Below are 115343 nucleotides of genomic sequence, written 5' to 3'. Positions count from 1 at the left end.
AGCAGGATTTAGCTCCTGCCCTTTAGTTTCTATTCAACTATTTGTACTCTTCTGTGAACAAGCAGGCCAATCAGCGTGAGGATCATCAAGGAACCTAAGGCCATCCTGCTTGCAGTATCACCTAAGTCAGCAAACAGCAATGTAATACTTCCATAAATAAACGGGCCAATTATGGAAGATACCTTACCCGAGAAAGCAAACAGACCAAAAAACTGGCCCCTTTTTTCTTCTGGCGTTAATTTCACTATTAATGTCCTCGAGGTGACCCACATGGAACCAAGTGCTACCCCAAATAAACTTCCCGCACCCCAGAACCATTCGGTGCTCGGTCCGAATACCGCTGCAGCAAGAGCTACAAGCAAAAGAACTCCTACATAGGTAACTGATTTTTTAGCACCCTTCACTTTCGTCACATAGCCAAACAGGAAGGAACCAACGATGCTTGATACAGTAGAAACCAAATAGAGCAGGATAAAATCACCTGATGAAAATCCAACAACCGCTGTTGCATATATCGCCATCATGGCGATAGTTGTGGCGAGAGCATCGTTTAGGAAAAAATAAGCGATCATAAACGTAAATACTGATTTATATGAGCGCACTTCCTTAAAAGTAGAATATATTTCCTTGTATCCGGAAATAAAAGATTGCTTTGAATGCTGTGGTTTCGGCCTGTCTTTTACTAAAAAGAATAAAGGCAGTGAAAGCACCAGGAATAGCAGGGCAGTAGGAATGAATGCGGTATGGAAGCCGTTGTCACCGATAAATGGGTATACGGACAGCCCTATAAGCGTACCAATATAGCCAACCGCCACTCCGAAACCGGAGATTAAAGGCAGATTATCTTTTGCGGCAAGATCGCTGATCATTGCATCATAAAAAACGAGACTGGAATGATAAAAAAACTTTGATATCACAAACATCAGGATGACCAAAGCTAGGGAAAGCGGCAATCCAAATATCTCTTGCTCAAGCTCCATCCCGCCAAACATACCCATTAAAAAGGTTCCCGCCACCGCAATCAAAGTAAACGGAATGATATATTTTTTCTTTTGCCCTGTCTTGTCCATCATAACGCCAAACAGAGGTGAAAAAATAACAAGGAAAAAGCTCGCGACTGCATTGGCATATGATATAAATGTACTTGCTATTTGATCAAGAACCTCATTTTCCCCGACAACTTCCTGTAAGTAAAAAGGGAAAAAGATTGTATTGATATTTGAAGAGAAAATAGTGTTGGCAGAATCATAAAGCGCCCATGAAAGTATAGGCAAGGAAAAAAATAACGCTAGATTCCCCTTTGGCTTAACGGTTTGTTTTTTTTGTTGCGCCTGCATATGTGCCCCACCCTTTTTATGTTAGCTTATTCTTAGATAATTCCATAGAGTACTAGAAAACCCTGCATGTTTACCGTTTTTTCACAAAGAAACTATGTGGTGAACCTGATCTTATGGGGCTAAACGGTGTAAATCAGAAAGCTGGGCATTTCATAAAAAGTGCCTTCATGTTGTGAGCTGTGTCGAAGCTTGCCACTACCTTTGAGGCGAAAGATATTTTGATCCAACATTATAGAACGTCGCTGATTGGCTAGCCTTAAAAAGGCGAATATAGAGGCGTAGTTTAGGAAAACAGGATAGGGAAACTTCGTCAACGATACATCGTCCGAAACAAAGTCATAGCTTATTGAAGATGTGGGTCATACAGAAGTTGTCACACGATGTAGCGCACTTAGTCTGTGTTCTGCTTTATGCGGATGGAAATTGGGTTTCATATTTATGCTTTCCTATCCGCCAAAAAGACCATCCATCCGGACGGCCTCTTGCTTTTTCCTATGAAACATTCATGCGGTTTCCCGGTTCTTCTGCCAGCCGGTTCGGGAGGCTTAAAATGCTTTCATTCAATGCATCCAGTTTTGCTTCAATTCTATGAAGCAAATAAAGAGTGACAATAATCGGAAAGCCTACCTCGCTTACGAACGGAAGAAGCTGATCCATTCTTCCACCTCATTCCTTAGAAAATTAGGGAGGCAGACCGCGTAAATTCTTCGCTGCCTGCCTTCCAATGTAAGCCGTGATGTTATTTCACTTCGTAATCAGTCACGTTCCGCTCTATTACCCTTGCCCCTTTTACTGAAGCCAGGCCGCCTGTTTGCGTCGTAAAAGCTTGTGCAGCAACCACTTGCTCCATCGCCATTTTTACGTCAGCGATATTAACTGGCTCCTTTGGATCCTCAATGGAGATGGCAGATGTTTTGCCTTCCTCCGTTACAAAAATCAATTCGAGTGTTTTTGCCATTTTCACTCACCTCCCTTCTCTGTTTCACTGCTAATTAAATTAAGCAGTAATGTTCATTGCATCCTGGCGGATAATTGCGATGACAGGGTGTACTTGCAGGGAAGCAAGAGCCTGTGCTGCCTGAAGCAACTGGTCAGCTGTTACACCAGATTGAATGTTTGAGAAAGCTTTGCGTTTAATAATTGGCTCTCCCTTTTCATTCATCCCGTTTTCAAAATCAATTCTTAAGGTACTTGTCATTAGTGATTGAGTTGCCATGTTTCGTTCACCTCCTTTCACCTGTTATATAAACCAAAGGAAAGGAAAAGGAGCATCCTTGAAAAAATTAATGAAAAAAACATGGTCTTCCTGCTTACGAAATCGGGTTTGACTTGAATACAGATGATTCTTACAATGAAATGGACCTTCCAAAATAGAAGGCCATAGAGAATAAAAATGCATTTTTTATATAAAGAAAAGGAGAAGGAAATGGCTTTCATACTTGTAATTGTTGCAGTAGCAATATTTCTAAGTGTCCTAATACTACTTTTCCGAAACCAAGCTCCTGCCTATGAGGTCCCACTGCGCCGAAAACAAGCTGTGCTAAAAATCGGACACAGAGGTGCATCAGGCTATCGTCCGGAAAACACTCTTTCCTCCTTTAAGAAGGCGATCGAGCTAAAAGTTGATTTTATTGAATTGGATATACAATTATCAAAGGATGGCCAAATTGTCGTTTTCCATGACCCAACCGTTGACAGGACGACAAATGGCAAGGGGGAAATTAGGGATTATACATACGAGGAGCTATTCCTGCTTGATGCGGGGAGCTGGTTCCATCCGAATTTTTCCAATGAATATATCCCTCTGTTGAGTGAAGTTCTTGATATTTCCTTACCTGACACAGGCTTGATCATTGAATTAAAAAACCCGCACCTTTCCCCGGGTATTGAACTAAAGTTAGCGGATGAGCTTTTGAAAAGAAAATGGGACTCAGAGAAATTTGCTGGCATTCTTGTCCAGTCGTTTGACAAAGAAACTATCAAAAGGTTCCATGCCCTTCTACCAGAAATCCCTATTGGAATCATTGTGAGGTACAACCCAAAAGGAATTTCAGACTCGTTCCTTAACGAGGTGTCGTCATATGCCGCTTTTGTAAATCCTAAACGTTCTATGATAACACCAAACTTGATTGAAAGAATTCATTCAAAGGGAATGAAAGTTTTCACCTGGACAGTAAATGATAAAAAACAGGTGGCTAAATTGTTATCCTATGACCTTGATGGCATCACAACTGATTATCCTGACCTTTTTTAGCCTACTAACTGAGAACTTAATTTTGCTTTCAAACACAAAAAAGCAGGATTGCATCGCAACAATCGAGTACAATCCTGCTTTAGCATGTTTTTGAAGGTCTTCCTTAAAAACATTGAAACGAACGGATTTGCCGTGTATCAATTCCAAAATAAACCCAGCGGTTAGCCCGTTGTCTCCAGCGCCATCCGGCGACCGAATTTCGGCCAATGAAGGTCGGAAAAAACCAAAATGAGTTTCCGGTATTGAGCCATACATAGGTGTAACGGTATAAACACCCTCGCATCGAACCTGGATCCACCGCAAACACCTGTGCTCCTTGAGCAGTGCTCATTTGTGGAACAAATTGCGGAGGTGGTCCAGATGGCGGACTTCCTGCACCCTGCTGCTGGGAACCTGGTCCCCCACCTTGGAATGGAGGCTGACCTGGCGGCTGGAAAGGTCCTCCGCCCGGAAATTGCTGCCTATTTGGCTGAGGGAAAAATCCTTCGCCAGGAAATTGCGGCGGCTGGAAATACCCTCCCCCCGGGATTTGTTGCTGATCAAGCTGATTGTCTTCGTCATCAAATGGAAACATATAATATTGCTGCCAGTAATCTTGCATGTTCCTCACCTCACGTCATGAGTTCCCTTTAAAATATGTGGACTCATGCGGAATGGTGCCTGTCAGTATCAAAAAGTTATATAACAAGCTGTTAAAATCTTTATTTAGTTTTGTTGGCTGATTCTGTACTTGTTCAAAAAGTTGCTTTCTTATCTTTTATAGAAAAAACCCGCTGCCATGATTTTTGCTTTGGCAGCGGGTTTTCAGCTAAATAGACTCTTAATGAACCATTTTTACAAGCATATGAGCCAGCATGTGCTGCTGCTCTTCATTTCCTGATTTCCAGAGTTCTTGGAGAAGCTTTTCTTCCCGATTACGAGGTTCTTCATGAGCGGCAAGATAATCTGCTACCTTTTGGGCAGTTTTGGCCAGCTGCTCTTCATTCATGCCCAGACTTTCACCTTTGGACACCTTTTCCCCCAGATAGGATTTAAACGTATCGAAGCTCGATAATATTTCATCTTTCTTCTCTTGACCCATGCCTGATAGCTGCTGCTCGACTTTTTCTTCAGCTTGAGAGTTGCCGGATTGATTAGAATGTTCCATTTTTTCCTTCACTCCTTTTTTAGGGTACGCCTTCTTTTTATCCGTAATTAGGCGCTCTTAAACCTTTTCCAATATAAAAAAAGAGACCTTAGCAAAGGTCTCTTCCTATCCAGTTTGATGATTGTCTGCGGTACTGCCTTCAATTGGCTCGTTTCCCTGTCCAGTTTCCGAAAATAAAAATGACAAAGTGTCTTTATCAGAAAGGGAAGGTAGTGTAAACGCCTGTTTATAAGGTTCTCGACCTTTACCTGTCACCAGTACCCACTCTCCGGGAGAAGCAGTTTTCCAAGCCTTACGGATGGCAAGTGTTCGATCATAGATTATCTCGCTATTTTCGCTATCTATAACTCGGCATAATGCCTCCAATTGTTCTATCATCTCTTCTTGCGGGACACCATTCAGGTCATCGAGCGTAAGTATCCGCCTATCACTGTTCCGGGCAGATGCCTGTACCATATGTTCTCGTTTGGTAGTATCACGGTCCCCCCGAAATCCAAAAATATGGGTCACTTGCTCTGCACCAAGATTCTTCGCCGTTTTCAAACAATATTCAATGGCATCCTCAGTGTGGGCATAATCCACCACAAACGTAGCGCCCGCAGGATGTGGAAACATTTCAAACCGGCCAGGTACACCCGGGAATGATTCAAGTGCCTGAATAATATTTACAGCTGGAATGCCGAGCTGTTTCGCTGTTGCAAAAGCCATGGATGCATTATAGACATTATGCTCACCTGGAAAGGGCAGGCTCATTGAATAGTTCCCCTCATGGTCTAAAAGGCTGCACTCCGTTTTGTTTTTTACGTTGATTTTGTCAATTACTAAATGATCATCCTTTAACCGGCCAACTGTAATCACATTGGCCAATTCTTCCTTTAATCGCCTGGCAAGTTTTTCTCCCCAGACATCAAGCCGATTAATTACCGCTTTTCCATCCTGTTTTAGATACTGAAATAGTTTGGATTTTGAGGCAAAATAGTTTTCCATACTATGGTGATAGTCGAGGTGCTCATGGCTGAGATTCGTAAAAAGCGCCAAATCGACTTCCAGATTCTCCACCCTTGATTGTTCAAGTGCATGAGATGAAATCTCCAAAACAACGAATTCATCATTACTCTCAGCAAGCAATTTCTGCAGCTGGACCGCATCTGGTGTTGTATGGGTTGACTGATGATGTTCTCCATTTATGATATAGGAAACTGTTCCAAGCAGGGAACACGAAAGTCCAGCAGAATTTAGAATATGCCTGAGCATGTAGGAAACTGTTGTTTTCCCATTTGTTCCAGTAATTCCGATAATCTTATGCTTTCTTGATGGATTCCCGTAAAACGTGGAGGCCAATTTAGCGGCGGCCTTTCGGCTGTCATTAACTTTAATATATGGAACAGGGGGATTTAATTTTTTCTCTCCAATTATTAGAGAAGCGCCTTTCTCGATGGCGTCGTTAATGAAGTTATGACCATCTGTACTGTACCCGTTGATTGCTACAAATATATAGCCTTCTCTCACTTTCTGAGAGTTTATCTCTATACCGGAAATCAGCCTATTCGGGATAGACGGGATGGTTTCAGTACAATCATGTAAGCAATATATCAAATTGGATAATTCCATATTGGTAACTCCCTTTCACTATTCCCGTGGACAAAAATTTCCCGGCAAATAGCAGCTCCTCTAATTTGCGATTTTTCTCTTGATGTCAATTATTAAAATAGACTCAATCCTCTCTAATAGCTTTTTCCATTTGTGATATTATAATGCTGAAAAATTGTTGTCTTAAATTGCTTAATTCAACCAGCCGATTACACCTCTAGCTTTTAGTTGGTTTAATATCAAAGGAATACTAAATACTGATCGTGTCAAATTTTGCACTATTATGTAATTACACTTTCCTGGAATCAAATGCAAGCCCTATCGATCTCCAATATCCAATAAGTCCCCCGCTGTTATGCTTACCAACGGGGGACTTATTGTGTAGGAATTATATTTTTCTGCTGCCCAACTTTTTATCCGATGAAAATCGTTCAAAAAATTGGGTCACATAGTTAAAATCGGTATACAAAAATAAGAGAAGGTCTCCTGGCTGAGATTTTTCCCATGCAAATTGAAAGGCTTTCAGCTCATCACGGATGATGATAACACTGTCATTTCTCATATTTCCCGTATCGATGGCTGCCTGGTGCATGATCGAAGGAACTTCATATGGGTCCCTTCCCCTTAGGTCGTCATCCTCTTTAATAATCAGAATATCCGATTGTTGTGCGGCCATCTTTGCCATATTAACTATTTCTTCATCCTTGCGGTCACCTGGACCGGCTACAACCGTGAATAGTCTGTTTTTATTAAAAGATAGTAGTGTATCATAAATCGCTTCCATACCGGATGCGTTATGGGCATAATCCACCACAATCCTCCTGCCATTCATCTCTCTTACATTAAAGCGGCCTTTGGATAAAGTTGTATCCGGTAAAAAGGCCATAGCCTTTTCTTTTAGCCGCTCAAACGGAATACCCAGTGAGTGAGCCGCTGCCAAAGCCTGCAGCAAATTTGATATATTATGCTTGGCAGATCCGTTGATGGTAACCGGAATATCCCGAGCAGGCAAAAATCTCTGCCTAATCCCGCCTGCAGCAAAGACAATCCATCCGTTTTGGTCAGCATACCATGCTGATTTGCCTGACTGCAAAGCTTGGCGAAGATAGATATTATGTTCATTCTGTGAAGTATAAATAACTATTCCCTTTGTATAACCCGCCATTTTGGCCACTTCCGCGTCATCTGCGTTTAAAACACAGTAACCGTTTTCATGGACAACCTCAGGAATCAGCCTTTTCAGCTTTACAAGTTGTTCAAATGTATCGATTCCATCCGTGCCAAGATGGTCCTCTGCTACATTCGTGACAATTCCTATATCACAATAATCAAAAGCCAATCCTTCCCGGAGGATTCCACCTCTTGCTGTTTCCAGAACGGCATAATCCACGGCTGGATTACTAAGGATCTTTCGTGCGGAAATTGGTCCGCTGCAATCACCTTGATCAATTGGAAGGCTGTTAATGTATACTCCGTCTGAGTTGGTCATGCCGACCGTGACATTATCTTCAGATAAAAAAAAGTTCACCAAACGAGTGGTGGTCGTTTTTCCATTTGTTCCGGTTATTGCAACTACCGGGATAGCCGCTTCTTCCCTGCTTTTAAATAAATACTCCACGATCGCTTTCCCGACATCACGCTTTTTTCCTTCACTTGGATAATGATGCATCCTAATTCCAGGTGCTGCATTAACTTCTATGACAGCTACAGAATCCCTGTGATAAGGCTTGGAAATATCCTTACAAATTAGATCTATCCCTGCAATATCGAGTCCGATTGCCTTTGCAGCCGTAATCGCTATATTTTTAATTGTCGGATGTACCTGGTCTGTCACATCTAAAGCCTTTCCTCCGGTGGATAGGTTGGCGTTCCCAACCACCTGGATAACTTGTCCCTTGTCAGGAATCGAGTTTAGCGTTAAGTCCAGCTTTTCTAAATAACAGGTCACAGTGTGGTTTAACGGTATTTTTGACATTGGTTTTTCATGGTCATTGCCTCTAAGGGGATTTTTATTTTCCTCTTCAATAAGGCTTCGAATGGAATCTTCTCCATTTCCAATAACAAATGGAGGGACTCGAAGGCTGGCAGCCACCATTTTTCCATCAACGATCGTTAAACGGTAATCGTTCCCTTCATAATGTCTTTCAATAATAAATGATTCAACATGCTGGTCCAAACAATGAGCAACATTAAAAAGCTCTTCTTTGTTTTTAATATTAGTTATAACGCCCTCTCCCTGTCTTCCATTTGAAGGCTTTAAGACGAGCGGGAAACCCAGTTCTTCAGCAGCTTCAAAAATCTCTTCCAAAGTTGACACTTTTTCTCCAATTGGAACAGGAACGCCGCAGCTTTCTAAAATTGTTTTTGTGGCCTGCTTACAGCATGAATTTTCTACAGCAAGAATAGATGTCTGGCTGCTGATTGTCGCCTGGACAAATTTTTGCCTGGAACCTATCCCCAAACGCACAAGGCTATCTGTGCCTACACGTTCTGCAGGTATCTTTAATCTAAGGGCGGCCTCATAAATAGCCTCCGTGCTTGGCCCAAGTTTATTTTCATAATAAAGCTGGGCTATTTTATCGACAGCAGGCTGAATGGTGGATAACTTCCGGTCAGTCAACAGGGACATTACTATTTCCATGGCAGCTTCAAAAGCATAATATGCAGATTTTGGCTCTTTATAATCGTAAGCAATATAATAAATTCCAGGCTTGCTTCCAGTTATGGTCTTTCCCCGGTTTACTTGTATGCCGGCGAGTACTTGAAGTTCGATGGCCATGTGCTCCAAAATATGCCCCATCCACGTGCCCTCGTACAGGCGCTCAACAAAACCGCCCTCATATCCAGTAGAGCATGTATGCTTTTTTAGCGTAGGCATAATTTTCAATAGCTTTTCCGTGAAACTTGGAATTTTATCGGAGGGCTGATATTCGAGCTCTTCTATGTCCAGTTCAATCCATATAGAAGGCTTATAGCTGAAATAGTTTGGCCCCTTCAAATACCTTACACGGTTAATCTTCATTTCCCGTTCTCCTTTTTGAGTATTATCTTCCGGTTTGAAAGATCAAAGCTATAGCCGTGCGTAAGCGTATGCAAATGGAACCCGGAAATTGTAAGCTCTTCACTGCCATTTTCGGCTTCTTTAATTTCAATAAATTCATTGCTTTTACCATCTATTACAAGAACCTGATGTTCTCCAATCACTTCAAATACTCCGTCCTTAACTAAAATAGCGGTATTTTCATCAATCCCAATCCCTATAATTTCAGGATTTTCGGCAATTGCACTTAATAGCCGATCAAACCTGGCACGCTGGGAAAAATGCTGATCGATAATTAAATTGTCAAGAAAACCAAAACCGGTTCCCATTTCAATATCCAATTTATCATCATCCTGTTTCATGCTTGCCGCAACGATCATCTGCCTTGCCATAATCGATGCACCGGCACTTGTACCCGCAATAACCATACCGGCCTTCCATTTTTCATGTAAAATGCTATAAAGCTTGGTGCCGCCAATAATTTCGGCTAACCGGCTTTGGTCGCCTCCGGTAATAAATACCGCTGATAGGCTGGAAACCGTCTCAACTATATCGGAAGCATCTGCTCGGTCTCTGGAATCAACGTCAAGAACGATAACCCTCTCTGTTCCAAGCTTGTTGAATGTTTTTACATAAACTGAACTAACCTCGTCTGGAATCTTGCTTGCTGTTGGCAAGATGCCAATACCGCCTTGATTTTTTTTGGATAGCTCAAAAAAAACGTTTAGGACATCCCCATCTACACATTTTTCTTCAGCCCCTCCAATAATCAATAACTCACCTGGATTCATGACAATTTGCTCACCTTTACTTGTAGGATGTTTAAAACCAAAACAGTAGTACTTTACCCTGTATTTCCATTCTCTAAAACCCTTTGATGGGCATACAGAGTTTATTTTATTTACTCCGCTTTCTTTATTTCGATAGCCCGTTTTGCTGGTACCAATAATACATACCTTGTAGTATGCTTCAACCTGTTATATACATTCGTTTTCACTCTTACATTAGATAGAAAAAGCCCCGTCCATTTGTTGGACAGAGCTTAAATGTACAAACATATCTGCTGCAGGCTGCTTATTTCTCCATGTGACGAAGCCTTGTATCCAGGAAAAAGTTGCCGAATGGGATAAAGGCGACCGCTACTGAACTTATTACCCAAATGAAAGACCACCGAACTTTAAAAGTGACATAAGCAATTACAAAAAGGTAGGCAATAAAGAAGAAGCCATGCAGCGAGCCAACAAGCCTTACTGCTTCAGGAATATCCCAAAAATACTTCAAAGGCATCGCAAGAAATAACAGTACCAATAGCGAGCCACCCTCCACAAATCCCATAAATCGAAGACGCCCTACTGGAGTTGATAGCATATGTAAAACCTCCTAGTAATTATGAAAAGCATTTTGCTTATTATTATATAATATTCAGCATCAAAAAGGTATAAAACTCCATATTTTCAAAGGAGTGCCTTTTTAAAAAAAATTGTACAAAGTCCAATAATTGGCTCCCTTATTGGACGTTTTTACAGAATGTTAACGGGTATGTATACGATAAACATAATAAAGGAGGAGTTAGCATGGAAAATAGGCAGAACCAGTCAAATAACGATTCATTGGAGCAGAAAAAAAAGGAAGAACATAACCAAGATATCAGCCCGCAAAGGGATCCAGATAAAAATGATCAAGACAAATCAGCTTCAAAATAATTTAGAAAAGCAGCGTCCTTCAAAGGAAAAACGGCTAAGTTCGCCACTTCCTCACAAAGCGGCCGCTCTGTTTCTTGCAATGTATCGCGCCGAAGCAGTCCTTGTCCTGTGGCGACGCCGGAATTCATATCGGGACAAAAACCCTGCCAATGCAGGGTTTTTTGTCTAGCTGAAAATTTCATTTTAAATCAGCGTTTGTGCTCTTTGACTAAAAATTTTTTTGGTTTTTCAAAGGTTTCGGACCAATGAAATGTATTATTATTTCACAAAGCGATTCGGAAATTTCTTTCTTCAGGCACAATCAAGCCGGACGATTCCTTCACCGCCGCTATTTCACCATCTCAGACTGTACATAATGGAATAATAGATCTGCCGTATGCTTTAATGCAGTGATATGGGTCCTTTCGAATGCATGTGAAGCATCAATTCCTGGGCCAATCAAGCCATGGATCACATCATAACCAGCTTTGATGGCTGCAGAAGCATCCGAACCATAGTATGGATAGATGTCAACACGGTAATCCACACCATGCTGTTTCGCAAGATTCACTAAATGCTGGCGGATTTTTAAATTGTATGGACCGCTTGAATCTTTTGCACAAATCGAAACGCTGTATTCATCTGTAGCTTGCCCTTCACCGATTGCTCCCATATCTACAGCCAAATATTCAACTGTCTGGGCCGGGATGTTTGAATTGCCTCCATAGCCGATCTCCTCATTGTTGGAAATAAGAATATGTGTAGTGTACGGCAGGTTAATATTTTCCTTTTTAATGGTTTCAATTAAATGTAGCAGGATACCCACACTGGCTTTGTCATCCAAATGGCGCGATTTAATAAACCCTGTTTCTGAAACCTCAACCCTCGGTTCAAAGGAAACAAAGTCACCCACGGATATGCCCAGCTCTTCTGTTGCTTCCCTGGAATTCACGCGAGCATCAACCCTTACTTCAATAGTGGTTTCATCTCTTTTTGCATCTCCAGCATTTTTATAAACATGGACTGAGGTCTGGTTGATTAAAATAGTGCCTGTAATAATTTCCCCATCGGCACAGTGAATTTTACAGTATTCTCCTTCAACTGAATTCCACCTGAACCCGCCTATCATGGAAAGCTTCAAACGCCCGTTGCTTTTGATTTCCTTTACCATCGCACCCAGCGTATCCACATGGGCGGTAAGGAAACGATGCTTACTGTCATCGTTTCCTTTTAAAGTAGCAAGTAAAGCACCTTTGTTTGTAATCTTGTATGGCACCCCTGTCTTTTTCATGAATTGAGAGGTATAGGTTATAGCCTCTTCTGTATATCCAGAAGGACTGGGGATCGAAACTAGGTCGGTTATATATTTCACGATAGATTGTTCATTTATAGGTGAAGCCATACGTCTTTCCTCCCTGCTTCTAATAATGATTTACATCCATTGTGACTTATGGATGAATATGTATACTGCTTCAGTATACTATTAACTATAGCCCGATAAAAGGTACAGTCCGGCCGAATGAAAAAACCCTTGCCGGACTAGACTATGCAAGGGAATCAAAACTTATTATCTGTTAAATATTCGAAATGACTGGAGCCGCCAGCATAACGATGGAAGGAATAATATAAAGCATGGTGTTCTCAGCATTAATTCGGCCTCTCCAGCTGTTTTTCCAAGCTCTATACTTGGGCTGACGCTTTACATACCAATCTCCAAGCTTCACCAAAACCCACCTCCCGTTTGAATTGTTATTTTTTAGATACCCCTTATTAGAGGCCTGAAAACTAATCCAAATCGGAAAGAAGGTATAATATAATACTTGCAATGACAACAATTAAGATGCTGATTAAAATTTAAATACATTCCCATTAAAACTTGAATATTGACGCAAATGGACTTGGACAAAGCTTGCTTAATCGTTGTAACCGTTTGGATGTTCTTGATGCCAGTTCCAGGCATCCTTAATAATTTGATGAATGGATGTGCGGCTCGGATTCCAGCCAAGCATTTGCTTTGCTTTTTCCGAAGAAGCGATTAACCTGCTAGGATCCCCTTGCCTTCTATGTGCTATTTTTGCCGGAATTGGATGCTTTGTAACAGTTCGGGCAGCCTCAACTATCTCCTTCACTGAAAAGCCCTGGCTGCTGCCGAGATTGAAGATCGAGCTGTCTCCTCCATTCTGTAAATAACGAAGGGCTAAAATATGAGCCTCAATCAGGTCTTCTACATGGACGTAATCCCGGATGCAGGTTCCGTCTTCTGTGTCATAATCATTTCCGAAAATGGAAATATAATCACGCTGACCAAGGGCAACCTGTAAAACAACAGGGATTAAGTGAGTTTCAGGATTATGGTCTTCACCGATTTCACCTGTTTGCTTTGCTCCAGCAACATTAAAGTAACGCAATGAAACATACTTCAAATCATAGGCGCTGGCACACCACTTCATCATTTTTTCCATAGTCAGCTTTGTTTCACCATAGGCATTTGTGGGAGCGGTAGGAACCTCTTCAGTAATGGGCATTGCTTCCGGTTCGCCATAAGTCGCCGCTGTGGAAGAAAATACAATGTTTTTTACCCCGTTTTCTACCATTACATCCAAAAGCACTTGTGTCCCATAAACATTGTTATCAAAATACTCAATCGGCTTTGCCATTGATTCTCCAACCAGGGAGTTTGCTGCAAAATGAATAACTCCCTCGATCTGTTCACTCGCAAAAACCTTCTGCAAAAATGCTTTGTCACGAATATCGCCTTGATAAAAAGCGGCTTTCGGATGTATTGCCTTTTTATGCCCGGTCTGCAAATTGTCAACAACTGCTACTTCGAAATTTTGGTTAATTAATTGATAAACCGCATGGGAGCCAATGTAGCCGGCCCCACCCAGAACTAATATGCTCATCTAACGACCTCCGTCATCTCTTTCATTCCTGCTGTAAACAGTATGTTAAGGATAATGATTTATCCTTCCAGCAGAAAAACAATTTCCATTATTACTACCTGAAAGTTTAACAGATTTTCTCAAAGAAAAAGCAATAGATTTTTTATGAATATCTACTGCTTTCATAATCCATATTTACTTTAGCCCTGAACCAAATATCTTCGCTTCCAGCGCTTTTCCAGTTGGAGTTGCTGCAAGGCCTCCCTGCCCCGTTTCTCGAAGAGCTGAAGGCATACTCTGGCCAATTTTGTACATGGCGCTGATAACTTCATCACATGGAATACGGCTGGTAATGCCCGCAAGTGCCATATCAGCTGCTGTCATGGCATTCGAAGCACCCATTGCATTCCTTTTTACGCACGGAACCTCTACAAGCCCGGCGACGGGGTCACAGACGAGTCCAAGCATATTTTTTAGCGTAATGGCAAATGCTTCAGCACACTGTTTTGGAGTTCCTCCAGCCATTTCCACAATCGAGGCAGCAGCCATACCACTTGCCGAACCAACCTCTGCCTGGCAGCCTCCCGCTGCTCCTGATATGGAGGCATTATTCGCAACCACAAATCCGAAGGCAGCCGCTGTAAACAAAAACTCAATCATTTCCTGTCTGCTGGGCATCAGAACATCCTTAACAGCAAACAAAGTGCCTGGTACAACTCCAGCTGACCCGGCTGTCGGTGTAGCACAGATAGTACCCATTGCAGCATTTACTTCGTTCGTGGCCACGGCTTTGCTTACTGCGTCCAGAAGGATTGCACCTGATAAAGTCTTACCTCTTTTAATATAATTCTGAAGCAGCACGGCATCCCCGCCCGTTAAGCCTGAAAAAGATTTTACACCGCTCAGTCCCCGTTCGATCGCCTGCTCCATAACTGTTAAATTCCGATCCATCTTCTCTATAATCTGTTCCCGGGCTAAACCGGAAAAATCTATCTCCTGCTGAATCATTATTTCAGCAATTTTGACTTTCCTGCTCTCTGCTAGTTTTACAAGTTCTGCTACATTGCGGAAAAGCATATTTACCCTCCCTATTTGAGATTTTGTCTTATAATCATAAAACCTGCTATTCCACCATCCCGATTATTTGCGTTACATGCTCTAAAGCTTTTAATTCTTCAATGACGATATCTTCTACACGCTGGTCTACTTCAATCGCCATAAGAGCCATCTGCCCTTTATCTTTACGGGACACTTCCATATGGCCGATATTTATTTCATGCTGGGCAAGTATGTTCGTTACCGCAGAAATGAGCCCGGCCCTGTCGTTATGGACAACAAGGATTGCCGGGTTTGATCCTGAAAGCCGCAGTTTGAATGAGTTTAGCTCAACAATTTCGATCGTTCCACCGCCGATGGATATCCCTACTACCTCTAAATCTTTTTTATCATCCTCAATCCGTATCTTCACTGTATTCGGATGATCTGTTACAGTATCTTCTATCTGAAAAATAACCTCGATACCCGCCTCTTTGGCAAGCTGCAGTGAATTGGGTATCCGTAAGTCGAAAGTATCAAAATCAAGGATTCCTCCCACAATCGCTACGTCTGTCCCATGCCCTTTAAACGTCTTGGCAAATGAACCATAAAGCGAAATGACCGCTTTCTTTGGCTGCCTTCCGAATAAAGTTCTCGCCATACGGCCAATTCGTGCCGCTCCTGCTGTATGGGAGCTGGACGGGCCTATCATAATAGGGCCAATAATATCAAATGCTGATCTATACTTCATTTTGTTGGGCTCCTTTTTTATAAAAATGCAAAGTCACCAAGTTTGTACTATTACTATATTAAATGATCATGAAAGCGCTTACTCAATTGTCTAATACTTTACTATATAAATTCAATCAAGTTCCCATTTACCGCAGTAAAACGTTAATGTTCGCACCATAAAACCCATTACAGCATTTAAAGCAGATTAATAGTAACATATGCACCTGAAAAAGCAACTGCTATTATATACCGTTAAAAAGGACTGAAGCTTATACAAGCAACAGTCCTCTATCCTGTTATGCATATGTTGAAAATACCGCTTACTTTATATCCAGCAGTTTAACTATTTCCTTATTGCGTGAAATTCGTTCTTCCTCCGTCACGAGATCATACTTTTTCAGCAGATGAAATAATTCATTCAGTGCTTCCTGAGGCTTATCCTCCTGCAGAAATTGATCAAAGTAAGAGTAATAGGCATCGGGAAGGAAGCTTTTTTGCGACTCATATTTTTTCTTTACATCTTCAGTCGTATGGTCAATATTGCAAAGCCCCACTTTAAAGTCCCTCCATTTCTATATGATAAAGAATGGCTCTACCATGGCAGACTCGAGCCAAAAGCTTTAGCCATCATGTCTGTCTCTCTTCGGCGCTTTTTACGGGCTTCTGCTCTCTCTTTTGCAGAATCATACAAACTCTTTTCTACCTCGGTTTGCGGCACGACATTTGGTATAGGTGTAGGTCTCCCTGTTTCATCGATTGCTACAAATGTCAGAAAGGATATCGCGCAAACATGACGATCTCCTGAAAGCAAGTTTTCCGATATAACCTTTACTAAGACTTCCATTGAAGTTCTGCCAGTATATGTAACAAAGGCCTCAAGGCAAACCGCGTCCCCTTCATTGATGGGATGCAGAAAATCAACAGAATCTGTCGAAGCTGTTACAACAAAATTTCTGGCGTGACGCATAGCTGATATGGCCGCAACATCATCGATATAAGCCATTAGCTTGCCGCCAAACATTGTTCCATGATTGTTCGTATCCGGCGGGAGAACAATACTTGTTTTGACAACGAAGGAATCCCGGCAGAATTTTGTTTCTTCCATGATTCATACCCCCCATTAAAGTTAAGCCAATTCCTGGTTCTTCGTCTCTTTACCCCATATTAAAACACATATGGCTCCAATCATAATCGAAACCGTAAAAATCGTAAAAATAGTTGTTATCGATGTTTCGCGTGCTACTAAATAGCCAACGAGGAGCGGGCCGAGTATTCCGCCCACGCGGCCGAAAGAAGCAGCCATACCTGTACCAGTTGCGCGAATTACTGTTGGGTACTGCTCAGGCGAGTACGCGTACAATGCTCCCCAGGCCCCGAGATTAAAGAATGACAAGAAGACTCCTGATAAAATAAGCATGGAAAGCCCCTCAGCAGAACCAAAAAAGTAGGCACTTACTGCCGTGCCAGTTAAATATGTAACAAGGACGAATTTTCTGCCTATTTTTTCAATAAACCATGCGGCCGTAAAATAACCTGGCAGCTGAGCCAGTGTCATAATCAGCACATATTGAAAACTCTTGATCAAACTGAAGCCTTTCATAACCATAACACTCGGAAGCCATAAAAACATGCCATAGTAGGAAAAGACAACACAAAACCATAGCACCCATAGCACCGCAGTCTGGCGCACATATTTTCTTGACCATACACTGGCAATATTGGCCCAAACGGTAGGCTTCTTTTCTTTAGTAACGGAAATGAACTTTGCTGAATCCGGCAAATTCCAGCGTAAATACAGCGCATAAATCGCGGGAATGGCGCTGATTACCATGGCTGTGCGCCAGCCGTAATCCGGTATGATAAAATAAGAAATAAGTGCAGCAATCAGCCAGCCTCCTGCCCAAAAGCTTTCAAGAAGTACAACCACCCTTCCGCGCATATCTGCCGGTACACTTTCAGAAACCAGTGTCGAAGCTACTGGAAGCTCCCCTCCAAGCCCCATTCCAATAATGAATCGCAAAATCAGCAGCACAGCAAGACTGGGTGCGAGTGCGGATAGCCCACTTCCGATGGAAAACAGCAAAAGTGTAATAATAAAAACGGATTTACGACCGACCCTGTCAGCCATGAGCCCAAATATCAAGGCTCCTACAGCCATTCCTATGGAATTTACACTGCCTATCCATCCCATTTGCTGGACCGACAGATCCCAATCCTTTTGGAGCGCTGCAATTATGAATGAAAGCATCCCTACATCCATCGCATCGAATAGCCAACCAAGCCCTGCTATAGCAAGCAGTTTTCGATTAGAAACCTGAATTTCTTTTTTCATAAATAGCCCTCCCGGGCGCAGCCGGCAGCTATTTTAGATCGAACCGGTTGACCGCCCAACAAAATTGTCCATTTTCTATTGTAGTATGTCTCTGTTATTTTCTCCATCTTTTTGAAATTTCTTCATCTTACTTTTTAAATAAAAAAGAAGCCATTTCACAGGCTTCTTTTGCAGCAATTCCATACTTAATTGTACTGGGATACATTATGTTCAAACGGGAGCTCATCCAGTCCATCAAACTTCCCGTAACAGCTACCGCAAAGTTTCAATCCATCTTGTTCCCTGATATATGTTTCTTCTTCTAAAATAAGATCCATACATGCATAACAATTTCGAAACATGATGCCTTCCTCCTTAAGTTGTTTAGAATAGTATTTCCAAAATTAAGGAGGTTAAACAGCGTTTCCCTAACAGCTTGCAAGTACATATAATTGTACAGGCTTATTTTAGCCCTGAAGGCAATTGTCCTTTTTGCAGCTCCCATAACGAATAACCGAAATTGATCTCCAAATGAGCGTAATCCTTAAAGCCGTTCCAATCACCGCCCCATTCAAAGCCGAGTTCCTTTGCAATCGAAACGACCTCCATCCAGTCAGCCTTACCATTTCCATTACCATCCCGGTTCATATCCCAGCTGGCTGTCCCTTCTTTTATTAGAATGGCAAAGTCGATGGCAAGTCCGAAATTATGGAGCGACTCACCTCCGCGCGCATATGTGACAATATTCCCCGGAAGGGACCTTCCCTTCTCGTAAAGCTTATTTTGCTCTTCAATACTCCTAAAATCTGATGTAATCAAAATTGTAATCCCCTGTTCGGCTGCCCTTTTTACGAGGAGATCTTTCTTTTCAGCAACTTCTGGATGAAGCTCTGTTACCTTTGGTAGATTATCAAGGTCAGGGGGCTCAATAAAATTCTTATATACAAAAAATACTCCGTACACGAAAGCCGTTAGCAGGCCTATTGTTAACAAAAATCTAATGATTTTGGTCAAACCCTTTCATGTTCCTATCCAGTGGAACGCTTTTAAATGAATAACAGCTTAATAAAATTTAAATTCCCCTATATAATATTAGACGCGAAAAAGCTGTTAAGAGTTTCAATTTTAATTAACCTGGCAACCTTTTACGAAATTAATTTGATTTTACGAAAATGGTTATAATATCTTCACGGAATGATCCGGATTTCTCACGGTATTAATTTTATCTTCAGGAAATTAATTTTATCATCGCGGAATGATCCGGATTTTCACGGAATAACCTTTCATTCTGCTAAACTCCGAAATCATACCGTTCCATAATGCGTCTGGAAATAATTTTGTATCCTTTTTCGTTTAGGTGCAGAGAGTCACTAAAATATTTACTTTTATATTTATTTTTGAATAAATCATTGGTCGGAACGTATGTGATTCTTTCATTGTTTTTAATAAGTTGCTGTGTTGTATGGTTCCACTTATCGATTTCCTTTTCAATTTCCTTGTCATCAGGATATGGATTATAAAGTCCGAGAACAGCTATTTTCGCCTGGATGTTTTCATTTTGCAATATGGAAAGGATTTTTTTTAAGTTCTCAACATATTGGTCTTTGCCCTCCTTAATCTTCTTTTCATTGAGTGGAGCAAAATCGCCGCCGTTGTTATGGAGTAAATCGTTAGTGCCGATAAATACTATAAAATGTTCGGCCTCACCCAGTTTGGAAACAATCCGTGTATCGTTAAGCTGTTTAAGTACACCTGAGCTCTCCTGGCCAACAATTCCATAATTCCAAATCCTGTATGGCTGGTGGCCTTCCTGGGAATTCAGCTCCTTCTCTAGCCCATCAATATACCCTTCCCCGTGAATATCTCCAAATCCTTCGGTCAAAGAATCTCCAAAGGCTATGACCACAGGATGGTTGTTTGTCCTCTGCATTTCTTGATAAAACCAAACCGTCGCTATTCCTATTAGCAACAGCAGGCTAATCGCCAGTTTATTCATCCTAAATCTCCTCTTATGCTTGTTTAAGACCATTTATTCCCGGATAGAGCTATTTAGTAACATCCATGTTTTACCGGTTGAAACAAGAAAGGGGGCAGGGGAATATCTGAAACGCCTAATACATTTGTTTGAATGATTCAGCCAGCATAGATTATATAACTTGACTTAGGTTTTCATTAAGGAATTGGTCCCTAATTAAATACCCCAGCTTTTCATTAAAGACGTAATCGCATCGTCTAAATCCTCTTCAGGTATTCCGGCAAACCCTAAAATAATTTGCGGCGGCCCTTCGTATTTTTTTTCAAACGTGTACTGCGATAATGGGTAGACCCGGATATTTGCCGTTTCTGCCTTTTTAACTAAAAGTGTTTCATCCAATCCATTTTGTACGACAAGCACGATGTGCAAGCCAGAGTTCTCACCAATGACTTGGATTTTATCAGCATAGTGTTTAAGCATTTCAGTTATTTTTTCTAATTTTCGCCGATAGATTTTCCTCATCCGATTTAAATGCTTTCCAAAATCTCCATGCCTCATAAACTGTGCGAGAATATGCTGATCCATCCTTGAAACGCTGGAATTGTTGAATGATAATTCAGAGCGAAATCGTTCCATCAGTTGATGCGGAAGGACCATATAGCTGATCCGGATGGAAGGCATCAGCGATTTCGAAAAAGAACCCATGTAAATAACTTTTCCTTTTTGGTCCATACTCTGCAAAGAAGGAATTGATTTGCCGCTATAGCGATATTCACTGTCATAATCATCTTCAATAATATAACGGCCATCTGCTTCTGCTGCCCAATTTAACAATTTGTTCCGCCGGTTCACCGAAAGAATTGTACCGTACGGAAAATGCCTAGAAGGCGTTACATAAACAACATCAATTCCTGCGCGTGCTATTTCTGAAACCTTGACTCCAGAATTGTCAACCTGGAGCGGATAAAGATCCCTTCCATATGTTTTCATTATTCTGGGGATTAAATGATACCCCGGATCTTCCACTCCATATTTGGTTTTAGCATCCCATAATAAAACAAGCTGCTGCAGCAGAATTTCAATGCCTGCTCCAAGTACGATTTGTTCAGGGGAACACTTGACCCCTCTGGCATGATATAAATAATCTGCAATTTCCGTGCGCAGCTCAAATTCTCCCTGCGGTTCACCTAACAGCAGCAAATCGCTATTCCGCTCATCCATAACATTTTTTGCGTACTTCCGCCATTGCTGGAAGGGAAAACCTGCTGTATCAATAATGCTTGGATGAAAATGATAGCGAAATGATTCATTTTTAACATTGTCGGTTTTTATTGGAACATCCAGCTTTCCCACATATTCCAGGTCTTCCGATGCCATTACGAAATAGCCCTTCCGCGGTAGTACTTCCAGATATCCTTCTGAAGTTAACTGCTCGTATGCGGCTTCCACAGTGTTCTGGCTTATTTCCAAAAAATCAGCCAATTTTCGTTTTGAGGGCAGTTTCGTTTGATAATGAAGCCTTCCTTCAATAATTTCTCTTTTTATGTATAAATAAAGCTGTTCATAAAGCGGAATTTCATTCGTGCGGTCCAAATCACATGAGAGCATATCCACTATTTCATCGCCTCCTGAAAACTGACACCATCATTTTTATTAAAACTGACACTTTCAATGGAGTCTGTTTGTTTTTATAGTAAAAAACATATACTAAATTTACAAGAAGAAAAGTAAAAGCAATGAAGATTGCCGGCGCTTCGAGATTAACATTTCAGCGCGGCAGAACTGAGCTAGCTTCAGAAATTAGTATGTTAAAAAAATAAGGTCAGGGTGATAAAAATGGAAAGAGCTTTAGGAACAGAGGCTGTAAAAAGAGGTATGGCTGCTATGCAAAAAGGCGGCGTCATTATGGATGTAATAAATGCCGAGCAGGCAAAAATTGCTGAAGAAGCTGGAGCAGTCGCGGTTATGGCACTAGAACGCGTTCCATCTGATATCCGTGCAGCTGGCGGAGTAGCAAGAATGGCTGATCCACGTATTGTAGAAGAAGTGATGAACGCTGTGTCTATTCCGGTAATGGCAAAGGCTCGTATCGGGCACATTGTCGAAGCACGCGTACTGGAAGCAATGGGCGTTGATTATATCGATGAAAGTGAAGTTTTAACTCCAGCAGATGAAGAGTACCACCTATTGAAAAGCGCATTTACCGTTCCATTCGTTTGCGGATGCCGCGATTTAGGGGAAGCTGCACGCCGTCTTGGCGAAGGAGCATCCATGCTTCGCACAAAGGGCGAGCCTGGAACAGGAAACATCGTTGAAGCTGTTCGCCATATGCGCCAGGTGAATGCACAGGTCCGCCGCCTTGTTTCGATGAACGATGATGAAATCATGACCGAAGCAAAGATTCTTGGGGCACCTTATGAAATCCTGCTTCAAATTAAACGCGAAGGACGCCTTCCGGTTGTTAACTTTGCTGCCGGCGGTGTAGCTACACCTGCTGATGCTGCTCTTATGATGGAACTTGGCGCAGATGGAGTTTTCGTTGGCTCCGGTATTTTCAAATCCGATAATCCTGAAAAATTTGCGAAAGCAATTGTACAGGCTACTACATACTATACAGACTACAAATTAATCGGCGACCTTTCCAAGGAACTGGGTACTCCAATGAGAGGACTTGAAATATCCAAGCTTCAGCAATCTGACCGCATGCAGGAGCGCGGGTGGTAATATGCTGACAATAGGTGTTTTGGGCTTGCAGGGTGCTGTTTCCGAGCACATTAAGCAAATCGAAGCGGCCGGGTTTAAAGGTGTCCTTGTAAAAAAAGCTGAACAGCTGGAAGAAATTGATGGTTTAATCATTCCAGGCGGTGAAAGTACAGCCATAAGAAACTTGATGAACTTATATGGTTTTATTGATCCAGTAAAGGATTTTTCAAGCAAAAAGAAGCCGATATTTGGAACATGCGCAGGAATGGTGCTTGTTGCAGATAAGCTGAACGGCTCGGATGATGCTCATCTCAAGCTGATGGATATTAATGTAACCCGCAATGCCTTTGGCCGCCAGGTTGAAAGCTTTGAGACTGACCTTCCTGTAAAAGGACTGGCTGAACCATTCCCTGCTGTTTTCATAAGGGCGCCGTACGCTGAAAGTGCCGGTCCACAAGTTGAAGTTTTAGCTACTTACAGGGATAAAATTGTTGCCGCTAAACAAGACCATATTCTTGTCAGCGCCTTCCATCCGGAATTGACAAACGATACCCGCTTCTTGGAATTATTCCTGGAAATGGTGAAGGAGTCAGCTAAAACTACAGGTGCGGAAGTTTAAATTTTTCACAAAAAACGCATGATTTTATGCGTTTTTTTGTTGTTTCAAGATCTGCTTACTCAGATGCCTTTTTACAAAAAAAAATCCTTTGGAAAGCATCTAGTCAACAGTAGTTTTGATTTTACTGTGCAAAACCGGAAAGTCACTTGCCAAAACTGAAAAAGGAAGTATAACTACCGATAGATCGAGGGGGATTTAATCTTCAAATAGATTTCGGAAGCACCATAAAAAAAACGCCTGGTCTTGACCAAGCGTTGTACTGATATATTATTTAAATTGCCAAATACCATCTAGCTCATATTTTCGCTTAACTTCACCCGCTGTAAACGAAGCGCATTCAGCACAACAGACACAGAACTGAATGCCATCGCCGCTCCTGCGAGCCACGGTTCAAGGAATCCCATTGCTGCTATTGGGATTCCAAGAGAATTGTAGGCCAATGCCCAGAAAAGGTTTTGCTTTATATTGCGAATCGTCTTTTTGCTCATTAGGATTGCGTCTGCAATACTATTTAGATTTCCTCTCATAAGGGTGATATCGGCTGCTTCCATTGCGACATCTGTTCCTGTGCCAATTGCCATTCCAATATCAGCCATAGCAAGGGCTGGTGCGTCATTGATTCCATCACCAACCATAGCCACATGTTTTCCTTGTGCTTGCAGCTTCTTAACTTCATCAGCCTTTCCTTCAGGAAGAACTTCAGCAATGGCGATATCGATTCCCACTTCATTTGCAATTGATTGAGCTGTCCGTTTGTTGTCACCTGTCATCATGATTACTTCAAGTCCTGCATCTTTCAGGCGATTGATTGCTTCTCTTGAACTTTCCTTTACAGTGTCAGCTACTGCTACGATACCGACGAGCTGTCCATCCGCTGCAACAAGCATAGCTGTTTTCCCATTATCCTCAAGATTTTCCATCTTACTGTTAACAGATTCAACTGCAATCTCGTATTTGCTCATCAATCTTCTTGTGCCAATTAACAGCTCGTGACCTTTAACATTTGCCTTGATTCCGTGCCCTGGAATGGCTTCAAATGCCTGAACATCCGGTATCTCAATATTTCTATCTTTAATTCCTTGTACTATCGCCTCGGCCAGCGGATGCTCGGATTGCTTTTCCGCAGCTCCTATAAGGCTAAGAAGTGTTTCATCATCCATATCTCGATCAATAATAACATCAGTCAGCACCGGCTTGCCATTTGTGACTGTACCTGTTTTATCCAAAACAACTGTTGTAATGCGGTGCGTCATTTCAAGATGTTCCCCGCCTTTAAAAAGAACGCCATATTCTGCAGCACGGCCAGACCCAGCCATAATAGATGTTGGTGTTGCCAGTCCGAGCGCACAAGGGCAGGCAATCACTAGAACAGCTATCAGTTTCTCAAGGGCTACGGCAAATTCGCCTGGACTCACCCATAGATACCATATCAAAAACGTAAAAACAGCAATACCCACAACGATTGGTACAAAAATACCAGAAATTTGATCCGCAACCCTCTGGATAGGGGCTTTAGAACCTTGAGCTTCCTCAACCACTTTAATAATTTGCGCCAGTGCTGTATCTTTTCCTACTTTAGTTGCTTTCATTTTCAAGAAACCATTCTTATTTATGGTTGCACCTATAACAGAATCTCCAACTGTTTTGTCAACTGGTACACTTTCCCCTGTTAACATTGACTCATCCATAGCAGAACGGCCTTCGATTATTTCTCCGTCTACCGGAACCTTTTCACCCGGTTTTATATAAACAACGTCGCCGGTAACTACTTCTTCCAGCGGGATGTTAAGTTCCTGTCCGTCGCGGTATACAGTAGCTGTTTTCGCTTGAAGTCCCATTAATTTCTTAATTGCTTCTGAAGAACGCCCCTTGGCACGGGCTTCAAACAATTTCCCGAGGATAATCAAAGTTATCAGTACGGAGCTTGTTTCATAATACAATTCCACTGAATGGGCATTGGTCCCTATTGCCAGGATTGATTGATATAGACTGTAAAAATACGCTGCAGAGGTTCCCAATGCGACTAATACGTCCATATTGGCACTTTTATTCCGAAGTGCTTTGTAAGCCCCCACATAAAACTGTTTGCCAATGATAAATTGAACTGGGGTTGCAAGTGCGAATTGAACCCATGGATTCATAAACATTTCAGGTACATATATAAATGAAGTTAATTCAAAATGTCCCACCATTGCCCATAATAACGGAAGGGAGAGAATCAATGAAAAAAGGAATTTTCCTTTTTGCTTTTCAATTTCCTTTGAGCGTAAATCTTCTGTTTTTCCTTTTTCTTGTTTTAACTTTGCCTGATAGCCAATTTTCTCGACCTTTTGAATCAAATCCTGTACTGAAACTTGAGAAGGAGTATATTCAATTGTTCCTGTTTCCAAGGCTAGATTAACAGTAGCATTTTTGACGCCTTCAAGCTTGTTCAAGCCTTTTTCAATTCGGGCTGCACAAGCCGCACAGGTCATGCCGACTAAGTCAAGTTCAACCTTTTCGATCACAACGCCATAACCTAAATCTGTGATTTTTTTCTCGAAAGCATCAACTGTAGTTTTATCAGGATGATATTTGACAGTTGCCTTTTCCAAGACCAAATTTACATTCGCGGTTTCCACGCCTTCGAGCTTATTTAAGCCCTTTTCAATTCGGGTTGCGCATGCTGCACAAGTCATACCTGAAATAGGGACATGGATTTCTTTTAAATCAGCCTCGCTCATCTTGGTCACTCTCCTATTGGAAAGATTATCTCTATACACATATACTATACCCCTCTACCGTATATGTCAATCAAACTTTTCCCTTTTACAAAATTTTTTGGCTGAATAAATTTGGAAAATAAAAAACAGAACGTGCACATCAAAGCCACGTTCTGTCCAATTAACTCCTTATGCTACGTCATAGCCTTGGTCGTCGATTGTTTCTTTTATTTGATCCAGTGTCACTGCATTGGAATCGAATTCGATATTGACTTTACCATTTTCCAAATCAACAGAAACCTTTTGAACGCCTGTTAATTCTCCAACACTGCCTTCAATAGCTTTGACACAGTGTCCACAAGACATGCCGCTTACATTTAAAGTTACATTTTCCACAATGAATCCCCTCCATTATTTTTTCATTAATTTTTGAACAGTTAAAAGCACCTCATCAAGCACTTCAAGGTCGCCTTCTTGAATTCTTTCCACTACACAGCTTTTCATATGGCCCTCGAGCAAGAGTTTAGCCACACTATTTAGGGCGGACTGTGTAGCCGATATTTGGGTAATAACATCATCGCAGTAGGTGTCCTTTTCAATTAAACCTTTAATACCGCGAATTTGTCCTTCTATGCGATTCAGCCGGGTGACCAGGTTCTTTTTAACTTTATCAGAATGGTGGCTCTTTCTGTCGCTTACTTCACTGGAACAACATTCTTCAGCCAAAGATTCTTCTTTATCAAAGTCCAAAGACATTTTCCCCGCCTCCTTCATGAAAATCGTATCATACCCAGGTAGGGTATGCCAATATTTAATTAATAAAATCCTGATTGTAATTAAATTTTTACATCACTTTTCCTTCTCGCATTTTCTTATTAATTTCAAGTTTTCATCAATGATTCCTAATTCTTGACGGAGATCTTATCAATAACCAATAAGAAACGGATGATGCTATGGACCAGTGCTTGGATTATTTCTAATTGTTGGTTTTTATTCTCACCAGAAAATCATACGTTTACCCTTTAAGGTCCCCTTATAGCCCCAGATCGTTGCAGCATACTCGACATTTAAAAAGCGCGCCAGCTACAGAATGTTTCTACAGATGCTATTGAGATGTTAATAATAAGTTAATATACTTTTTTCCTGGGTAAAGAGTAATGGATACAGAATTTTCTGGAGGTAATAAAATGAATTCACGCTATCAGGATTGTATAAAAGCTTGTTTGGAATGTCTGGAGGCATGCAACAATTGCTTTGATGCATGTTTGAACGAAGAGCATGTGAACATGATGACAGAATGTATTCGTTTAGATAGGGAATGTGCCGATATTTGTGCCTATGCTGTCAAAGCAATGCAGACCAACAGTCCGTTTGCACAGCAGATTTGCCGTCTTTGCGCTGACATTTGTGAGTCATGCGGCAACGAATGCAAACAGCATGATCACAGCCACTGCCAGAATTGCGCGGCAGCGTGCTTCCGATGTGCAGAAAAATGCCGTCAAATAGCTGCTGCATAAACTTAGAATTGTTATACGGCAAGCAACAAATGTTTATTTTAAGATTAGAAAAAGTAAACAAACGATAAGGAAAACCTTAAGCCCCCTCAATAAAGGAAGAATGCATACAATAGCTGCATCCGACCGCAAGCTCGAAATAAAAGGACGGCACCTATTAGAAATTTCTAATATATGCCGTCTATTTTACTTTTTTTGTTTACTTGGGACATTGGTTCGCCATTTAAAATAAACTAACTGTGAACGCACCAAATTCTCTTAAATCACTTCCCAAAAAACCGACCAAAAAAGCCTTTTTTCTTTGGTTCAGGAGGTTCATCCAAATCCATGTCGTCTTCCCAAATGGTTAAACCATTTAAAAATGAATGGAAATTAGGGGCCAGTTCAAAAATTTGTTCACTATCAGTATCAATAAATATTACAGGAGGTTCTTCTTTTGTTTTTCGATAATCAAGAGCAATCCAACTATGTCCATCTCCAGAGATTAGAACCACATTATCAGGTAAATCCCATTCCTCTATTAAATATGAGCTCTCCAATATACCATCTTCTTCGCCTATACCAAGTATATGTTCTACATTTACGTGGTCATCAGCCCAAGAATTTGGTGTATCAGAAGGATGTGCATCAAATTTGATATATCCTCCGTTTTGTTCTTTAAGAATTTTTATGTAGGACTCTGGCAACTTTATTTTCAGTTCTTCTTCTGCTTTTTTTACCATTTCAGCTGTTAATGGTTTTAACTTATATTCGTCAGTATCCTCTCTCCATATAGTATTCTCCATTAAATTCACCCCAATTTTTATCAAATAAATTCGCAGGCTATGTTAACTTTCAGTAATGTGAATTGCAACCACCCCTGGAACCTTCTGATAATTGCAAGATTTCCTCATACCTGGGCTATATCCCCAATCAACAAAATAATTAATTACATATTAAACCATTTATACCATATTTCACACTAATATTTTTGTTATCAATTATGCAAGCAGCCCTCAGGTTACTATCATTAATTATTTTCAACGATCGCTAGTTTATTAAAGCACTTCTGCTAACCATCATTTTTCAATCCATTTCTTACTAAGAAAAAAATGAGAACGATAGATAAAATCGTTAATATTATTTTCCCTTCAAAACCAAAGTCAAGAATTTCTTTTACAGAATAGGCTTCAATTAGCAATGCCGGAATTTTTCCGATTGTGCTGGCTGCCGAAAATGGCAGCAGGTTCACACGGCTTAGTGCTCCGGCCAATGTAACGAATCCCGATGGAATCAAGGGAAATATCCTAAGTGCAATAATTAATAGGAATGCTTCCGATCCTCTGCTTTCTTGTAATCTTCTTAAGATACGGTGCTTCTTTTCAGACATCGGCAAAAATTTCTTTATGCCTTTTCTGTATAAATAAAAACTTATAATGGCACCGAATGCTTCCCCTAATATTGAAATCACAAGGCCATTCGTAAAACCAAAAAAGCTAATATTGGCTGCAGTCAAAAACACACTTGGGATAATTCCAAGCAGGCTGATTAATATATTAACAATCATACTAACCACTGCTGCCGCAAACCATCCGCTATCAGAAAACCACTGAATCAATTGTTCTTCCATATTTTCACCCTGTTATTTATTTAGTAGATACTCTTATAACAATTACGGCTAAACCCTTACCGCCTGAAGAATTAACAAAAAAATATAATAATAAACGTAAATTACCACTATAAGAATAAAGTTACGTTTTTAATTTGTATAATGAATAAAAAGTAGATTTATTGTGATCGTTTCGAAAAATGCAAGCCTGTTAAGAAAAAGACAGGTAAGCCCTTGTTCACTCATAAAACGCAACACCTCAATTCCAGTCAATGTCTGATGCCGTAATCATCCCCCGCATTAAGCTGGAACTCGCTGAAGTCGTTAAAATCTGAAATGAAAATAAGCGTACAGTCTTTTCTTGGCAAAAGGCCATATATTTATCCGCTCGGAAAGTAGTGTAATATAATTGTAATGTCCCTGTGATGACCCGGTTATACAATTTCAATTATGATGGTTTAGAAATAATTAACGGGGGTACAAGAATTTGTTAAAGAAACTTTTTGCATCTGTTACAATTGCTGGATTATTACTATCTGCAACACCTGGAATGGCTGATGCGGCACTTGGAGACCGGACTTTGAAGCAGGGTATGAGACACTCTGATGTTAAGGAATTACAAACCATATTGAAACATAAAGGCTTTTATAAATCAAAAATCGACGGAATTTACGGAAAAGGAACGGCCAGCAGCGTACGTTCTTTTCAAGTGAAATACAGATTAACCGTTGATGGAATTACCGGTAAAAATACGGTTAGAGCTTTAAAGGGGTCTGCCTCCTCGAAAGTAGCTGCTGCAAAATCTACAGTAAAATCAACTGCTGTTGTTTCCAATGCTAAGAAATACATAGGTGTTCCTTATAAATGGGGCGGAACTTCCAGAAAGGGATTTGATTGCAGCGGCTTCTTATATACTGCCTTTAAAGAATCTGGCAGGAGTATCCCACGGACTGTTTCCTCTCTTTATACAAAAGGAAAGAGAGTATCTTCACCAGTGCCTGGCGACGTTGTCTTCTTCTCTACCTATAAAAAAGGAGCTTCACATGCAGGCATCTATGTAGGCAGCGGCAAGTTCATTCATGCCAGCTCCTCACAAGGTATCACAATTTCAGCGTTGAGCAATAGTTATTGGAAACCAAAATATCTAGGCGCTAAACGGATTTAAGAGGGCTTTCTTGAGCTCTCTTTTTATTCTGCTATTTAGATAACAAGCAGTTCTTAGCAGCAACTGCTTGTTCATCTTGCGGCAGCCCAGCTATCTTTTGGAAACGGTGAATACCGCTTGGTTCATTAGTGTTTTTGTTTTTTCGGCAAAAAAAAAAGCGACACCTTATAAAACGGGCATCACTTGTCATGGTGCTTACTGTATTACTCAAATTTCTCTTCATCATTCGTATCAAGGTTAGAGGATATGGTTGGCTTCTCTTTAAGATCCGTTAAGTACGTTCCGAGCTCTTGAGTCAACTGTTCTTCCGACTTTTCCTCGTACTTAATAATAGCACCTCCTTTATTTGAAGTGTAAATTACTAAACAGGATACTAAGCAGGAAGTGAAACTATACCCTTAATAGCTTCTATACCTATAATAATCATTAATAAACATGATTATTCTAATCTTGCAGAGATGCAGAAAAATTTTTCTTAAACACGCACTTTCAATTAATCTTTTATTATTACGTCTATTTTATTCCAAAATTGCTTTTATTCTTTTTAGGTCTTTTTTGTTCGCTTTTTCCATCATCAATGACATGAACGGAGTTAGAATTCTGGAAAAACCAGTTGGATTTCCTTTATTTTGTAAAGTCATTTTCGTCAAAGTGTCATCAATATACTTCCAAGTGTATGTTGTTTCCATTGGAAAAGGGCCGTCAGCTGTTTTCATTACAAGTTTTTCTCCGGGAACATATTCCACTATTTCGTAGACATAAGCTAGATCACGTCCTAAAAATTGTGCTTTGAAAGCTATTTGAGAACCGATTTTTAAAGATTTTTGGGTTAGCCATTCCGCTGATTTTATGTTTAAATACCATTCAGGTGCATTATCAGGATTGGCAGCATATTCCGATACTGTCTTAAGCGGGCAGCTTATGCTTATCTCTGTAAAAACATCTACCATAATTTTTCCCTCACATTTGCTTATTTCATTCCAGAAAAAATCCAAATTAATAGAAATTACACTTATAAAAATGTTGAAAGCGGGAGTTTGTTATTGCTTTTCCTCTAATGATGAGTATTTTATGCCGGTTTATATCTAATAATGCCGTCAAACTTTGTTGATATTTTTGTTGTTTCAATTGCAAAAAAAAGCGGTATAAGGGGATTAAAACATTAAACAAAAATTTCCTTATATAATCTGGTTAGATAAATGACTTTACAAATCTTTTTAAGGAGTGATTAAGATGAAAATAAAGGTTGGAAGCTGGCGGATGCTAAGCAAGCAGGATAAAATGTTTATATTGAAAATAATCAGTGAGCGTTCGAGATTTATTAATCATATATAAGCGGAAATGCCGACATCTGGTTATCAGAAAAGCTATAGCACCCAATTCACGGCTAAAGTCGCCACGTCTAGTACCATCGTCGACGCCAAAAAAGGACGGCTAAAGATCACCACATCCTGTGGAATGGCGGCACTAGCACATCCTCATAATACTGACGCTTCGTTTCCTGCGATGTACGCTGCAGAAGCATTCCTTGTTCTGTAAGTCGGAGCTATATTATCCTGAGAAAAAAGTTGCTGGGAGCTGGAGTTCGCATCAAACAGTTTAGCTTTCGTACTTTCAAAAACCAGCAAAAGTCTCTGCTGATTTTTTGCGTACTTTATAGCCTCTGTCTTTGGCAGTTATTCCTGCCCGGTATCAAGCGGCTTTAATTTCGCTTCAATTGCCTGCCGCTGATTTTCAAAATACGGAGGCAACGCAAGGCTCTCACCGAGATGTTCGAAATCCTCATCATTTGCAAATCCCGGTCCATCGGTCGCCAATTCAAATAATATTCCATTCGGTTCCCGGAAATATAGCGAACGGAAATAATACCGTTCAACGAATCCAGAATTCGGATAACCCTTTTCCGTGATAAGCTGAACCCATTTTTTTAATTCTTCTTCATTATCAACCCGGAATGCGACATGGTGGACACTGCCCCTGCCTGGTCTTTCACGCGGAAGATCGCTCCGTGCTTCCAGATAAATCGCAGCACCGGCCCCGCCCTCACCAGTCTCAAAAACACGAACTGGATCCTTTCTATTTGTTGAAGATGGAAAGCTCTCCTTTTCCTGATACCCTAAAATCTGCGTTAAAACCTTTGCTGTCCGCTCCGGCCGCGAAACCGTTAACGTAACCGGTCCTAGTCCGAGAATACCATGCTCCCGGGGTACAGGACTCTTGTCCCACGGTGTTCCTCCTTTTACCCCTGTATTGTTTTCATCAGACACAAGGACAAGGCGCTGCCCTTCAAAATCACGAAACCTTATTGAGGCTCGCCCATTAATTTCAGTGATTCCATCATGATCAACTTCTAATAGCTGAAACCTTTGCTGCCAATACTGCAGTGATTCATCAGAAGCGACACGAAGCGACACAGAGGTAATGCTGTTAGTCCCAGGATAGGTACGGCCCAAATTCGGTATTTCAAAAAAAGTTATGTCAGTACCCGGATTTCCCCTTTCATCTGCATAAAACAAATGATAAACCGAGGTATCATCCTGATTTACCGTTTTTTTCACTAGCCTAAGCCCAAGCGTTTTCGTATAGAATTGATAATTTTCCCTTGCATTCGCCGTTAAAGACGAAACATGGTGCTGTCCCTTTAGAGGTAAGAGCCCTTGCACGCCATCACATCCTTTTTAAAGTTCTTTAGCTATTTTACTAAATTATACAAAAGAAAAACGAGATAATCATTTACCCAATCCGAATCTAAAAGAAAACAACCCCTCTTAGGTTAACGTAATTCAGGCAATCCCACCTTGTGACTTCAGCACCCAGCAACTTTTTACGTATTATAAATAAAGCAGCTAGACATCTACTTTAACAAAAGAGGAATGCTTTCTATCTAAAATAAAAGAACTGGATAACTCCAGTTCCCCTCAATTGTTATTATTTTTGTCCGTCAGAATTAGATATTTCCTTCAAAAATATGTTTAATTTTTGCCGTGTAATTGTTAACTTCGCGTAATACTGAAATACTGTAATCCAGTAATTCTTTATAAGAGTCCACAGATACTGCGTTATTGTCTTTTTGAAATTCATTCACCTTTAACCCAAGGTTTTGCAAATGCAGCAAAGCTTCTTCAATAGATCCCTTTTCTACAGTGTACATGGAAATCCCCCTTTTCTCTATGTATCATGATTATCGGAGAATCAATAGTAATTTTCAATGCTTTTTTATAAAAATGATTATGACATCTGCTTAAATGTTCCGGCTGAATTAAACCCGGTTATTTATTAATACGCAGAATTCCATATAAAAATTCGTTCAATTAATACGGAAGTTACTTCACAATTGTGGCCATAATCTTCAAATCCCGAGACTAGATTTCTATTCATATTGTAGGCGATCTGTCCCACTTAAATTGGTTCCATCCCAAACAAAAATAAACTCCCGCCTCTTTTATTCAGACGAGAGTAATAAACTCACATTTTAACTTGTACCTTTTATAGCCGCAGAATGAAGTAAACATAACATTTCGGACTATGTAATAACTGTGCTATTATTTGAACTGCCACTTTTGTTTTGAAGCAGCTTATATTCCTCTTCCAGTATCTTTAGGGGCGCATCATATAAATGCCTCTCATCCGCCGTTTTATAGACTCCAGCTGATAATAACCGATCTATAAGCAAATTCTTTCGAAATTCCGTATGTTTAAATTCTGACATAATCCATTTTCCTTTCTGTTTCTCAACAGTACCTTTTTAACATCTTCAAACAACAATATACCTGTTCTCTTCAGTTCTTAAACATTATATAAAAATAATATAATACTCTCATTGGCAGCCTTTGCAAAGCACTATAAAATGATAAGTGTAACTGCTCAAAGAAATAAGCAAAAACATCAGGATAAACTTAAATGTACGTTTCAGGCCGCAAAAAAACCCCTTCTTAATAAGAAGAGGCTGCAGTTTCAATTCACTCTTCTTATCTTTCAAGCCAATGCTTGTTGGATGTAGCACAGTTCCTTTACAGGTCTGCTGCCGAAGCTTCACAGGGCCAAATCCCTCAGCTTCTCTTGATAAGAGTAACGCAATATAATGTTGTAATAGGACTATATAATAAATACCACGAAAAGTCAATTGTAATATTAAAGCGCTTACAATATATACGTGCATATCTTATCTAAAATAGTAATTAGAAGCATCTGGTGAAATTAATATGGCATTTGATACTTATATAAACTCCGATTGTCACCGAAGCCAAGAATGAGGAAACCTGATAATCGAGATCAGATCACAATCCAGTTTTTTTAGCAACCCGTGGGTTTAGACTGTTATAAATCATCCTTAATAGCGCTTCTTCTTCCAAGCCTTTTTATTGCATTTCTAATCATTTGTTTCTCCTGACTTTATGTTTTAAAGTTGTTCACATTCCCTTGAGTCTCCTTCGTATTCAGTTTTTATATCGAATTCTCGATCACTCCATAGTCTTGATTTTCATTCATTAAACCTGTCCAGCACCCCTTATTTTTTTTAAGCCATTCAGTCAGCCTTTCAATATCTTCCGAAAATACACGATCCTCCGTTATGGACGGGACTATTTTTCTGGCTTCTTCATAAAATGACCTTGTTCTCGGGGACAGGTTATCTACTCCCCGATATTGGACTGCCTGCAAAGCACAAATGCATTCGATAGCCAGTACTCTTCGGACATTCTGGATAATGGCATAGGCGTGACGGGCGGCGATCGTTCCCATGCTTACATGATCTTCCTGATTGGCTGAAGACGGGATGGAATCAACGCTTGCAGGGTGAGCAAGCGTCTTGTTTTCCGAAACCAGGGAAGCCGCACAATATTGCATGATCATTGCTCCAGATTGAAGGCCTGGCTGGGAGCTTAAAAATGGCGGCAAATCATTTAATTGCGGATTAACCAGCCTTTCAATCCGCCTCTCGGAAATGCTGGCAAACTCAGCAGCAGCAATTTTCATAAAATCCATCGCAATGGCAATTGGCTGGCCATGGAAATTCCCTCCCGAAATAACCGTTTCTCCTCCATCAAAGATTAACGGATTATCTGTAGCAGCATTTACCTCTATCTCAAGCTTTTCTTTCACATAGTCAAAAGCCTGCCACGAAGCTCCATGGACCTGCGGAATGCAGCGAAGGGAATATGCATCCTGTACCCTCTTCTCTCCCTGTCCGGTAATCAGCTTGCTTCCTGATAAAATTTCACGCATGCGCTTGGCAACCGCTATCTGCTGCGGATAACCGCGCGCTTCGTGTATAGCCGGATGAAAGGCGTCAATGATCCCTTCCAAAGCCTCCATCGTAAGGGCGGCGATCATTTCACTTTGATATCCAAGTTCACTGGCTTCAAGCCAATTAATTACACCCATCGCAGTCATAGCCTGGGTACCATTGATTAACGCAAGCCCCTCTTTTGCCTGCAAGGCGACTGGAACTAATCCTTCTTGATTGTATGCTTCTTGGGCGTAACATATTTTGCCGTTGAAATGCACTTTGCCTTCACCTATCATAACCAGTGCAAGATGGGAAAGCGGCGCCAAATCCCCTGAGGCCCCTAATGATCCCTGCTGGGGAATTACCGGGTGAATCCGGCAATTTAACAAACTAACTAGATGTTCGGCAATAATCGGCCTTATTCCAGAGACTCCTTTTAGCAAAGCATTCAGTCTGAGCAGGACCATTGCCCTTGACACAACTTCAGGAAAAGGGTCTCCTACTCCACAAGCATGTGAGCGAATCAGGTTTAACTGAAGCTGATTGACATCATCTTCTTCGATCACGACATCACTGAACTTTCCGAAACCAGTATTGATACCGTAAATCGTCCGTTTTTCAGCAACTATTTTTTCAACTGCAGACCTGCTCTCTTCCACCTTTCGCATGCTGTTAGGGCTAATTGAAACGGGTTCCTCCCCGTAGCAAACCCTTCTTATTTGATTCAATGTTAATGAATGGCCTGTCAATTCAATCATTTCGGCTCCTCCTAATTGTTTTTGAAAGTGGTTAAACGACCTGACAGGAAGAACGGCAAAAACCGCAACGACCCCACAAAGCTGACGTTTTTTGTCGTGTATGCTGTCCCTGTCAAAGAGTTCATTGTCCGGTGCGTCAGCTTTATTTTTCTAAGAAAAAAATCGCTTTCTGTTTATTATGCAAAAAAAGTTGCTGGCAGCTGGAACTAGCCATCGGTACTTAAAAGCAATCCTTTTGTTAATTCTTTAAAAGAGTTGCTCTGTTAAACTTGCCCTTTATTTTCCTACGGAAAAAAGTTTCTGGGCTCTGCAGCTAGACATCAATAAAGTGCCTAAATTAACAATGAGCTTTCACAAAATAAAAAGGAGGCGATAATGGCATAGCAATACCATCATCGCCTCCTATTGACTATTGGACTCTAGGCAATGTTCTTATATATGATTAATTCCCAAACCAATTGTTTCGTGCTCCAGCCCTTTTACAGGAGCCCCGATTGTTCCATAAAAGGCCACAGATATCCATTCGCCTTCTGCTTCATTAGCATACGGAGCACCACGGACAACTGAAAACCTAAGGCCTACTGTCCGGCTCATCTCGCCAATGGCAGGCTGATCCCGTGTTACACCTTTAATCGCTTCTAAAATGGCATGATATAATGCATGTGTTTCCCGATATAGGCTTTCATGAATGATTCCATTCCGCTTGGCAGCCGTTTCTACAGCCGAAATCACTTTTTGCATATTCATGGAACCTACTTTTCCCTGGCAAAAGCTCAATTCCTTGAGAGTTGGCCGGAAATAATCCAGTTCCTCCTCTGCAAGTGAGGCCAGCAGAAGCGCTATTTTACCAATCGCGATTTTCCGACTCATAAATTCACCATTTCCCGAATATCTCCTATTAACTAATAACCTACCTTTATTGTATTTGTACAGAATTCCAAATGTCAATATTTTTGGAAAATTTTAGCATATTAATATAGTGCCCTGATGCTATAGTAAAGCGCCACTGAAAGACTGCTGTAATCTATGCCGATAACAACAAAAGTGCAATACTTTTGTTATTTACAACACTAAAAAACCAGCACTGGGCTGGTTTTCACTTATACTTTTTAACTTCATATAACTCTTCAGGCACTTCTGAAATAAACAAATTCACTTCTCCCGCGCATAAAACATGAAGTTCGTGCATCGCCCTTGTACAGGCGGTATAAAATAATTTTCGCTCGCTCTCCTTTCCATATCGGTCTTCTGAACCATCAAAAATGACCACGGCATCAAACTCAATTCCCTTCGCTAAATAGGACGGTATCACGATTACGCCTGATTCAAATGATGATCTGCCTCTTCCAATAAGACGCACATCAGCATTTTCTTTGATTGCATCATATGCTTCTTCGCTTTCCTCTTCGTTTTTGCAAATGACCGCAATCGTTTCATATCCTTTTGCGCGAAGATCACTGATCGATTGAGCCGTTGCCGCAGCTAGTCCGTTTCTTGACTTCAATATAGAGACAAGCGGCTTGCTTCCATTTCGGTTAAAAGGTTCAATGTTGTCCCCACCAGGAATGAATGCCCTTGTAAAATCAGAAATCTGCCTGGTTGAACGGTAACTCTGCTTCAGAACTATCGATTCAGTCTTGTCAGGATCATATAAAGAAGCCAATACTTCAAGACCTGTTTTTTCCAAATGGTCATAAATCATTTGGTTAGTATCTCCAAGAACGGTCATTCTGCTGCGGGGAAACAGACGTTTGATAAACGCAAGCTGGAACGGAGAATAATCCTGCGCTTCATCGATAAACACATGGCGGATCATAACATCCGTTCGAAAACCCTCTAATTCTTCCTTTAAGTATAAATACGGGGCAGAATCTTCATATAAAATCTCTTCGTTATCCAGTTTTTTAATTGTAAGCTCGCATATCCCTGTCCACTGCCAGAGCGGTCCCGACGGAAATATATGCCGAGTAATCTTCTCGTCTCCTTCAAAAATTTGACGGTACACTGCTCTAACGTCCAAATAGGATAAAGCTTTTACTCCTTTATAAACCCCTTTAAAGCTTTTTCTTACGACATAAGCAGAAAGAAGCTTTCGTTCCCTCTCAAAATCATCAAAGGTATTGTCTGCAAAACGCTTTTTCTCATTTAATTTGCGATAAAAAGCGGCGTATTCTTCCTTTTCCAGGTACTGAATTTCTTCCTCTACCCACTCTTTCTTTACTTCAGCTTTTTCCAATGCCTTTAATTCTTTCGACATCCACTCGTTTACAATTTTTAAACGGTCTGGAATTTTCAATTTCGCCGGAGTTGAATAAAAAACTTTTTCGATTTCTGAAGAAGAAATTAAAACTTCTCCCCTAAAGGTTACATCTCTAAAAATTAACCCGCCTGCTCCAAGCAACTGTATATAAAGATCAAGTGTGCGAATAAAATTCAGACCGGATTTAACGCGAATACTTTCCAGCCTATCATAATAAAGTTTGTCTGCACTGCTTGACAGCATATACTCCATTTGCTGAAAAAAATCCTCCAGCACCAAATCGTCGGGAAGCTGGCTTTCAAGAAATTGCTGAAAAGTGGCTTGCTGCATATTTTCTTCCCCAAGCTCCGGCAAAACATTTGATACATAACTGTTGAACATCGGATTTGGAGAAAACAGCAAAATATTCTCCGCTTCCAGGCTGTCTCTGTACCGATAAAGCAAATAAGCAATTCTCTGCAGGGCCGCAGATGTTTTCCCGCTCCCCGCCGCCCCCTGAACAACAAGCAATCTGCTTCGGTCATTGCGGATAATCCGGTTCTGTTCCTTCTGTATGGTGGCTACGATACTTTTCATTTGGCTATCCGCTTGTCGGCCAAGCACTTCCTGCAGCAGCTCGTCACCTATCGTTACCCCAGTATCAAACATACTAACGATGGAACTGTTTTTAATTACAAATTGCCTTTTTAACTCAAGTGAACCGTGTATCGTCCCATACGGAGCAGTATAGGACGCACTTCCAAGCGAATAATCATAATAAACACTCGAAATCGGCGCGCGCCAATCATATACTAAAAACGTTTCTGTTTCTTCGTCAAAAAAAGAGCCGATCCCAATATAAATTTTTTCTGGAACAGTTTCATTCTCATCTTTAAAATCAATCCGGCCAAAATAAGGAGAGTTTTTTAACCTTCTTAAAACACTTAACAGCTTCTCGGAATTACCGCGCCGACGCTCTCTTTCAGCCAGCAGCTCTGCCTGCTGTTTAATGCTTGTATATGTTTCTTGAATATCGTCCGGATGATCAAGATTTACCCTGACATCCTCCCAAAAGTTTTGCCTTATGTCATTAATCTCGGTTTCCGTTGTTCCGCTGAGGTTATTCACTAGCCTTACTTCACTCGCAATTTTTGCGGATACACTATTAACTCTTTCCTGTTCTATCTGAAGCTCATTATCCCACGCGTCCATCCAATCTCTCCTTTAGAACAATTTAACAAGAAATGATTTGACAAAGCTATTTTTGTTGTTATATAATATATGATAGAGCTACTATACATTAAAATTTATTTTAACTTGCCTCGTTAATATTACCACAATTTTCTTTTTCATTCAATAAAGCCTCGAACTGCTTTTTTATTTTCTATTTAACTTTTTCTTCCATTCATCTTCGAGAATTATTATTAGTCTCCACACCTAAACCTCACTTGTACACTCGGTTTTGATGATCATTTCTCTGTTTGTAGAATTATGCTGCAATTTTTCGAATGTTAAAATTTGAAAATTCTAAATTAATAGGTTAATATATTAATTGTAAGTTTGAAAACGCTTTCATATCTTCACCGTGAATTACATAATGACTATTAACTTATTTTTAGGAGGGTAATCATGGCAAATATCACATTGGAAGTAAGTGAAAAGCTACAGCAATTCTTACAGGGACCGAAGAAACTTTATATTAACGGCGAGTTCGTTGCCAGCGTCTCAAATAAGACGTTTTCAACTCCGAATCCTGCTACAGGAGAGCTATTGGCCGAAGTATACGAAGCTGACCGTTCAGATATAGACGCAGCTGTAAGGGCAGCCAGAAAAGCCTTTGATGAAGGTCCATGGTCTAAAATGTCCGCCGCCGAGCGCAGCCGCTGCATGTATAAGCTTGCTGACTTAATGGAAGAGCATAAGACAGAGCTTGCACAGCTGGAAACATTGGATAACGGGAAGCCAATTGGCGAAACTTCCAATGCAGATGTACCACTTGCCATTGAGCATATGCGCTATTATGCAGGCTGGGCAACTAAAATTACAGGTCAAACAATTCCGGTAAGCGGAAATTATTTTAACTATACAAGACATGAAGCAGTAGGGGTTGTCGGCCAGATTATCCCTTGGAACTTCCCATTGCTTATGGCCATGTGGAAGCTAGGTGCAGCACTTGCCACAGGCTGTACGGTCATTCTGAAGCCGGCTGAGCAAACACCTCTTTCTGCGCTTTACCTGGCTGAACTTATTGAAGAAGCAGGATTTCCTGCGGGTGTTATCAATATCGTTCCTGGATTTGGTGAAACGGCTGGGCAGGCGCTTGTTGACCATCCATTAGTAGATAAAATTGCCTTTACCGGATCAACGCAAGTTGGTAAGCTGATCATGCGGAATGCAGCTTCAAACTTAAAGCGCGTAACTCTTGAGCTGGGCGGAAAGTCACCGAACATCATCCTGCCTGATGCTGATATGTCAAAGGCTATTCCAGGTGCCTTGAATGGCGTTATGTTTAACCAGGGACAGGTTTGCTGTGCAGGCTCACGCGTTTTCATCCAAAAGAAGTACTATGACAATGTTGTGGCAGATATGGTATCTCACGCGAAGAATATTAAGCAGGGTGCTGGTCTTGATCCTCAAACACAAATCGGGCCTCTTGTTTCCCAAGAACAGCAAAACCGGGTACTTGGCTATATCGAAAAAGGTCTTAACGAAGGAGCAGAAGTACTTGTCGGCGGCAGCAAGCCTCAGGATGAAGGATACTTCGTATCGCCTACCATTTTTGCAGCCGTAAAAGATGAAATGACCATTGCCAGGGAAGAAATTTTCGGACCTGTCATCGCGGCAATGCCTTTTGAAGATTTAGATGATGTAATTAAGCGTGCAAACGAGAGCGAATACGGACTTGCTGCAGGGTTATGGACACGTGATATCTCCAATGCCCACTATGTGGCAAGCAAGCTTCGCGCAGGAACAGTCTGGGTCAATTGCTATAATGCCTTTGACGCTGCCTCACCATTTGGCGGATACAAGCAATCAGGCCTTGGCCGTGAAATGGGCTCCTACGCACTTAACAACTATACTGAAGTAAAGAGCGTTTGGATTAACCTTAACTAATATACCAAAACACCAAAAGGCAGGTTCTCAGGAACTGGCTTTTTGGTGTTTCAATACATATCCCTTTTTTAATGCGACTTGCCGCTGCTTTCCCCAGGTGCCGATTCCATATATAACTGAAGTAAACCGTACCGAACCCTTCTCGCAAAAAAAGATTACTAATCTCTTAGTGGCAGGCCGCTGTATCTCCGCTTCCCGCGAGGCGATGGCAACAATAAGGTTAACCCCGAGCGCGATGGCGGCCGGGCAGGCTGCAGGAACAGCGGCAGCACTTGTTTTACGACGAACAAAAATGTTGCCGACATCGATATTAAGCAACTGCAAAAGGCGCTTATTGAAGCGAATGCAGTACTCTAATATAAAAGTCGAGAACTGGAGCTAGTGACAATTAAAATGGTTACCTATTACCTATTAAAAGGGCAGGCAGTTCAGTTTTGAACTGCCTGCCCTTTTATTTGGTGCTAACCTTATTCATGTCTCCTATTGCCTTTTTACTTAGCTTTGTTTTTTTCATAAGGACCAAACCGCTCGCCATATACATCAAAGAAGCAATATAAAAAATGCTGCCTATAGTTAGAAAATCTGCCAGATAACCTGTCAGGATGATTGCAATCGCTCCGCCAATGCCAGTCCATGAATGGTATTTACCAATTTCTTTGCCCACTTGCTTATTTTCTGCATGCCGGACTAACGACGTCTTCTCAGTGTTTTTCTGAACCGCTCCCAATAACCCCATCAAAATCTGAAGCAGATACACCTGCCATACCTCTGTTACGAGCGGGAAAAGCAATAGAAGCAATGTCATTGCCCATGAGTAAACAATTAAGAGAAGCTGATCACCGATCCGGTCAGAGAATCTGCCTATGACAGGATAGAAAAATGCAGCACTTAAAGCGAACATCCCGTATGCCCATCCAAACTGCGAATAGCTGTCACCAGCATTCCGGAGCAGCAGGATATAAAATGGAAAAACGATGCTGCTAGCCATGATAACAATGCTTTGCGAAACGATAAATCGCTGATATGTCATTTTCCATACTCCTCATAAAAAAGGTTCACAAACCGGTCATTCGGGTCAAACTTTGTCTTCTCAGTAAAAAATTCATCGATCCGAGGGTAAGCTTTCTTAAGCTGCCCTTGCGTTGGATAATGGTAGTACGGCAAATAATAGCTGCCATCATGTTTAAGCGTTACATCTATCATTCTGCGGATAACCCGCTCTGTCTCTTTCCTTTCAGCTGTGGATCGACCCTGATTGATCAGCAGAACCAACGCAAACATATCATCCTTTGCATAAGATAACACTGCTTTTTCATTCTTCTCCACAAATCGGACAGTAATATTGAGTAAATTAAAATCTTTTTCCTGTTTTAGCACCGAGCGCAAATCATCTATATAGCCCGGATATTGATCAACAGGAACAAAATACTCCTGCAATATCTCTGTTCGCGGCCCGCTTTCATACTCCATAAAAGCTGATTCGGATCTCATCACGTTGTTCCGGGTTTCAAAAGATCCATCCAGCCGTTTTGAATAATTTTTTTGCAGTTCCCAAAAAACATTTTTTCCCCAATCGCTGTAGCGAGACATCCCTAAAAAGAATTTCGGCACAGCAACAATACCCTCGTTTTTTAACTTACTATATCGCTTGTACCTGCTTTGATCGTCCGCCAGCAAATAATCTGTAATATACATATCCTTCAAAAAGTTTTTGGGAGCGACTGAGATGCGAGCCAAATGCATTTTCACCTTCGGGTTTTTCTTTATCTCATCCTTGAAATAACCCGGATAGTCCTGATAATCTACCATCTTTGTCCGCATCTGATAGAGTTCATCATCTGTTAGTTTCAAAGTTACATCAAGAATGACACCAAATAACCCGTATCCGCCAATAACCAATGGAAAAAGGGCAGCATTTTCTGTCTTGCTTACATTCAGTATCCTTCCGTCAGGAGCTAATAGACGAAACGACTTGACAGTATCTATTAATGCATCATTTCGAATGTCCCTGCCATGCACATTCACGCTCAATGCCCCTCCGACAGTAAATATATTTTGCGACTGCATCACTTTTACAGCAAGACCGTAAGGGTTAATATGTTTCTGAATATCATCCCAGGTTGCTCCGCTTTGGACCATGATTTCCTTTTGTTTTGGGTCAAAATCAAGAATTTGATCATAATCCCTCATATCGAGCATAATCGCATTCGGATAGTAGGTGTGCCCGCCCTGGCTGTGCTGCATGCCAGCTATGGAAAATTTGTCATTTACTTGGTTTGAGTCTTTGATCAATTTTTGCAATTGCTTGCGGTCTTCTGCCTTAACAACTGATTTCACCTGTACCGGCAGCAACCTGCCCTTATCGCTGACAACAGGGCTGGATATACTGTTTTGGTAGACACTCACTGAACTAAAAAAACACACCATGTAGGCTGCCAAGAATAAGAACAGAATCTTTCTTTTCATAAAAATCGCCCCGGTTTTTGTTAACTTTCTAAAATCTTATCATATACGAGCTCTATTAGAACCATCTTTTGATATAAATTCCTTTAGGTTAACAAAAGTAAATGAAATTTTTTATACCGAGCCAGACACTGTATATAAATATATCAGCCAAATACAATTTTCACTTCTAATACCATATGATAATTTGAATACGCATATGGAGGGAAATATGCAATTAGAGATCAGAAGAACGAAGCTTAGTGAAGCAGATACACTGCTTCAGATACAAAAAGAGGCTTTTCAAAATAGTTTGGTAAAATACAGGGACTATCACTCCAGCCCTGCTACTGAACCATTGGATGTTTTCAAAGAAAGCATAAGATTTTCTTATCACTATACGATCTTTTTTAAAAAAGAAATTATAGGTGGAATTATCATAAAGAGGCTAACGGATTTCCATTTGTTTTTAGATGGACAGTGAATACAAATGTCAATAAAGAATATTTTTAATAGGAACTGGAAGGATTTCATCTAAAGTTTAATCAATCAAATCCGAAACTCTTTCTAGAGTAAACTTGCCAGTCAAAGGAAACAAGAATACCACTTAATACCGGTATCAGTACAGAATCTTTGCCTCTGCTTCTTCTACTAAACATATACTCAGGATGATTAAAGAAAAAAATACTCAAATGCATCAGGTTGTTCAAATAATTTTTTTGAACTTTTAAGAGAAATTGAGATTTTCCTTAATTTCATTTTGTTTCTTTTAAAAGTCTTAAACCACCTGCCCCGTTACGCATGACTGGCATTGAGTTAAAATCTTTGTTAGCATTAAAGTTATGGAGGTGATGACAAGAATTTATTTAGTGAGGAAAATTCGACAATGCCATTAAGTTGCTTTTCCTAATTTCGTGATGTCTTCTTTGCTGAAAAGAAGGGGTACTTCCATTTTGCCGAAGTTTTATTGGAACCTGGGTTTATTATGTTATTGGTTCCGTGCTAAGTTGACTTAAATTACGAAAGTTACGAAAAATAATTTAACGTCGAATAAACATTACATTTTGGATGGTTTTCTTACTCCACATCATCTATATGTTTTAAATTTTAGGCCTATTTTGTATCCCCCCTTCATCCTCACTTCATTTTAATCAAAAAGGCAAAAGTTACAAAAAAGCAAACTACACAAATACTTTCCTTTAGGGGGATTGGATGAAGAAAATATCACCAGTATTTACAATATCCATTTTTATTACAGGAGTTTTCATTTTATGGGGCATTATTCCAAATAGCAATCTTGATAAGGTGACCCAAGCCATACAAGGAATACTTTTGAAGAAATTCGGATGGTTCTATATGTTATCAGCTACCTTATTTCTCGTTTTCGCTATATTTATGATTTTTTCAAAATACGGCAATATACGTTTAGGCAAAGATACCGATAGACCGGCTTACAGCTATTTAACATGGTTTGCCATGCTTTTTAGTGCAGGTATGGGAATTGGACTAGTGTTCTGGGGAGTAGCGGAGCCAATGTTTCATTTTTATACACCACCTTTTATAGAGGGGCAGACAGCCGAAGCTGCAAGAACTGCGATGAGATATTCTTTTTTCCACTGGGGGCTTCACCCTTGGGCCATATACGCAGTTATCGGGCTTGCACTTGCCTACTTTCAATTCCGCAAAGACCATCCAGGTGTAATCAGTTCTCTGTTACGTCCGATTTTAGGCGATAAGGTTAACGGCCCAATAGGAGTCTTGGTTGATTGTGTTGCAGTATTTGCGACAGTATTTGGGGTAGCAACCTCGCTGGGTCTCGGAGCAATTCAGATAAGCGGCGGCATTTCTCATACTTTCACGGGAGTAGAGAATACATTTACTACACAATTAATCATTATCGGAATCGTCACTGTACTATTTATGCTTTCAGCGCAAACGGGTATAAATAAAGGAATTAAGTATTTGAGCAATCTTAATATTTTTCTGGCTATTGCTCTTCTTTTATTCTTGTTATTTATTGGTCCAACCAACTTTATCTTGGATTTGTTTACCACAACCCTCGGCTCTTATTTACAAAACTTGCCTTCCATGAGTTTTCGCCTGAGTCCTTTTTATCAGGATATGACCTGGTTCCAGGATTGGACTATTTTTTATTGGGCCTGGTGGATTGCGTGGGCTCCATTTGTGGGTACCTTTATTGCTCGTATTTCCAAAGGAAGAACAATTAGGGAATTTGTACTAGGGGTCTTGTTGGTTCCAACAATATTTGGTGCTTTGTGGTTCTCTGTATTTGGGGGAACAGGAATTTACCTTGAGTTTTTTCAGCAAAAAAACCTGATAGAGGTAATTAATGCGAAAGGGAGCGAAGTAGCACTCTTTACTATGTTTGAGAATTTCCCTCTTTCTAGTGTACTTTCCATGATAGCTATTTTTTTAATCAGTACCTTCTTTATTACCTCAGCAGACTCAGCCACATTTGTGCTTGGAATGCAAACGACAAACGGAAGTCTAAACCCGTCTAACAAGGTAAAGTTTGTTTGGGGAATTATCCAATCAAGTACTGCAGCAATCCTATTATGGACAGGCGGCCTTGAGGCATTGCAAAGGGCGTCAATCATTGCAGCCTTTCCTTTTGCAATTATAATGATTCTAATTGTAATTTCACTTTTTAGAGCACTTAACAAGGAAAAATTAGCTGAAAGCAAATAGAACCTTCCCTCCTCTAGCGGGGTTATCATCAATCTAAAATAATTTAAGTCTTGCATAATGAAATACATTAGAAATTTTGCAACAAGGGAGCAGAACATTTTAACCGGAACTAATTGCTGACCATATTATCGATACGTTAATATGTTATTAAAAGAGCAAATTCATTAATGTATAGAAGGCATTTTATCTTTCTGATTAACTTGAACATAGCAAAAACATACTAAGATTAGCAGCACAAACCACGATTAAGGATTGTGCTGCTTTTTTACAGCGGCAGTGAAGTTTAGGCCGTGGCGGCTACATAACCTTGCGCTGGTATATAAAAAGCAGGATTACTTCACTGTCCTTATAAGATCAGTTTCAGTGATGTTGGGTCCATGGGAATTAACATAAAGTCTACAATTTTTGCGACTTCTCCATCTTTTAGCTGTTTAGTGTCACTTCAGGTGAGAATTCTTCTAATATCTTCAATGCAGCATTTTGATTTTCTATCTTTGATTCCACAAAACATTTCTGGGACAGCCCTCAAAGAATACTCTGAATCTATTAACAATGTCTTTTACCCGTTTCCCCCTCTTCAACTTTTGAGATAATTCAGGCCAGTGTTAATGACTTTGGTATATTGTCTGTATTTATGTCAGATTTTTTTACAATTTTTTTAATATAAAAGTATGTGACGTCCTTGTCGGCCAGATTGAACTGGCTGTCCTTATATACAAATGAAAACCATGAGCACTAGTCTGTATATACCACTAAATTAGGGAAGCAGTTTTTTGAAAACTCATAAAAAATTTGTTCGGAAGGAGCTAAGGCTCTGCTTTTCGGAGTAATTATTCCAATCGTACGGGTGATTTCCGGCATTTTAACGGGCACTGTTACTGTTGATAGGGGCGTCGTCCCCTCATAAAAGGTACTTTCAGGCAATAGACTCACCCCGATTCCTGCTGATACAAGACCTTTAATTGCGTCCATTTCCTCTCCTTCTGAAGTGATATTAGGAAGAAAACCTGCCTGCTTGCATGCATCTTCCACAATCTTTTGGAGAATGCATCCTCTTGGAAACAGAATAAACTCTTCGTTTTTCAAATCACTCAGGAATACAAACTTGTTTTGTGCAAGAGGATGATTTACATGCAGCAAAGCTACAATTTTTTCCGTATATAAAATATCTGCATGTATGTCTGGATCTTTAACGGGCACTGGTCCCAGAAAAGCTAAATTGATTTCTCGATTAAAAAGGAGTAAGAACCTTGCCGCAACTGGAAAGAAACATTTGGCAGGGCCTTTCTAAAAGCAGAAATTGCCATCGGAACAAAATATCTTGCCAGGCTGGTAGGATAGCCAATTTTAATAGTGCCATTTTCAGGATCCAAGTATTCTTCTATTTTTTCTTTTGCATAATTAAGGGCTGTTAATGCGTCTCTTGTGTGCGCGAGAAAAACTTCACCAATCTGGGTCAGCTTCACGTTTCTGCCCACACGGTCAAATAAGGTAACCCCTAGTTCTTCTTCTAACTTTGCAATCTGAAAACTGATTGAAGATTGAGAGATATGAAGATGCTCTGCAGCTTCTGTGACATGCTCACGTTCAGCCACTTCACGAAAATAAAGTAATTGTCTAAGCTCCATTCTGAACCTCCATTATTTTGTATTTACAAGCGATGCTTATACACGCGATACCCGCTTTCCTCTTCCGGGTATTCAAATTAATAGAAAATTTCGCTCACCTCCTGCTTCATGAAAACTATGGCCCTTGCAATCAATTATTATTCTTTACTATATGTAATATTTCCTCACATTAATTTGTTAAACAATTTTACATATTTGATAGTTTGTCAATATTCTGACTTCTCTTAAGTCAATAACTAATATCAAATTGAGAATGGATGAATTTCTTAGGATATTGGAAAGCTAATCCAGCAAAACGAATTCTTTTCTTCTTTATTATGGTAGTAACTATTTTCAATGCAGGTACTGAAACCAATAGCTTAGAAACAAGAGTTGATTGGCATGTGAGAGGTTTAAATCTTTCTTTATTTTGACCTTTATTTAGTTCTAACGTTTTTATTTTTAAATAAAGGGAATGAAGAATGTAATATACAAAAGGAAGAGGAGGCTTTTGATGTCTGCAAATAATAAAGAAAAACTCAAAGAAAACGTTGAACGTGGCAATATTTACGAACAAGACTTAAATGAAATAATTACCAGTGACAAACCGGAAGCAACAAAAGCTAATCTTGAACTTCAGGGAAAGTTAGATGGTGATAATGCAGTAGACAATGGTCTGGCACCCACTTATATGGCACAAAATAATACACCAGCTATTAAAATAAATAAAAAACAGCAATGAAATCCGGCCAAGAAAAGGTCAATATTATAAATATTTTTTACTTATTCCACTGTTTAGTTTAAGAACAAAAGCGCAAGCACCCTGGCAGAGAACGAACGGCTAAGGGTCGCTACGTCCTGAGGCGACGTCGGCACTAGCACGTCCTGCGCGTTGGGAGCTGGGCGCTGAAGCTAGAGATAGACACAGTTTCTTTTGTTATCCACAATTCCTCCTATCAAAATAAGAAAAAGCCGCCAAACTGGCAGCCGGAGCAATACTATATTTATATTTATTTCCTTTTCAAATACTCCAAGATGTGTACTAGACCATGTTTACTCTTCCACATAAGGAATCGTTAATGGACCTAATGGTAAAACGGCAATTGACATATTTTGTCCGTAGGTTTTTTTTAATTCCTCTAAGGTTTGTTCAATATTATGAGTAGGACTCAGCATGGCATTCTTAACTTGTTCATCTGTTAGCATGGAGTATACATACACATCTGCCCATAATTGCGTTACCGCTTGTTTCTGAACCTGCCATTGATCAAACATCTTAAAATTCGAATCACTGATTAGATCTAATAAACCTTGCGGACTATCAGCGAGTTCAAAGATCTTCGAATAATTCCCATGGCTTGGAAGTCCATCCGAGCATTCAGATGCGATAATAATCGTTCCTCCTTTTTTAACAATTTTATGTGCAGCACTCATCCCTTTGACCGCTTGATAAAGATTTTGGTCAAGCGGGTAACCAGAATTGGATGTAACAACGACATCAAATCGATTCTCACACTTGACCATAGCATGTTCTTTTACAAATTCACATCCTTTGTCATGGGCTTCATACAATTCACCAGCAAATACAGATGTGATTTCCTTTTCTCTATTTAATGTAACATTTAACATGAAATCAGGTTTGCATATGCTATTGATTTCACGAGTCATTTGTTGAACAGGATTATCTTCCATATTTCCCCAGGTAGAACGAGCATCCCCAATCATTTTTGCATTATGGAAGGTCATAATCGTCTCAATACCAGCAATTCCTGGCATAATCCCTTTTGGGCCTCCAGAAAATCCAGCAAAAAAGTGCGGTTCAATAAATCCCGTAACAATGCGAAAATCTGCTTCAACGTATTCTTTATTTAAATAAATATCGCAGCCGAACTTACTTCTTCCAACGTTTATTAACGTTTCTTTATCATGACATTGATTATTAATGATTCTTACATTATCAACTACCCATTCTCCAAGCATTTGAACAAATTCTTCACTTGTTTGATCACGATGGGTACCTGTCCCGTTTATAACCACAAAGTTTTCGATTGGAACATGATCAAGTTCTTCAATCAGTACGGGGACCAGCTTGGAATTGGGTGTTGGTCTGGTAATATCACTTATAACAATGGCCACTTTATCAGTTGCTTTTACCATTTCTTTTAAAGGTACTGTGCCAATAGGATTTTTTAATGCCTCTTTTAACGATTCAATATCATTTTCTAAGCCTGGTAAGTGTTTAGGCTCAACAATAAACGCATCATCAGACACTTCAACTTCAATATCACTTTGCCCATATAATAAGTTGGTTTTCATCTTTTCTCTCTCTTTCTATTTTTAAAATTATAAATAATAGGCTTTTTTATAGAAAAAAACAATTCAGAGTACTCTTCGTTTTTCATTACAATATTTATCTCTGACAACCCATCTACCAAACGGGATACTTCAAATGTTTTCTATTTAAAGAAATAAGACTATCGCGGCAGACATGTGCTCAACTAAGGCAATCACAAACTGTGACCAAGTTGATCTGGCATACACTTTGATTGCTCCCCAAACCAATAGCTCAGCAAATCGGGTATTAATAATTCTCCTTTGACGGAATTTATTCACTAAAGGACTCGAAAGTACAAATAAAAAAATCTACATTATTGTGGGTACCTTGACACTAGGAGCCGATGAAGTACAGACTAACACTGATATGCAAGATTTTTCGAAGGATACAAGTTGTGCCTTTTTAACCTTACTGTTAGTAAAAATAATTCTATATACAAATTCCAAATTCCTTCCTCAAGTAAACTGGTACTTTAACTTAATTAAGCTGCAAAACAGCGGATGGTTAATATTACAAAATTGCAATAAATGATTAAGCTATTGTATATACCGGCAGGAGATGCTGTTAACAAATGCTGAATTAGCAATCGATTAATAGAAGTTAAGCAATTCATCATAGAAGGAAATCAGGAGTACTTAAAAAATCTCTTAGATTCCGAGGGGTAGAAATTAGATTAATACATAGTTGACTGATAAGAGGAGTGGGAATCCCACTCCTCTGTTTATTACTGTTAATTTTTAAACTCATGTAGCAATTGTTAGATTTAAGCCCTATAACTTCCCATTTCTTTACTTTCAGTTAAATGTATTTTTTGCTGTAACTGTTTATGATTGCTGCGAAAGCGGCTGCACCTCATCAATCATCTGGTCTAATCGCTGGATGCTCTGCCTGGCTCTTTCCGCGTCCAATTTGCGGTAATGGTGCATACCGCCCTTTTCCTCATCCTTTTCATCAGCCCATTTTATGAGCTGCTGCATCGGAGTTCGGATAATATCGTTGGAGGGCAAAAAGGAGTCAGTATGAAACAAAATTGCGAGCGAGATGGTCCGTGCTCTAACCGGATTTTCTCCTAATCGGATTAGGAGCTTATGAGCTCTCTCTGCCCCTTTGATCGGATGTATATCATTTTGTCTATATAAATCGTAATCCCACTTCCCATTTCGGTACCAGGTGAAATGGCCTATGTCATGCAGCAAACCGGCTTTTGTGGCAATATCCACGTCTTCTCCATGTTCCTTTGCCAGGTTAAATGCGTGGTAAGCTACGGCAATAGCATGAGCGATCCCCGAACGCTTCAAATATTTTTGGGCAATGCGATGTTCAAATACCTGTAACAGAGTAACATCCCTCATCCTATTCCCTCCTAATTACTTCATAATACGAAAAAGGTATCCGTGCCGGAATCGCCATTCTTTAAGCGGCGATACCGTTATTCTTTTATTACTACCCTTTTTCTGCAGATTCAGACCAGCTATTTAGGTAAAGCTGCTTGGTTCGGTTTTAATCTTTCTTCCCGTCTATTAAAAAATAGCTCTCTTTAAGTTAACTTTCTTAACTAGTTAGGGTAAAGATTACCATGTCTGTTATTATAAGAAAAGGACTTTGCCATGAAACTTAAAACTTGGTCATTTGCCAGGCGAAATACAATTAAAGCAATTTTCGATGAATTTCCGAATTCTCTCGTTATTTTCCGTAGAGTAAAGTATTATTATTTTGTTTATACTGTGGATTGGTCTGCAATCGACCCTCCCGTAAGTCGTGACAATTTGGAGGAAATGGAATGGCTTATCAATAAAGAGCTGGACCATTCAGAGAACTATCGTAATCGTAAGTTTTTTAAAAGTGATTAATTGAGGCTGAAGCTGAAAGGAGTTTAATAAATGAAATTTCCAAATGATGAAGACGGTAAGATTTTAAGCATGCTGTTTAAAGAAGGAGTTAACTTCAAGAAACCGCAGCTTGTTGATTTTTTCGTGGCAGTTCCAGACAAAAAAAGCGGTGAAAAAGTTTTGGAAGCTATGAAGGCAGAAGGCTTGCACGGAGAAGTCATTCAGGATGATGAAACGGATGAATGGACATGCTACGGCTCTCGTAAAATGATGCTTACACATAAAGAAATCGTGAATATTCAAAAGAAGCTGGATGAATTGTGCAAGCCGTATAATGGCCATTCAGACGGCTGGGGTGTTTTAACCGATTGATAGGACTTTATCATGGCGAGCATATTTTTTCCATAATCTGAAAATTCTTGATAATATTTTTATGAGAATTGTTTTAGGAGGGAAAAACTATGTATGACGTTGTTATCATTGGCGCAGGACCTGCCGGTGGAAGCGCCGCCCTTTTCACTGCCAAAGCAGGAAAAAGCACTTTAGTTATCGACAGCGATCAAAGCGTAACTAAACGAGCATGGATTGAAAATCATTATGGAGTGGCTGAACTCACGGGACCTGACCTGGTTGAACTTGGAAAATCGCAAGCAACAAAGTTTGGAGCTGAAATTGTACAAACAAAGGCGACGAATATTGTTAAAGCAAATGAGGGATTTACAATTGAAACAGAGAATGGCAGCTATGAAGGTAAACATGTTGTTCTTTCAACAGGTATGATTGTAGAATTAGCAGAAAAAGCCGGTGTCCAAACAAAAGCAGGTACAGAGCCGCGAATCAAATCCATCATCGACTGCGATGCGGCTGGAAAAACAAACATCGAAGGCATCTGGGCCGCAGGGACATGTGCCGGGGTAAGCATGCATACAATCATCACTGCTGGCGACGGAGCAAAGGTCGCTATAAATATTGTCAGTGAGCTAAACGGAGAACGTTATGTAGACCATGATGTTCTAAAGTCATAAAAATTTATATTACATAACCCCTGCCATTTGTTTGGCAGGGGTTTATTGTACTCATGTTAATGTCCTGCTAGCCTTTTTCTTCTGTTTCACCCAAATCATTATGATAACTCACTATGCCTCTTTATTATTCCCCTCCTAATAGTAACCTATTTCCCGCTACGAATTATGGTAACATATTCAAAATCTTCATTAGTATCATGTTGTCCAAGGGTCTACGGACGCATTTTGGAGACAGCTGCCAAGCAAAATTCTCATTAATCTGTCCTAAATCTGGTGATTGAAAAAGGAAAAATCAAGTAAAATGCAGAAATAATTAAATATTCTAAATATTATTTTATAGTATGTGATTGGAGAGGTTAAGATGGAGGTATTTCCATATAAGGAATACGACGGTCTCGGACTGGCTGAATTAATTAAATCCAAACAGGTTAAGCCCATAGAGGTTTTACAAGAGGCCATCAAACAAATTGAAAAACAGAACCCGTCGTTAAATGCGGTAATCAACAAAATGTATGACCATGCGGAAAATAGTTTAGGAAGTATAAATTATGATTCACCTTTTGCAGCAGTCCCAATGCTTCTGAAAGATATAACACAAGAAATCGCCGGTGAAAAGATTACTTCCGGTTCCAAGTCATTGCAGGGATATACTGCTAAAGACGATTCAGCTTATGTAGCAAAAGCCAGAGAAACCGGAGTGGTTTTTGTCGGGCAGACTAATGTTCCGGAGTTTGCTCTCATGGGCACTACAGAACCGGCTTTCTATGGGCCGACCAGAAACCCCTGGAATATGAATCATACTCCTGGCGGCTCAAGCGGGGGTTCAGCAGCAGCAGTCGCATCAGGAATGGTTCCAATCGCCGGAGCAAATGACGGGGGCGGATCCATTAGAATACCAGCGGCTTATTGCGGCTTGTTCGGCATAAAACCTTCAAGGGGACGTACGCCTGCCGGTCCCATTTTTGGGCGGCACTGGCAAGGTGCCTCGGTGGACCATGTTTTAACTAGAACTGTCAGGGACAGCGCTGCCATGCTTGATGAATTACATGGCTACGAAAAGGCAGCTGCTTTTCATGCCAGGTCTTTTGAAGGGACTTACCTTAAAATATGTCAAGCTCCACTGGAAAGAAAACTTAAGATTGCTTATACCATTGCCTCTCCAATTGGGACTAAGGTCGATGCAGAGTGTAAACTAGCAGTAAATAAGGCAGCAGCATTACTGGAATCGCTAGGGCATTTCGTTGAAGAAAAAGAAGCCCCTGTTGATGGCAGCAAAATCGCAAAAAGCTATCTTACTATGTACTTTGGTGAGGTCGCAGCAACACTGGCTTCCCTGGAATCAGTGCTTGGACGGAAGGCAAAAATGACCGATGTTGAACCAACAACCTGGCTTTTAGGATTGTTAGGCAAGGTATCGTCAGCGGAAGAATTTGTACTTGCAATTAGGGAGTGGGATAAAGCAGCCATCGCTATGGAGGCCTTCCATGAAACATACGATCTCTATTTAACTCCTGCAACAGCATGTCCTCCTGCTATAATCGGCGAGCTTGAACCATCATCTTCAGAGAAGTTTTTGATTAAAACTGTAGGCAGCCTGGGCTTGGGAAGCTTATTGAAAAAATCAGGAATTATAGATCAGATTGCAGAAAACAGCCTGAAGAGAACTCCGTTTACACAGCTTGCTAATCTGACTGGACAACCGGCTATGTCGGTACCTCTCCATCTGACCCCAGACGGCTTGCCAATTGGTGTTCAACTTATTGCAGGCAGGGGTGGTGAGGATCTTCTATTCCAATTAGCAGGACAACTGGAACAAACAGAGAGCTGGCTGGACGTGAAGGAGAATCCGCTGTTTTCTCGTTGAATATTGTCTGTAACTACTAAAACCTTGTATTTCTTCTGCAATATAATGGTTTTCACTAACTTAATTAAGTCTGTACCCGTATGAATTGTCTATTGCACATAGCCTTTGACCTTGTGAATTTTCCTTAAACGTCACCCTTCTATCCATAGACTATTCATCATCTACTTTATCGGCATGAAGCAGCATTTGCGAAATTACTAATGCCGTATTGCCACCTTCTAGTATAGTCATGTCCCTCTGAGCTGGTACATGACTGTTACTGAAGTATTCCAATTGTGATTAGTGCCTTATAGACATCCAAATTCCATTAAGGTTTTTGTTAAATTAGATATAAAATCACTGATTGTGGTTTATTACATTTTAAAAATTGTTCCCGATAGTAAAATAAATTAAAAGGTGCTTATAATAATGACCTATACATTAAGGAAAGAATTTCTCTATAGTTTTCAATAACGGAAATATAGGCTATGTATCTAAAGGAGGAGTATCCAATTGAAGATCTCTTCAATTTCATTCATAGATCCTCCAATCTACCATGAATTCCCTGCCATCTATGAAGATTTAGGGCTGCCTGAATTATCTTCGTTCATTCAGCAGCGATTTGAATTTGCTTATGCCATTGGAAAAGAGGAGAGAACCGGGCACGGCAGCATTCGATATTACAAAAAGGAAGGGAATTTTAAAGTAAATATATCCGATAAATTGACAGGAGTGGGACCAATACGGCTTCAGAAATTAAAACACTTGCTGCTGGAGGAAGCAAAAAACGATTTCATTGAAAATATTGAATCCGAAACGGAAAAGCGGAAGGTGTACCATACTGAATTTCGTCGTCCTGGAAAAAATGCAGAATGAGTATGCTGGGGATTATGAGGTCCTAAAATGAAGATGAGCGAAGTTAACCTGCCTGTTTCAAATTAATAAAAAACGCTAAGGACGTCATCCGCCACTGCCTTCTCAACGTGCTTCCTTGCCTCAAAAAAACAAAGCATCCGATAATGGATGCTTTTAATTTTAAAAATAATTTAAAATAAAAAAGTATATAAGGTACTGCTCACAACTCCTTAGTTACGAGTTGTTGCTGAAGAATAGTATTCATCTCTTCAGCTGGAATTGGCCGGCTGAAGAAGTATCCTTGTGCTTCGTTACATTTTTCTTGCTGGAGAAAATGAAGTTGTTCCATTGTCTCAACACCCTCAGCAATCACCTTCAGATCCAAATTATGAGCCATATTGATAATTGTACTAACAAGTGAGGCATCCTTCTGATTAATAAAAATATTCCTGGTAAATGACTGATCAATCTTCAATGTATCGATAGGAAAGGTCTTCAAATAGCTTAATGAAGAATAGCCAGTTCCAAAGTCATCTATAGATAAATGGATGCCCATTTCCTTCAATATATGCATTGTTGAGATTGCATGTGCAGAGTCTTGAATTATACTTTCGGTAAGCTCAAGTTCCAAATGCGCTGGGTCCAGTCCCGACTCTTTCAATATTTTTTTCACCGTCTCTGCAAAGTTAGTTTGCTGGAATTGACGTGAAGATATATTGACAGCCATTCGTAAATCCGGATAACCTTCATTCTGCCAAGTCTTATTCTGAACGCAGGCTTGGTAAAGCACCCATTCTCCTATAGGTAAAATTAATCCGGTTTCTTCCGCCAAAGGGATAAAATCAGCAGGAGAAATCATTCCCCACTCGGGATGATGCCAGCGAATGAGGGCTTCAATCCCACACAATCTTCCCGTCTTCACATCCATTTGCGGCTGATAAACTAATTTCAGCTCATTTTGATCTAACGCTTTTCGCAAACCAATTTCAAGCTTCATTTTCTTAGATATAGCCTCATTCATCTCAGGAGTATAAAACTCAAAGCTGTTTCTCCCCTGCTCTTTTACTCGATACATGGCTGTATCGGCATTTTTAATCAATGTTTCTGCATCTCTTCCATCAGACGGGTATAAAGAAATTCCAATTGATGGTGTAACAAATACTTCATGTTCGTTTAAGACGATTGAGTTATTAAAGACATCCACAATCTGTTGAGCAATTTTAGTCAGTTTATCAGCATTAGAATGTGGAATAAGGACAATAAACTCATCCCCGCCTTGGCGGCAAACTGTATCTGATTTTGCCACACAGGCCTGAATTCGTTTAGCTACCTCTATTAAAAGCAGATCTCCTGCAGCGTGGCCAAGTGTATCATTAATATATTTGAAACGGTCCAGGTCTAAAAACATAACACCAAGTGTTTGTTTATTTTCTTGTGCTTGATCTAAAGCTTGGTTAAGACGGTCATGTAATAAGCGTCGATTAGGCAAACCGGTCAAAGAGTCACGATATACCATTTGATTAATTTTTTTCTCAGACCGTTTCCGTTCAGTGATATCCCTTATGATACTGCTAAAATAGATATTTTCTCCTTCTTTCCAAGTCGCGAGGGATAATTCAATGGGAAAGATATGTCCTCCCTTTTTCAACCCTTCTAATTCAACCGTGTGTCCGACAACTTGTGGTTCCTGAGTGGAAAGGTACCGTTTCATTCCGCTTTGATGAGCCTCCCTATACCTTTCAGGAATGATCATTTCTAAGTTTTTACCTATTACTTCTTTATCTTTATATCCAAACATAGATTCCGCACCCTTATTCCACGAAATCATGCTGCCTTTCCGATCGGCTAAAATAATAGCATCTGTAGCCGATTCTATAACAGAACGGAACTTACTCTCAAACTTAATGGATTGGGATTCAAATTTCTTATCTACAAAAATGCTTATGAAAACTAACCCGAAAATGACAAGCATACCAATTCCAATGCAATAAGCCAGAATCGAGCTGTCGAATAATGATACTGACGTGTTCCCATGGGGATGTGCCTTAAACGTTGCCGCCGCCATCCCTGTATAATGCATCCCGGATATCGCTATTCCCATAATGAGGGAACTGCCCGCTTTTCTCCACCACATACGTGGCGTATTGTGATTTTGGCTTATAAAAAACAACAAATTTAATGCCACTAGCGAAGCTACAAAGGCAATGACTGCTGAAAGTACCCATAATAATGGGTTATACTCTATCATTGCTCCCATCTCCATTGCATCCATTCCAGTATAATGCATGGATACAATTCCTGTGGCCATAAAAAATGCTCCCAAAATGACTTGTATTTTCCCCATCATAGTAGGTCTGCTGATAATAAAAAAAGCTATTCCAGAAGATATAATGGCTGGGATAATAGAAGTGATGACTAATGCTTTATTATATGAGACAGGTATGGATAAATGGAAAGCAAGCATGGCAATAAAATGCATGGCCCATATGCCCATGCCCATGGCAAATGCTCCCATCCATAGCCAAATATACCGATTTAAACCTTTAGCTTTAATTAATTGAACACTTAAAGCTAAGGCAGCGTAGGAGGCAATTATTGCAATGATAATGGAAAGGACAACAAGAGAAATTTGGTATGTAACATAGTATTCTTCCAAGTAGAACCCACCTTATTGTTGTTACGATCTAACCGTGACTATTGGACTACTAACTTAATATTATATAGGTGTTTTTTCATATTTCAATAAAAAACACTTATTATTTGAGGTGTTATTGGTTTAAAGTTCTCAAAGGAACCTTCGTTCTGGCAGCTGCTCCTCCAGGTGATACGGATGCATTTTCGAGAATCCTCGCACCTCCCGTCCCAATATAGAAAAGCGAAATCACCCTGGGTGGAGGAAGAACGGCTAAAATTGCTACCACATTAGCACAAAAAGAAAGGGGTCTGCCGCAGCAGCTCCCCGTAATTAAACATTATTCTCATTATGCTTTTCCATCGCAAAGCCTGTTGAAATAGAGGCATTGCTAAATTTTATACTATCTCCAATGTTACTTCAATGTTCCCTCTTGTTGCTTTTGAGTATGGGCAGAATGCATGTGCCTTGTGAACAAGTTCCTCTAATTGTGCTTTTTCAATTCCTGTACCTTTTACTTGCAGCGTAACCGCTAATTTAAACCCTTGGTCAGATTCGTCCTTTAATAGACTGACATTGGCTGTAACTTCTGATTCAAAAGACACCCGCTCTTTCTTAGCCATAAATTGCAGTGCACCATCAAAGCATGCAGAGTAACCAGCTGCAAATAGTTGTTCTGGGTTAGTAGCTTGAGGCAGTTCCTTTGCTCTAGGCGTGCCAGGCATTGCAAGGTCAAAATTAATGACTCCATCTGATGATTCTACTCTTCCCTCTCGTCCACCAACTGCTGATACAGTTGAAGTAAATAATGTGTTAGACATATACATCCTCCCATTAGCTTTGATTCATTAATATTGTTCCATTTTTTTTGCAACTTTAAACTTTTTTCCCCGTAATTTTGCGCCAATGCATAATACCTGCCTTCATTACTTGAAATCTATAATTGAACAAATAAATAGAATAAACTATTTATTAAGTATCTGTTTAGGAGTATACTAATATTTTAAAAAAAGAAAGAGGGTATCATATGAATTCAACATTTCTATCGGCAAAGTCAACAAAAACAAGAACTATAGTCATCAATGCGCTTTTCATCGCACTTACATTGGTAGCTACAATGTTCATCAACATAAAGCTCCCAATAATGGGTAACGGAGGCCTAATCCATCTGGGGAATGTGCCTCTCTTTATTGCAGCTTTGGTTTATGGTAGAAAAACAGGAGCTATAGCAGGCGCCTTCGGAATGGGCTTCTTTGATCTTCTTTCTGGTTGGGCAGCATGGGCACCGTTTACATTCATCATCGTAGGTGCAATGGGCTTTTTAGCAGGCTTCATATCCGAAAAGGTACCTGGCAAAAGAGTACTTGTGTACACACTGGCGGTTGCCGTTGCACTGGTTATAAAAATAGCAGGCTACTATTTTGCCGAAGTAATTCTTTACGGTAACTGGATACAGCCAATAGGCTCCATCCCAGGAAATGTTTTACAAGTTTTAATAGCTGGAATAATTGTCGTACCAATTGTCGGACGGTTAAAGAGAACTGCTGGGGGGTTATAGGTAATTTTTTAACAGCGCGTAAACAATCAACACCAAGAAATGTACTAAACTATACACTAAGAAGTAAAAGGGCGATGTCTCGTCCTTTTTTATTAAACTCACGCACCTGTTGATGAAGGATATTTCTAATATAACTAAGGGCATAAATTGTATTTATGCCCTCGATGTGTTGTTCCCGAATGATTCACTTTTAATTCCTATTCTTCTTTTTTCTTTTAAACAAAACGTAATGTACTAAAAAGATAGTAAACCTTGTATCTGTCTATCAATCTTCTTCCTGTCCCTGGAAGAAAATCATTACATATTTCACAAGTTCCAATAATGAAATTAAGGCTGCAGCGACATATGTTAGAGCTGCCGCGTTCAGCACTTTGTTTACGCCTTTTTCTTCTTCGTTATAAATCATGCCTTCAGCTAGCATCAAAGTTTTAGCTCTGGAGCTGGCGTTAAATTCCACTGGCAAGGTTATAAGCTGGAAGGCAACCGCAGCGGTGAAGAAGATGATTCCTGTCCCTATTAAGGAAAGGTTTTGAAATAAAAAACCGCCTAATAATAGGAATGGGGCAAATCCAGAAGTAAAGTTTACTACGGGAAACATGCGGTGGCGCAGCATTAACGCCCCGTATGATTGCTGGTGCTGGATGGCATGTCCTACCTCGTGTGCGGCAACGGAAACAGATGCAATTGAAGAACCATAATAAACAGTTTCCGACAGACGCACCACACGGCTCATTGGATCATAATGGTCAGATAATTTACCATGCACAGCCTCTATTTTTACATGTGGCAGCTCGTTGCGGTCCAAAAGCTGCCTAGCTACCTCTGCTCCTGTCAGCCCGGTTCGGGTGGACACTGTGGCCCATTTATTAAAATTTCCTTTCACTCGGAACTGGGCCCAAATAGCGACTCCAAAAGCGATAAGAATCAAGAAATCCATAGGATGAAACAACATACTTTATCCTCCTCTTATCTTTTCAAATTTACTGATTTAATCTGTTAAGCAAACTTTTATATACTTTTAATGCAGCAAGGGTAATTAAGGCTGTGCGTTTTGCTTAAAAAGCCTATATTCAAACGCCACCTGCGGGTAATCTTAATTACATTAGAGCTAAAAATAAATTTACTTACGGAGTAGCTTACAAATTGCTGAGGATTGGTCAACATCAACCCCTTTTAATCCACGGCTGTTTGTACTTGGAAGTAGTTCTGCCTGATGTGTTATTAACCGCGGATCGAACATAAAATAATCCAAAACCCAATAGTTTTCTCCCATAAAGTACGCTCCATCAAAAAGCTCTACAACAAAATAATATTCTTTTAGAACCGTTACCCGATATAATCCCTGTTTCATCGGACCCTTTAGCAGGTCCCTTGAATAATTCAAATACACGATACTTATCATTTATAAAACCACCCTATTCATAAAAAATGGCCTTTACCGGAATGGTAAAGGCCATAAATAAAGACCTTTACCCAATGTTAGGTAAAGGTCTTGCTAACAACTAAAAGTTGCCAACAAAGCCGAGAGCCGAAACTCCGTAATGACGACTTTGCTGTAAAAGCTACTCCCCTTTAGGAGAAATATCGTAAGTTTGTATCTTAATGATAAGTGAATCCATAAAACTTGTCAATTTATTTATTTGATTAATGATTCTTTTCTTACAACTCAAAATACCTTCTAAGCAGGTAAGAAATCCATTTACATTGAGGATGGTTTCGAACATTCTCGATTAACCCTTTGACAATGGCAGGACTATAAATTGGTTCAATCAAATGCTGCTTAAGAATGATTAATCAATAGATTCTTCGATTTCAGCTATTTTTTCTTCCGCAATTTCGAGAATTTGTTCCTTAGATAACTCTTCACTCATCGGTTCCTTTACCATTTGGATAAGCTCCTGAGAAATAAAGGGAATTGTAGTATGTTTCGCCAGTACAGTTGTTTTTTCCACAAGTGATTGTGACAGTAATTTCAAATCTAAAGGCAGGTTATAGAATAAGAATAATTCTGAATAAGTATTCATAAAGCCTTTTATGCAATAAACCAAATCAAATTTTACATATTTAACTTCTTCGCCATACAACCGTTCAATCATCGATAAAATAATTTTCTCGATTAATCAGTTATAGTAATGGATTTTTAAAAATAATTCCTGATTAAATGATTGCGTTTGTTCCTTGGTGATAATTTTGACAAAATCAGAATGCTTATAAAATGCGTTAAAGGTTGCGTAATAAAATTTATATAAAAGATCCCATCATCTTTTGTGTTTCTGACTGCATAGTCAATTTCTGCAGTAATCTGCATCATAAAATTATCAATCAATGCGAGAATCAATTCATCCTTTGACTTGAAAGATAAGTAAAAGGCACCCTTTGAAATGCCACAACGCTCTGTTATTTGCTGAACAGAAGTAGTCTCAAATCCTTGCTCAGCAAAGAGCTCCAGCGCTTTTTCCATAATTAATTGTTTTTTCAACATTTTTTAATCGCTCCTAATATGATACCGTTGACAAATGACTGACTAGTCATTAGTATAAGTAATTGAGTGTTATAAGTCAATTAAGGGTGGTGCACTAGTGAAAGGATTAGTCAATTTTGTCTTACAGAACAAACTTGCAGTTTGGCTGCTTACAATCATCATTACTGTATCCGGCATATATTCAGGTACAAAGATGAATATGGAGACAATTCCAGACGTTTCGATTCCTTACTTAATGGTCATGGACGTATATCCTGGAGCAACTCCTGAAAAAGTAATGGAAGACGTATCCATGCCTATAGAGAAGGCGGTAGAAGGTCTTAAAGATGTAAAATCCGTGTATTCAAATTCATATTCTAATATGTCTAGTATTCAAGTGGAATATGAGTATGGCATAGATATGGATGAGGCAAAACGTGCATTACAATCTGCCATAGATGCCGTTGAATTGCCGGAAGGAGCCCAGAAGCCGACAGTTACAGCCATCAGTATGAACATGATGCCGGTTGCTGCACTAAGTGTTAGCAGTTCAACAGAGGAAATTGTTGAATTAACGAAAACGGTAGAGGATATCATCCTTCCAAAAATCGAGAAAATCAATGGTGTTGCATCAGTAAGCATGACCGGCCAGCATATTGAAGAGGTTGACCTTACTTATAATGAAGCCAAAATGGAAGAACACGGGTTAACCAAAGATAAAGTCAAGGAAATGATACAGGCAAGCAATATGGCTGTTTCGTTGGGACTTTACGAGTTTAAGGAAGGTGAACAAGCCGTGTCCGTAGACGGCAAGTTCATGACAGCTGATGAATTAAAGAATATGCTTATTCCTGCAACGCCATCAGCAAAAAATCCATCACCATTTGTGAAACTTAGCGACATTGCAGAAATTGAATTAGTTGGTAAAATAGAGTCCGTTTCACGTACAAACGGTGAGGATGCCATTGCAATTCAAATTGTCAAAGAACAGCAGGCTAACACTGTTGTTGTTGTAAACAAAGTGAAGCAATTAATTGATGAAGAAAAGGAAAAAAATGATGGCCTTGTAATCGATGTATCACTTGACCAAGGTGGACCAATCGAAGATTCTGTTAAAACGATGATTGAAAAAGCTGTATTTGGCGGTTTAATTGCCGTATTAATCATCCTTCTATTCCTGAGGGATTTTAAATCAACAATTATTTCGATCGTATCCATTCCAGTATCGATTTTTATGGCATTATTGCTTCTAAACTGGATGGAAATCACACTAAATATCATGACACTTGGTGCAATTACAGTTGCCATCGGCCGTGTTATCGATGACTCCATTGTAGTAGTTGAAAATATTTATCGACGGATGCACTTAAAAGAAGAAAAATTAACAGGCCGAGCATTAATACGTGAAGCAACAATTGAAATGTTCAAACCAATCCTTTCATCAACATTAGTAACGGTCGCTGTTTTCGCACCGCTTATCTTCGTCAACGGTATGGTCGGTGAGTTGTTCGCGCCGTTCGCCTTAACAATGACATTTGCGCTTGGGGCTTCACTTATCGTTGCCATTACAATTGTTCCTGCATTATCACACTTCTTGTTTAAGAAGAAACTATACAGCAAAAAGACAGAAAGCAATCATAAAGAGGTTGGAAAATTAGCTAAATGGTATAAAGGAGTTCTTGAAAAAGCACTGAACCATAAAGTGATCTCTTCACTCATTGCAGTTGTTTTATTAGCTGGCAGTTTGGGGCTAACACCACTAATTGGTTTTAGCTTCATGGGCAGCGAAGAAGAAAAAGTGATGTATTTGACATATACGCCGAAAGCAGGCGAGCTTAAGAAAGATACACTGGCAAACATTGAAGCCGTAGAAAAAGAGATGATAAAACGCAATGATATTGATATCGTTCAAATCTCTGTAACTGAAAACGCCGATCCTATGATGGCCATGGCTGGCGGAGGAGCAGGCGGTGCATTAATGTACCTGATCTTTGATCCAGACATGGAGAACTTCCCAGAATCTCGTGACGAAATTGAAGATTATGTGAAGAACATTGGGCAAACCGGAGAATGGAAGAGCCGTAACTTCGCTCCTGCCTCGGTCGGTGCAAATGAAGTCAGCTACACATTCTACAGTGAAGATTTAGATAAACTCTATGATTCTGTAAAAATGGTAGAAGGCGTAATGAAGAAAAATGACGGCTTAAAAGACGTTACCACAAGTGCAGAGGATGCCTACATTGAGTATACCTTTAAGGTAGCACAAAATGAATTGATGCAGCATGGATTAACAACTGGTCAAATCGTAATGATGCTAAACCCGGTAAAAACACAAGATATCTTAACAACAGTGGAAAAAAATGGAGAAACGTTAGATGTAATTATTCAACAAGATCAAGCTAAACAACCAGAGTCCATCGATGACATCCTGGCCAAACCGGTACCGACACCACTTGGCAAGTCAACGCCGTTATCTAAACTTGTAAAAGTGGAGAAAGGTACAACCTTTAATACACTTGCAAGAAGTAAAGGCGAATACTATGCAACCGTTTCAGGTACAGTTCTTGGAGATGATATTTCAAAAACAACATCTGAAGTAGATAATGCTCTTGATAAATTAGATTTGCCTAAAGGAGTTACAATCGGAGTTGCAGGGGTACAGGCAGACATGACTGAAACATTTACACAGCTTGGCATAGCCATGGCTGCAGCAGTTGCAATCGTGTATTTTATCCTTGTAGTAACCTTCCGTGAAGGTGTCGCACCATTTTCGATCCTATTCTCACTGCCATTTGCGGTAATTGGTTCATTTGTAGGTTTATTAATCGCAGGTGAAACAATTTCTGTATCTGTCATGATGGGGCTATTGATGTTAATTGGTATCGTTGTAACAAACGCCATAGTCCTAGTAGACCGTATTATTCATATGGAACGTGATGGTATGACTATGCGTGACGCGGTTCTGGAAGCTGGCGCAACGCGTCTGCGCCCAATCCTAATGACAGCAATTGCAACGATCGGTGCATTAATCCCATTGGCAATTGGTTCAGGCGGCGGCGGTCTAATCTCGAAAGGTTTAGGTATAACCGTAATCGGCGGTCTAGCAAGTTCTACCTTATTAACATTAATTGTTGTACCAATCGTTTACGAAGTTTTATCAAAACTTTTCAAGAAAAACCGAAAAGAAGTAGAAGAAAACTAATTCATTCCGGCCCTATTAGGTATTACTTACCTTTTAGGGCTTTTTAATCTATATGACATGTGACTCCCTTATTTTTTGGAAACTATTTAGTGAAAATTTTTTAGCTCAAATGTTAGCATTGTTACATTACTCTTTAGTGTAATTGGTATCCTTTTTTTGAAGGAACTTTCTATGCACGTTTATGAAGTGGACTACTATTTTCCATTTCTTATAGCAATATCCTTGTTGAAAACCCTCTCAATTTTCGGAGGGTTTTCTTTTTTCATAATCCTCTTATCAATTGCCAATTTTCTCCCAATTCTATCTTTTGACAATTAAATTTTTTTAGTTGTATCATGTTAGAATGAAATGGAGGTAATGATATTGTCTTTTAAAGATAAAGACTCAATTATTAAAAGCGTCCCTCAAACAGGCTTCTTTGGACATCCAAAAGGCCTATTTACTCTTTTCTTTACGGAATTTTGGGAACGTTTTTCTTATTATGGAATGAGAGCTATTCTCCTTTATTACATGTATTATGAACTGTCTAAGGGAGGATTAGGCATAGATCAAGCAACAGCTGCTTCCATCATGGCGATTTACGGATCCCTTGTTTATATGTCAGGCATCATCGGTGGCTGGATTGCAGACAGATTATTTGGTACCACCAGAACCGTTTTCTATGGCGGTATTCTGATTATGCTTGGTCATATTGTGCTGTCATTTCCGGGCAGCGTTACTGCGCTGTTTATATCGATGGGTCTGATCGTTATTGGTACAGGCTTGCTGAAGCCAAACGTATCAAGTATAGTCGGTGACCTGTACAGCGATGAGGACACACGCCGCGATTCCGGATTCAGCATATTTTATATGGGTATAAACCTGGGCGGTCTGCTGGCACCGCTTATTATCGGAACAGTCGGACAGGAATATAACTTCCACCTTGGTTTCGGACTTGCAGCAGTCGGAATGCTCCTTGGTTTGATTGTATTCATGGTGACCAAGAAGAAAAACCTTGGACTTGCTGGTTCACATGTTCCAAACCCGCTTACACAGGAAGAGAAGAAACGGACCTTTACCATTATCGGTATCGGAGCTTTAGCTATCATTGTTCTCGGCGCAATATCTATCAGCACTGGATTCCTGACGATTGACCGTTTTATTTTCCTTATTAGTATCCTTGGTATTGTTATTCCTACTCTATACTTTATCTTTATGTACCGCAGCCCAAAAACAACGGAAGTAGAGCGTTCCCGCCTGATTGCTTACATTCCGCTATTCATAGCTGCGATGATGTTCTGGGCAATTCAGGAACAGGGTTCCATTATTCTTGCTACCTATGCAGATCAGCGGACTGATCTGCACTTTGCCGGAATGGAAATTAAGTCATCCTGGTTCCAGTCACTTAATCCGCTGTTTATTGTATTCCTTGCACCTGTATTCGCATGGTTATGGGTCAAGCTTGGCAATAGCCAGCCATCTACTCCTAAGAAGTTTTCATTAGGCTTGTTTTTTGCCGGACTATCCTTCATCGTGATGATTGTTCCTGCATATATGAACGGTACAGATTCGCTGGTAAGTCCAATCTGGCTTGTAATAAGCTTCTTCCTGGTTGTTCTTGGGGAGCTTTGCCTTTCACCAGTCGGCCTTTCAGCAACAACCAAGCTTGCGCCTGCGGCCTTCTCGGCACAAACCATGAGCCTTTGGTTCCTTTCAAATGCTTCGGCACAGGCAATTAACGCTCAAATCGTTAAGCTGTATAAGCCTGAAACAGAAATCATTTACTTTGGTGTGATCGGCGCCATTTCGATTCTGCTCGGTGCCATACTTTACTGGATGTCGCCAAAAATCCAGACATTTATGAAGGGTGTACGCTAAGCAAGACGCAAGCTCCTATGAAGAACAGTAAAATCACTACTAGGTGATCAAGCTAAACATGTGTTTGTTAATAAAGCTAGACTTTATTTTGATAATAAAAAACCAGCCATTTACTGTTACGAAATGGCTGGTTTTTTATAGTCTTGTTTGCTTAATATCACTGTTTTCAACTTCTTGGCTCGATAGTTTCGTTAAATCGCAGGACAAATGCATCATAACATTACTCTGCGGCTATACCATCCTACTGGCATAAGTAATCAAAAATATGCTTTCCAATATTGGTAATTGTCCGCCTTCCGTCCTCTTTCGATTGCAGCCCATCGGTCAGTACGGCAGCATAGGCGACTTTTTCATGATACCGAATGACTGAGCAATCATGTTCGATGCCTTTCAAACTTCCTGTTTTCCCTGCTACCACAGCCTTATCAAGATCCATCATCCCCGGCAGCTTATCTAGGAATTGCTGTTTTTCCATTATTTCAAGCATTTCTTTGCTGTTATCTTCAGAAACAAATTCTGCATTGTGGATTGCTTTTAAACAGAGGACCATATCTGCCGCACATGTCAGATTATCCTTCCCTTGCTCAGCAGCCTGAAAATCCATCATTTTGCGTTCCAATACAGTTTTGGTAAGCCCTAACTCCTTAATAGAATGATTAATGGGACCCATACCAAGCAAATCAATCATTACATTTGTTGCTGTATTATCCGAAACGATAATCATAAGCGTCATGATATCCTTTAAGGTCATGAATGACTTTTCTGAAAGAGCCTGCAGTACACCGGAGCCGCCAACCTTATCTCTCCGCTGAACAGTTACCGGCTGGTTCAGGTGTATACGGCCAGTTTCCTTCTGTCTATAGCCTTCTATTAAAATCGGAACTTTGATTAAGCTGGCTGACCGGAAAGCTTCTTCACTGTTATACTCGATTTTTCCTGCTTCCATTTCCAAATAAAGGCCAACACGGCCGGTGCACTTGTCTATTTCTGATAATATGGCATTTTCCAATTCAACAATATTCATAACGGGATACCTTCTTATCTGGCTGCCGCCATTGGTGAATGGTCATGGTCGCCAGGATTTTTTTTATTGTACAGATGGCACGCAACATAATGGCCTTCCTCAACCTCCTGCCATTCCGGCTTGACTTGGGCACATGCTTCCACCGTGTCCTGAAGACACAGCCGCTTAGCGGATTGATTGGGCTTGGGAGTTCGCCTTTAAGTAAAATTCGTTCCCTCTTATCCTCCACATCAGGATCCGGAATCGGAATCGCAGAAAGAAGGGCCTGAGTGTAAGGATGAAGCGGATTTTTATAAAGCTCTCTGCTGCTGGTCAGTTCCACTATATGGCCTAGATACATAACAGCAATTCGCGTGCTGATTTGCTTCACCATCGATAAATCATGTGCAATAAACAGGTAAGTGAGTCCTTTTTCCTTCTGCAGCCTTCTCAGCAAATTGACTACCTGAGCCTGAACTGAAACATCAAGAGCCGAAATTGGTTCATCACAAATGATAAACTCAGGATCAAGCGCAAGGGCCCGTGCAATTCCAATCCGTTGTCGCTGGCCGCCGCTGAATTCGTGGGGATACCTGTTAGCATGATCTCTGTTTAGCCCTACATCTTCAAGCAGCTGATAAATTCTCTCCTGGCGTTCCTGCTTGTTTGAATACAAGCCGTGCACTTCCATTGGTTCAGCTATAATCTCACTAACTGTCGAGCGCGGATTCAAAGAGGCGTAAGGATCCTGGAAAATCATCTGCATATTTTTATGAAAATCAAAACGCTCTTTTTCACTTAAATTATGAACATTTTTACCATTAAAAATCACTTCACCATCTGTGCTGTCATATAACCCTATGATTGTTCGGCCCGCAGTAGACTTACCGCATCCTGATTCTCCTACAATTCCGAAAGTTTCCCCTTTATTAACCTGAAAGGAAATACCGTCAACTGCCTTTAGTGTGGAATCCTTACCCAAATGAAAATGCTTCTTTAATTGATTGACTTCTAAAAGAACTTGTTTATTCATGTTTATTCCTCCGTATCCTGCCCATAACGCCTAGCTGCACAAAGTTCTTTTTCATAGACTGTTCCTGCTAATGGAATGATTTCAACAGTTTTCCCTGTTTTAGGAGAATGCAATAATTGTCCTTCGCCATAATAAATACCTACATGGTGAATGGAGCCCTTTCCTTCCTCATAGGCAAAGAACAATAAATCTCCTTTTTGAAGTTTTTTTAAGTCAACTTCCTTTCCGTCCTTCGCCTGTTCATGGGCATCACGCGGTATAATATAGCCGTTCGCTTTGCACATTGTATAACTGAAGCCAGAGCAGTCAAAACCGTAGCTGCTCATACCTCCCCATAAATAAGGAAGTCCCAGAAATCTTTCGCCCTCGTCAGCAATGTCACTGCCGCTGCCTTTTCTTCTGCTGGAATAGCTAGCAGACACTTTTACATCCTCAACAGGAAGTGAACCTCTTCCTTCAGGAATTTGGACAATAACAACGTCTTCCTGTTCTTCAAGTACCGGCAATATCGTCTGGTAGCTAAGTTCAAGCAAATCTTGGCCCTCATCTCCTGACAGCTTCGCCTTTTTGCTCCTGATTTCAGCAACAGGGCCCCTTTCAATATTCCAATCTGCTACTGGTGTCAGCTGTTCAAGTGGAATCCAGCCAGGATAGCCGCGTTCGTCCTTGCCTGATGGCTGTTCAGGCACAAGGACATGGGCCCATCCGATTTTTTCCTCAAGTACAATTACTTCCTGTCCATACAAGACCTGAGATTGGACCAAATTGCTATTGCAAAGCTCGAGTCTGGTTTCATATGTCAGCTTTTCCAGCCATGCATCAGAATCGGCCGTGCTGCTAATAGCCTCCGCATCTATTTCCCGCGGAGATTGATAGGATGTCCAAAGCGTCGCAACAGGAACACTTACCAGCCATTTACTTTGCGCTGCCAAGGGATACTCCTCCTTCAATCTGTATTTGATTGATTCCCAACCCCCTACTTTGCGGCATGGTTATCGACCTGCCGTTATATTGAATCCCGCCATCAATAATGTCCTTGGCGAGCATAAGAGGAGCATCAAAATCGTACCGTGTTATGTTCTTCTTGCTTGCCGCAAAATGAGCAGCTGCGGTAATGCCAAGCTTCGTTTCAATCATGCTGCCCACCATGCATTCAACACCGCAAACCTCGGCGATTCTGTTTATGGCTTCTGCCTGATATATTCCGCCTGCTTTCATTAGCTTTATGTTAATCAGGTCAGCGCTTCTTGTTTTTAAAACTTCGAATGCCTGCTTCGGAGTAAAAATACTTTCGTCTGCCATGATCAATGTTTCCACTGAATCAGTGACCAATTTCAGGCCCTCAATGTCTGAAGCTTTAACAGGCTGTTCGACCAACTCGATATCCAGTCCGATATCCTCCATTTTACTAATCGCCCGTACTGCATCTTTTGGCTTCCAGCCCTGATTGGCATCCAGTCTTATCTTAATATTTTTGCCGACCCGATTCCGGATCTCCTGAATACGCTCAATGTCAGTGGCAATCTCATCCTTGCCAACCTTAACCTTTAGAACATTAAAACCCTTGGCAATATAAGAGACAGCATCCTCACCCATCTCTTCCGGACCATTCACGCTGACTGTAAAATCTGTTTCCAGCTCATCCCGGTATCCTCCGAGGAATTGGTAAAGAGGAAGGTTACAATTTTGGGATACACAATCATATATTGCCATATCAACTGCAGCCTTTGCACTAGGATTACCGACAAGAATCGACGATATTTCCTGGAAAATACTTTCATAGTTTAGCAGGCTCCTATTTAATAAAACCGGCTTAAATACCTGCTGAATAGCCGCTTCTATACTATTAAGACTGTCTCCGGTGATAACCAGGGTTGGAGGGGCTTCACCCCACCCTGTTATTCCGTTATCACAGCTGATTTTCACTAAGATAGCCTCTGCTGTGTGAACCGTCCTCAAAGCAGTCTTAAACGGTTTAATCAGCGGAACTGCTGTGCGGTACGTTTCAATGCTTTGTATTTTCATGGACTGATGATTTCCTTTCACCGTTTGTAGAGCCTTGTGGCCAAACTGGGCTCTGCATTTTATTGATATTCGTTTTAAATTTTACTGCCTTTTCACTATAATCACGATGCTCACTTTACCGAACATGATTCCGAGTCTGGCTCTGAAACGCGTTCGCATAAATGAACTGCGTTTTCACTATATTCCTATTTTTCCGCTTAATTGCTGCGACAGGTCCTTTTCACTATAAAATGAAATTATTCCACACCGCTTTCAATGATTACTTGTTTAGCAGACGTTGACAATGTGGCTTTTACTCCCAGCGGAATCCCGATATTAGGTGAACAGTGGCCAATATTAAAGCCTTTCAATGCCGGTTTTTTTGCAAGTTTTACATAATGTTCAATCACTTCGTCCAGGGTAAGCGTTTGTTCTCTTTCGGGCACACAATTTTTAAAGTCAGCAACCAGAATGCCAGCTGCATCACTAAGTTTTCCGGACATGTAAAGTTGGTTAAGCATTCGGTCCACCGCCCGGGGTTCTTCATTGACATCTTCAATAAGCAGCAGCTTATCCCTCGTATCCAATTCGAATGGAGTACCAAGTGTACTAACAAGCAGAGATAAATTTCCTCCTGTAAGGGCTCCCTCTGCTTCTCCTTCGATCATTGTCTCTAACGGAGAAAGGTCCTCTGTATAAACGATGTCTTGCGGCTGGAACAGCTGACTGAACATTTGCTTGGTTAATGGAAGAACATCTTCTTTGCCGATATCGGATGCAAGCATTGGTCCATGGAAGGTGGCCATTGCGGCCCTCTTGCCAATTGCCGTGTGCAAAAAGGTAATATCACTGTATCCCCAAAAAATCTTTGGATTACCACGAATTAAATCGTAATCAATTCCTGAGGCAATTCGAGCTGTTCCATAACCTCCGCAAGCGCTAAAAATGGCTGAAACATTCTTATCTGCAAACATTTCATGTAAATCAGAAAGCCTGCCTTCATCACTGCCCGCTAAATAACCTTTTGTGTTATCAAGATGTTTGCCAAGCTTAGCTTGAAGACCCAGTTCGTCAAAAAATTGCAAGGCCCTCTGTAAATTTTCATGGTTAGGCGGGCTTGCAGGGGCAATAATTCCCACTGTATCCCCTTTTTCAAGCCGTTTCGGTTTCCGAACCATCAAGATTCCCCCTTTCCTGCTGTCAATCTGATATATGTATCAAGTATTTTCTTCATTCCTATTAAAAGCTGGCATACATAACCTGATGGAAAAAACGTAGCTGGACCATGTAAAAAAGGGGTGTTCACCCGAACACCCCTTTTTTCGCGGATAAGAAAGTATAAATCCCTTCTAAAAGAGTAATTTCCTTCTTCTACGCATAAGTGCAACTACGCCTATAGTCCACAAGCCCAGTGATTCCCTCCATGTCCACCGACATATATAGCTTAATTCTATCCCCCCCTTTTTTTGATTTTACAATTTTCTTAAAATTATAAATTAATATACTACTATTTACAATCCGATTTGGAAATATTTTTCTAATATTGTTAGAAAAGCGAAACGCCCTGGACAGAGGAAGCACGGCTAAGACCGCCATCTCCTGTGCCTAACGCCGACGCCATCACATACTCACAAAGCTGACGGTTTGTGTGTTGCGATGTATAACTGCGAAAGCATTCCTTGTACTGTGGGCAAGGCTGGAGCTGGAGCTAAACATCTGTACTTGTGAAAAAGTGATCCTTTCCTATCTGGTAAAGAAAGAGCGTCCGGTAACCGGAAGCTCTATTATAGGATTACTATTAAGTTTTTTACGAATTTGAATTATTTACCAAACTTATATACTAGTATAGTTTTAAGAATATTATTTTTCTATACTTGAAGGGAAATATACTTCACTTCCAAAAACTCTTCCAAACCAAAGTGACCACCCTCTCGGCCAAGCCCGCTTTCCTTCATTCCGCCAAATGGTGCCTGGGCAACTGATGGTGCGCTATCATTGACACCTACAATTCCATAATCCAGATTTTCAGAGTAAGTGACAGCCTTCTTCAGCGAACTGGTATACACATAGGCTGCAAGGCCAAATGGTGTATCATTTGCCCGTTCGATCGCTTCTTCATCCGTATTAAATGCAGTAACCGGGGCAAGCGGCCCGAAAGTCTCCTCCTTCATGCAAAGCATTTCATCAGTTACCCCAGATAAAACGACAGGCTTCATAAAGTAGCCTTTTTCCATATTTTGACCGGATTCTCCATGAATCACCGCTCCTTTTGAGACAGCATCCTGAAGCTGTGCTTGTACCTTCTTAACTGCAGCCTTATCAATAAGCGGACCAATTTCAGTGCCGTCCTCAAGCCCGTTTCCTACCTTAAGGCTCTCAACAGCTTGTTGGAAAGCTTGAAGGAATGTTTTTTTTATAGATTCATGGACAAAAATTCGGTTTGCACAAATGCAGGTTTGTCCAGCATTTCTAAATTTGGAGACGATAACACCTTTCACCGCTGCCTCAATGTCTGCATCCTCTGCTATGATAAAAGGGGCAAGTCCGCCAAGTTCCAGAGATACCTTTTTCACAGTGTCGGCCGCTTTCCTCATTAAGTACTTACCAATTGGAGTTGACCCTGTGAAAGTTACCTTTTTCACTCGGCTATCTTCCATCCAAACATCTGAAACTTCAGCCGGGTTTTGTGTTGTAACAACATTGATTACACCAGCTGGAATCCCGGCTGCTTCCGCACATTCTGCAAGCAAAAGTGCTGTCAGAGGTGTTTGTTCAGCGGGCTTGATTACTACCGTACAGCCTGCAGCAAGGGCAGGAGCAACCTTTCGGGTAATCATCGCTGCTGGAAAATTCCACGGCGTAATAGCTGCCACTACACCAACGGGCTGCTTTTGAACCATAATCCGTTTCGATGCAACACTTGCCGGAATCGATTCGCCATAAATCCGTTTTGCCTCCTCTGCATACCACTTTACAAAGCTGTTTGCATATTGCATTTCCCCCCTTGCTTCCGCAAGAGGTTTACCCTGTTCTTTTACCATGATGACAGCAAGCTCTTCTAATCTCTCATCTATAACTCTATGCCAGCTTTCCAATAAAGCAGCCCGTTCATATGCAGACGTTTTGGACCAGGTTTTAAACGCTTCGTGGGCAGCATCTGCAGCCCTGCGCGCTTCTGTGGCTGTACCGTTTGGAACCCTGCCTATTACTTCATTAGTGGCCGGATTTTCTACTTCGAAACTGTCATCCAGCATAATCTGTTTGCCATTTATATACATCGGATACGTTAACTCCTGTGATTTCATCCCGCTTTACGCTCCTTTTGATCATCTTTTGCATGCTGTGTGAAAATCTTGTCGTTCTCTCCGCGAAGGAAGTCTTTTCCATATAGAAGAATGCATAAAATAATTCCGGCTGCGAAAGCCATTGTTGCTCCCTTAATGACAAGGATGGCCCCAACAACACCTGCAATTCCCAAATCACGCTGGCTGCGGGCCTGCATGACACCAATCCGTACGCTTACATATCCTTGTACTAACAAAGTTAATGACAGCGCAACAGCAAGAATTGGTTCTACAAGGCTAACGATTGGCAGAAGAAGCAAGCCTGTGTTTGTCCCCCAGCGGAAAGAGCCTGCACCGCCAAAGAAGGAATTCATCGCTTTTTTTCCTTCCTTGAAACGTTCAACCACTACTACCTGCATTGCTGCCCACATTGGACCGCACATGGTTATGTCTGGTCCGATTATACTCATGATTGCATTCCGGCTTCCAAAGATTAAGTGTGCACGGTTTGGATTATAATCCACCAGCTCATCGGTACGGACCACATCAGATTCTGATAACAGCGCTTTTGTCTTGAGCACATCTCCGAAAACTACCAAATAGGTAGCAAGCACTGCCGGAATCGCTTGAATAAAGAATGACACAGCAGGGAAACCAAGCCCGAACACTGTATAATCCGTCCAAAGAGTAACGAAATCAGGCTGGCTGAAGCCCCATTTAATATCCGGCCATTTTGCTTCACCCATCAGCGGTGCGACTACGACAGCCAGTAGAATGGCCGGCAGTATCCCCAGGTTGCCAAGCAGCGCCCATGCTTTGTTTTTTCGCTTTAAGCCCTCATAATGTTTTGAAAAAATAAGATAAAAGGCAAACCCGATACAAATGGAAATCGTATACGGGAACAAATCAAATTTTCCTCCCACTTCAAAGATAGACACAATCGCACCGATACCTGCTCCGAGTATTATTCCTGATTTAATGGCATCCGGCACCAAGCGGACAACTTTACTGGCAAGCCCGGTAACACCAAGAAGTATCGACAATATTCCAAGAGTCAGCTGGAAGGCAATAAGAGCGTATACCCTATCAGGCCCCTCATCAAATTCTTTCACAAACAATACGATTAACGGAATGGCAGGTGTAATCCATCCCGGAATAACCGGGTCACCCAGGAGGTGATGGGTTAAATACAAGAGACCATTTAGAATAACTACAGCCAACGCTACTTCAAAGGGCATCCCTAGATGGTCAGCCAAAAGAGTAATCGCTCCTAGGTCGACGGCACACATGAGAAGGCCTTGTACATAATCCGGCCATTCAAAACGGTAATGGACAAAAGGCAGCCTTATTTTAAAGGGTCCGGCTGGGATATAAGGTGTTTCAGAGCCATGAGGACGGTTTTTCCATTTCATATAGTTTCCTCCTTGATTAGTAAGCTTCGCGGTAGATCTTTTCCATATCCTTCACGCTGAGCTTTCTTGGGTTGTTTTTAAGCAGCCTTACCTGTTTTGCTGCTTCCTCAGCCATTTCAGCCAGGGCAGATTCCGGAATGTCAAATTCACGCAGCGACTGGGGAATTTCAACATACCGGCATAATCTGGTCATAGCTTCGATTGCCTTATCCGCAGCTTCATCGTCAGTCAGCCCATCCGTTTTTTCTCCTAACGCTTCAGCGATATCACGGAATCTTTCCAGGCAGGCAATTTTGTTCCATTTCATTACATAAGGCAGCAGCAGTGAATTGCTGACCCCATGCGCCATGTGGAAACGGCCGCCAAGCGGGTAAGCAAGAGCATGGACAGCCCCTACCCCAGCGTTGCCAAATGCCAGTCCAGCCATCAGGCTTCCTGTTATCATGGCTTCGCGTGATTCCAAATTATCCGGCGCTGCATAGGCTTTAGGAAGGTGCTTTGAGATAAGTTTCATTGCACCGATTGCCAGTGCATCTGTTACAGGCGAAGCAAACTTAGAAATATAGGCTTCCACAGCATGTACCAGTGCATCCACTCCGCTGGCTGCTGTTACACTTGGAGGACAGGTCAATGTCATTACCGGAGAAACAATCGCTGTATCCGGCAATAAGTAAGGGCTTACAATTCCTTTTTTAACTTTTTCTTTCTTATCTGACAAGATGGAAATATTGGTAACCTCTGATCCCGTTCCTGCAGTAGTAGGTATGGCGATTAATGGAAGACCCGGAACCTCGACAAGATTTACCCCAAAATAATTATCAATTGACCCTGAATTGGTAGCCATAACGGATGCTGCTTTTGCAATATCGATAGCACTTCCGCCACCAACAGCAATAAGTCCATCATGGTCTCCCTGCTTGATAGCTTGGACAGTTTGCTCAACAATTTCTATTTCCGGCTCAGGGTTCACATCTGAAAAAATCCCTGCTTCCTTTGAAAGAAGCTCCTGTACCTGATTAACGACTCCTGCTTGAATCAAAATTTTATCCGTTACAATCAAAGGATTTGTGATTCCAAGACGTGAAACCTCTTCCGGCAGCTGATGAAGTGCTTCAGACCCGGTAATTAATTTGTTAGCCATTGAGAATGTAGAAAAATTCATGTTGTTCTCCCCTTTCTTACTTAATTTTAGATGCAAGACGCGTGCCAAGTTGAAAGCGCTTTACTTAAGTCGACAATTATTCACAGAAAAAACCTTTATTCACAACAAAATTTTCACATTACCACTTATGAGATGGATTTAAATAATTGAAGATAAAAAGAAAAAAACGAGTAGAAAACGAATCGAAAGTATCATTTTGATTCGTTTTCTACTCGAATGTGATATTTTTTCATTTTCTGAACGATAGCGCTTTGACTTATACCCAGTGATTTAGCTGCGCTTCGGGTGCTGCCGTATTGGTGAATTGCTTCGAGAATAAGAGACCTTTCCAGCTTTGCTGTTTCCTCCTTTAATGTTCCCGTTTCTGTTTTCAGGATAGCAGGCTGAAGGAACGGCGGAAGATCACTGACATCGATGTCAGTGTTAAATGTGATTACTACCAGCCTTTCAACCAGGTTGGCAAGCTCCCGGATATTCCCCGGCCAGCCGTAATTAGTAAGCCATTCATAGCATTCAGGAGTAATTTTTTTATCTTCCTCATATTTGGTATTATAGCGGTTTAAGTACATTTCCAGTAAAGGCATGATCTCTTCCCTTCGATCCCTCAAAGGAGGAACTTCAAAGGTTACGATATTAAGCCTATAATATAAATCTTCACGGAATCTGCCTTCATTGACAAGATTTTTCAAATTACGGTGAGTGGCAGTAATAATTCGAACATCTACTTGAACCGTTTCAGTTCCTCCAACCCGCATAAACCGGTTTTCTTCAACAGCCTTCAAAAGTTTTACCTGCAGATGCAATGGCAAATCAGCTATTTCGTCCAAAAATAGAGTCCCGCCATTTGCTTCTTCAAAAATTCCTTTCTTTCCCTGTTTCAATGCTCCTGTAAACGATCCTGGTTCATACCCAAACAGCTCAGCCTCCACCAGATGCTCCGGAATAGCGCCACAATTTATTTCCATGAATGTTCCATTGCTTCGTAAACTCCTGGAATGAATATACTTCGCAATCAAACTTTTTCCGACTCCAGTCTCACCTTGAAGAAGAATTTTCGCGTCGGTTTTGGCCACTTTATCAGCCAGCTTAAAAAGCGGCCTCGTGGAAGGTCCGATTACCAGATTATCAAACCCAGAATGTTCAGGAAGAAAGGATGTATCAGCAACATGTTTAAAAGTAAGCTTTTGCAGGTCCAGTTCATGCTTTAAACGGATTAGTTCTGTAATGTCTCTAACACTGCTTAGCACATAAAGGACGTCGCCTTTAGCTGACATGATGGGTGTCGATGAAACGATTATTCTTCTTTCATTACGGATTTTCTGAATCAGGGTTACCGGCTGTTTCTTCAGAATTGCTTCTAATGATGCTGAAATCGAAATGATCCCTTCTTCAATTAGATGGCCCATATGCTTTCCATAAACTTCTTCTTCTTTGATGCCAGTAATCCGCTGATACGCTTTATTAATAAAAAGTGTAGTGCCTTTTCCATCGGTAACGTACACACCATCATATAAAGAATTAAACACAAGCCTGCAAAATTCACTTTGGAAGAAAGATTCAAACTGGCTGGAAGATATTGAATTTGGCAGCATATTTGGAATTGGAAGATCTGCTATCACAAACTGGCTGATCGGCCTTGTCAATTCCCCCTGCTGCACTGCAGCAGATAGCGCATCCATTGTAATATAACCCGCAAATCCTCCGGTTTCGTCATACACTTTTACAGCATTGCTGCCCTGTGGAAAATGGGTTATCGCTGCTTCTATCGTCATTTTCAGGTTATAATCTTTCATCAGGCAACTCTCCTGCTTGTCTCTTTATTTACCGGCTTCACCGTATTTGTTAAATGTTTCCAAAATAGTCCGCGCCAGTATCTCAATTCCTGATACAAGAGCTTCTCTTTTGAAATGCATGTATGGATGATGAAGGCCCGGCTCCAGGTCACAGCCCAGACCTAACATCGTGGCTTTAATATTTGGCCGTTCTTTCGTATAAAAATGGAAATCCTCCCCTCCCGGCGTAATAATCGGGTGGACATATGCTTCCTCTCCCATCGTCAGCTGGATAGCCTTAGCCATCATTTTTTCTGCCATATCACTAATTACCGCGGCGTAGACCCGTTCTGTTAATTCATTTTCAATTTCAACTCCATAAAGTTCACCCGTTTTAATAAGAATCTGTTCTACTTTGGAAATCAATTCTTCCATCGCCTCATTGGATTGGGCACGCAAATCCAGGTGAAACGTTGCGGATCCAGGGATAATATTAGAATTCGGACCACCTGCAGAAGCCTGTGTCATTTTTACGGAATATGGAACAAGCGGATTAAGATGGATTCCCTTTAACTGTTCTACGATCGTAGAAATGACTTCAATGGCATTCACAGCGAGGTGCGGCCGCGCACCATGCCCATCAAATCCAATAATTTTTCCCGCAATTGTAGTGGAAGCTCCATGGATTATCCCAGATGAAGCCTTGCCATAGGGAACTTCTTCAATTGGGCGCAAATGGACTCCGTACAAAAAGTCGATACCTTCCATTACCCCTTTTTCAATCATCTTTAGTGCACCCTCGGCAACTTCTTCTGCAGGCTGGAAAATAAACTTAAGGTTCCCTGGAATTTGCACATTCATCTTTTTAAGCAAAAGCATTGTCCCGAGAACCATTGTCATATGGGCATCATGTCCACAGGAGTGATTCCCTTTAAAAGTGCCGTTCACCTCCTGCCAGAGAGCATCCATATCAGCCCGGACACCCACGGTTAATCCGCTTTCTTTTGATGGCTTCCATTCTCCCACTGCCCCTGGGCAATCACTGAAGGTTGTTACCTCAAGTCCGTGTCTTTTCAAAAAGTCTGCGATATAGTCTGTTGTCTTATGTTCATTCCAGCTAGTCTCTCCATTTGCATGCAAATGTTCAAAAATTGAATCTAGCTCAGGCAGCAAAGTCTCCAAAAAATCCCTCATCCAAAATGCCTCCAATTACTCAATAAGTTATTTCTTAAACGTTCAATTTTTATATCTAAATCCATAAACCCTTTTTTTATGTAACTTATGTTAATGTTGCAGTGTGAGTGTTTTTAAACTTTTCTATTTTTAGTTTTATATCAATTAAGATACCCGATAAAAATAGCACCGACAAGCATTAGACTGCATAGTTGGCTTAATGACAAAAAGCCGATGGAACATTCCATAGGCTTTTTACTCTATTTGGCTTCATTTTTCACTATCCTCAGGCTTTTTTCAAACAGTTAAGTATAATGTGCGGAATTCTCCAATACTATGAATTCTATTCCTTTCAGGGGAATTAGCACCTTCTCATGTTTCCGTGGATAAAACACACCGCCACCTCTAACCTACGCACAGCATTAAAAAGATTGATCTTATACAGTTCTTCCTTTAAGTATTCATTTCTAAAGAAGCCCGAAATTGGTGGCCGGAACAAATGAGAAGAATTGTTACTGAATAGTTTTTTTATAGATTTCAACTAAATTGTTGCGGGCTAAAATACTCTATATTGAAAGATTCCTAACTTTGCTTTGGTTGATGCATTTTTAGTTCCATCCCTAAAATTGTAGACATACCGGAAAAACGTTGAATTTTCAAAAAAAATCCCCCTTCTGACTCCGACATGGATTACATGAAACTGTTAGGGAAAAGCTAGACACAGATTTCGGACTTTACACTTTTTACTTAAGGATCTTTTCGTGTAAAATAATAAGAACGGAAGGAGAGGACCCCCTTATGAAACTGAGCGTACTCGATCAATCACCGATTTCCAGGGGTTCTAATGCAAGAACCGCGTTAAAAAATACTTTAAAATTGACACATCTGACAGAAGAACTTGGCTTTGCCCGGTTTTGGGTTGCGGAACACCATAATACAAATGGGCTGGCCAGCACCTCACCGGAAGTACTCATTTCACATATTGCATCACAGACCAGTAAAATCCGGGTAGGATCGGGCGGCGTATTGCTTCCACAGTATAGCCCTTTTAAAGTAGCCGAAAACTTTAAGACCCTTGAGGCTTTATTCCCGAACAGAATTGACATAGGGATCGGCCGTTCGCCTGGAGGTTCTTCTTCCACACGTCTTGCACTTACCGATAGCCTAAGAAAAAGCCTTAACGAATTTCCGCGGCAGCTCAGGGACCTAAAGGGCTATCTCACCGACACTTTGCCTGAGGGACATCCTTATGCAGAAGTCAAGGCAACACCAATTACAGACAGCACGCCGGAAATGTGGCTGCTCGGCACTTCACACCGCGGTGCAAGGGTTGCTGCAGAAAACGGCATCGCTTTTACATTTGGGCATTTCATCAACCCTTCCAGCGGGCAAAGGGCTACAGAAGAATATTTTTCAGGCTTTACTCCTTCTCTAAACCTTTCCCGGCCAAAGATGAATGTCTGCATTTTTGTAGTCTGTGCAGATACCGAACACGAAGCAGAAGAGCTTGCAATTAGCCAGGACATATGGCTGCTGAACATTGGAAAGGGTTCGGACTCAACGATTCCATCTATTGTGGATGCAAAAAGAACCACTTTAAGTTTGGATGATCAAGACATCATCCAACAAAATAGGAAAAGAACAATTATCGGCACGCCGGATAAAGTGAAAGAAGAGCTCAGCCTTCTGAGTGAAATCTACCGGACTGAAGAATTTATGGTTATCACCAATACTTTTGATTTTGAAGCAAGGAAACATTCCTACAAATTGCTGGCCGAAGCAATATTAGGACAAAACAATCTTTAAACAAAGCTCTCCCGTAGTTTAGGCCCTCTCGGCATTTTAACCGAATAATTTTAAAATTGACGAAATTATTCCTTATTAGACGAAATCGGACGGGTATCAGCTGCTGCACACTTTCATTTCCCGATAGGTAAGCAGATTTTTTTCAACATACATTACCAACAAAGTTCAGGAAAGAGAGACAATACTTAATAATTTTTTAATTTCGTCAACAATTAAAAAAGCCCTCATCATTAAAACAAGATGAGAGCTTTGTACCTATCTTCTCTTATTAACCTCGATATTACATTCCTTTTCAAGCGGCTGGATGACTGCTGACATATCTTTGTCAGCAAGACCCTGATCGATCGCTCTTGCAAAAGACCGTTCTGCAAATCGCCCGGAGAATTCGGTCATGCCTGTCTGTTCAAATAACGTGTTTGCCAGAGCGACATCCTTATGTACGTACTTCACTGCTCCTCCAGGCTCAAATTGCCGGTCCAGGACGAAATTATCCATATGCCTGCGAAGTATCCTGCTATCACCATAGCTAACTGACAGCAGCTTATACAGCAGCTCTGGGTCAAGGCCAAGAGCTGCTCCCGCTACCATTGCTTCCGAAGCGGCAACGGAATGGACAGCGACCAAATACTGATTAATCAATTTAGCTATCGTACCGGAACCTGATGGACCTAAATACTTGACCGTTGCTCCAATGGTTTTGAGGATAGGCAAAACATCTGCAAAAACATTTTCCTCCCCTCCGGCCATTATCGTCAAGGTTCCCTGTTCTGCCCCTTCAGGCCCTCCACTTACCGGTGCATCGAGATAGCTGATGCCTTTTTCTCCCGCTTTGTGAAATATTATTCTGCTCGTATCTGCGCCAACTGTTGTGAAGTCGATACAGATAGCAGAAGACTTTGCGTTTTCAATGATTCCGTCAGGCCCCTGATAAACAGTGAGTACATCATTCGGCATTGATAGACAGGTACAAATGACGTCAGAGCTGCATGCAAGTGATGCGACCGTTTCAGATCTTAAAGCCCCAAGCCTGATCAGCGGTTCTGCTTTTTCCAGCGAACGGTTGAATACGGTAACTTCATGGCCAGCTTCCAGCAGCCGTTTGACCATCCTACTTCCCATGACACCTGTTCCGATAAATCCAATTTCCATGAAAACCCCCCCTTATCTAAGCCAGTCAAAGCTGTTTCCACTAATCTCCCTAGGTGTATATTCCAAGCCAATTAAACCCTTGTATTCTATCTCTTTAAAAAATTCAAATATCCTTTTAAAATCGATGCTTCCTGTCCCTGGCTGGTGGCGCCCCGGAAAATCAGCAATCTGTACATGGCCCACCATGTCATAGAATCTCTTAAAGTTTTCAAGCAAATTGCCGTGAATTCTCTGAATATGGTAAAAATCAAACTGCAGTTTTACATTCGGCATATTCACCTCTGCCAGGATACTATTTGCCTCTTCAAGATCAGCTAAAAAGTAGCCTGGCATATCAAAAACATTAATTGGTTCAATTAATAGTGTAAGATTGTGCTTGGCCATCTTAGAAGCAGCATATGTAAGATTGTCTATAAACACTTCTTTAGCTATTTTTTTATCCGCTCCCTCTAACAGAATGCCGGCCATACAGTGGATACTTGGTACTCGCAAAGCGGTTGCGTACTGTATTCCTTCGTCCACAGACTCTTTAAATTCAGTAATTTTTTCAGGTGAAACAGCCAATCCCCGCTCTCCCTGTTCCCAATTTCCAGGGGGCAGGTTAATTAATGCCAAAGAAAGCTGATTATCTTTCAGCTCCTTTTGGATATCACCTATTGAATAAGGATAAGGGAATTGACACTCTACAAACGAAAACCCGGACTTTCTAGCATTTTCAAACCGCTTCAGAAACGGTACTTCCGTAAAAATTGTTGATAGGTTGACAGAAAACTGGTTCATAAAAAATCCTCCTATTTCATTAAAAAAAATCAAACCAATGTGTTTATGGATACATTGGCCTGATTTTTTAGTTGTCAGGTTTAAATATTAATAGTTTATTTCGCTGCTTTAATATCGACCTGAGGATTACTAGCAACCAAAAGACTTGCCCGTTTATTATTTGTAGCGATAATGTAAATGGCAGCAAAAGCGATTAACGCTGCAACAATTGAACCTAGATTAAAGATTCCTTTTTGTGAATACCATACAATAGAATAGCCGACTGATCCAGCTAATAGCGCATAATATGCGAATGGAAAAAGTGTCTTCCGGATGACAACTCCTTCTTTGCCGACGAGGCCCACCACAGCGGAAGCTGCAACTACGTTATGCACGCATATCATATTACCTGCCGCTCCTCCAACTGCCTGGAGAGCAACGATCCATGTAGCATCAACGCCAATTTGCGAACCAACATCGTATTGGAATAGAGCGAACATCATATTACTTACCGTATTACTTCCGGCGATGAAAGCCCCAATACCACCAATGAACGTCGCGAAAAACGGCCAAAACTCTCCTGCTAATGCTGCGGCTCCATTAGCTAATTCTATAGGCATTTTATCGAAGCCCGCTGCACCTCCCCCGGTATTGGCGAAAACTTGAACCATAGGAACCGTAAAAACAAGTGCTGTTGAAGCTGCCAGTGTTGTTTTCCCAGATTCAGCCCAAGCTTTTTTGTATGCGCTTCCACTCATACCGTGCAGGAAAAAAGTAATAACAGTGACGAGTATGAATATTGTACCCGGTAGATATAACGGCTGGAAACTTGATGTGATTCCTGAATCGAAAATATTTTCAAATTTAACTGTCCATGACTGAAGCCACCCCATTATCGGAAGCGTTTTCAATCTGGATAATACTAAGAATGCGCCTACCAAAATATAAGGAGCCCATGCACGAACCATGCTCATGTTACCGCTTTTATGAGCAACTTCTTTAATTTCCAAATTTCCAAGCCATTCCGGATCCCATTTTGACTTCTCTTCAAAATCCCATGCTTCTTGCTCAGAAGGCATAAGAAATCCTTTTTTAGCTGCAAAAACGACAATTGCTAAACCAACTAGGCCGCCAATCATGGATGGGAATTCAGGCCCAAGCACATTAGCAACTATAACATAAGGAATTGTCATGGAAAACGCTGCGAACAATGCGAATTTCCATACCTTAATTCCTTCAGTAAAAGATTTGTTTTTCCCAAAAAATTTAGTCATTAAGGCAACAACAAAGAGAGGAACCAGTGTGCCGGCTATCATATGAAGAATTGCCACCTGACCGCCTATCTGAGTGACTAACGCCAGAAAATTATCGGTTATGCTTGGATCAGCCGATAATCCGGTCTGGACGCCAACAAGCATTGGTGTTCCAACAGCCCCAAACGAAACAGGGGTACTTTGAATTACCATACCGGCAATAACGGCCGCCATGGCAGGAAACCCTAATCCTACAAGCAATGGTACAGCTACTGCAGCAGGTGTTCCGAATCCAGATGCACCTTCAATAAATGATCCAAAAAGCCAGGCAATAATGATAACTTGTATCCGCCGATCCACCGTAATATCCGTGAATCCTTGACGAATCGTTTTCAAACCGCCGCTTTCCTGAAGCGTATTAAGCAGCAAAATAGCCCCAAAGATAATGTACAATAGCGTCCCTGCTACTACAAGGCCATTGATTGAAGCAGCCGCAACATTTCCGCCAGGCACTTTCCAGACAAACAGGGCGAGACCAACTGCAACTAAGTAAGAAATTGGCATTGCTTTACTTGCGGGCCACCTCAGCCCAACTAAAAAGATTCCGACTATAAGGATTGGTAAAAGAGATAAAAAAGCCAATATACCCGTACTCATAAAACATTTCCCCCTTGCGTTTTTTAATAACAAACATTGTTTTTAAATGTTGCGGAGAGAAAAACATTGTTATATAACTATAAGAACCATGTTATATAACATGATGTAAGTCTAATATTATTATACAAAGTTTCCGGTAATTTTCAATAATATTTTGAAAATTGAGACTTAATAATACGATATATAAAAAGTTGCCCGATATATCTTTTTTAAAGAAATCGAGCAACTTTGTTTAGCTGATTTTGTTTTCATATCCTAGCCGTTTAGAGATTTGCCTTCCTACATAAATCATTTTTTCCTGAAGCTGTTTCAAACGTTCATCAGTCATCCGCATGGTAGGTCCGGAAATGCTGACAGCAGCTATCGGCTTCCCGAGATGATCGAAAATGGGGACGGCAATACAAGTGATTCCATATTCATTTTCTTCTAAATCCAATGCAAACCCCTTTTGCCTTACATGATTTAACTCCAGCAGAAACACATCTATATCAGTAATTGTTTTATTTGTATGCAACGGCATTCCTTTTCTTTCCAATATTTCCATTACAACGCTGGCCGGCAAATTGGCAAGGATTGCCTTTCCAACGGAGGTGCAGTGCATCGGAGCTCTCTTCCCCACTTTGGAGTGCATCCGTAGAGTTTCATTTCCCTCAAGTTTTTCAATGTAAACGACTTCTCCCTGATCGTAAACAACCAAGTGGATAACCTCATTTGTTTCATTTTCGAGCTCCTGTAAATACGGCTTCGCTTCAGATCTGAGATCTATTGAATCCAGAAGCCGTGAGCTGACCTCCAGGAATTTATACCCCAGCTTATACTTTCCTGTTTCTTCATCCTGTTCTATATATCCATATTGAACAAGTGTCGAAAGAATCCGGTATACCGAGCTTTTATTTATATCTATTTGATTGGCTATCTCTGTAACACCCACGCCTCCTTTTTTCAAACTCACAATGGTAATAATATCCAAAGCCCTGCTCACAGACTTAACCATATTCTCCCGTTCCACATTGCTCACCTCTATTAGAAAGCTCCGGAACATATGGCCCGGAGCTAAAAAACTTCCGTAACTACCTCGTTGTCGCGTTTTCCTTCACTTTTGTGAACGTATTGCGAAGAACACCGATTTCTTTGATACTGCATTCAATTACATCTTCGTCTCCAACCAGCTCAGCTCCTACAGGACTTCCAGTCAGAATGACATCTCCCGGCTTGAGCGTCATCACGTTCGTAAGGTAAGAAATCATTTTCCGAATCGGAATAATCATTAATTCTGTGGCGCTGTTTTGCTTTTCAACTCCATTTAGTCTTGCTTCTACCTTCACCTGAAATGGATCCAGCTCCGTTTCAATTATAGGGCCAAGAGGTGTAAATGTATCAAACGATTTGCCAATTGTCCAGTGCCCATCCTGATGGAAAAACTGTGGTGCGGTGACATCGTTGCCCACAGTATATCCAAATACATAGTCAAGCACTTTAGACTCCGGTACGTTTTTTGCCTCTTTGCCAATTACGATTGCAAGCTCTGACTCAAACTTAACCTGTTCAGTCCCGTTCGGGATAACAATTTCATCCTCAGGCCCGATTACCGATGATACTGGCTTGAAGAAAAATACCGGAATTTCAGGTAGCTGTTCCGGAAGGTCTTGCACCTTGGATACATAATTTGCACCAATTCCAATAATTTGATTTGGTTCAAGCGGAGCCAAAAACTTTACCTCTGACTGGTTAAATGTTTCTCCAGTATACTCCCATTCTCCAAAAATATCTCCACTAATTCCTCTAATCGTTTCGTCTGTTTCAATAATACCTGTATGAACAACAGCATCAACTAAGAATCTTGTAAATTTCATCGCAAAAACCTCTTTTCATTATAGTTATTTCAGGGCATTCTAATCACTTAGAATGCCCCCTATTATTTTCGAAACTATTGTTTAACAGCAAACTTCGCTTTTGCTTCTAAACGGCGGCGGTGCAAAATTGGCTCTGTGTAGCCATTTGGCTGATCGTAACCAAGGAAAACAAGGTCACATGCAGCCTGGAAAGCTACGGAGTTTTCATAATCAGCAGCCATTGGAAGGTATGCAGGATCGTCTGCGTTTTGCTTATCTACAACCTTTGCCATCCGCTTCATTGTTTCCAATACTTGTTCTTTAGTAACAATTCCATGGTGAAGCCAGTTAGCCATATGCTGGCTGGAAATTCTTAAAGTTGCACGGTCTTCCATCAAGCCGACATTTAAGAAATCGGGAACCTTGGAGCAGCCTACTCCCTGTTCTACCCAGCGGACAACATATCCCAGAATTCCCTGGGCATTATTGTCAAGTTCTTCCTGAATTTCTTCCGGAGTCCATTGTGGATTTTCCGCCACAGGAATTTGAAGGATGTCATCCCGTAAATCATTAATGTCATTTAACAGTTCATTTTGAACGGCTGTTACATCAACCTGATGGTAGTGAAGGGCGTGCAATGTAGCAGCGGTTGGTGATGGTACCCATGCTGTATTGGCTCCTGCTTTAAGATGGCCGATTTTTTGCTTCAGCATTTCTGCCATTAAATCTGGCATTGCCCACATTCCTTTTCCAATTTGGGCACGTCCCTGGAAGCCCACAGCAAGTCCGGTATTTACATTAGCCTTTTCATATCCGGCAAGCCATGTAGATGCCTTCATGTCATTTTTACGGATCATTGGACCCGCTTCCATGGAAGTATGCATTTCATCCCCAGTTCTGTCCAGGAACCCTGTATTGATGAATACAACACGATCTTTAACCTCACGGATGCAAGCTTTTAAATTCAGGGAGGTGCGGCGTTCTTCATCCATTACCCCGATTTTCAGTGTATACCGTTCAAGGCCAAGCAGATCTTCAACACGGTCAAACAGCTCATTGGCAAAAGCAACCTCTTTAGAGCCGTGCATTTTTGGCTTCACAATATAAATGGAGTTTTTAGAAGTATTTTGATACTTTCCATTTCCAAGCAGCGTATGCTTAGCAACTAGTGAAGTAATGACAGAGTCAAGAATACCTTCCTGAATTTCCTGCCCATCTCCATCCAATATAGCGTTAATAGACATTAGATGCCCTACATTACGGACAAACATAAGTGAACGCCCGCGAAGAGTAAACTCCTCTCCTGAGGCAGAAGTATATCTGCGGTCCGGGTTTAGCGTTCTCGTCATTGTCTTGCTGCCTTTAGTAAACGTTGCAGCCAAATCGCCCTTCATCAGACCTAGCCAATTGCGGTACACTAGCACTTTATCTTCTGCATCGACTGCTGTTACAGAGTCTTCGCAGTCCATAATAGTCGTTACAGCAGATTCTAAAAGAACGTCTTTCACACCCGCTGCATCGGTTTTGCCGATTGGGTGGCTGCGGTCAATTTGAATTTCAAAATGAAGGCCATTGTTTCTTACTAAAACAGCATCAGGGTTAGAAGCATCTCCCTGGTAACCCGCAAGCTTCGTCTCATCAGCCAATTCAGCGATTTCCCCATTGCTTAAGGTAACCGAAAGCTTGCCATCCAAAATTGCATACCCTGCAGCATCCTTATGAGAAGCACCATTTAATGGCGCAGCCTGGTCAAGGAAATCTTTTGCAAAGGAGATAACCTTTTCTCCCCGAACTGGATTATAGCCTGAACCGCGCTCTGCGCCACCTTCCTCACTGATTGCATCCGTACCATAAAGAGCATCATAAAGGCTTCCCCAGCGCGCATTCGCGGCATTAATTGCATAACGGGCGTTATTAACAGGTACCACTAACTGCGGTCCTGCCTGAACGGCAATTTCTTCGTCCACGCCTTCTGTGGAAATTTTGTAATCCTCTGACTCGGGCTCTAAATATCCAAGTTCCTCAAGGAATGTCTTATAATCATTAAAATCATAACCTTCTTTATGATCTCGATGCCATTCATTTATCTTCTGCTGAATTTCATCACGGTGAGCCAAAAATTTCTTATTTTTTGGTGTCAAATCATTAACGATTGCTTCAAATCCAGCCCAAAATCCGTCTCTTTCCAACCCGCTCCCTGGAAGTGCTTCCGAGTTGATAAAATCATAAAGAACTGATGCCACTTGAAGTTTTCCTACTTTTACATAGTTTGCCATCATGTGTTTCCTCCTTTAAATTTGGCTGCTGTTACATTGTTTGTTATTACAAAACGATGTTTTTATTCTGCATAAAAAATATATCATGTGAAGCTGATTAATATCAATAATATTCTCAATATTTCTACAAAATTAGGGAAGCGTTTTCTCGTAGTGAACAATCATATAGTCTGCTGCCTTGTTATGGATATCCATTCAAAAAGCAGCTATGCCTCTGTGTGCTTCCCTATTCAAACGGTAAAGTATCTACTGTGCCGCCGCAGCCTTCATTTCTTTCTTGATCTCAACGCAGCGCCCCGGTGAAGGGAATAGCTTTCCCGCATTTAATAAATTCTTCGTGTTAAAAACATCGCGTACATTGGTTTGTGCAATAATTTCCTCGTCATTGAACACAAAGCGCATTTCTTCCTTTTTTTCTATACCCACGCCATGTTCGCCGGTAATGGTTCCGCCAACGTCGGCACAAACCTGGAGGCATGCACTTCCTGCTGCCAGAGCCTTTTCAGACTGCCCAGGTATCCTCGCATCAAATAGTACAAGCGGATGAAGGTTACCGTCGCCTGCATGGAAAATATTCGCGATGCGAAGGCCTGATTCTTCACTGATTTTGTTAATCCTGCTTAACACTTCAGGAAGCTTGCTTCTTGGGATAACACCATCCTGTACCAAATAATCCGCAGAAATCGCTCCCATTGCTCCAAATCCTGTTTTGCGGTTGGCCCACCATCTTCCCCGTTCCTGTTCATCCCTCGCAGCTCGTACCTCCCGGACATTCCTATTTTTGCACACTTCCAGGATTTGATTGATTTGCTCTTCGATACCGGCAGATATTCCATCTACTTCAATTAACAGGACGGCTTCAATATCCTTTGGATGGCCTACAGGGAAAGCGGCTGCTTCCACCCCTTCAATCGCAGTCTTATCCATCATCTCAAGAGCAGCTGGAACGATACCGGCTGAAATAATATCAGAAACGGCCTGACTTCCATCGATAACTTTATCAAAATAAGCGAGTACAGTTTGCTTCGCTTCCGGATTCTTTAGTATACGGACCGTTATCTTTGTCACAATGCCAAGCGTTCCTTCTGAACCTGTCAAAAGTCCAAGCAGATCATACCCCGGTGCATCCTGAATCCCGTTTTGCCCAATATCAATTATGTCGCCGTTTGGCAGTACTACCTCAAGACCAAGAATATGATTTGTAGTTACACCATATTTCAAACAGTGAGCACCGCCGGCATTTTCAGCGACATTTCCGCCGATCGTACAGCAATATTGGCTTGAAGGATCCGGTGCATAATAATATCCTTTATCTGAAATGGAATTTGTGAGCTTAAGATTTACGTACCCTGGTTCAACCACGGCACGCCTGTTCTCAAAATCCACACTTAAGAGGCGCTTCATTTTTACCAAGCTGATAATAACTTCACCATTAACAGGTATGGCGCCGCCGCTAAGTCCTGTTCCTGCTCCTCTCGCCAGAAATGGCAGGTCATTGTCAGAGCAGTATCTTACAAGCCTTGATACTTCTTGTGTATCCTTTGGAAAGACAACTGCCTTTGGCAAATGCTTATGCAAAGTAAAACCGTCACAATCATATGCTATCAGGTCTTCTTGATGAAAGAGAATTAAACGGGGGCTTCCAACAATTTCTGCCAGTGCCTGAATATGTTTATCATTTGTTTTTATTTTGACAGCCATTTAATTGCCCCCCTTTTCTTTATCTTCTTTTTGATAGGCCCAATCAAGCAGCTGAACTGTATGCACAACCTTTTGGTTTCTGCCATATTTCTTTACTCCCATCGCCATTTGCAGCATACAGCCAGGGTTACCCATGGATATCATCTCAACATCTTGGGGCACATTTTGCATTTTGTTCTCTAGCACTTCTCCTGCCATTTCAGGATTTGTAATGTTATAGATTCCAGCACTTCCGCAGCAGCGGTCAGCATTTGGCATATGCACCATTTCAACTCCTGGAATATCAAGAAGGATATCACGCGGCTGCTGCCTTACACCTTGCCCATGTGCCAAGTGGCAGGCATCATGATAAGTGATCCGTGTGTTCAATTCCGCTTTTGGTTTATCATAGCCTGTTTCATGCAGATACTTCGAAATGTCCTCAACCTTGGCAGAGAACTCTTCTGCCTTGTCATGCCATTCCGGTTCATCGCGGAACAATTCAGCATACTCCTTCATCATACAGCCGCAGCCAGCTGCGTTTACAACAATGGTATCGGCATCTTTAAAAGCCTCTATATTCTGCTTTGCAAGTTTTCTTCCTGTGTCACGGTCGCCAGCGTGTACATGCAAGGCTCCACAGCATGTCTGGTTTTTCGGTATCGTAACGTCATTTCCATTTCGGGTTAAAACGTTAATGGTTGCATCATTGATGTCACTGAACATAACATCCATTACACAGCCTGTCATAAAAGCAACTTCATTCTTTGTTTCTCCCTTAGCTTTAATAACCTCTGCATTTTTGTATTTCTTGCGCACCGGCTGCCCTACTTCCGGCATGATTGATTCCATGTCAACTAAATGCTGCGGCATGACATTGAGAAGACCTGTCTTGCGGACTGCCTTTTGTATTCCGCTTTTTTGATAAAATCTCAACAGGCTTCCCAAAGTATTTAGGCGATCCTGATGCGGAAAAAGTCCCTGTAAGAAGAATTTGCTTACCGTTCCCTTTATGCCCGTTAACGGCATAGCCTGGCGGACTTGTCCGCGGGCTTCTTCAATTAGCCCGCCCACATCTACATCCGCCGGACAAGCAGTTGTACATGCTCGGCAATCAAGACAGGCAAATACCGGATCCATAAACTGCTCATTGACTTTGAGCTTACCCTCTGCGACGGATTTAATTAAATGAACGCGTCCCCGCGGGGAATGCTGTTCCTGCCCTGTTATTTCGTATGTAGGGCAAGATTCCAGACACATGCCGCAGTGTACGCAATCCGCCCACTTATTTTCATCGGGGGCATCCTTCCATAAGTAGTTACTCAGGCTATTCGTGGTAGTTGCACATGAAGGATCTGCTTTTAAATCCACTTCTCTTACACTCACTCCTATATCCCTCCCACAAACCGTTTTTCGTTAAGTACGCCGTTCGGATCTACTTTCTCCTTAATTCCCTGCATTAGAAAGAAGTGTGAGGGCTTACCGCCCCAAACATCAACTTTACTTCGCAGTGTAAACGGCAAATGCTTCACTACTGCATATCCTCCAAGCTGCACAGCTGAATCCCGCAGCTGCTGAATGGCTGACACAACATCTTCACTGGCTCCTTTCAGATTGACCTGGCACAATCCATGTCCCAGTCCACCGTGAGCTTCAGCCACAAGATTATGTGAATCCTTTAATGTTTGGGACTCTTGAATAACCTTAATGACATCCATGTTCACAACACCGATTTTGAGAGAAGCTTCTGTTTCTTTGTTCACTGTGGTTTCTGCACCGCTCGGTCCAATTTTATAAAATTGCTCCCAAAATCCCCGGGCATCCTGTTGCTGAAGAATTGCCAAGTCTGTATGAACAGGCTGGTTTTTCTTAATAAATTCTTCTTGATAATGAACAGAGCTTTCCACATCTTCGAAGGCTATTGCCAAAGTATAGCCATTCTTCCCTATTAATCTCTCTGATAAGGAAGGGCTAAGCAATTCCATTGAAACAGGCTCCAGCATGGAATCCAAAAGACTAGTGGCAAAGGTACGTACTTGTTCGGAATTAGTTTCAGGGAAGGTTAGTAAAACAAGGCTTTCAAACTTTGCCAGCGGCCGGAGCTTTAGTGTAACTTCTGAAATTACTCCAAGCGTTCCCATCGCACCGATAAAGAGCTTATTCATATCATAACCCGCAACATTCTTTACCGTTCTGCCCCCTGCCCGGATAATCGTTCCGTCAGGATAGATCATGCGAAGACCGATCACAACATCCCTTGCTGATCCATAACCGAGCCGCTTTGGCCCACTATCATTAGCCGCAATAACACCGCCAATCGTTGCATATTCCGGCCATGCAGGATCAAGTGAAATTTTCTGGCTGTGCTGTGCTAAATAAGCTGCCAGCTCTTTAAATGGAGTTCCTGCTTTAACTGTAACGGTCATATCACCGACTGTATGCTCTACAATTCCCTGGTAATTTGCTAAAGAAAGCAAAATATCAGCTGTTTCAGTCAGTCCGCCATATCCTCTCTTCGTTCCGCCAGCCATTACCGTAACTTTTTCTCCCGTATCGTTTGCATACCTTAACACGTTGGCGATTTCTTCTTCTGTTTTTGGAAAAACTGTTACACGTCCATTATTACCAAGGGGATGCAGTAGTTCTTCTATGAGAATTTGATCCTCAGGTAAAATATCTTTAATACTCCATTGATTTGTTGCTTCTATCAATTCAAGCACCTCCTATTGTTTCGTAATAAGAAACACCGTTTCCTATAGTTACGAAAAAAACACTTTTCTTTTCATTATTACTTCCTGAATTCATAAAAAATTACTGTAAGACATCACTCTTCAGAAGTTGTTCGACAAAATCCAGATGTGCCAGCATATTAGCTTTTGCTTCGCGTGGTTCTTTATTTCTGATTGATTCATAGATTTCTTTATGGTGAGTATCAATGGTGTCCACGATATTACTGCTATTTTGAATATATCGGTGAAAATCCATCATCACTTTTTTCATTGTTGTCGAAATAAATTTTACTAATTCTACCAAAATCTCATTTCCTGTTGCCAACGCGATTGTGCTATGAAATTGGTAGTCTGATTCCCAGCCTGAAGCTGTTTTAGCAGACAAAAGGTCGGTCATAATCTGCAGGTGTATCTCAGACCGATTTATTGCTGCCATTTCAGCCATTCCGCTTTCCAGAATCTTTCGTACTTGAAACAATTCTGAAATATCCCTGGCATTTGGGAGCAGCATAGCATTAGAAAACAATTTAGCAGAATCAAATTCACAAATATATGTTCCTTCACCCTGCCTTACATTCACAATGCCCTTGCCTTTTAAGGTGGTAATTGCATCGCGAACCGCCGAACGTCCAACTCCGAACAGCTCACATAGTTCACGTACGGAGGGAAGCTTTTCACCCGGCTTGAAAGTACCGGAAGAAATCATTTTCTCAATCTGTTCTTCAACCGTTTCGGATAATTTCTTCACAGCTATTTTCTCTACATTCACAAAAAATCCGCCTCCTCCTTTCCAGACATCACATATCCGACAAGTGAAACGCTTACATTTATTAAATCATTCTTGTTATAGAAATGCAATTTAATTATTTGAATTTATTAATTAATTTGATTAATTTAGAACTATTCAAAAATTATTGCTGCCTTATAAACAAGAAAAACCCGGCAAGAGGCTTATTTAAATCTCCTTTCCGGGTAAACTATTATTCTTTATTTTCCAGTCATTTCTATTACTTTTTGGTTAAGCGCTGCAAAGTACATTATAAAACCTTGCTCAAAAACGCCTTTGTCCGTGTTTCCTGCGGGTTCTCAAACAACTCTTCAGGCACATTTTCTTCCACAATTGGAATTTTAAAAATAACCTGTTATAGTGAGACCAGCTTCCTTACCGTTAAGCATCTTTTTAATAAATTCCAACGAAGGCTCATTAGTCTAAAAAAGGTAATTCTAATGAACTCGCGAGTTTATTCAAATCTTCAAGGACTCCATCAGACACAGGAATTCCGGAAGTCATACGTTTTTCCTCAACACCGAACTCGATTTCACCTGGAAGATAAAGATCTTCGACTCCCGGCGCCTTGATCGCGTTTTTTACATATCCTCCAAGGGTTTCACTGAGACCCTTGAACCTATCCACATCCATGAAGAAAGAAATGTCAATCGCAATCATGAGGTGTGAAATACTTTGCTTTTGGGAGAGATCGTACATGGACGGGATCATCTTTGAAAAATCCCCCCCGGAGATCACCCCTGTTAAAAGTTCCACCATAAGTGCAAGACCGAAACCTTTCGGACCTCCTACAGGAAGGACGAATCCGCCGTCAAGTACAGATGACGGATCCGTTGTGGGTGCACCGCTCTTGTCAGCTCCCCAGCCATCAGGAATAAGAACGCCCTTGTTCTTTGCGAATATTATTTTGCCAAGAGCAACGTTTGATAAGGCCATATCCAAAAGAACAGGATTTTTCCCGCTCGATGGTGCTGCTATGGCAAGCGGGTTATTCCCTAGAACCTTTTCGGCTCCACCCGTTGGAGGCATTAGGGGCGCAGTGTTGCTCATAACTATGGCAATCATATTTTTCTTTGCTGCTTTTAAGGCATAGTGGGCGGCGATTCCGAAGTGGTTTGAATTTCTCACCGAAACAGCTGATATGCCATATTCCCCTGCCTTTTCGATGGCCATGTCCATTGCTTTTGTGGCGACCACCTGGCCTGCAGAGAAATGACCATCAAGTACGGCTGTCCCCTTGTTGTCTTTTTCAACCGTTATTTCAGCCTCATTTCTAATGTAACCCTTTTGTATTCGTTGGATATAAATGGGTAGCCTCATAAGACCATGGCTGTGGATCCCTCTTGCGTCCGCTTCGATCATCGTTGTTGTGATGATTTCTGCTTCTTCTTCCGGGACACCTACTTTCATCAAAACCCTATTTGAAAAATCCCGCAACTTGGAAGCTTTATATTGCATTTTCATCCTTCTTTCTTTTCTTATGCCCTATGTATCTGGGCGGAAAAATGCCACCCAGATTCTTAAACATTTACGAAAACACCGTCGTCCTCAACAGTCACTTCGTATGTTTTCACTTTCACCTTTTCCGGTGCAAACAGAGATTTTCCTGTCTTTATGTCAAACTCCCAGCTATGCCAAGGACACCGAAGCACTTCTTTATCTTTTTCATATATATATTCGCCTACCTCATTCGCACTGCATCCCTTGTCCAACATCCCGTCGGAGAGGCATGGCCCTTTGTGCGGACAAACATCGCGAAGCGCATAAACCCCACCGCTTTCGGCACGGACTATTACAATTGCTTTTCCATTAATCGAAACTGGTATCTTCCCTGCTTTCTCCAGATCACCATACGTGCATACATGATGCTTCATCAGTTCCACCCTTTCATCCAATGTTCTATCTACAGCCGGTAGAAATTGCGAGCGTTTTCAAACAAGATTTTGTCCCGGAGCGAGTCTGGTGTTCCTGTAGGCAGTGTCCTTTCTGGGGGGTCGAAGTCCCAGTGAGGATAGTCGGAAGCATACATAATCATGTCTTCAGATCCCATCATATCTATTATGTTCATAAACTGCTTGGCAGTAAGATCATCCCAAGGCTGTGTGGTAAACCGCAAATTATCTCGGAAATAATCACTTGGCATCCGTTTTACCCAAGGAGTTTCTGCCCGCAGGGCCTTGTAGGCGGAATCCATTCTATGCATCATGAATGGAACCCACTCAAAACCTCCTTCGACAAGCGCCACCTGAAGTTCAGGAAACTTATCAAATACACCGTTAGTAATCAGGGAAATGGTTTGAGTCATATAGGCTTGAGGATGCACCGATCGCCATGCCACATAGTAGCGCAAGAAGTCGCCTCCCTGAGCGGTAATGGTTGCTGACAAGTGCATACCGATTTTCAGTCCGTGCCTGTTCGCCGCTTCAAAAATTGGGTGGTACATCGGGTCGCCCCAGGCAAAGTCGGCGATCGGAAGCATAACCTGCACCATTTGAGGATGCGAGGCCACACGGTCTATTTCCCTTACAGCAGCCATAGGATCCTGAGGAATCGTGATACTGCCCAAAAGCCTATTGTCTTTAGATAGCCAATGCTCGATGGTGTAGTCATTATAAGCGGAAGCACGGGCGGCCGCGAATTCATACCATCCTTTAGCGACGCTTGCTTCATAAAACCATCCGGTTAATACCGCATGAGTCATATTGTGTTTATCAAGCAGCTGTTCCTTTAGGAGATTATAATCAGAACCAGGAGTAGCACCATCACTAGGTCTGGTGTCCATCCTGTATTTCGTTTCTTTACGTATTTGATTAAAGGGAATAGAACGTTCAGGTACCCAGCCGTATTCAGCTATATACCTCTTCCAATGGTCAGAAAGGTAAGGAAGCAGATCCCTTGTTGATTTGATTTCATGGTGGACATCGGTATCAATGATCCCTTTTATAGTTTTTTTGTCGTTTTTTTCATTGTTCACTCTTAGATCGGTCGTCACTTTTCTTCACCTGTCCTTTACTATTCATCTATTTTAAGAATGATTTTCCCTATATTTTGGTTCTGTTCCATATACTGATGTGCCTCGTTAGCTTGTTTCCAGCTGTAAACCTTGTCAATGACTGGAACTAGTTTGCCGTTATCAAACCGTTTACCCGCAAACTCGATGAAATGTTCGTTCAAACGGATCTTATCTTCTGTCGTCCGGGACCGAAGTGTCGAACCTATGAGCGATACCCTCTTCCTCATTAGAGTACGCAGGGAAATCTTCTCGACTTCGTAGCCTCCCATTCCCCCAATAACAAGCCACCTTCCGTCCGTAGCAATACTTTCGAGGTTGGCTTCCCAGTAAGTAGCACCCACTGGGTCAAGAATAACATTCACACCATCACCGTTTGTAATGCCTCTCACCCTATCAGCGAAATTTTCTTCACGGTAATTGATCGTGTATTGGGCTCCTAACTTTCGGCAAATCTCAAGCTTCTCAGCACTTCCGGCAGTCGCAATAGCTATCGCACCAGCTTCTCTTGCAAGCTGGATAGCGGCAGTTCCCACTCCACTACCCGCCGCATGGATGAGGACGAAATCCCCTTCGGAGATGTTCCCTAATTCAAAAAGATTCAAAAAAGCGGTTAGATACGCCTCTGGAATCCCTGCTGCTTCTTCGAAGGAATAACCAATTGGAATTGGGATAGCAAGTCCTGAAGGAACCCTAGCCTTCTCAGCGTATCCCCCTCCTGGGAGAAGCGCGCAGACTCGGTCGCCCTTTTGAAATCCTCTGACGTTTTTCCCGATCCTCTCTACTACTCCAGCCATTTCAAGGCCAATTATCTCGGATTCACCTGTTGGGGGTGGATATTTTCCTTTCCTTTGAAGGATGTCTGCCCGGTTCAAAGCCGTTGCCCTTACACTGACAAGCAAATCATCATCCCCAATTTCTGGTTCCTTGTATTCGCCTAAATATAATTCACTGGAATTTTCCTCAACCAAAATGGCTCTCATCCGGCAATCACCTTTCCAAATAACTTTCATCATATAAAAAACCCAGCAACAAAGAGACATCGTCTCCTGTTACTGGGTTTCACCTACTTGTTTGAGACAGAGTTTTGGTCTGTCCCCATAGATAACCAGCGTTCTTTATTCAAATTCCTTGCTTCCTGATACCGATCAGCTGCCGAACGCAAGGCCTGGACAACAGCCCCCTGTGATGGGATCAAAACTTTCTGTTTGACCTGTTCCAACAGGGGTTGGATGCCATCATGAATATTGTACCCTTTTAATATATCCTTGAGATAAAGATTCAAGAGCTCTGTATTCACTGTAAACTCCGCCTCTTGTATCCTTCCGGTTATGACATTGATTACTAGTACAACTCCAATAGTTTTATGGGTTTCATAAATGGTTGTTCCTCTGGGACCTTGTGCAAATCCTGTAACTAGGACAGTATCCTGTGTATTCATGTAACTCCCTCTATCTGAATATTGTTATTATTAAATAATATTATAGTACAAAATAGAGAGTGCTTCAATACTTTATGCATGTTAGCCCATGAAGCGACCACCGTTTACGTCAAGTACAGCGCCCGTCATATAACCTGACTCTTCACTTGCTAGAAACGTAATTACCTTAGCCTGTTCATTATTGGTGCCAAGTCGTCTCAGTGGGATCGCATCAAGGACTTCTGTCTGTTCCCAATCTGGCATTGTGTCCCATGTCTCCTTCAGCCGATCTCCAGATAAGACCAGTCCAGGGGCTATCGCGTTCACTCGAATCCCATCAGGTCCTACTTCTTTTGCAAGGCGCCTTGTAAATCCCACAACACCTGCTTTTGCTGCAGCATAGGAAACTCCGGTAACGATGCTGGCTGTCCTGCCGCCTATAGAAGAAATGTTGATGATACTGCCGCCTCCAGAGGCCCTCATGTGCGGAACCGCTGCTTGGGAAGCGAGAAAAGTACCTTTAAGATTTACATCAAGTACAAGGTCCCAGTGTTCCTCACTGATGTCCTCTAATTTCTTTGGTGTACGGAGAGCACCGCCCGCATTGTTTACTAGAATATCAAGACGCCCTACCCTATCAACAATGTAACCCATCATATTTAAAACTTGCTGTTTATTTGTTACATCTGCGACAAAACCGTCAACTTTGCCGCCTATCTCTCGAAGTTGTTCGACTGCCTCATGAACAGACTGTTCGTCGACGTCATTGATAAATACGGTGGCGCCTTCCTTTACCATTTCTGATGCCATTGTATATCCCAGTCCACGGGCTGAACCAGTGATCAGCGCAATTTTCCCTTGCAATTTCACCACATATTCCCCCTATATTTCAATATCGGTTCCCAATAGTTCCTTCTTATTTTTCACTCCGGCGAGGATCGTCCCTACCAAAATAAGAGCGGTCAGCACCAGTAGCACCGCTGAAATAGGTCTCGCGAAGAAGATAGATGCGCTCCCATTTGAAATTGCAAGTGACTGAAGAAGTGAACTTTCAAGCTGACTTCCAAGGACAAGGGTCAGGACCGTTGCAGCTATTGGGATTTCCAATTTTTTCATCAGGTAGCCAATGAATCCGAATAGAATCATAATCCCGATATCAAATACAGAGTTTTTAACAGTATAAGCACCCACCATTGTAAAAATCATGATAAGCGGGAGAAGAATCTTGTATGGAACCTGAGCCACTTTCCCCCAAATGTTCGCAAGTGGAAGATTCATGACGAGCAAAATAATGTTCCCAATGAACATGCTGGCAATGACCGCCCAAGCAAAGTCCGCATTCTCCCTAAACATCTTAGGCCCTGGCTGTAGTCCGTGCATGATAAAAGCGCCCAAAATGACGGCTACTGTCGGAGAGCTTGGAAGACCGAGAGTGAACAGAGGGATTAAGGAACTTCCGCTTGTCGCATTATTCGCAGATTCCGGACCAGCCACCCCTTCAATTGCTCCATTGCCGAATCGGTCCGGGTTCTTTGATACTTTCTTTTCGATCGAATAGGAAGCAAGGGACGATAGAACCGCGTTCGCTCCTGGGACAAGTCCAATTAAAAAACCGATACCAGTACCCCGCCCGATTGATTTCATGGCAGGTGCCCATTCATCCTTCCTTGGGAAAAGCCCTTTCACTTTCGCCGGCTTATCCGCCTTATGCTGGTTGTCGGCATTGAACAGGATCTCAGATATCCCGAAAAGCCCCATTGCAACGATCACAAAATCAATTCCGCCGAAAAATTCAGGGAGCCCAAACGTGAAACGGGTGCTTCCTGAAATCGGGTCAATTCCTATGAAGGACAGGAGAAGTCCAAAAATCGCTGCAATAAACCCTTTGATAAGGCTTTTCCCCATCAATCCTACAAGCATCATTAGCCCCAGGAGCATCAGAGAGAAAAACTCAGGAGGACCGAACCGCAAAGCAAAATCCGCAAGTGGCGGACCGATAAATGTCAAGCCGATAAGGGCTACGATTCCCCCAACGAAAGATCCGATGGCAGATACGCCGAGCGCCACTCCTGCCCTACCCTGTTTCGCAAGCTGGTGACCATCAATACATGTGATGACCGATGCGGCCTCTCCCGGAATATTAATAAGGACACTCGTTATCGTTCCTCCGTACATCGCCCCATAATATATCCCGGACAGCATTATGATCGCTGATGTCGGTTCCATACCGTATGTAAGAGGGATAAGAATGGCTGTCCCAGCGACAGGACCAAGGCCTGGCATTACACCTACAAACATGCCAACCGATACACCAAGTATACAAAACAAGAGGTTCTTCCAGGTCAGAGCCTGGACAAAACCATTCATTAACAAGTCCAATGTTTCCAAGATGTCACCCCTTTACCAGCCTAATGCGTTTACCGGCAATGGAATTGCCAGCAGTTTTGCAAAAATGAAGAAAACGACTGCCGTAATCCCGATACTGATCCAGATACTGTGGTACCATTTGAAGGTTCGGAACAATAGCAAGATCAGTGAAAGGGTGCCGGCGATGACGAATCCGGTCCTCTCAAGCAGCAGGACGAACAGGATCATACTCAAAATAATGAACAGGAAATCATGCAGTGAACGTCCCTTTGGGAAGATGTCCCTAATATGTATATCTTCTTTTAAACTCAAAACAAAATAAAATATTGATAAAACCAGAAGAATCACACTAAGCCAAAGCGGGAAAAATCCCGGGCCGAACCCAAGAGGACCTTCATAATCCACTTTCATAGATTGATATAGAAATATTCCAGAGAAAAGCATGACCACTATACTTGACCAAACTCCTGCTTTTCGCATGATGCCACCCCTTTATAATAAAGGCAAAGGCACCATTATGCAGGATGCCTTTCCTTCACATCTATCATTTTATGCCAATAGCTTTCAGAACCTCACCATTTACTTTGTAATCGTTATCTATGATCGATTGGAAATCTTCCGTACTCTTGTAGACAGGATCTGCTCCGATTTTATTAAATGCCTCAATTACCGAAGGATCCTCAAGCCCTTTCTTAAAAGCATCGTGAAGGATGGTGACTACTTCGTCCGGAACAGAAGAAGGTGCAACAATACCAGTCCATACATCCGGTTCCACATCAATGTCCTTCTCAGTCAGTAAAGGGACATCTTTCAACTCGTCAGGCTTGAACGTCCCTGAAATCCAAATAGGGCGAAGTGTTCCTTCCTGAATATGCGGAAGCCCTTCTGTGGTCTGAACAAGCGCACCTTCGATATTCCCGCCAAGAAGCGCTGTAAGCGCAGGAGCTCCGCCTTTAAAAGGAACGTGCTTCGTTTTTAAACCTGTCTTTACTTGAACGTTTTCCATAGTAATATGCTGAGTGAGACCGGCACCGCTTGTCCCGTACGTAAACTTTCCGGGATTAGATTTCACATACTCCATCCAATCGTCAAAGTTCTTTATTTTGCTGTCTGCCTTAACCACAAGCACGTTCGGGGTCGCAACAACCTGGATAACCGGCTTGAAGTCCTCAGGCTTGTAAGCAACTTCTTTGCTATGAGTCTTAATCGTGATAGGGCCGCTTGTTGCCATCCCAATTGTGTACCCGTCGCCTTTAGCTTGTACAACGTCACTCATTCCAATTGTTCCGGCGCCTCCATCCTTATTGATAATGGTGACAGACTGCTCGTTCGGAAGATACTTGTTGGCAACAGCTGCCAATGCTCTTGCGGCGCTATCCGTCGTTCCGCCCGGAGAGAATGGGACAATCATTTGGACTGGTTTTGTCGGAAAATCAACTTTTGCTTCATTCTTGCCGCTGGCAGCACTAGAAGCTCCTTGTTTCTCCCCGCCTCCGCAAGCTGCCAGGCTGAGTGTCAAAATGCCGACGATAGCCGCTTTGGAAAACAACTTAAACTTGTTCATTTAAACTCCCCCTTATGTTTATTATTTGTTTTCTACTGCAATCTTTTTCTTAACGGTGACAGGGTTTGAGAGTATGCCAATGCCTTCTATTTCAACTTCTACCGTGTCTCCGTCATAGAGTGGTGAGACTCCGGATGGTGTTCCTGTGATGATCACATCTCCTACCTCTAGTCTCATCACATGAGATACAAATGAAATGATTTCGGAAGTAGAAAAGATCATGTCATTCGTATTTGAATCCTGTCTTGTTTCTCCGTTGACTCTTACCATTATCGGGCGGTTATCCGGATTAATGTCAGTAGCTATCACCGGCCCCAGCGGTTTGTACGTTGCAAAGCTTTTTGCCCTTGTAAATTGACCGTCAAGCTTTTGAAGTGCCCTGTCTGAGATATCGTTACAGACCGTATAACCGAATACATAATCGAGCGCTTCATCAACAGATACATCCTCCGCGGTCTTTCCAATAACAATTGCAAGTTCTCCTTCGTGATCGTTACGGTTATCTGGATTAACCAGTTCAACCTTTTCATCAGGATCGACGATTGCAGTCGGTGAAACCAAAAACATCATCGGCTCAGTTGGAAGGGGCTTATTTACTTCCTCTGCATGTTTTTTATAGTTGAGCCCGATAGCCACAATCTTACCTGGTTTAACAGGTGCGAGAAGTTTCGCATTTGAAAGCGGGATTCTTTCTTCTGTTATCGAGTATGTTTCGAATATACTACCTTCGATCCTGATAATATCTTCTCCTTGAACAATCCCGTAAGATTTGAAACCGCTTTCTAAAAATCGTACAAATTTCACTTTGTTTCCCCCTTGTCCTTAAAAAAATCCAATAAAAAAACCCAATGACAAACAACCCATTTTTACGGGTATGTATGCCGCTGAGTTATATCTATGAATTGAGAAACTATTTATGGTAGCTCCCCAATAGATATTCAGCTATCAATATTTTTTGAATATTATAATTATCTGAATTCTATCATTAATTAACAATATTGTCAATATGCCAATGTTGTTTACGGATCAAAGAAAGCACTAATCCATAGAGCAAACTTGTTCTCTCAGCAATAGTATCCTTCCATAGAAATTCTTCAGGAGAATGAGCATAACCGCCGACAACACCTAAACCATCCAGCACCGGTACTCCCCTGCTGGCAGCGTAATTACCGTCAGATCCACCGCCAGTCATTACTTCAGATAAAGTGAGCCCAATTTCTTCTGCAACTGCACAAGCCAAATTAAAAAGGACACCGGTTTTATCAGTCCGGATCATAGGAGGACGATAAATAGAACCTTCCACACTCAGTGAGGTTTTCGGATTGTTGACAGTAAGACTTTTGAATGCATTTTCAATCCTCTCCGCCTCTGAAGGGATCAGCACCCTCACATCTACTTCTGCCACAGCATGTTCTGCCACTACATTGAATAGGGTTCCTCCTCTGATTTCACCCGTGTTGATAGACGTGCCTTTAGAAGAGTCGGCAAGTGCAGCAATTTTACTAATCTGATAGACCAATTCTTCGATTGCATTTGCTCCTTCTTCTGGATTTACTCCGGCATGGGCAGAGATCCCCTTAACCTCAATTCGAAATTTCCCTCCCCCCTTCCTCGAAGTCTTTAGGGCTCCATCTCCTCCAGTAGGCTCTAGAACAAGAATCACTTCACTTTTATCAGCTTCCCTGTAGACATGATGTTTTCCGGAGGGGCTTCCGATTTCTTCATCGGATGTAAGAAGCCAGACAATTCTGACATCATCTCCTGGTCCCTTATTTTCCCTTAATAATTTGAAAAGATGGTACATCATCACATACGATACCTTCATATCGTATACACCTGGTCCTGACACTTTATTTCCATCCAATCTGAAGGGCATTATTTCTAATGTCCCCCTTGGGTAGACGGTGTCAAGGTGGGAAAGAATAGTGATCTGGCGATTCCCTTCACCATATGTAATTCTAAGATGGTTTCCGAGTGTCTCCTCCTGTAACTCCTCAATTGAAACCGGCAATTCCTGAAATATGTTGGTGATCACCCGACACAGGTTGTCTATTCCTTGCTTGTCGTAGGAAAAACTCTCAATTTCAACAAACCGCTTTAGAAGCTTGATGGAATCCTCTTCCTGTGTCATTAATTTCTGTTGGATATCTTTTAAATTCATATCGTCACCTTCCATTCATATTCTGCCTTTTTTCCTTTGAGGACATTTAATATATTCCTAGCTGTAATCATCCCGACTTCCTCCAGGGCATCCACTGTGTAACCGGCCATGTGAGGGGTAGCGATAAAATTGTGTAGTTCAAGAAGAGGGGAACCTCCAAATGGTTCTCTTTCAAATACATCCAGGCCTGCACCGGCAATCTCTCCGTTCTTAAGGGCCTCATAAAGTTCATTCTCATTGATGATTCCTCCTCTTGCCGTGTTGACTATAAACGCATTTTGCTTCATCATTCCAAATTGGAGCTTCCCGAACATCCCTCTTGAATGTTCATTTAGGTCCGTATGGATCGTGATGAAATCGGAACTTTTCAAAAGCTCTTCAAACTCTGCATATTGAACACCCGATTGCAATAATTCGGGGTCCTGGTATGGATCGAAAGCGAGGATTTTCATATCAAATCCGCGGGCCCTCCTGATAACTTCCTTTCCTATCCTGCCAGTACCGATGACTCCAAGGGTCTTTCCATATAATTCGAACCCTACAACTCTTGGCCATTCACCTTCCAGCACCCTTCTGTTTGACCATGGAACTTCACGTGCCAAGGAAAGGAGGAGACCAAAAGCAAGATCGGCCACAGCGTGCCGATTTGCGCCGGGAGCAAATGCCACAGGAATGTTTCGATCTGATGCTGCAATGAGGTCGATGTTGTCGACGCCAGCACCATGCTTTGCGATGACTTTCAGGTTCTTTGCACCTTCAATTATTCGTTTTGTGATTTTCTCCACACCAACAATCAGGGCATCTGCATCCTTCAAGGCAGTTGCTAGCGTCTCCTCTCTATTCGCAGTGATTGGATCAAGAATCGTTATTTCACAATGTTCATTCTCAAGGTATGTAACTGGAAGTTTTGAATATTTCCCAAACGTAGGGGATGATGATACCACCTTAAACATAATGTTTCCTCCTTTTAAATGCCTGCAATTTTCAAATAAAACGGAATGATTAGAAGCATGACGATTGAATACTTGAAATTCCAGCGAACAGAAACTTCGAACAGTTCTACGTTCATGAGTCCGGCCAACAGGTTATTCACCGCAGTTGCTGGGCTAACCGTATTGGATATTCCCCAGCTGGTTAGAAGGAGAATTGCAAAAAACTCGTGCGAGAATCCAAGTTTGAAAGGGTCGATGCTTGTTGCAACAATGGTTACAACGACGATGGGATGAAGGCCCAGGACAGCCGAAAAAACAATGGAAAACGCAATCACGTAAGCGATTCCAATATTGAAATTTGAAAAAGCACCGTTCAGGCCTTCCACAACATAAGCGCTCCAGCCACTCTTGATGAAAGCACCGCTGAAAAATCCTGCAATCAAAAACAAGACGATTTCTTTTTTCATCCTTGGAATCCCGGTGAATACATGGTTTTTAAACTCTTGTCTATACTCGTTTATCTTCCTATTTAAAAGGCACCATATAAACGGAAAGACCACCGAGAGCACACAGATGATAAATGTCATGCTTGATGATGTCCACTTTTCTGCCAAAAGAACTCCTGACACCATGAAAATGAGGAGGGCAAATAATTCAACAACTTTTCGCTTTGCATATTTCAGCTCGGCTTCCCCAACGTGAACCTCATTTTTTCTTCTGGGTGTTTCTATCCTATATGGTTTTTCAAACAGGTAACTGACCAGGATCGCAATGAGGCTGAGTCCCAAAGAATATAGCAGCAAATCACCCCATTTTACAGGCAGAGAACTTAAGATGAGAGCCATGGCAGAGAAATAAGGCGACCAGAATATGGTGCTGACAAACCCACGGTTGATGCTCGCTGCGACAAGTCTATTATTTCTGATATCAGATGCCTTCGACAATTCATGGACTATTGATATCGCTCCGATGTTCAGAACAACACCCAAAATATGGGAAATAAAATTCGACCCCACAAACAGGAAACTTGGACTGTTCATCTTCTTGGCCAGGACAACTTTCAAGGCTTCAACGTATCCTCCTGTTCTTACCGGAATCCCGAGCAGTGGGGTGAATAAGAAGATAGCAACAAGAGTCAGGTTGATTCTCGCAGCTTTCAGCCACTCACCCAGTGTGGCTCCGTAAACCAGCATGAGGATAATACCGGCTGCTAAAAGGATGATACTGATGATCATTAGAGAACCTCTGATACGTGGAAGTATCCACAAAATGACGCCTATGATTACGAGGGACACCAACATTTTCACCGCTTCGACTTGAACTATTTCGAGGCATAAGTATCCAACAGCAAGGAGACTGATGATAATTCCCTGGGTACCTTCCATTTTGGCAATCGACTTCTGGATGGGTGTATTCACTATCTTCTCCTTTCTTCAGGCATTAAAAAAACCCAGTCCTCTTGTATAGGACTGAGTTTTTACTGCATGACAAGGCTTTATGAGAGCCTTCCCGATAGAAACCCAAATCATTCTAAATCTATTATAATAAAGGATTTAGAAGATTTCAACAATTTAAATCAAGCTTTATAACCTATATAATATTCGTTTTCAACGACTTGACAGATTAAATATTTATATTCATCACTCACATCACATGCTAGATCATCTGCACGCCTGCCATAGACTTACACATGAGGCTGTTTTTTTGATCGGCAGTTACTCACCCCCATTTCCAGGATGAGTTCCCGCTAAATAGCAGCCCATTTCTGCCTCTCTGATATGACAAATCAGTAATTGCAACGGAATTATCGTTGCATTGGAAAGTGGAATAAAAAACAAGGTATTATACCTCTTCCATACAACCTTTTTAGTATATTGTAATCCTTAAAGTACTCCAGAGAGGATTATAAATGCAGGAATCCATTTATTAAAAACTCAAAAGTATATCAACCAAATATAGAAAAAACTTTCTATTCTTCATGCATATGATTTTTTAATCTTCGAACCAATGTAGGCTGGCTCATCTCTAAATATTTAGCAGCTTTCCTTGTGGTTTTGTATTTATGTAAGGCTTTTTTAATAAAATGTTGTTCAACTTCTTTTAAGATATTTTGCAGATCCCATTGCTGATCATTTTCCCATTTACTTATTCTATTAATCAGATATTCTTCTTCTGATTCTTCAATTTTTACAGTCCCCATCTCATTATCCCAATTATTTATGTATGCTGGATTACCAAACAAATTGCCTAACAAATCGTAGGCATCCATTACCCGGATTTGCTGGTCGTTTGTTAAAACAATCAACCTTTCTATGACATTTTGCAGTTGACGTACATTGCCAGGCCACTCGTAACTACACAATAGATTCATTGTTTTTGCATCTATTTTTTTCTCCAAGTTATATTGTGAGTTAAACTTATCTATAAAATATTGGGCCAGAAAAGGGATGTCTTCTTCCCGTTCTCTTAAAGGAGGGACAATTATGTTAATTACATTCAAACGATAATAGAGATCCTCTCTAAATTCGCCTTTGTTAACCATTTGAAAAAGATCTCGGTTCGTAGCAGCGATCAAACGAAAATTTATCGAGATCGTTTTGGTTCCGCCTACACGCTGGATTGTCTTATCTTGGATAACTTGAAGAAGCTTGGCTTGTAAAGAGTGAGGCATTTCCCCTATCTCATCTAAAAAAATTGTTCCATTATTAGCTAATTCGAAGTAACCGGGTTTTCCTCCCTTTTTTGCTCCTGTGAAAGCTCCCGTTTCATAACCGAACAGTTCGGATTCCAATAAATTTTCTGGTATTGCTCCACAATTAACTTTAATAAAAGGACCAGTATTTCTTAAACTTAAGCTATGTACAGATTTTGCAATTACTTCTTTTCCTGTTCCAGATTCACCAGTTATTAAAACATTCGAGTCAAATACAGCAACACGGTGAAGCAGGGAAATAATATTCTTCATCTTTTTGCTATGTGCAATAAATCCATCGATCACTGTTTCTTTTTTTCTTAATTCCCAAAGTTCACTTTCATACCTTTGCACTTTTCCTTCTTGTTCCTTTAATTGAACTCTCAGTTTCGAAAGTTCAGTAACATCTCTAGAATTGCAAATTACTCTAGTTATTTTGCCATTTTCATTGTAAATAGGATTCCCTGTGGTTAACAATACTTTGCCAGTTCTTGTTTCTTGATATATCGTAACTGGACCTTTTTCTTCAAGAACCTTGAGTATCACCGATGGTTTAAAAATGCCTGCTTTTTCTAATTCAGTGCAATTTCTCCCTAATAATTCTTCAGAGCTTATTCCAAAATGTCTCTCACTTCCTGGACTAACTCTTATCGTATTCCCCTCGCCATCAGCCACCAAAATACCATCATGCGAATTATAAATAATAGATTCTAACTCTGAATTTGTTTCTAACAGATTCTTCCAGTCTCTAACGTCCTGAAATATACATAGGATTGATTCGTAATCAAAGGAGTCCACAGTAATTGTTATATTATCAAGAACTTTAAAAGATTGTGGCAGACTGCTGAGATCCTTGTTTAATATAGTGGATATTCCTATTTGCTCTAATATTTCTTCAACTTGGGGTGCACAATAAGTCAATCTACCATTTCTTAAAATAGCATAACCAAATAAGTTGCCAGGTTGAAACATAGCTTAGCTAATCCCCCATTCGATTGAAATTTCCTTTTATTTGATTCAATTTTAAATCACCCTTCAACTAAAAATCAACGAGGAATAAATCCTGTTAATAGTGATTCAAGTTTAAATCAATGCCATATAAACAACCGGTAAATATTTGGTGCTTTCAAGAAGTTTAATAAGAAAATTCGTCATAGTTTATCAAAACAAAAAAAACATGCTTGATAACATTACATAAAATGTTAACAAAGCATGTTTTAAAGATTGATAACCCCAAAATCAATATGACGTTGTTATGATCATTCCACTGCAGCAGTCAGTAGAATTGTATTTGAAAATCAGTTACACAAGTATCTCCTGTTTTTCTGCTGCTGACCTTTTTTCAAAGTCTTGTAGTTTGCTCTCCAACGCTTCAATTTTATCAATAAGTTCTTTGTTTGTTGAGTCAGATGTCCTTTTTATAGGGGATCTTTCTACATGATTTATATTCATGCTGATAGTTTCCCACGCTGAATCTCTTCCTGTAGTATCAATTGTAGCTTTTCTTAATGGTATTAAATCTAAATCAATCTCTCCATAAACTATGCCTTCTTGGTCATAAAGAGGGCCTCCAATATATTCCCCTGCAGGGTTAATAATTCCGCTGCCCCCGAAGAATGACCAGTTTGAATTTCCTAGATCAATATTTTGAGAAACACTTTGTGGTATGTACATAGATGAAACAATTACGAAAGATTGCCCCTCAAGCGCCATCGTTCTTGATGCAGCATCAATTACGTGCTTATTCGTTCTTCCATTAACAACATCCGGCCAACCTGGCCATGCTGCACAGTGAATTTGCTCTCCCTGCCCTATTAGTGAATACTTTAAAAGAGGCTGCAGATGTTCATAGCAGATTAGACCGCCTAGTCTGCCAATCTCTGTGTCATATACATTTAATCCACTTGCATCTCCGCGTGCATGAAACAGTTTTTCACGCATCGTAGGAAAAAGCTTGCGATGTTTACCAATTACGTTCCCTTCCGGACCAATAAAAACTAAAGAGTTATATAATACACCTACATATTTCTCTTCAATTTCGTTTACCCCGACTACTACATACACACCCTTTTCTTTCGCAACTCGCCCTATTTTATCAGTCTCAGGTCCAGGCACAAGAATGGAATTATAGGTAAAATCCCTTAAGTGCAGTTCCCAGGCACTTGAATCATTTAGATCCAGAGTCCAGTTAGGAAAAGAAGGAATGAAACACTCAGGAAAAACTATTAGTTTCGCTCCTTTATCAGCTGCTTCGGAAACAATTTCACAGACTAAATCGACTGTTTTTTCTTTGTTAAAAGGAAGAATTGGAGATACTTGAACGGCTGCTGCAGTGAATTGACGCATTGTTTTCATGAATACCTCTCCTTAATAAAATTGTTTATTGCTACAGAGGTGCGGGATTGTCTGGCTGAAGTTAATATCCATTGCTCTTTGTAGCTATAAAACTAATAATGCAAGAATCGTGCCATATTATTTTCTGTTGATTCTGTTTCATTTATAACGCCTCATTCCAGAAAAAGCGGTTAAGATGGTTAGTTTTTATAAATAAAAAGTTTAAATTTGATTCATTAATGAATCAAAAAAAGTTATAAACCTTGATTTAGATTTAAATACAAATCAAATATTAACAAAAAATTCATTATATATTAACAATTCTGAGTTGGCACAATAATTGCATGATATATTAATAGGCACTATTTATTAAGACAATTTAAAAATTATTGTGAGGAGGTTTGTTATTTTTCAGATTATGCTTTACAGGCATCTGGAAACGGTTACGATTAAATCATTGAAAGTTTTTCTCTGGATTATAATCGATAAACTTTTCTATCATTCTCCGTACAAGGTTTCAGACAAAACTACTATTAAAATGCAAAAATAACTGTCAGAAGGAGAAAAACATGAGTAAAGCTAAGAATAATAAAGCAACAGACAATCAGAAAGCTAAAAGTAGTTTATGGGCCGCTTTTTTAGGATTCTTCGTCGATATGTTTGACGTATATCTTCCTATTGTTGCATTAGGTCCTGCAATGGTTTACTTTCAACCTAAAGATCTTCCCGCTACCGTAACTGTTACGATTTATTACGTTGTTTTTGCCATCTCGCTAATTGGCCGGCCACTGGGAGCCGCCATTTTCGGACATTATGCAGATAAAATCGGGCGCAAAAAAACAACTTTAATTTCGATTGCAGGGTTTGGCGTAGGAACTCTATTAATTGGATTACTTCCTGGATACGAACAGATTGGCATATGGGCTATTGTGTTACTTATCCTTCTTAGGTTTGTCGATGGTATATTCCTTGGTGGAGAGTACACCGCCGCAAGTCCACTTGCAATGGAAAACAGCCCTCATGAAAAACGAGGCTTATATAGCGGAATAATTCTTGCAGGCTTTCCAGCTGCATATGTATCCATTTCACTTGTTACTGCAACAGTAATGTTCTTTGTCCCTATCGGTGATGCATCATCTCCTTATGTTATGTGGGGATGGAGAATTCCATTTTTTATCGGTGCTCTGCTCGCGTTTGCTTATGTAATATATTTCAGTAAGCATGCTTCGGAATCAGATTTGTGGCTTGAAGGACAGAATGAAAATGCTGATAATAAAGTAAATGCAGCAAAAGAAGCTTCTCCATTAAAAGAGCTGTTTAAAGGGGAAAGTGGCCGTAACTTTTTACAAGTATTTGTTTTGATGAGTGGAATCTGGTTTACATTTAATTCAATCGCTAGTGCTTTGCCTGGAATTTTAACAAACTACTTAAAAATATCTGGAACTACTGTAACAAGTGGTCTCCTTATAATAAATGTGATTCTAATCTTCACATATATATTGGGTGGAATGATCAGTCAAAAAGTGGGTAGGAAACCCTTTCTTGTGACCATGGGACTAATAACCACTGTTATTGGAACGGTATTATACTTTAATGTCATACGCTTAGCAGTTGACAATATTGTTTTAGCCTTAACAATAGCAGGGATAATGCAAGTTCTCTGTATGTCAGTATGGGGAGCCGTCACTGCCTATATCACTGAGAGATTTAAAACCGGTGTTCGGGCATCAGGATTTGGACTTGGATACAGTTTAGCTGTAATTATTCCTTCCTGCTATTCATTTATCATGCTCGGACTCGCAAATTTTATGCCTTATCAGTACACTCCAGTAGTATTATTGGGTGTGGGTGGAATTTTAACAGTAATTGGTGCCGCATGGGGACCTGAAACAAGGGATGTATTGTTCCATGAAGAAGGTTCAACGTCTATTGATCAAAAAAAGCTTCACGCCTAACAAGAAAAGCGGAAGCGCCCTGACTAAGGAACTTCGACGCCGGCACTTAACAAATCTAACGCTTTGTTAAGTGCGATGCATCGCTGTCGTAGCATTCCTTGTCCTGGTCGCTGGAGTGGAGCTAGACATCTGAATTTGTTAAAAAGTTATACATATATTATTAAAAGCCTCAGAAAAGTTTCTGAGGCTCTTAACAATAAATCTAATATTTTTCTCTTTCAACTGAAATTCTTCCAACGCTCATCGTTCCTTGTAACAATCATATCCTTTTGTATGATCAGGATTTGCTACTTTGATAAAACTTGATCATGCCCCGTTGCAGCAGTTAAGCATTGATGAATTCATTTAACTATTAAACTACAAAAACCAAGTCATAGTGGATATGAAAACAGTCATAAAATGTATATTTTTCGAGCAAATTTACATTTTAGAAGGGGCTGATTGCAAGGACCTGTTCTTTTCAGCAGGCTGGTACTTCCTCATATGACCGGAACGCAGCACTTCTCTGAGATAAGGGTCTCCATAAAGATTGGTTTTCTTAAGCAGTTCCATTAAATATGTAATATCGTCCATAGCCCTGTGTGATTGGTAGCTTGTAATATTATGTGATTCCAAGAGTGTCAGCAGCTTACTATTTGGAAACCCATAGCTTTTCCATGGAATGCTTTTCATAGTACAATACCACCTAAGTTCATTTACTTCAGGATACATATAGTATAAAAAGCTGCGGTCAAATGAAGCATTATGGGCAAAAACGGTGTCTGTTCTGTTAAAGAATGTTTTTATTTTTACATCATAAAAGCTCTTTCCTGCCACCGATTCATACGGAATGCCGTGGATTCGAAATGCATTGCTGTAATTCCTCTTTGCTGAGAGGGAGATGGGTTCACGCAAATAGGATTCTTCATCGACTATATCAACAATTTCACCAGTTTCCTCATTGTAGGAAAACAGCTTCAGCGCCAATTCAACGATTTCATCCGTTTTTGGACTCAGCCCAGTCGTCTCAACATCCACTAATAATCCTAATTTCGTTTGATTATTCAAAATTACACCCCTATTAAATTTTGCTAAGGATAGCATAACAGAAAACCATTAATCTCGTCACAGATAGAGTAATTTTCAATCAAGTAGGAGGGGGTGACTAACCCCCGTCCTCTCACACCAC

The 115343-nt window shown here is 41.0% G+C and carries 99 protein-coding genes, 3 pseudogenes and 1 riboswitch; of the genes and pseudogenes, 20 read left to right on the top strand and 82 right to left on the bottom strand.

From position 1 onward, the window contains the following. Positions 1 to 29 precede the first annotated feature (29 nt). From D0469_RS03265 to D0469_RS03250, 4 genes are all read right to left on the bottom strand, one after another. Positions 30 to 1337 carry an MFS transporter gene (locus D0469_RS03265; RefSeq protein ID WP_117325208.1) on the bottom strand — a complete coding sequence of 436 codons (1308 nt, stop codon included), beginning with the start codon at positions 1335 to 1337 and terminating at the stop codon, positions 30 to 32. 492 nt (positions 1338 to 1829) lie between these two features. Beyond that, on the bottom strand, positions 1830 to 1994 hold the full coding sequence (locus tag D0469_RS03260) for a YvrJ family protein (protein ID WP_117325207.1): 165 nt from the start codon (positions 1992 to 1994) through the stop codon (positions 1830 to 1832). A gap of 82 nt (positions 1995 to 2076) precedes the next feature. Continuing rightward, entirely contained in the window at positions 2077 to 2295 is a 219-nt protein-coding gene (locus D0469_RS03255; protein WP_117325206.1) for a DUF2922 domain-containing protein, read from the bottom strand. A gap of 39 nt (positions 2296 to 2334) precedes the next feature. Next, positions 2335 to 2553: a DUF1659 domain-containing protein gene (locus tag D0469_RS03250; protein WP_117325205.1), complete on the bottom strand. Its 219-nt coding sequence runs from the start codon at positions 2551 to 2553 to the stop codon at positions 2335 to 2337. Positions 2554 to 2763: 210 nt separating this feature from the next. On the opposite strand from D0469_RS03250, the gene D0469_RS03245 reads away from it, so the two are divergent. Then, on the top strand, positions 2764 to 3591 hold the full coding sequence (locus tag D0469_RS03245) for a glycerophosphodiester phosphodiesterase (protein WP_158553335.1): 828 nt from the start codon (positions 2764 to 2766) through the stop codon (positions 3589 to 3591). 103 nt (positions 3592 to 3694) lie between these two features. On the opposite strand, the gene D0469_RS03240 is transcribed toward D0469_RS03245, so the two are convergent. From D0469_RS03240 to D0469_RS03215, 6 genes are all read right to left on the bottom strand, one after another. Next, a complete protein-coding gene (locus D0469_RS03240; RefSeq protein ID WP_233522922.1) occupies positions 3695 to 4192 on the bottom strand; it encodes a hypothetical protein in 498 nt (165 codons plus the stop codon). 219 nt (positions 4193 to 4411) lie between these two features. Next, the gene (locus D0469_RS03235) at positions 4412 to 4672 is read right to left on the bottom strand and encodes a DUF3243 domain-containing protein (RefSeq protein WP_407675724.1); all 261 of its coding nucleotides are present in this window, start codon (positions 4670 to 4672) and stop codon (positions 4412 to 4414) included. 171 nt (positions 4673 to 4843) lie between these two features. Beyond that, complete coding sequence (locus D0469_RS03230; RefSeq protein ID WP_117325202.1) at positions 4844 to 6349, bottom strand: UDP-N-acetylmuramoyl-L-alanyl-D-glutamate--2,6-diaminopimelate ligase; 1506 nt, start codon at positions 6347 to 6349, stop codon at positions 4844 to 4846. A gap of 367 nt (positions 6350 to 6716) precedes the next feature. After that, on the bottom strand, positions 6717 to 9350 hold the full coding sequence (gene cphA / locus D0469_RS03225) for a cyanophycin synthetase (RefSeq protein WP_117325201.1): 2634 nt from the start codon (positions 9348 to 9350) through the stop codon (positions 6717 to 6719). Next, complete coding sequence (locus D0469_RS03220; RefSeq protein ID WP_117325200.1) at positions 9347 to 10159, bottom strand: cyanophycinase; 813 nt, start codon at positions 10157 to 10159, stop codon at positions 9347 to 9349. The genes cphA and D0469_RS03220 overlap by 4 nt, the downstream gene beginning before the upstream one ends. Positions 10160 to 10442: 283 nt before the next feature. Continuing rightward, positions 10443 to 10736 carry a DUF3817 domain-containing protein gene (locus tag D0469_RS03215; protein WP_117325199.1) on the bottom strand — a complete coding sequence of 98 codons (294 nt, stop codon included), beginning with the start codon at positions 10734 to 10736 and terminating at the stop codon, positions 10443 to 10445. A 206-nt stretch (positions 10737 to 10942) separates the two neighbouring features. Here D0469_RS03215 and D0469_RS03210 point away from each other — a divergent pair, with 206 nt between their 5' ends. Beyond that, positions 10943 to 11071, top strand: a complete 129-nt coding sequence (locus D0469_RS03210; protein ID WP_117325198.1) for a 3-methyladenine DNA glycosylase — start codon at positions 10943 to 10945, stop codon at positions 11069 to 11071. Positions 11072 to 11399: 328 nt separating this feature from the next. Here D0469_RS03210 and D0469_RS03200 read toward each other — a convergent pair whose 3' ends face one another. From D0469_RS03200 to pdxR, 12 genes are all read right to left on the bottom strand, one after another. After that, a complete protein-coding gene (locus D0469_RS03200; protein ID WP_117325196.1) occupies positions 11400 to 12452 on the bottom strand; it encodes a M42 family metallopeptidase in 1053 nt (350 codons plus the stop codon). A 172-nt stretch (positions 12453 to 12624) separates the two neighbouring features. Continuing rightward, positions 12625 to 12774 (bottom strand): hypothetical protein, encoded by a 150-nt coding sequence (locus D0469_RS20930; protein ID WP_158553334.1) that lies wholly within the window; start codon positions 12772 to 12774, stop codon positions 12625 to 12627. A gap of 189 nt (positions 12775 to 12963) precedes the next feature. Further along, the gene (gene galE / locus D0469_RS03195; RefSeq protein ID WP_117325195.1) at positions 12964 to 13953 is read right to left on the bottom strand and encodes a UDP-glucose 4-epimerase GalE; all 990 of its coding nucleotides are present in this window, start codon (positions 13951 to 13953) and stop codon (positions 12964 to 12966) included. A gap of 174 nt (positions 13954 to 14127) precedes the next feature. Further along, on the bottom strand, positions 14128 to 15009 hold the full coding sequence (gene sdaAA, locus D0469_RS03190) for an L-serine ammonia-lyase, iron-sulfur-dependent, subunit alpha (protein WP_117325194.1): 882 nt from the start codon (positions 15007 to 15009) through the stop codon (positions 14128 to 14130). Positions 15010 to 15055: 46 nt separating this feature from the next. Continuing rightward, positions 15056 to 15718, bottom strand: a complete 663-nt coding sequence (gene sdaAB, locus D0469_RS03185; RefSeq protein ID WP_117325193.1) for an L-serine ammonia-lyase, iron-sulfur-dependent subunit beta — start codon at positions 15716 to 15718, stop codon at positions 15056 to 15058. 301 nt (positions 15719 to 16019) lie between these two features. Then, positions 16020 to 16253, bottom strand: coding sequence for a group-specific protein (locus D0469_RS03180; protein WP_117325192.1), 234 nt, complete (start codon positions 16251 to 16253; stop codon positions 16020 to 16022). A gap of 38 nt (positions 16254 to 16291) precedes the next feature. Beyond that, positions 16292 to 16804: an acyl-CoA thioesterase gene (locus D0469_RS03175; RefSeq protein ID WP_117325191.1), complete on the bottom strand. Its 513-nt coding sequence runs from the start codon at positions 16802 to 16804 to the stop codon at positions 16292 to 16294. A gap of 21 nt (positions 16805 to 16825) precedes the next feature. After that, a complete protein-coding gene (locus tag D0469_RS03170; RefSeq protein ID WP_117325190.1) occupies positions 16826 to 18031 on the bottom strand; it encodes an MFS transporter in 1206 nt (401 codons plus the stop codon). A 185-nt stretch (positions 18032 to 18216) separates the two neighbouring features. Further along, positions 18217 to 18372, bottom strand: a complete 156-nt coding sequence (locus tag D0469_RS20925; protein ID WP_158553333.1) for a hypothetical protein — start codon at positions 18370 to 18372, stop codon at positions 18217 to 18219. A gap of 100 nt (positions 18373 to 18472) precedes the next feature. Then, the gene (locus D0469_RS03165; RefSeq protein WP_117325189.1) at positions 18473 to 19024 is read right to left on the bottom strand and encodes a M15 family metallopeptidase; all 552 of its coding nucleotides are present in this window, start codon (positions 19022 to 19024) and stop codon (positions 18473 to 18475) included. A gap of 277 nt (positions 19025 to 19301) precedes the next feature. Beyond that, a complete protein-coding gene (locus D0469_RS03160; protein WP_158553332.1) occupies positions 19302 to 20006 on the bottom strand; it encodes a DUF459 domain-containing protein in 705 nt (234 codons plus the stop codon). 195 nt (positions 20007 to 20201) lie between these two features. Then, positions 20202 to 21599 (bottom strand): MocR-like pyridoxine biosynthesis transcription factor PdxR, encoded by a 1398-nt coding sequence (pdxR, locus tag D0469_RS03155; RefSeq protein WP_117325187.1) that lies wholly within the window; start codon positions 21597 to 21599, stop codon positions 20202 to 20204. Positions 21600 to 21821: 222 nt separating this feature from the next. Between pdxR and pdxS the strand changes: the two genes are divergently transcribed. Beyond that, entirely contained in the window at positions 21822 to 22709 is an 888-nt protein-coding gene (gene pdxS, locus D0469_RS03150; protein WP_117325186.1) for a pyridoxal 5'-phosphate synthase lyase subunit PdxS, read from the top strand. A 1-nt stretch (position 22710) separates the two neighbouring features. Further along, on the top strand, positions 22711 to 23307 hold the full coding sequence (gene pdxT, locus D0469_RS03145; RefSeq protein ID WP_142919152.1) for a pyridoxal 5'-phosphate synthase glutaminase subunit PdxT: 597 nt from the start codon (positions 22711 to 22713) through the stop codon (positions 23305 to 23307). A 290-nt stretch (positions 23308 to 23597) separates the two neighbouring features. On the opposite strand, the gene D0469_RS03140 is transcribed toward pdxT, so the two are convergent. The 3 genes from D0469_RS03140 to D0469_RS03130 all read right to left on the bottom strand — a co-directional run bounded on the left by D0469_RS03140 (position 23598) and on the right by D0469_RS03130 (position 26765). Beyond that, positions 23598 to 26030 carry a heavy metal translocating P-type ATPase gene (locus D0469_RS03140; RefSeq protein ID WP_117325185.1) on the bottom strand — a complete coding sequence of 811 codons (2433 nt, stop codon included), beginning with the start codon at positions 26028 to 26030 and terminating at the stop codon, positions 23598 to 23600. A 168-nt stretch (positions 26031 to 26198) separates the two neighbouring features. Further along, positions 26199 to 26405 carry a copper chaperone CopZ gene (gene copZ / locus D0469_RS03135; RefSeq protein WP_117325184.1) on the bottom strand — a complete coding sequence of 69 codons (207 nt, stop codon included), beginning with the start codon at positions 26403 to 26405 and terminating at the stop codon, positions 26199 to 26201. Positions 26406 to 26420: 15 nt separating this feature from the next. Next, on the bottom strand, positions 26421 to 26765 hold the full coding sequence (locus D0469_RS03130) for a metal-sensitive transcriptional regulator (protein ID WP_117325183.1): 345 nt from the start codon (positions 26763 to 26765) through the stop codon (positions 26421 to 26423). Positions 26766 to 27196: 431 nt separating this feature from the next. Here D0469_RS03130 and D0469_RS03125 point away from each other — a divergent pair, with 431 nt between their 5' ends. Continuing rightward, positions 27197 to 27526, top strand: coding sequence for a four-helix bundle copper-binding protein (locus D0469_RS03125; RefSeq protein ID WP_117325182.1), 330 nt, complete (start codon positions 27197 to 27199; stop codon positions 27524 to 27526). A 260-nt stretch (positions 27527 to 27786) separates the two neighbouring features. On the opposite strand, the gene D0469_RS03120 is transcribed toward D0469_RS03125, so the two are convergent. Together D0469_RS03120 and D0469_RS03115 are read right to left on the bottom strand one after the other, a co-directional pair. Beyond that, positions 27787 to 28308: an SMI1/KNR4 family protein gene (locus tag D0469_RS03120; protein ID WP_117325181.1), complete on the bottom strand. Its 522-nt coding sequence runs from the start codon at positions 28306 to 28308 to the stop codon at positions 27787 to 27789. A 266-nt stretch (positions 28309 to 28574) separates the two neighbouring features. After that, positions 28575 to 29132 (bottom strand): TVP38/TMEM64 family protein, encoded by a 558-nt coding sequence (locus D0469_RS03115; protein WP_117325180.1) that lies wholly within the window; start codon positions 29130 to 29132, stop codon positions 28575 to 28577. A 466-nt stretch (positions 29133 to 29598) separates the two neighbouring features. Here D0469_RS03115 and D0469_RS03110 point away from each other — a divergent pair, with 466 nt between their 5' ends. Continuing rightward, a complete protein-coding gene (locus D0469_RS03110) occupies positions 29599 to 30276 on the top strand; it encodes a C40 family peptidase (RefSeq protein ID WP_407675720.1) in 678 nt (225 codons plus the stop codon). Positions 30277 to 30794: 518 nt separating this feature from the next. Here D0469_RS03110 and D0469_RS03105 read toward each other — a convergent pair. The 7 genes from D0469_RS03105 to helD all read right to left on the bottom strand — a co-directional run bounded on the left by D0469_RS03105 (position 30795) and on the right by helD (position 39712). Then, the gene (locus D0469_RS03105; RefSeq protein ID WP_117325179.1) at positions 30795 to 31226 is read right to left on the bottom strand and encodes an SRPBCC family protein; all 432 of its coding nucleotides are present in this window, start codon (positions 31224 to 31226) and stop codon (positions 30795 to 30797) included. A gap of 726 nt (positions 31227 to 31952) precedes the next feature. Beyond that, positions 31953 to 32939, bottom strand: a complete 987-nt coding sequence (locus D0469_RS03100; RefSeq protein ID WP_117325178.1) for a ring-cleaving dioxygenase — start codon at positions 32937 to 32939, stop codon at positions 31953 to 31955. 284 nt (positions 32940 to 33223) lie between these two features. Next, positions 33224 to 33427 (bottom strand): hypothetical protein, encoded by a 204-nt coding sequence (locus D0469_RS03095; RefSeq protein ID WP_117325177.1) that lies wholly within the window; start codon positions 33425 to 33427, stop codon positions 33224 to 33226. Between the two features lie 372 nt (positions 33428 to 33799). After that, a complete protein-coding gene (locus D0469_RS03090; RefSeq protein ID WP_117325176.1) occupies positions 33800 to 33985 on the bottom strand; it encodes a Fur-regulated basic protein FbpA in 186 nt (61 codons plus the stop codon). Between the two features lie 256 nt (positions 33986 to 34241). Then, a riboswitch (SAM riboswitch) is annotated at positions 34242 to 34345 on the bottom strand. Between the two features lie 374 nt (positions 34346 to 34719). Next, positions 34720 to 36261: a histidine ammonia-lyase gene (gene hutH, locus D0469_RS03085; protein WP_117325175.1), complete on the bottom strand. Its 1542-nt coding sequence runs from the start codon at positions 36259 to 36261 to the stop codon at positions 34720 to 34722. A gap of 432 nt (positions 36262 to 36693) precedes the next feature. After that, complete coding sequence (hutP, locus tag D0469_RS03080) at positions 36694 to 37131, bottom strand: hut operon transcriptional regulator HutP (RefSeq protein WP_117325174.1); 438 nt, start codon at positions 37129 to 37131, stop codon at positions 36694 to 36696. A gap of 226 nt (positions 37132 to 37357) precedes the next feature. Next, entirely contained in the window at positions 37358 to 39712 is a 2355-nt protein-coding gene (helD, locus tag D0469_RS03075; protein ID WP_117325173.1) for an RNA polymerase recycling motor HelD, read from the bottom strand. 417 nt (positions 39713 to 40129) lie between these two features. On the opposite strand from helD, the gene D0469_RS03070 reads away from it, so the two are divergent. Next, positions 40130 to 41614, top strand: a complete 1485-nt coding sequence (locus tag D0469_RS03070; RefSeq protein WP_117325172.1) for an aldehyde dehydrogenase family protein — start codon at positions 40130 to 40132, stop codon at positions 41612 to 41614. A 205-nt stretch (positions 41615 to 41819) separates the two neighbouring features. Then, on the top strand, positions 41820 to 41996 hold the full coding sequence (locus D0469_RS21480) for a hypothetical protein (protein WP_233522921.1): 177 nt from the start codon (positions 41820 to 41822) through the stop codon (positions 41994 to 41996). A 69-nt stretch (positions 41997 to 42065) separates the two neighbouring features. Here D0469_RS21480 and D0469_RS03060 read toward each other — a convergent pair whose 3' ends face one another. Together D0469_RS03060 and D0469_RS03055 are read right to left on the bottom strand one after the other, a co-directional pair. Continuing rightward, the gene (locus D0469_RS03060) at positions 42066 to 42644 is read right to left on the bottom strand and encodes an MFS transporter (RefSeq protein WP_117325171.1); all 579 of its coding nucleotides are present in this window, start codon (positions 42642 to 42644) and stop codon (positions 42066 to 42068) included. Beyond that, positions 42641 to 44080 (bottom strand): FAD-binding oxidoreductase, encoded by a 1440-nt coding sequence (locus D0469_RS03055; protein ID WP_117325170.1) that lies wholly within the window; start codon positions 44078 to 44080, stop codon positions 42641 to 42643. Before D0469_RS03055 ends, D0469_RS03060 begins: the two co-directional genes overlap by 4 nt. 208 nt (positions 44081 to 44288) lie before the next feature. On the opposite strand from D0469_RS03055, the gene D0469_RS03050 reads away from it, so the two are divergent. Further along, complete coding sequence (locus tag D0469_RS03050) at positions 44289 to 44540, top strand: hypothetical protein (RefSeq protein WP_117325169.1); 252 nt, start codon at positions 44289 to 44291, stop codon at positions 44538 to 44540. A 728-nt stretch (positions 44541 to 45268) separates the two neighbouring features. Further along, positions 45269 to 46765: a glycine betaine uptake BCCT transporter gene (locus D0469_RS03045; protein WP_117325168.1), complete on the top strand. Its 1497-nt coding sequence runs from the start codon at positions 45269 to 45271 to the stop codon at positions 46763 to 46765. Positions 46766 to 47500: 735 nt separating this feature from the next. Here the strand turns inward: D0469_RS03045 and D0469_RS03040 are convergent. Then, positions 47501 to 48393: pseudogene (locus D0469_RS03040) on the bottom strand (LysR family transcriptional regulator). A gap of 493 nt (positions 48394 to 48886) precedes the next feature. On the opposite strand from D0469_RS03040, the gene D0469_RS03035 reads away from it, so the two are divergent. Further along, positions 48887 to 49114: a hypothetical protein gene (locus D0469_RS03035; protein WP_117325167.1), complete on the top strand. Its 228-nt coding sequence runs from the start codon at positions 48887 to 48889 to the stop codon at positions 49112 to 49114. Between the two features lie 311 nt (positions 49115 to 49425). Here D0469_RS03035 and larA read toward each other — a convergent pair whose 3' ends face one another. Both larA and D0469_RS03025 read right to left on the bottom strand, forming a co-directional pair. After that, on the bottom strand, positions 49426 to 50688 hold the full coding sequence (larA, locus tag D0469_RS03030; RefSeq protein ID WP_117325166.1) for a nickel-dependent lactate racemase: 1263 nt from the start codon (positions 50686 to 50688) through the stop codon (positions 49426 to 49428). An 843-nt stretch (positions 50689 to 51531) separates the two neighbouring features. Next, positions 51532 to 52059: an HD domain-containing protein gene (locus tag D0469_RS03025; protein WP_117325165.1), complete on the bottom strand. Its 528-nt coding sequence runs from the start codon at positions 52057 to 52059 to the stop codon at positions 51532 to 51534. 528 nt (positions 52060 to 52587) lie between these two features. Between D0469_RS03025 and D0469_RS03015 the strand changes: the two genes are divergently transcribed. The 4 genes from D0469_RS03015 (at position 52588) to D0469_RS03000 (ending at position 56280) form a co-directional block, all read left to right on the top strand. Next, positions 52588 to 52908 carry a ribonuclease E inhibitor RraB gene (locus tag D0469_RS03015; RefSeq protein WP_117325163.1) on the top strand — a complete coding sequence of 107 codons (321 nt, stop codon included), beginning with the start codon at positions 52588 to 52590 and terminating at the stop codon, positions 52906 to 52908. 89 nt (positions 52909 to 52997) lie between these two features. Then, positions 52998 to 53561 (top strand): FAD-dependent oxidoreductase, encoded by a 564-nt coding sequence (locus D0469_RS03010; RefSeq protein WP_117325162.1) that lies wholly within the window; start codon positions 52998 to 53000, stop codon positions 53559 to 53561. A gap of 361 nt (positions 53562 to 53922) precedes the next feature. Next, on the top strand, positions 53923 to 55425 hold the full coding sequence (locus D0469_RS03005) for an amidase (protein WP_117325161.1): 1503 nt from the start codon (positions 53923 to 53925) through the stop codon (positions 55423 to 55425). A gap of 492 nt (positions 55426 to 55917) precedes the next feature. Next, positions 55918 to 56280 carry a hypothetical protein gene (locus D0469_RS03000; protein WP_117325160.1) on the top strand — a complete coding sequence of 121 codons (363 nt, stop codon included), beginning with the start codon at positions 55918 to 55920 and terminating at the stop codon, positions 56278 to 56280. Between the two features lie 199 nt (positions 56281 to 56479). Here D0469_RS03000 and D0469_RS02995 read toward each other — a convergent pair whose 3' ends face one another. Beyond that, complete coding sequence (locus D0469_RS02995; protein ID WP_233522920.1) at positions 56480 to 58915, bottom strand: bifunctional diguanylate cyclase/phosphodiesterase; 2436 nt, start codon at positions 58913 to 58915, stop codon at positions 56480 to 56482. A 374-nt stretch (positions 58916 to 59289) separates the two neighbouring features. Beyond that, positions 59290 to 59712, bottom strand: coding sequence for an organic hydroperoxide resistance protein (locus D0469_RS02990; protein ID WP_117325159.1), 423 nt, complete (start codon positions 59710 to 59712; stop codon positions 59290 to 59292). Between the two features lie 206 nt (positions 59713 to 59918). Here D0469_RS02990 and D0469_RS02985 point away from each other — a divergent pair, with 206 nt between their 5' ends. Then, entirely contained in the window at positions 59919 to 60449 is a 531-nt protein-coding gene (locus D0469_RS02985; RefSeq protein ID WP_117325158.1) for an ECF transporter S component, read from the top strand. A gap of 265 nt (positions 60450 to 60714) precedes the next feature. Here D0469_RS02985 and D0469_RS02980 read toward each other — a convergent pair whose 3' ends face one another. The 4 genes from D0469_RS02980 to D0469_RS21945 form a co-directional block, all read right to left on the bottom strand. After that, positions 60715 to 61401, bottom strand: a complete 687-nt coding sequence (locus tag D0469_RS02980; RefSeq protein WP_117325157.1) for a zinc metallopeptidase — start codon at positions 61399 to 61401, stop codon at positions 60715 to 60717. 168 nt (positions 61402 to 61569) lie between these two features. After that, positions 61570 to 61851 (bottom strand): hypothetical protein, encoded by a 282-nt coding sequence (locus tag D0469_RS02975; RefSeq protein WP_117325156.1) that lies wholly within the window; start codon positions 61849 to 61851, stop codon positions 61570 to 61572. Positions 61852 to 62239: 388 nt separating this feature from the next. After that, positions 62240 to 62545 (bottom strand): hypothetical protein, encoded by a 306-nt coding sequence (locus tag D0469_RS21950; RefSeq protein WP_325048926.1) that lies wholly within the window; start codon positions 62543 to 62545, stop codon positions 62240 to 62242. Between the two features lie 44 nt (positions 62546 to 62589). After that, positions 62590 to 62931, bottom strand: a complete 342-nt coding sequence (locus tag D0469_RS21945; protein WP_325048925.1) for a TetR/AcrR family transcriptional regulator — start codon at positions 62929 to 62931, stop codon at positions 62590 to 62592. Positions 62932 to 63028: 97 nt separating this feature from the next. Between D0469_RS21945 and D0469_RS02965 the strand changes: the two genes are divergently transcribed. Together D0469_RS02965 and D0469_RS02960 are read left to right on the top strand one after the other, a co-directional pair. Next, a complete protein-coding gene (locus D0469_RS02965) occupies positions 63029 to 66112 on the top strand; it encodes an efflux RND transporter permease subunit (protein ID WP_117325155.1) in 3084 nt (1027 codons plus the stop codon). Between the two features lie 363 nt (positions 66113 to 66475). Beyond that, positions 66476 to 67969 carry a peptide MFS transporter gene (locus D0469_RS02960; protein ID WP_117325154.1) on the top strand — a complete coding sequence of 498 codons (1494 nt, stop codon included), beginning with the start codon at positions 66476 to 66478 and terminating at the stop codon, positions 67967 to 67969. A 241-nt stretch (positions 67970 to 68210) separates the two neighbouring features. On the opposite strand, the gene D0469_RS02955 is transcribed toward D0469_RS02960, so the two are convergent. The 10 genes and pseudogenes from D0469_RS02955 to D0469_RS02905 all read right to left on the bottom strand — a co-directional run bounded on the left by D0469_RS02955 (position 68211) and on the right by D0469_RS02905 (position 80833). Continuing rightward, a complete protein-coding gene (locus tag D0469_RS02955) occupies positions 68211 to 68993 on the bottom strand; it encodes a serine hydrolase (RefSeq protein ID WP_117325153.1) in 783 nt (260 codons plus the stop codon). A gap of 14 nt (positions 68994 to 69007) precedes the next feature. Next, positions 69008 to 70005, bottom strand: a pseudogene (locus tag D0469_RS02950) (ABC transporter ATP-binding protein). Positions 70006 to 70007: 2 nt separating this feature from the next. Then, positions 70008 to 70937, bottom strand: coding sequence for a C40 family peptidase (locus D0469_RS02945; RefSeq protein ID WP_117325152.1), 930 nt, complete (start codon positions 70935 to 70937; stop codon positions 70008 to 70010). After that, entirely contained in the window at positions 70921 to 72030 is a 1110-nt protein-coding gene (locus D0469_RS02940; RefSeq protein WP_117325151.1) for a dipeptide epimerase, read from the bottom strand. Before D0469_RS02940 ends, D0469_RS02945 begins: the two co-directional genes overlap by 17 nt. Before the next feature lie 236 nt (positions 72031 to 72266). Continuing rightward, a complete protein-coding gene (locus D0469_RS02935) occupies positions 72267 to 73187 on the bottom strand; it encodes a S66 peptidase family protein (protein WP_117325150.1) in 921 nt (306 codons plus the stop codon). Between the two features lie 690 nt (positions 73188 to 73877). After that, positions 73878 to 75287 carry an NAD-dependent succinate-semialdehyde dehydrogenase gene (locus tag D0469_RS02925; RefSeq protein ID WP_199478342.1) on the bottom strand — a complete coding sequence of 470 codons (1410 nt, stop codon included), beginning with the start codon at positions 75285 to 75287 and terminating at the stop codon, positions 73878 to 73880. Between the two features lie 23 nt (positions 75288 to 75310). Continuing rightward, positions 75311 to 76705: a hypothetical protein gene (locus tag D0469_RS02920; protein ID WP_117325147.1), complete on the bottom strand. Its 1395-nt coding sequence runs from the start codon at positions 76703 to 76705 to the stop codon at positions 75311 to 75313. A 16-nt stretch (positions 76706 to 76721) separates the two neighbouring features. Next, on the bottom strand, positions 76722 to 77867 hold the full coding sequence (locus tag D0469_RS02915) for an iron-containing alcohol dehydrogenase (RefSeq protein ID WP_117325146.1): 1146 nt from the start codon (positions 77865 to 77867) through the stop codon (positions 76722 to 76724). Between the two features lie 191 nt (positions 77868 to 78058). Beyond that, the gene (locus D0469_RS02910) at positions 78059 to 79660 is read right to left on the bottom strand and encodes a sigma-54 interaction domain-containing protein (RefSeq protein ID WP_117325145.1); all 1602 of its coding nucleotides are present in this window, start codon (positions 79658 to 79660) and stop codon (positions 78059 to 78061) included. 24 nt (positions 79661 to 79684) lie between these two features. Beyond that, positions 79685 to 80833 carry a M20 peptidase aminoacylase family protein gene (locus D0469_RS02905; protein ID WP_117325144.1) on the bottom strand — a complete coding sequence of 383 codons (1149 nt, stop codon included), beginning with the start codon at positions 80831 to 80833 and terminating at the stop codon, positions 79685 to 79687. Between the two features lie 777 nt (positions 80834 to 81610). On the opposite strand from D0469_RS02905, the gene D0469_RS02900 reads away from it, so the two are divergent. Beyond that, positions 81611 to 82618, top strand: coding sequence for an LLM class flavin-dependent oxidoreductase (locus tag D0469_RS02900; RefSeq protein WP_117325143.1), 1008 nt, complete (start codon positions 81611 to 81613; stop codon positions 82616 to 82618). A 255-nt stretch (positions 82619 to 82873) separates the two neighbouring features. Here the strand turns inward: D0469_RS02900 and D0469_RS02895 are convergent, their stop codons facing one another. The 26 genes and pseudogenes from D0469_RS02895 to D0469_RS02770 all read right to left on the bottom strand — a co-directional run bounded on the left by D0469_RS02895 (position 82874) and on the right by D0469_RS02770 (position 112241). Next, entirely contained in the window at positions 82874 to 83767 is an 894-nt protein-coding gene (locus D0469_RS02895; RefSeq protein WP_117325142.1) for an NAD(P)-dependent oxidoreductase, read from the bottom strand. Positions 83768 to 83779: 12 nt separating this feature from the next. Beyond that, positions 83780 to 84547, bottom strand: coding sequence for a hydroxypyruvate isomerase family protein (locus D0469_RS02890; protein WP_117325141.1), 768 nt, complete (start codon positions 84545 to 84547; stop codon positions 83780 to 83782). Positions 84548 to 84642: 95 nt separating this feature from the next. Beyond that, positions 84643 to 86436, bottom strand: a complete 1794-nt coding sequence (locus D0469_RS02885) for an L-lactate permease (RefSeq protein ID WP_117325140.1) — start codon at positions 86434 to 86436, stop codon at positions 84643 to 84645. Positions 86437 to 86668: 232 nt separating this feature from the next. Next, positions 86669 to 87445, bottom strand: coding sequence for an IclR family transcriptional regulator (locus D0469_RS02880; RefSeq protein ID WP_117325139.1), 777 nt, complete (start codon positions 87443 to 87445; stop codon positions 86669 to 86671). Between the two features lie 61 nt (positions 87446 to 87506). After that, positions 87507 to 88289, bottom strand: a complete 783-nt coding sequence (locus tag D0469_RS02875) for a fumarylacetoacetate hydrolase family protein (protein ID WP_117325138.1) — start codon at positions 88287 to 88289, stop codon at positions 87507 to 87509. A 74-nt stretch (positions 88290 to 88363) separates the two neighbouring features. Further along, the gene (locus D0469_RS02870; RefSeq protein ID WP_117325412.1) at positions 88364 to 90544 is read right to left on the bottom strand and encodes a malate synthase G; all 2181 of its coding nucleotides are present in this window, start codon (positions 90542 to 90544) and stop codon (positions 88364 to 88366) included. 246 nt (positions 90545 to 90790) lie between these two features. Continuing rightward, positions 90791 to 92245, bottom strand: a complete 1455-nt coding sequence (locus D0469_RS02865) for an FAD-linked oxidase C-terminal domain-containing protein (RefSeq protein ID WP_117325137.1) — start codon at positions 92243 to 92245, stop codon at positions 90791 to 90793. Beyond that, a complete protein-coding gene (locus D0469_RS02860) occupies positions 92246 to 93610 on the bottom strand; it encodes a (Fe-S)-binding protein (RefSeq protein ID WP_117325136.1) in 1365 nt (454 codons plus the stop codon). It lies immediately after the preceding gene. Positions 93611 to 93612: 2 nt separating this feature from the next. Then, positions 93613 to 94935, bottom strand: a complete 1323-nt coding sequence (locus D0469_RS02855; protein WP_407675719.1) for an FAD-binding oxidoreductase — start codon at positions 94933 to 94935, stop codon at positions 93613 to 93615. A 100-nt stretch (positions 94936 to 95035) separates the two neighbouring features. Then, positions 95036 to 95722, bottom strand: a complete 687-nt coding sequence (locus tag D0469_RS02850; RefSeq protein WP_117325135.1) for a FadR/GntR family transcriptional regulator — start codon at positions 95720 to 95722, stop codon at positions 95036 to 95038. A gap of 268 nt (positions 95723 to 95990) precedes the next feature. Continuing rightward, positions 95991 to 96074, bottom strand: a pseudogene (locus D0469_RS21475) (peptide ABC transporter ATP-binding protein); the annotation flags it as partial. An 83-nt stretch (positions 96075 to 96157) separates the two neighbouring features. Further along, positions 96158 to 97198 carry an Ldh family oxidoreductase gene (locus D0469_RS02840; protein WP_158553331.1) on the bottom strand — a complete coding sequence of 347 codons (1041 nt, stop codon included), beginning with the start codon at positions 97196 to 97198 and terminating at the stop codon, positions 96158 to 96160. 62 nt (positions 97199 to 97260) lie between these two features. Then, positions 97261 to 97614, bottom strand: coding sequence for a Rieske (2Fe-2S) protein (locus D0469_RS02835; protein ID WP_117325133.1), 354 nt, complete (start codon positions 97612 to 97614; stop codon positions 97261 to 97263). Positions 97615 to 97643: 29 nt separating this feature from the next. After that, on the bottom strand, positions 97644 to 98732 hold the full coding sequence (locus D0469_RS02830; RefSeq protein WP_117325132.1) for an amidohydrolase family protein: 1089 nt from the start codon (positions 98730 to 98732) through the stop codon (positions 97644 to 97646). Positions 98733 to 98752: 20 nt separating this feature from the next. Further along, a complete protein-coding gene (locus D0469_RS02825; protein ID WP_117325410.1) occupies positions 98753 to 99733 on the bottom strand; it encodes an NAD(P)H-quinone oxidoreductase in 981 nt (326 codons plus the stop codon). A gap of 83 nt (positions 99734 to 99816) precedes the next feature. Next, the gene (locus D0469_RS02820) at positions 99817 to 100191 is read right to left on the bottom strand and encodes a DUF3870 domain-containing protein (RefSeq protein WP_117325131.1); all 375 of its coding nucleotides are present in this window, start codon (positions 100189 to 100191) and stop codon (positions 99817 to 99819) included. Between the two features lie 81 nt (positions 100192 to 100272). Continuing rightward, on the bottom strand, positions 100273 to 101040 hold the full coding sequence (locus D0469_RS02815) for an SDR family NAD(P)-dependent oxidoreductase (protein ID WP_158553330.1): 768 nt from the start codon (positions 101038 to 101040) through the stop codon (positions 100273 to 100275). Between the two features lie 12 nt (positions 101041 to 101052). After that, the gene (locus D0469_RS02810) at positions 101053 to 102558 is read right to left on the bottom strand and encodes a tripartite tricarboxylate transporter permease (protein ID WP_233522919.1); all 1506 of its coding nucleotides are present in this window, start codon (positions 102556 to 102558) and stop codon (positions 101053 to 101055) included. A 12-nt stretch (positions 102559 to 102570) separates the two neighbouring features. Continuing rightward, complete coding sequence (locus D0469_RS02805; protein WP_117325129.1) at positions 102571 to 103017, bottom strand: tripartite tricarboxylate transporter TctB family protein; 447 nt, start codon at positions 103015 to 103017, stop codon at positions 102571 to 102573. Positions 103018 to 103081: 64 nt separating this feature from the next. Next, positions 103082 to 104101, bottom strand: a complete 1020-nt coding sequence (locus D0469_RS02800) for a Bug family tripartite tricarboxylate transporter substrate binding protein (RefSeq protein WP_117325128.1) — start codon at positions 104099 to 104101, stop codon at positions 103082 to 103084. A 21-nt stretch (positions 104102 to 104122) separates the two neighbouring features. Further along, on the bottom strand, positions 104123 to 104905 hold the full coding sequence (locus D0469_RS02795) for a fumarylacetoacetate hydrolase family protein (RefSeq protein WP_117325127.1): 783 nt from the start codon (positions 104903 to 104905) through the stop codon (positions 104123 to 104125). A gap of 181 nt (positions 104906 to 105086) precedes the next feature. After that, positions 105087 to 106262, bottom strand: coding sequence for a M20 family metallopeptidase (locus D0469_RS02790; RefSeq protein WP_158553329.1), 1176 nt, complete (start codon positions 106260 to 106262; stop codon positions 105087 to 105089). Continuing rightward, a complete protein-coding gene (locus D0469_RS02785) occupies positions 106259 to 107215 on the bottom strand; it encodes a phosphoglycerate dehydrogenase (protein WP_117325125.1) in 957 nt (318 codons plus the stop codon). The genes D0469_RS02790 and D0469_RS02785 overlap by 4 nt, the downstream gene beginning before the upstream one ends. A gap of 14 nt (positions 107216 to 107229) precedes the next feature. Next, positions 107230 to 108612: a hypothetical protein gene (locus tag D0469_RS02780; RefSeq protein WP_117325124.1), complete on the bottom strand. Its 1383-nt coding sequence runs from the start codon at positions 108610 to 108612 to the stop codon at positions 107230 to 107232. A gap of 551 nt (positions 108613 to 109163) precedes the next feature. Next, the gene (locus D0469_RS02775; protein ID WP_117325123.1) at positions 109164 to 110858 is read right to left on the bottom strand and encodes a sigma-54 interaction domain-containing protein; all 1695 of its coding nucleotides are present in this window, start codon (positions 110856 to 110858) and stop codon (positions 109164 to 109166) included. 330 nt (positions 110859 to 111188) lie between these two features. Continuing rightward, entirely contained in the window at positions 111189 to 112241 is a 1053-nt protein-coding gene (locus D0469_RS02770; protein WP_117325122.1) for a carbon-nitrogen hydrolase family protein, read from the bottom strand. A 548-nt stretch (positions 112242 to 112789) separates the two neighbouring features. Here D0469_RS02770 and D0469_RS02765 point away from each other — a divergent pair. Beyond that, the gene (locus D0469_RS02765; protein WP_117325121.1) at positions 112790 to 114175 is read left to right on the top strand and encodes an MFS transporter; all 1386 of its coding nucleotides are present in this window, start codon (positions 112790 to 112792) and stop codon (positions 114173 to 114175) included. Between the two features lie 420 nt (positions 114176 to 114595). Here the strand turns inward: D0469_RS02765 and D0469_RS02760 are convergent, their stop codons facing one another. After that, positions 114596 to 115222, bottom strand: a complete 627-nt coding sequence (locus tag D0469_RS02760) for an exonuclease domain-containing protein (protein ID WP_117325120.1) — start codon at positions 115220 to 115222, stop codon at positions 114596 to 114598. Between the last annotated feature and the right edge of the window lie 121 nt (positions 115223 to 115343).

Source organism: Peribacillus saganii (assembly GCF_003429095.1).
Classification (GTDB): Bacteria; Bacillota; Bacilli; order Bacillales; family DSM-1321; genus Peribacillus; species Peribacillus saganii.
Note: the sequence above shows the minus strand (reverse complement) of the source record. Positions and strands in the feature narration are given on the sequence as shown.

Coding starts and splice junctions, on each gene's coding strand:
- D0469_RS03265 (WP_117325208.1), bottom strand. CDS start 1,337: ATGCAGGCGCAACAAAAAAAACAAACCGTTAAGCCAAAGGGGAATCTA.
- D0469_RS03260 (WP_117325207.1), bottom strand. CDS start 1,994: ATGGATCAGCTTCTTCCGTTCGTAAGCGAGGTAGGCTTTCCGATTATT.
- D0469_RS03255 (WP_117325206.1), bottom strand. CDS start 2,295: ATGGCAAAAACACTCGAATTGATTTTTGTAACGGAGGAAGGCAAAACA.
- D0469_RS03250 (WP_117325205.1), bottom strand. CDS start 2,553: ATGGCAACTCAATCACTAATGACAAGTACCTTAAGAATTGATTTTGAA.
- D0469_RS03245 (WP_158553335.1), top strand. CDS start 2,764: ATGGCTTTCATACTTGTAATTGTTGCAGTAGCAATATTTCTAAGTGTC.
- D0469_RS03240 (WP_233522922.1), bottom strand. CDS start 4,192: ATGCAAGATTACTGGCAGCAATATTATATGTTTCCATTTGATGACGAA.
- D0469_RS03235 (WP_407675724.1), bottom strand. CDS start 4,672: ATGGGTCAAGAGAAGAAAGATGAAATATTATCGAGCTTCGATACGTTT.
- D0469_RS03230 (WP_117325202.1), bottom strand. CDS start 6,349: ATGGAATTATCCAATTTGATATATTGCTTACATGATTGTACTGAAACC.
- cphA (WP_117325201.1), bottom strand. CDS start 9,350: ATGAAGATTAACCGTGTAAGGTATTTGAAGGGGCCAAACTATTTCAGC.
- D0469_RS03220 (WP_117325200.1), bottom strand. CDS start 10,159: ATGAATCCAGGTGAGTTATTGATTATTGGAGGGGCTGAAGAAAAATGT.
- D0469_RS03215 (WP_117325199.1), bottom strand. CDS start 10,736: ATGCTATCAACTCCAGTAGGGCGTCTTCGATTTATGGGATTTGTGGAG.
- D0469_RS03210 (WP_117325198.1), top strand. CDS start 10,943: ATGGAAAATAGGCAGAACCAGTCAAATAACGATTCATTGGAGCAGAAA.
- D0469_RS03200 (WP_117325196.1), bottom strand. CDS start 12,452: ATGGCTTCACCTATAAATGAACAATCTATCGTGAAATATATAACCGAC.
- galE (WP_117325195.1), bottom strand. CDS start 13,953: ATGAGCATATTAGTTCTGGGTGGGGCCGGCTACATTGGCTCCCATGCG.
- sdaAA (WP_117325194.1), bottom strand. CDS start 15,009: ATGCTTTTCCGCAATGTAGCAGAACTTGTAAAACTAGCAGAGAGCAGG.
- sdaAB (WP_117325193.1), bottom strand. CDS start 15,718: ATGAAGTATAGATCAGCATTTGATATTATTGGCCCTATTATGATAGGC.
- D0469_RS03175 (WP_117325191.1), bottom strand. CDS start 16,804: ATGGAAGAAACAAAATTCTGCCGGGATTCCTTCGTTGTCAAAACAAGT.
- D0469_RS03170 (WP_117325190.1), bottom strand. CDS start 18,031: ATGAAAAAAGAAATTCAGGTTTCTAATCGAAAACTGCTTGCTATAGCA.
- D0469_RS20925 (WP_158553333.1), bottom strand. CDS start 18,372: ATGTTTCGAAATTGTTATGCATGTATGGATCTTATTTTAGAAGAAGAA.
- D0469_RS03160 (WP_158553332.1), bottom strand. CDS start 20,006: ATGAATAAACTGGCGATTAGCCTGCTGTTGCTAATAGGAATAGCGACG.
- pdxS (WP_117325186.1), top strand. CDS start 21,822: ATGGAAAGAGCTTTAGGAACAGAGGCTGTAAAAAGAGGTATGGCTGCT.
- pdxT (WP_142919152.1), top strand. CDS start 22,711: ATGCTGACAATAGGTGTTTTGGGCTTGCAGGGTGCTGTTTCCGAGCAC.
- D0469_RS03140 (WP_117325185.1), bottom strand. CDS start 26,030: ATGAGCGAGGCTGATTTAAAAGAAATCCATGTCCCTATTTCAGGTATG.
- D0469_RS03130 (WP_117325183.1), bottom strand. CDS start 26,765: ATGTCTTTGGACTTTGATAAAGAAGAATCTTTGGCTGAAGAATGTTGT.
- D0469_RS03125 (WP_117325182.1), top strand. CDS start 27,197: ATGAATTCACGCTATCAGGATTGTATAAAAGCTTGTTTGGAATGTCTG.
- D0469_RS03120 (WP_117325181.1), bottom strand. CDS start 28,308: ATGGAGAATACTATATGGAGAGAGGATACTGACGAATATAAGTTAAAA.
- D0469_RS03115 (WP_117325180.1), bottom strand. CDS start 29,132: ATGGAAGAACAATTGATTCAGTGGTTTTCTGATAGCGGATGGTTTGCG.
- D0469_RS03105 (WP_117325179.1), bottom strand. CDS start 31,226: ATGGTAGATGTTTTTACAGAGATAAGCATAAGCTGCCCGCTTAAGACA.
- D0469_RS03095 (WP_117325177.1), bottom strand. CDS start 33,427: ATGTACACTGTAGAAAAGGGATCTATTGAAGAAGCTTTGCTGCATTTG.
- D0469_RS03090 (WP_117325176.1), bottom strand. CDS start 33,985: ATGTCAGAATTTAAACATACGGAATTTCGAAAGAATTTGCTTATAGAT.
- hutH (WP_117325175.1), bottom strand. CDS start 36,261: ATGATTGAATTGACAGGCCATTCATTAACATTGAATCAAATAAGAAGG.
- hutP (WP_117325174.1), bottom strand. CDS start 37,131: ATGAGTCGGAAAATCGCGATTGGTAAAATAGCGCTTCTGCTGGCCTCA.
- helD (WP_117325173.1), bottom strand. CDS start 39,712: ATGGACGCGTGGGATAATGAGCTTCAGATAGAACAGGAAAGAGTTAAT.
- D0469_RS03070 (WP_117325172.1), top strand. CDS start 40,130: ATGGCAAATATCACATTGGAAGTAAGTGAAAAGCTACAGCAATTCTTA.
- D0469_RS21480 (WP_233522921.1), top strand. CDS start 41,820: ATGGCAACAATAAGGTTAACCCCGAGCGCGATGGCGGCCGGGCAGGCT.
- D0469_RS03060 (WP_117325171.1), bottom strand. CDS start 42,644: ATGACATATCAGCGATTTATCGTTTCGCAAAGCATTGTTATCATGGCT.
- D0469_RS03055 (WP_117325170.1), bottom strand. CDS start 44,080: ATGAAAAGAAAGATTCTGTTCTTATTCTTGGCAGCCTACATGGTGTGT.
- D0469_RS03050 (WP_117325169.1), top strand. CDS start 44,289: ATGCAATTAGAGATCAGAAGAACGAAGCTTAGTGAAGCAGATACACTG.
- D0469_RS03045 (WP_117325168.1), top strand. CDS start 45,269: ATGAAGAAAATATCACCAGTATTTACAATATCCATTTTTATTACAGGA.
- D0469_RS03035 (WP_117325167.1), top strand. CDS start 48,887: ATGTCTGCAAATAATAAAGAAAAACTCAAAGAAAACGTTGAACGTGGC.
- larA (WP_117325166.1), bottom strand. CDS start 50,688: ATGAAAACCAACTTATTATATGGGCAAAGTGATATTGAAGTTGAAGTG.
- D0469_RS03025 (WP_117325165.1), bottom strand. CDS start 52,059: ATGAGGGATGTTACTCTGTTACAGGTATTTGAACATCGCATTGCCCAA.
- D0469_RS03015 (WP_117325163.1), top strand. CDS start 52,588: ATGAAATTTCCAAATGATGAAGACGGTAAGATTTTAAGCATGCTGTTT.
- D0469_RS03010 (WP_117325162.1), top strand. CDS start 52,998: ATGTATGACGTTGTTATCATTGGCGCAGGACCTGCCGGTGGAAGCGCC.
- D0469_RS03005 (WP_117325161.1), top strand. CDS start 53,923: ATGGAGGTATTTCCATATAAGGAATACGACGGTCTCGGACTGGCTGAA.
- D0469_RS02990 (WP_117325159.1), bottom strand. CDS start 59,712: ATGTCTAACACATTATTTACTTCAACTGTATCAGCAGTTGGTGGACGA.
- D0469_RS02985 (WP_117325158.1), top strand. CDS start 59,919: ATGAATTCAACATTTCTATCGGCAAAGTCAACAAAAACAAGAACTATA.
- D0469_RS02980 (WP_117325157.1), bottom strand. CDS start 61,401: ATGTTGTTTCATCCTATGGATTTCTTGATTCTTATCGCTTTTGGAGTC.
- D0469_RS02975 (WP_117325156.1), bottom strand. CDS start 61,851: ATGATAAGTATCGTGTATTTGAATTATTCAAGGGACCTGCTAAAGGGT.
- D0469_RS21950 (WP_325048926.1), bottom strand. CDS start 62,545: ATGATTGAACGGTTGTATGGCGAAGAAGTTAAATATGTAAAATTTGAT.
- D0469_RS21945 (WP_325048925.1), bottom strand. CDS start 62,931: ATGTTGAAAAAACAATTAATTATGGAAAAAGCGCTGGAGCTCTTTGCT.
- D0469_RS02955 (WP_117325153.1), bottom strand. CDS start 68,993: ATGAATATTGTTGAATTGGAAAATGCCATATTATCAGAAATAGACAAG.
- D0469_RS02940 (WP_117325151.1), bottom strand. CDS start 72,030: ATGAAAATACAAAGCATTGAAACGTACCGCACAGCAGTTCCGCTGATT.
- D0469_RS02935 (WP_117325150.1), bottom strand. CDS start 73,187: ATGGTTCGGAAACCGAAACGGCTTGAAAAAGGGGATACAGTGGGAATT.
- D0469_RS02925 (WP_199478342.1), bottom strand. CDS start 75,287: ATGTATATAAATGGCAAACAGATTATGCTGGATGACAGTTTCGAAGTA.
- D0469_RS02920 (WP_117325147.1), bottom strand. CDS start 76,705: ATGAAATGGAAAAACCGTCCTCATGGCTCTGAAACACCTTATATCCCA.
- D0469_RS02915 (WP_117325146.1), bottom strand. CDS start 77,867: ATGAATTTTTCTACATTCTCAATGGCTAACAAATTAATTACCGGGTCT.
- D0469_RS02910 (WP_117325145.1), bottom strand. CDS start 79,660: ATGAAAGATTATAACCTGAAAATGACGATAGAAGCAGCGATAACCCAT.
- D0469_RS02905 (WP_117325144.1), bottom strand. CDS start 80,833: ATGAGGGATTTTTTGGAGACTTTGCTGCCTGAGCTAGATTCAATTTTT.
- D0469_RS02900 (WP_117325143.1), top strand. CDS start 81,611: ATGAAACTGAGCGTACTCGATCAATCACCGATTTCCAGGGGTTCTAAT.
- D0469_RS02895 (WP_117325142.1), bottom strand. CDS start 83,767: ATGGAAATTGGATTTATCGGAACAGGTGTCATGGGAAGTAGGATGGTC.
- D0469_RS02890 (WP_117325141.1), bottom strand. CDS start 84,547: ATGAACCAGTTTTCTGTCAACCTATCAACAATTTTTACGGAAGTACCG.
- D0469_RS02885 (WP_117325140.1), bottom strand. CDS start 86,436: ATGAGTACGGGTATATTGGCTTTTTTATCTCTTTTACCAATCCTTATA.
- D0469_RS02875 (WP_117325138.1), bottom strand. CDS start 88,289: ATGAAATTTACAAGATTCTTAGTTGATGCTGTTGTTCATACAGGTATT.
- D0469_RS02870 (WP_117325412.1), bottom strand. CDS start 90,544: ATGGCAAACTATGTAAAAGTAGGAAAACTTCAAGTGGCATCAGTTCTT.
- D0469_RS02865 (WP_117325137.1), bottom strand. CDS start 92,245: ATGGCTGTCAAAATAAAAACAAATGATAAACATATTCAGGCACTGGCA.
- D0469_RS02840 (WP_158553331.1), bottom strand. CDS start 97,198: ATGCAATATAAAGCTTCCAAGTTGCGGGATTTTTCAAATAGGGTTTTG.
- D0469_RS02835 (WP_117325133.1), bottom strand. CDS start 97,614: ATGAAGCATCATGTATGCACGTATGGTGATCTGGAGAAAGCAGGGAAG.
- D0469_RS02825 (WP_117325410.1), bottom strand. CDS start 99,733: ATGAGAGCCATTTTGGTTGAGGAAAATTCCAGTGAATTATATTTAGGC.
- D0469_RS02820 (WP_117325131.1), bottom strand. CDS start 100,191: ATGAATACACAGGATACTGTCCTAGTTACAGGATTTGCACAAGGTCCC.
- D0469_RS02805 (WP_117325129.1), bottom strand. CDS start 103,017: ATGCGAAAAGCAGGAGTTTGGTCAAGTATAGTGGTCATGCTTTTCTCT.
- D0469_RS02800 (WP_117325128.1), bottom strand. CDS start 104,101: ATGAACAAGTTTAAGTTGTTTTCCAAAGCGGCTATCGTCGGCATTTTG.
- D0469_RS02790 (WP_158553329.1), bottom strand. CDS start 106,262: ATGAATTTAAAAGATATCCAACAGAAATTAATGACACAGGAAGAGGAT.
- D0469_RS02785 (WP_117325125.1), bottom strand. CDS start 107,215: ATGTTTAAGGTGGTATCATCATCCCCTACGTTTGGGAAATATTCAAAA.
- D0469_RS02775 (WP_117325123.1), bottom strand. CDS start 110,858: ATGTTTCAACCTGGCAACTTATTTGGTTATGCTATTTTAAGAAATGGT.
- D0469_RS02770 (WP_117325122.1), bottom strand. CDS start 112,241: ATGAAAACAATGCGTCAATTCACTGCAGCAGCCGTTCAAGTATCTCCA.
- D0469_RS02765 (WP_117325121.1), top strand. CDS start 112,790: ATGAGTAAAGCTAAGAATAATAAAGCAACAGACAATCAGAAAGCTAAA.